100 protein-coding genes and 1 pseudogene (1 of these 101 running past the window's edge) are annotated in these 115,343 nt (G+C 36.3%); 18 read left to right on the top strand and 83 right to left on the bottom strand.

The window, feature by feature from the left end; all coding sequences use genetic code 11:
* From APF76_10750 to APF76_10760, 3 genes and pseudogenes are all read right to left on the bottom strand, one after another.
* Positions 1 to 586 (bottom strand): annotated as a pseudogene (locus tag APF76_10750).
* 208 nt (positions 587 to 794) lie between these two features.
* Positions 795 to 1,202, bottom strand: a complete 408-nt coding sequence (locus APF76_10755) for a hypothetical protein (GenBank protein ID KUO50185.1) — start codon at positions 1,200 to 1,202, stop codon at positions 795 to 797.
* 567 nt (positions 1,203 to 1,769) lie between these two features.
* A complete protein-coding gene (locus APF76_10760) occupies positions 1,770 to 3,434 on the bottom strand; it encodes a pyridine nucleotide-disulfide oxidoreductase (protein ID KUO50186.1) in 1,665 nt (554 codons plus the stop codon).
* A gap of 265 nt (positions 3,435 to 3,699) precedes the next feature.
* Here APF76_10760 and APF76_10765 point away from each other — a divergent pair, with 265 nt between their 5' ends.
* Positions 3,700 to 4,836, top strand: a complete 1,137-nt coding sequence (locus tag APF76_10765) for a hypothetical protein (GenBank protein ID KUO50187.1) — start codon at positions 3,700 to 3,702, stop codon at positions 4,834 to 4,836.
* A 358-nt stretch (positions 4,837 to 5,194) separates the two neighbouring features.
* Here the strand turns inward: APF76_10765 and APF76_10770 are convergent, their stop codons facing one another.
* From APF76_10770 to APF76_10785, 4 genes are all read right to left on the bottom strand, one after another.
* Entirely contained in the window at positions 5,195 to 7,150 is a 1,956-nt protein-coding gene (locus APF76_10770) for a ferrous iron transporter B (GenBank protein KUO50188.1), read from the bottom strand.
* A 33-nt stretch (positions 7,151 to 7,183) separates the two neighbouring features.
* Positions 7,184 to 7,402, bottom strand: a complete 219-nt coding sequence (locus APF76_10775) for an iron transporter (GenBank protein ID KUO50189.1) — start codon at positions 7,400 to 7,402, stop codon at positions 7,184 to 7,186.
* A gap of 212 nt (positions 7,403 to 7,614) precedes the next feature.
* Positions 7,615 to 8,775, bottom strand: a complete 1,161-nt coding sequence (locus APF76_10780; protein KUO50190.1) for a sodium:proton exchanger — start codon at positions 8,773 to 8,775, stop codon at positions 7,615 to 7,617.
* A 7-nt stretch (positions 8,776 to 8,782) separates the two neighbouring features.
* Positions 8,783 to 9,271 (bottom strand): potassium transporter TrkA, encoded by a 489-nt coding sequence (locus tag APF76_10785; GenBank protein ID KUO50191.1) that lies wholly within the window; start codon positions 9,269 to 9,271, stop codon positions 8,783 to 8,785.
* Between the two features lie 276 nt (positions 9,272 to 9,547).
* Between APF76_10785 and APF76_10790 the strand changes: the two genes are divergently transcribed.
* Positions 9,548 to 10,405, top strand: a complete 858-nt coding sequence (locus tag APF76_10790) for a fatty acid-binding protein DegV (protein ID KUO50192.1) — start codon at positions 9,548 to 9,550, stop codon at positions 10,403 to 10,405.
* Between the two features lie 154 nt (positions 10,406 to 10,559).
* Positions 10,560 to 11,147, top strand: a complete 588-nt coding sequence (locus APF76_10795; GenBank protein ID KUO50193.1) for a hypothetical protein — start codon at positions 10,560 to 10,562, stop codon at positions 11,145 to 11,147.
* Here APF76_10795 and APF76_10800 read toward each other — a convergent pair.
* From APF76_10800 to APF76_10820, 5 genes are all read right to left on the bottom strand, one after another.
* Positions 11,144 to 12,094: a hypothetical protein gene (locus tag APF76_10800; GenBank protein KUO50194.1), complete on the bottom strand. Its 951-nt coding sequence runs from the start codon at positions 12,092 to 12,094 to the stop codon at positions 11,144 to 11,146. The genes APF76_10795 and APF76_10800 overlap by 4 nt on opposite strands.
* 92 nt (positions 12,095 to 12,186) lie before the next feature.
* Positions 12,187 to 12,837, bottom strand: coding sequence for a hypothetical protein (locus APF76_10805; GenBank protein ID KUO50195.1), 651 nt, complete (start codon positions 12,835 to 12,837; stop codon positions 12,187 to 12,189).
* A 354-nt stretch (positions 12,838 to 13,191) separates the two neighbouring features.
* Positions 13,192 to 13,542 carry an L-aspartate 1-decarboxylase gene (locus tag APF76_10810; protein KUO50196.1) on the bottom strand — a complete coding sequence of 117 codons (351 nt, stop codon included), beginning with the start codon at positions 13,540 to 13,542 and terminating at the stop codon, positions 13,192 to 13,194.
* Positions 13,543 to 13,764: 222 nt separating this feature from the next.
* Positions 13,765 to 14,442: a hypothetical protein gene (locus APF76_10815; GenBank protein KUO50197.1), complete on the bottom strand. Its 678-nt coding sequence runs from the start codon at positions 14,440 to 14,442 to the stop codon at positions 13,765 to 13,767.
* A 21-nt stretch (positions 14,443 to 14,463) separates the two neighbouring features.
* Positions 14,464 to 14,988 carry a hypothetical protein gene (locus APF76_10820; GenBank protein KUO50198.1) on the bottom strand — a complete coding sequence of 175 codons (525 nt, stop codon included), beginning with the start codon at positions 14,986 to 14,988 and terminating at the stop codon, positions 14,464 to 14,466.
* A 208-nt stretch (positions 14,989 to 15,196) separates the two neighbouring features.
* On the opposite strand from APF76_10820, the gene APF76_10825 reads away from it, so the two are divergent.
* The 3 genes from APF76_10825 (at position 15,197) to APF76_10835 (ending at position 19,446) form a co-directional block, all read left to right on the top strand.
* Positions 15,197 to 15,385 (top strand): hypothetical protein, encoded by a 189-nt coding sequence (locus APF76_10825; protein ID KUO50199.1) that lies wholly within the window; start codon positions 15,197 to 15,199, stop codon positions 15,383 to 15,385.
* Positions 15,372 to 18,077: an ATPase gene (locus tag APF76_10830; GenBank protein ID KUO50200.1), complete on the top strand. Its 2,706-nt coding sequence runs from the start codon at positions 15,372 to 15,374 to the stop codon at positions 18,075 to 18,077. The genes APF76_10825 and APF76_10830 overlap by 14 nt, the downstream gene beginning before the upstream one ends.
* A gap of 169 nt (positions 18,078 to 18,246) precedes the next feature.
* A complete protein-coding gene (locus APF76_10835; protein KUO50201.1) occupies positions 18,247 to 19,446 on the top strand; it encodes a tryptophan synthase subunit beta in 1,200 nt (399 codons plus the stop codon).
* 60 nt (positions 19,447 to 19,506) lie between these two features.
* Here the strand turns inward: APF76_10835 and APF76_10840 are convergent, their stop codons facing one another.
* The 24 genes from APF76_10840 to APF76_10955 form a co-directional block, all read right to left on the bottom strand.
* On the bottom strand, positions 19,507 to 21,225 hold the full coding sequence (locus tag APF76_10840) for a hypothetical protein (protein ID KUO50202.1): 1,719 nt from the start codon (positions 21,223 to 21,225) through the stop codon (positions 19,507 to 19,509).
* A gap of 39 nt (positions 21,226 to 21,264) precedes the next feature.
* Positions 21,265 to 22,629: an acetylornithine aminotransferase gene (locus APF76_10845; GenBank protein KUO50203.1), complete on the bottom strand. Its 1,365-nt coding sequence runs from the start codon at positions 22,627 to 22,629 to the stop codon at positions 21,265 to 21,267.
* A gap of 111 nt (positions 22,630 to 22,740) precedes the next feature.
* On the bottom strand, positions 22,741 to 24,336 hold the full coding sequence (locus tag APF76_10850) for a choline transporter (protein KUO50204.1): 1,596 nt from the start codon (positions 24,334 to 24,336) through the stop codon (positions 22,741 to 22,743).
* 113 nt (positions 24,337 to 24,449) lie between these two features.
* A complete protein-coding gene (locus tag APF76_10855) occupies positions 24,450 to 25,883 on the bottom strand; it encodes a trimethylamine--corrinoid methyltransferase (protein ID KUO50205.1) in 1,434 nt (477 codons plus the stop codon).
* Between the two features lie 49 nt (positions 25,884 to 25,932).
* A complete protein-coding gene (locus tag APF76_10860; protein KUO50383.1) occupies positions 25,933 to 26,325 on the bottom strand; it encodes a trimethylamine methyltransferase in 393 nt (130 codons plus the stop codon).
* Between the two features lie 99 nt (positions 26,326 to 26,424).
* Positions 26,425 to 27,411, bottom strand: a complete 987-nt coding sequence (locus tag APF76_10865; protein KUO50206.1) for a trimethylamine methyltransferase — start codon at positions 27,409 to 27,411, stop codon at positions 26,425 to 26,427.
* A 53-nt stretch (positions 27,412 to 27,464) separates the two neighbouring features.
* Positions 27,465 to 28,115: a dimethylamine corrinoid protein 3 gene (locus APF76_10870; GenBank protein ID KUO50207.1), complete on the bottom strand. Its 651-nt coding sequence runs from the start codon at positions 28,113 to 28,115 to the stop codon at positions 27,465 to 27,467.
* Between the two features lie 16 nt (positions 28,116 to 28,131).
* Complete coding sequence (locus APF76_10875; GenBank protein ID KUO50208.1) at positions 28,132 to 28,449, bottom strand: dimethylamine methyltransferase; 318 nt, start codon at positions 28,447 to 28,449, stop codon at positions 28,132 to 28,134.
* Between the two features lie 24 nt (positions 28,450 to 28,473).
* Positions 28,474 to 29,523: a dimethylamine methyltransferase gene (locus tag APF76_10880; protein KUO50209.1), complete on the bottom strand. Its 1,050-nt coding sequence runs from the start codon at positions 29,521 to 29,523 to the stop codon at positions 28,474 to 28,476.
* Between the two features lie 138 nt (positions 29,524 to 29,661).
* Positions 29,662 to 29,883, bottom strand: coding sequence for a hypothetical protein (locus APF76_10885; protein KUO50210.1), 222 nt, complete (start codon positions 29,881 to 29,883; stop codon positions 29,662 to 29,664).
* Complete coding sequence (locus tag APF76_10890; protein KUO50211.1) at positions 29,850 to 30,077, bottom strand: hypothetical protein; 228 nt, start codon at positions 30,075 to 30,077, stop codon at positions 29,850 to 29,852. The genes APF76_10885 and APF76_10890 overlap by 34 nt, the downstream gene beginning before the upstream one ends.
* Before the next feature lie 248 nt (positions 30,078 to 30,325).
* Positions 30,326 to 32,068, bottom strand: a complete 1,743-nt coding sequence (locus APF76_10895) for a hypothetical protein (GenBank protein KUO50212.1) — start codon at positions 32,066 to 32,068, stop codon at positions 30,326 to 30,328.
* Between the two features lie 179 nt (positions 32,069 to 32,247).
* Entirely contained in the window at positions 32,248 to 32,814 is a 567-nt protein-coding gene (locus tag APF76_10900; GenBank protein KUO50213.1) for an FMN reductase, read from the bottom strand.
* Between the two features lie 182 nt (positions 32,815 to 32,996).
* Positions 32,997 to 33,797: a radical SAM protein gene (locus APF76_10905; protein ID KUO50214.1), complete on the bottom strand. Its 801-nt coding sequence runs from the start codon at positions 33,795 to 33,797 to the stop codon at positions 32,997 to 32,999.
* The gene (locus tag APF76_10910; GenBank protein KUO50215.1) at positions 33,794 to 34,993 is read right to left on the bottom strand and encodes a hypothetical protein; all 1,200 of its coding nucleotides are present in this window, start codon (positions 34,991 to 34,993) and stop codon (positions 33,794 to 33,796) included. Before APF76_10910 ends, APF76_10905 begins: the two co-directional genes overlap by 4 nt.
* Positions 34,994 to 35,197: 204 nt before the next feature.
* Positions 35,198 to 36,508: a hypothetical protein gene (locus APF76_10915; protein ID KUO50216.1), complete on the bottom strand. Its 1,311-nt coding sequence runs from the start codon at positions 36,506 to 36,508 to the stop codon at positions 35,198 to 35,200.
* Entirely contained in the window at positions 36,501 to 37,328 is an 828-nt protein-coding gene (locus APF76_10920) for a hypothetical protein (protein KUO50217.1), read from the bottom strand. Before APF76_10920 ends, APF76_10915 begins: the two co-directional genes overlap by 8 nt.
* Positions 37,325 to 38,152, bottom strand: a complete 828-nt coding sequence (locus APF76_10925; protein KUO50218.1) for a hypothetical protein — start codon at positions 38,150 to 38,152, stop codon at positions 37,325 to 37,327. Before APF76_10925 ends, APF76_10920 begins: the two co-directional genes overlap by 4 nt.
* A gap of 2 nt (positions 38,153 to 38,154) precedes the next feature.
* Positions 38,155 to 38,970, bottom strand: a complete 816-nt coding sequence (locus tag APF76_10930; GenBank protein ID KUO50219.1) for a hypothetical protein — start codon at positions 38,968 to 38,970, stop codon at positions 38,155 to 38,157.
* Positions 38,957 to 40,510 (bottom strand): hypothetical protein, encoded by a 1,554-nt coding sequence (locus APF76_10935; protein ID KUO50220.1) that lies wholly within the window; start codon positions 40,508 to 40,510, stop codon positions 38,957 to 38,959. Before APF76_10935 ends, APF76_10930 begins: the two co-directional genes overlap by 14 nt.
* Before the next feature lie 48 nt (positions 40,511 to 40,558).
* Positions 40,559 to 41,881, bottom strand: coding sequence for a hypothetical protein (locus APF76_10940; protein ID KUO50221.1), 1,323 nt, complete (start codon positions 41,879 to 41,881; stop codon positions 40,559 to 40,561).
* Positions 41,868 to 43,235 carry a hypothetical protein gene (locus APF76_10945; GenBank protein KUO50222.1) on the bottom strand — a complete coding sequence of 456 codons (1,368 nt, stop codon included), beginning with the start codon at positions 43,233 to 43,235 and terminating at the stop codon, positions 41,868 to 41,870. Before APF76_10945 ends, APF76_10940 begins: the two co-directional genes overlap by 14 nt.
* A 348-nt stretch (positions 43,236 to 43,583) precedes the next feature.
* The gene (locus APF76_10950) at positions 43,584 to 43,928 is read right to left on the bottom strand and encodes a hypothetical protein (GenBank protein ID KUO50223.1); all 345 of its coding nucleotides are present in this window, start codon (positions 43,926 to 43,928) and stop codon (positions 43,584 to 43,586) included.
* The gene (locus APF76_10955; protein KUO50224.1) at positions 43,888 to 44,907 is read right to left on the bottom strand and encodes a hypothetical protein; all 1,020 of its coding nucleotides are present in this window, start codon (positions 44,905 to 44,907) and stop codon (positions 43,888 to 43,890) included. Before APF76_10955 ends, APF76_10950 begins: the two co-directional genes overlap by 41 nt.
* A gap of 737 nt (positions 44,908 to 45,644) precedes the next feature.
* On the opposite strand from APF76_10955, the gene APF76_10960 reads away from it, so the two are divergent.
* Positions 45,645 to 46,925, top strand: a complete 1,281-nt coding sequence (locus APF76_10960) for a lysine 2,3-aminomutase (GenBank protein KUO50225.1) — start codon at positions 45,645 to 45,647, stop codon at positions 46,923 to 46,925.
* 271 nt (positions 46,926 to 47,196) lie between these two features.
* Here APF76_10960 and APF76_10965 read toward each other — a convergent pair whose 3' ends face one another.
* From APF76_10965 to APF76_11010, 10 genes are all read right to left on the bottom strand, one after another.
* Positions 47,197 to 47,841 carry a dimethylamine corrinoid protein 3 gene (locus tag APF76_10965; GenBank protein ID KUO50226.1) on the bottom strand — a complete coding sequence of 215 codons (645 nt, stop codon included), beginning with the start codon at positions 47,839 to 47,841 and terminating at the stop codon, positions 47,197 to 47,199.
* A gap of 28 nt (positions 47,842 to 47,869) precedes the next feature.
* On the bottom strand, positions 47,870 to 48,181 hold the full coding sequence (locus APF76_10970) for a dimethylamine methyltransferase (GenBank protein KUO50227.1): 312 nt from the start codon (positions 48,179 to 48,181) through the stop codon (positions 47,870 to 47,872).
* A 24-nt stretch (positions 48,182 to 48,205) separates the two neighbouring features.
* On the bottom strand, positions 48,206 to 49,246 hold the full coding sequence (locus APF76_10975) for a dimethylamine methyltransferase (protein ID KUO50228.1): 1,041 nt from the start codon (positions 49,244 to 49,246) through the stop codon (positions 48,206 to 48,208).
* A 306-nt stretch (positions 49,247 to 49,552) separates the two neighbouring features.
* Positions 49,553 to 50,752, bottom strand: a complete 1,200-nt coding sequence (locus APF76_10980; GenBank protein KUO50229.1) for a hypothetical protein — start codon at positions 50,750 to 50,752, stop codon at positions 49,553 to 49,555.
* 57 nt (positions 50,753 to 50,809) lie between these two features.
* Positions 50,810 to 52,189, bottom strand: coding sequence for a C4-dicarboxylate ABC transporter permease (locus APF76_10985; GenBank protein ID KUO50230.1), 1,380 nt, complete (start codon positions 52,187 to 52,189; stop codon positions 50,810 to 50,812).
* A 440-nt stretch (positions 52,190 to 52,629) separates the two neighbouring features.
* A complete protein-coding gene (locus tag APF76_10990; protein ID KUO50384.1) occupies positions 52,630 to 54,078 on the bottom strand; it encodes a hypothetical protein in 1,449 nt (482 codons plus the stop codon).
* A 25-nt stretch (positions 54,079 to 54,103) separates the two neighbouring features.
* Positions 54,104 to 54,979 (bottom strand): hypothetical protein, encoded by an 876-nt coding sequence (locus tag APF76_10995; GenBank protein ID KUO50231.1) that lies wholly within the window; start codon positions 54,977 to 54,979, stop codon positions 54,104 to 54,106.
* An 84-nt stretch (positions 54,980 to 55,063) separates the two neighbouring features.
* Positions 55,064 to 55,765 (bottom strand): hypothetical protein, encoded by a 702-nt coding sequence (locus tag APF76_11000; protein KUO50232.1) that lies wholly within the window; start codon positions 55,763 to 55,765, stop codon positions 55,064 to 55,066.
* 51 nt (positions 55,766 to 55,816) lie between these two features.
* On the bottom strand, positions 55,817 to 56,698 hold the full coding sequence (locus APF76_11005; protein ID KUO50233.1) for a hypothetical protein: 882 nt from the start codon (positions 56,696 to 56,698) through the stop codon (positions 55,817 to 55,819).
* Positions 56,695 to 61,548, bottom strand: a complete 4,854-nt coding sequence (locus tag APF76_11010; protein ID KUO50234.1) for a hypothetical protein — start codon at positions 61,546 to 61,548, stop codon at positions 56,695 to 56,697. The genes APF76_11005 and APF76_11010 overlap by 4 nt, the downstream gene beginning before the upstream one ends.
* 217 nt (positions 61,549 to 61,765) lie before the next feature.
* On the opposite strand from APF76_11010, the gene APF76_11015 reads away from it, so the two are divergent.
* Together APF76_11015 and APF76_11020 are read left to right on the top strand one after the other, a co-directional pair.
* A complete protein-coding gene (locus tag APF76_11015; GenBank protein ID KUO50235.1) occupies positions 61,766 to 61,945 on the top strand; it encodes a hypothetical protein in 180 nt (59 codons plus the stop codon).
* A gap of 56 nt (positions 61,946 to 62,001) precedes the next feature.
* The gene (locus tag APF76_11020; protein KUO50236.1) at positions 62,002 to 62,892 is read left to right on the top strand and encodes a hypothetical protein; all 891 of its coding nucleotides are present in this window, start codon (positions 62,002 to 62,004) and stop codon (positions 62,890 to 62,892) included.
* On the opposite strand, the gene APF76_11025 is transcribed toward APF76_11020, so the two are convergent.
* Positions 62,879 to 63,439, bottom strand: coding sequence for a hypothetical protein (locus APF76_11025; GenBank protein ID KUO50385.1), 561 nt, complete (start codon positions 63,437 to 63,439; stop codon positions 62,879 to 62,881). The genes APF76_11020 and APF76_11025 overlap by 14 nt on opposite strands.
* Positions 63,440 to 63,587: 148 nt before the next feature.
* On the opposite strand from APF76_11025, the gene APF76_11030 reads away from it, so the two are divergent.
* Positions 63,588 to 63,905: a hypothetical protein gene (locus APF76_11030; GenBank protein ID KUO50237.1), complete on the top strand. Its 318-nt coding sequence runs from the start codon at positions 63,588 to 63,590 to the stop codon at positions 63,903 to 63,905.
* A 176-nt stretch (positions 63,906 to 64,081) separates the two neighbouring features.
* Here APF76_11030 and APF76_11035 read toward each other — a convergent pair whose 3' ends face one another.
* Entirely contained in the window at positions 64,082 to 64,408 is a 327-nt protein-coding gene (locus APF76_11035) for a hypothetical protein (protein KUO50238.1), read from the bottom strand.
* A gap of 102 nt (positions 64,409 to 64,510) precedes the next feature.
* On the opposite strand from APF76_11035, the gene APF76_11040 reads away from it, so the two are divergent.
* Positions 64,511 to 65,002, top strand: a complete 492-nt coding sequence (locus APF76_11040; protein ID KUO50239.1) for a rubrerythrin — start codon at positions 64,511 to 64,513, stop codon at positions 65,000 to 65,002.
* Between the two features lie 57 nt (positions 65,003 to 65,059).
* Positions 65,060 to 65,488: a hypothetical protein gene (locus APF76_11045; GenBank protein KUO50240.1), complete on the top strand. Its 429-nt coding sequence runs from the start codon at positions 65,060 to 65,062 to the stop codon at positions 65,486 to 65,488.
* 197 nt (positions 65,489 to 65,685) lie between these two features.
* Here APF76_11045 and APF76_11050 read toward each other — a convergent pair whose 3' ends face one another.
* From APF76_11050 to APF76_11080, 7 genes are all read right to left on the bottom strand, one after another.
* Complete coding sequence (locus tag APF76_11050) at positions 65,686 to 66,864, bottom strand: MBL fold metallo-hydrolase (GenBank protein ID KUO50241.1); 1,179 nt, start codon at positions 66,862 to 66,864, stop codon at positions 65,686 to 65,688.
* A gap of 30 nt (positions 66,865 to 66,894) precedes the next feature.
* Positions 66,895 to 67,854, bottom strand: coding sequence for a hypothetical protein (locus APF76_11055; protein KUO50242.1), 960 nt, complete (start codon positions 67,852 to 67,854; stop codon positions 66,895 to 66,897).
* A 139-nt stretch (positions 67,855 to 67,993) separates the two neighbouring features.
* Entirely contained in the window at positions 67,994 to 70,324 is a 2,331-nt protein-coding gene (locus APF76_11060; GenBank protein ID KUO50243.1) for a hypothetical protein, read from the bottom strand.
* Between the two features lie 67 nt (positions 70,325 to 70,391).
* Positions 70,392 to 71,510 (bottom strand): radical SAM protein, encoded by a 1,119-nt coding sequence (locus APF76_11065; protein ID KUO50244.1) that lies wholly within the window; start codon positions 71,508 to 71,510, stop codon positions 70,392 to 70,394.
* A gap of 10 nt (positions 71,511 to 71,520) precedes the next feature.
* Positions 71,521 to 72,321, bottom strand: coding sequence for a hypothetical protein (locus tag APF76_11070; GenBank protein ID KUO50245.1), 801 nt, complete (start codon positions 72,319 to 72,321; stop codon positions 71,521 to 71,523).
* A 109-nt stretch (positions 72,322 to 72,430) separates the two neighbouring features.
* Complete coding sequence (locus APF76_11075; GenBank protein KUO50246.1) at positions 72,431 to 73,678, bottom strand: copper amine oxidase; 1,248 nt, start codon at positions 73,676 to 73,678, stop codon at positions 72,431 to 72,433.
* A 101-nt stretch (positions 73,679 to 73,779) separates the two neighbouring features.
* Complete coding sequence (locus APF76_11080; protein ID KUO50247.1) at positions 73,780 to 75,549, bottom strand: hypothetical protein; 1,770 nt, start codon at positions 75,547 to 75,549, stop codon at positions 73,780 to 73,782.
* Positions 75,550 to 75,749: 200 nt separating this feature from the next.
* Here APF76_11080 and APF76_11085 point away from each other — a divergent pair, with 200 nt between their 5' ends.
* Entirely contained in the window at positions 75,750 to 76,238 is a 489-nt protein-coding gene (locus APF76_11085; GenBank protein KUO50248.1) for a hypothetical protein, read from the top strand.
* Positions 76,239 to 76,328: 90 nt separating this feature from the next.
* Here the strand turns inward: APF76_11085 and APF76_11090 are convergent, their stop codons facing one another.
* The 19 genes from APF76_11090 to APF76_11180 form a co-directional block, all read right to left on the bottom strand.
* Complete coding sequence (locus APF76_11090) at positions 76,329 to 77,108, bottom strand: hypothetical protein (GenBank protein KUO50249.1); 780 nt, start codon at positions 77,106 to 77,108, stop codon at positions 76,329 to 76,331.
* The gene (locus APF76_11095) at positions 77,095 to 77,544 is read right to left on the bottom strand and encodes a hypothetical protein (protein ID KUO50250.1); all 450 of its coding nucleotides are present in this window, start codon (positions 77,542 to 77,544) and stop codon (positions 77,095 to 77,097) included. The genes APF76_11090 and APF76_11095 overlap by 14 nt, the downstream gene beginning before the upstream one ends.
* An 18-nt stretch (positions 77,545 to 77,562) precedes the next feature.
* Positions 77,563 to 79,047 carry a hypothetical protein gene (locus APF76_11100; GenBank protein KUO50251.1) on the bottom strand — a complete coding sequence of 495 codons (1,485 nt, stop codon included), beginning with the start codon at positions 79,045 to 79,047 and terminating at the stop codon, positions 77,563 to 77,565.
* 208 nt (positions 79,048 to 79,255) lie between these two features.
* Positions 79,256 to 79,753 carry a hypothetical protein gene (locus APF76_11105; protein ID KUO50252.1) on the bottom strand — a complete coding sequence of 166 codons (498 nt, stop codon included), beginning with the start codon at positions 79,751 to 79,753 and terminating at the stop codon, positions 79,256 to 79,258.
* Between the two features lie 162 nt (positions 79,754 to 79,915).
* Complete coding sequence (locus tag APF76_11110) at positions 79,916 to 81,034, bottom strand: dipeptide epimerase (GenBank protein KUO50253.1); 1,119 nt, start codon at positions 81,032 to 81,034, stop codon at positions 79,916 to 79,918.
* 35 nt (positions 81,035 to 81,069) lie between these two features.
* The gene (locus tag APF76_11115) at positions 81,070 to 82,164 is read right to left on the bottom strand and encodes a hypothetical protein (GenBank protein KUO50254.1); all 1,095 of its coding nucleotides are present in this window, start codon (positions 82,162 to 82,164) and stop codon (positions 81,070 to 81,072) included.
* A 25-nt stretch (positions 82,165 to 82,189) separates the two neighbouring features.
* Entirely contained in the window at positions 82,190 to 83,038 is an 849-nt protein-coding gene (locus tag APF76_11120; protein ID KUO50255.1) for a hypothetical protein, read from the bottom strand.
* A 523-nt stretch (positions 83,039 to 83,561) separates the two neighbouring features.
* Positions 83,562 to 84,491, bottom strand: a complete 930-nt coding sequence (locus APF76_11125) for a hypothetical protein (protein KUO50256.1) — start codon at positions 84,489 to 84,491, stop codon at positions 83,562 to 83,564.
* Between the two features lie 201 nt (positions 84,492 to 84,692).
* On the bottom strand, positions 84,693 to 85,112 hold the full coding sequence (locus APF76_11130; protein KUO50257.1) for a hypothetical protein: 420 nt from the start codon (positions 85,110 to 85,112) through the stop codon (positions 84,693 to 84,695).
* A 108-nt stretch (positions 85,113 to 85,220) separates the two neighbouring features.
* Positions 85,221 to 86,501 carry a hypothetical protein gene (locus APF76_11135; protein KUO50258.1) on the bottom strand — a complete coding sequence of 427 codons (1,281 nt, stop codon included), beginning with the start codon at positions 86,499 to 86,501 and terminating at the stop codon, positions 85,221 to 85,223.
* Positions 86,502 to 86,655: 154 nt separating this feature from the next.
* Entirely contained in the window at positions 86,656 to 87,654 is a 999-nt protein-coding gene (locus APF76_11140) for a hypothetical protein (protein KUO50259.1), read from the bottom strand.
* A gap of 277 nt (positions 87,655 to 87,931) precedes the next feature.
* A complete protein-coding gene (locus tag APF76_11145; protein ID KUO50260.1) occupies positions 87,932 to 90,505 on the bottom strand; it encodes an ATP-dependent chaperone ClpB in 2,574 nt (857 codons plus the stop codon).
* Between the two features lie 408 nt (positions 90,506 to 90,913).
* On the bottom strand, positions 90,914 to 91,882 hold the full coding sequence (locus APF76_11150; GenBank protein ID KUO50261.1) for a hypothetical protein: 969 nt from the start codon (positions 91,880 to 91,882) through the stop codon (positions 90,914 to 90,916).
* A gap of 10 nt (positions 91,883 to 91,892) precedes the next feature.
* On the bottom strand, positions 91,893 to 92,165 hold the full coding sequence (locus APF76_11155; protein ID KUO50262.1) for a hypothetical protein: 273 nt from the start codon (positions 92,163 to 92,165) through the stop codon (positions 91,893 to 91,895).
* Between the two features lie 226 nt (positions 92,166 to 92,391).
* Positions 92,392 to 92,829, bottom strand: coding sequence for a hypothetical protein (locus APF76_11160; protein ID KUO50263.1), 438 nt, complete (start codon positions 92,827 to 92,829; stop codon positions 92,392 to 92,394).
* A gap of 181 nt (positions 92,830 to 93,010) precedes the next feature.
* On the bottom strand, positions 93,011 to 93,679 hold the full coding sequence (locus APF76_11165) for a hypothetical protein (protein ID KUO50264.1): 669 nt from the start codon (positions 93,677 to 93,679) through the stop codon (positions 93,011 to 93,013).
* Positions 93,680 to 94,654, bottom strand: a complete 975-nt coding sequence (locus APF76_11170) for an oxidoreductase (protein ID KUO50265.1) — start codon at positions 94,652 to 94,654, stop codon at positions 93,680 to 93,682.
* A gap of 165 nt (positions 94,655 to 94,819) precedes the next feature.
* On the bottom strand, positions 94,820 to 96,586 hold the full coding sequence (locus APF76_11175) for a hypothetical protein (protein ID KUO50266.1): 1,767 nt from the start codon (positions 96,584 to 96,586) through the stop codon (positions 94,820 to 94,822).
* On the bottom strand, positions 96,579 to 98,342 hold the full coding sequence (locus APF76_11180; protein KUO50267.1) for a hypothetical protein: 1,764 nt from the start codon (positions 98,340 to 98,342) through the stop codon (positions 96,579 to 96,581). Before APF76_11180 ends, APF76_11175 begins: the two co-directional genes overlap by 8 nt.
* 259 nt (positions 98,343 to 98,601) lie before the next feature.
* Between APF76_11180 and APF76_11185 the strand changes: the two genes are divergently transcribed.
* Positions 98,602 to 99,081, top strand: a complete 480-nt coding sequence (locus APF76_11185; protein ID KUO50386.1) for a superoxide dismutase — start codon at positions 98,602 to 98,604, stop codon at positions 99,079 to 99,081.
* Here APF76_11185 and APF76_11190 read toward each other — a convergent pair.
* Positions 99,071 to 99,907 (bottom strand): lysophospholipase, encoded by an 837-nt coding sequence (locus tag APF76_11190; GenBank protein ID KUO50268.1) that lies wholly within the window; start codon positions 99,905 to 99,907, stop codon positions 99,071 to 99,073. The two genes, APF76_11185 and APF76_11190, sit on opposite strands and share 11 nt — an antisense overlap.
* A 228-nt stretch (positions 99,908 to 100,135) precedes the next feature.
* On the opposite strand from APF76_11190, the gene APF76_11195 reads away from it, so the two are divergent.
* Both APF76_11195 and APF76_11200 read left to right on the top strand, forming a co-directional pair.
* Positions 100,136 to 100,354: a hypothetical protein gene (locus tag APF76_11195; GenBank protein ID KUO50269.1), complete on the top strand. Its 219-nt coding sequence runs from the start codon at positions 100,136 to 100,138 to the stop codon at positions 100,352 to 100,354.
* 2 nt (positions 100,355 to 100,356) lie between these two features.
* Positions 100,357 to 100,548 carry a hypothetical protein gene (locus APF76_11200; GenBank protein KUO50270.1) on the top strand — a complete coding sequence of 64 codons (192 nt, stop codon included), beginning with the start codon at positions 100,357 to 100,359 and terminating at the stop codon, positions 100,546 to 100,548.
* A gap of 98 nt (positions 100,549 to 100,646) precedes the next feature.
* On the opposite strand, the gene APF76_11205 is transcribed toward APF76_11200, so the two are convergent.
* The 4 genes from APF76_11205 to APF76_11220 form a co-directional block, all read right to left on the bottom strand.
* A complete protein-coding gene (locus tag APF76_11205; protein KUO50271.1) occupies positions 100,647 to 101,030 on the bottom strand; it encodes a hypothetical protein in 384 nt (127 codons plus the stop codon).
* Positions 101,031 to 101,198: 168 nt separating this feature from the next.
* Positions 101,199 to 101,639, bottom strand: coding sequence for a hypothetical protein (locus APF76_11210; protein KUO50272.1), 441 nt, complete (start codon positions 101,637 to 101,639; stop codon positions 101,199 to 101,201).
* 131 nt (positions 101,640 to 101,770) lie between these two features.
* Positions 101,771 to 103,921: a D-alanine--D-alanine ligase gene (locus APF76_11215; GenBank protein ID KUO50273.1), complete on the bottom strand. Its 2,151-nt coding sequence runs from the start codon at positions 103,919 to 103,921 to the stop codon at positions 101,771 to 101,773.
* Between the two features lie 158 nt (positions 103,922 to 104,079).
* A complete protein-coding gene (locus APF76_11220; protein ID KUO50274.1) occupies positions 104,080 to 105,975 on the bottom strand; it encodes a hypothetical protein in 1,896 nt (631 codons plus the stop codon).
* A gap of 211 nt (positions 105,976 to 106,186) precedes the next feature.
* Between APF76_11220 and APF76_11225 the strand changes: the two genes are divergently transcribed.
* Together APF76_11225 and APF76_11230 are read left to right on the top strand one after the other, a co-directional pair.
* Positions 106,187 to 106,936, top strand: a complete 750-nt coding sequence (locus APF76_11225; GenBank protein ID KUO50275.1) for a hypothetical protein — start codon at positions 106,187 to 106,189, stop codon at positions 106,934 to 106,936.
* Between the two features lie 21 nt (positions 106,937 to 106,957).
* Positions 106,958 to 107,848, top strand: a complete 891-nt coding sequence (locus APF76_11230) for a 3-hydroxyisobutyrate dehydrogenase (GenBank protein ID KUO50276.1) — start codon at positions 106,958 to 106,960, stop codon at positions 107,846 to 107,848.
* Between the two features lie 86 nt (positions 107,849 to 107,934).
* Here APF76_11230 and APF76_11235 read toward each other — a convergent pair whose 3' ends face one another.
* The 4 genes from APF76_11235 to APF76_11250 form a co-directional block, all read right to left on the bottom strand.
* Positions 107,935 to 108,912: a D-glycerate dehydrogenase gene (locus tag APF76_11235; protein ID KUO50277.1), complete on the bottom strand. Its 978-nt coding sequence runs from the start codon at positions 108,910 to 108,912 to the stop codon at positions 107,935 to 107,937.
* Positions 108,913 to 108,925: 13 nt separating this feature from the next.
* On the bottom strand, positions 108,926 to 111,184 hold the full coding sequence (locus tag APF76_11240; protein ID KUO50278.1) for a hypothetical protein: 2,259 nt from the start codon (positions 111,182 to 111,184) through the stop codon (positions 108,926 to 108,928).
* A 337-nt stretch (positions 111,185 to 111,521) separates the two neighbouring features.
* Positions 111,522 to 113,255, bottom strand: a complete 1,734-nt coding sequence (locus APF76_11245; GenBank protein ID KUO50279.1) for a hypothetical protein — start codon at positions 113,253 to 113,255, stop codon at positions 111,522 to 111,524.
* A gap of 180 nt (positions 113,256 to 113,435) precedes the next feature.
* Positions 113,436 to 115,343: the 3' portion of a hypothetical protein gene (locus tag APF76_11250; GenBank protein ID KUO50280.1), read on the bottom strand. The gene runs 111 nt beyond the window's last position; only the last 1,908 of its 2,019 coding nucleotides appear in the window; its start codon lies beyond the right edge, outside the window; it ends in the stop codon at positions 113,436 to 113,438.

Raw genomic sequence — 115,343 nt, forward strand, 5'->3', positions numbered from 1 at the left:
CTGTTATGAACATTTGACTTGTTTTTTCTACCATAAATACAAAGTCCATTAGGGCTGGTGAGTATACTGCCCCTCCTGCACATGGTCCCATAATTACTGCTATTTGAGGTACTACTCCTGAGGCTTGGGTGTTTCTGTAAAATATTTGTCCGTAGCCGCTTAGTGCGTCTACTCCTTCTTGGATTCTAGCTCCTCCTGAGTCGTTGATTCCTACACAGGGTGCTCCCATTTTCATTGCCATATCCATGACTTTACATATTTTCTTGGCATGCATTTCCCCAAGTGATCCTCCAACTACTGTGAAGTCTTGGGCATAGACATAAACTAGTCTATCTCGTACTGTACCGTAGCCTGTTACTACTCCTTCTCCTGGTGCTTCTACTTTTTCCATTCCAAAGTTTGTTGCTCTATGGGTGACATACATGTCTAGCTCTGTGAATGTGCCAGGGTCTAAAAATTTCTCTATACGTTCTCTGGCTGTCAGCTTGCCCTGGGAGTGCTGTTTTTCTATCCTCTTTAAGCCGCCTCCCTGTTTTACTTTGTCTTGTCTATTTCGCAGCTCTGCTATCTTTTCTTCCATATTCATAGTATCTCTCCCTGTTTTTTGGTTTTTACCTATATTTAAGCCTTCAGCGATTTACTAATGATCAAATATCCTCGTAAAATCATACATTTTCCTACCTTATAAATACAATAATAATCTCTAATAATCCTTTTAAATATATGAAACATACTGGTATGTTTTCTTTTGAAAAAACTAAAACCCCCATCACAAGATAGGGGTTAGCAGTTTGTTAGGAGATGAGAGACGGGCCACATCCCGAAAATAGACTTATTTTATTAATAATTTTCTTGTTAGACTCTGAAAATTCAAATTTACCGGACCTCAGTTCATCCAAGGTAACCCAATTGAATTCACCATCATGTTTACTTTCTGGTTCACCAAAGTTTCGTACACATAAATATGCGAGAATAACAATCTGTTTGTTATCAACCACATGAGAAACCACTTTGAAAATATCAAGAATAGTAATGTCAATACTCAACTCTTCCTTAACGCTTCTCATTAAACCTATTTCTGGTTCCTCTCCTGAAACATGCCTTCCACCTGGAAATTCCCAAAAACCTGTGCTGTCGGGCCGACTGATCAAGAATGCGTTGCTTTCTTCTAGAATAGCAACAGTTGTTACTATAGTTTCCATATCTCCACTCCTACTATCTTAACTTAATAAAGTTCATTATACCTGTTTTGTATTAATAAATGCATTCTACACTTAATGCCATTTACCTTCTTTTACATATTATTTGTGCATTGGAAAAAACATGAGAAGTGTTTATTATAAGAGAGCAAAAAATTAATGCTGCTTATCCCCTAAGCAGCATTAATTTCGCTTAAAATCCTTCTATAACAACTTGTTTAAATGGTCCTATACCTTTAACATCTATATTGATGTTTTTTTCAGTTCCTTCATCATTTACTATATAGACTGTTATTCCATCTACTTCATAGGAATTATAATCATCTGGACTATCAGGTTTACCTGCATACACGGCAGGTCTAATAGATGTCCCCGCTCAACTACGGGTTATTTCTTTCTTTAAGACTATTTCACTAGTTTTCTTTCCTATTAACGATTTGGCATCTGGGGAAATTGTAATATTCATAATTCATGCCTCCTTTGATTAGATTCGTTTCAGTAATACTAAGTAATAAATTCTCTATTTGTAGGAATTATCCTTCATGGAATATGAATAATCTTCAAATGTTTTTACTTTGGGGTTTTACCTGCCCAGACACTATAACCTCCACTTAGATTTTTTACATTAAAGCCATGGTGCTTTAATATTTTATATGCTAGGTAAGATCTGTAACCAATTCCACAGTATAAAACGGTTGGAGCATCTTTGTCTAAATCGCCAAACCATTCACGTATCTCATCAACTGGCATTATTTCTGAATCTGGAATGCGTCCCATATCATCTATATCAGACATACTCCTACAATCTACTACTTGTAGTTTTTCTCCCTTTCCTAATGCTTCATTAAACTCGTTTATATTTATTGTTTCTATTTCACCACGCATTAAATTTGAAGCTACCATTCCAGCAATTATTACAGGGTCCTTTGCTGAGGAAAATGGAGGAGCATAAGCCAGGTCTAGGTTTTCTAAATCTTCAACAGTCAACTTAGCATAAATTGCTGTTGCTAATACATCTATTCTCTTGTCAACTCCCTTTGCACCTACAACTTGTGCCCCTAATATCCGCCCTGTTCTTTTTTCAGCCAGAAGCTTAATTATCATCCATTCTGCTCCAGGATAATACCCTGAGTGACTTTTTGTTGCAGAGTAAGAAAGAAAATATTCAATCTTTTCTTTAGCAATTTCTTTTTCAGATAATCCAGTTTTTGCAGCAACTATATCAAATATTTTTACAATGAATGTTCCTAAAGCACCTTTAAACTTTAGCTTTCCTCCAGCTACATTTGCACCAGCAACCCTTCCTTGCTTGTTCGCTGGGCCTGCCAAAGGCATTCTCATCTTTTTGCCTGTTACAAGGTGTGTTGATTCAACAATATCTCCTGCAGCGTATATGTGGGGATCATTGGTTTGCATATATTCATTTACAACCACTCCACCAGCATAGCCAATCTCTATATCAGCATCTTCTAAAATACAAAGGTTTGGTTTAACACCTATTGATACTACTACTAAATCTACCTCAATTGATGTACCTTGTTCGAGTATTATTTTTTCAACTTTTCCATTTTTTCCTTCAAATTCTGTAACTCCCTGGCCAAGTATTAAATGAACATTCTTGTTTTCAAGTTCTGTTTGTATTTTCTTTGTCATTTCATGGTCAATTGCCGGTAGAACCTGTTTATCCTTCTCAACTAATACAACTTCCAAACCTTTATTAACAAAGGCTTCGACTATTTCTAGGCCAACGAATCCTGCACCTATAACAGCTACCTTTTTAAGATTAGTATTTGCCATACCCTCTAAAATATTATCCATATCTTGAACAGTCCATAGATTATGTATATTCTCCAAATCAATTCCTGGTATTGGTGGTTTTAGGGAGCTCCCACCAGTAGCAACAATCAATTTGTCATAGCTTTCCCAAAAGGTTTCTCCATTGGTATGATTCATAACTTGAACTTTCCTGTTTGCCCTGTCTATCTTTATTACCTCATGATTTATTTTGGCATCTATGTTATACCAATTTTTAAATCGATCAGGAGATACTAAAAAGAGATTATCTCTTTCTTCAATCTGTCCTCCGATATGATATGGTAGACCACAATTGGCGAAAGATACATGTGCACCCCGCTCGAACATGATAATTTCAGCAGCTTCATCTACACGTCTAGCCTTAGTAGCAGCTCCAGCTCCTCCTGCTACCCCGCCAATTACTACGATTTTTCTTTTCAAAAAAATACCCCCTCAAATATATTATTTTTAAACTATTAATACGATATAGAACATGTTTTAACTATCTCTATTCTACTATCATAAATTATTATTTCAACTATATATAGCAAATATCCTGTTCTTAGAAGAGCAAATCTTAATTTAGTCATATGCCTAAATATTATCTGGAGGACAAAAGGTGTCTAATGACATTATTTATAAAAAGGATTCTAGGGTTTAAAATAGAAGATTATTCAGTAGCTTAAATAGATATTTCCAATGCTCTTTGGAGGTGATATTAGTGAGAAAAATAATTTCAACAGTCATATTTCTGATATTACTAGTTCTTCCTGCTGTCGCTAGTGCTAATGATTTGCTAGGTGAAGATTATTATGATGATATACCAGAACCCGTCATGGCAAGGGCAAAAATAATTGACTTACTTGATGAAGGTGAAGGTGAATATGGTTTTGTCCACCAGACATTTTCAGCAGAAATTCTTGCCGGACCCTTTAAAGGAGAAAAAGTTCTTGTAGAAAACGCATTTTCTGATAACCCTGCAATGGATATGATGATTAATCCAGGTGATAAGGTTATTTTAGCAATGGATGTAATAGATAACCAGATCACTACTGCTTATCCACAAGATTTTTACAGGGAATTTCATATTTATATGTTACTTGGCATATTTGTTTTAGTTTTGTTAGTAATTGGACAGCTAAAAGGTTTGAAGGCAATTTTAACCCTTGCTATCACAGTATTTTTGATTGCTAAGGTGATGCTCCCTGCCATGTTACAGGGTTATGATCCACTTCTGCTGGCCATAGGAATCTCCGTTATAGTTACTACTATAACTCTGGTAGTTATTAGTGGATTTACTAGCAAGACACTTGCAGCTATCTTAGGTACCACAGGTGGTGTTCTCATTGCAGCCTTTATATCACTTTGGATTGGCCATGCCGCTAAACTAACCGGTTTAAGTGGACAGGAAGCTCAAATGCTAATGTATATTGCAGATAGTGTGGGCTTTAATTTTAAAAATTTACTTTTTGCAGGTATGATAATTGGGGCTTTAGGGGCTGTTATGGATGTAAGCATGTCAATAGCATCCTCCATGGAAGAAATTAAACTTAACAATCCTTCTATTTCAAGGTCTAGGCTGATTCGATCTGGAATGAATGTAGGAAAAGATATCATGGGTACCATGAGTAATACCTTAATTCTAGCTTACACAGGAACATCAATTCCCTTGTTGTTGTTGTTCTTGGCTTATCAGCAATCCTATTTAAAGATAGCTAATATGGACTTTATCGCAACGGAATTTGTAAGAGCATTGTCAGGAAGTATAGGACTTATATTTGCAATTCCCATTACAGCTTTAGTGACTGCAGCATTAACAAAAACCTCAAAAAAAGAGAGCTGAAACTTTTATTCTCTTTTCCCCAAGATTCATCATTTCTATAAGGGTTTGGCCTAGACATGCTTATTAGCAGAAGAAAACGGCGTAGAGCAATGGCGAAAGGAAAGACTATAGAAGTATTAATAAGAAAAAGTGGCCCTAGTGGAAGACACACTTTGGGACCACTTTCCTCTTGAGGTGGCAAAATTTAATAAGACTGCTGCTGCGAGTGTTTAATCTTACATTTGCTACAATTTCCATTACAACTATGCATATTTATTGGTGTATTACAACGAGGACATTTTAAAATAATTTCACCTTTTTTAATTGGAAAACCACACATAGTACAACATAGATTCTTAGCATTACTATCCATCTCGCTCTACATCCTTTCAATAGACTTAGGAGAACTAATTTTTATCTTTGTAATAAAGGCTATTGCAAGTACAATTAAACTAAAGACTATACTTACCACAAGTGGATTTGTAGAAAATGAACTTATCTTAGCTATAATACCACCAACAGAAAAGGCAATTACCCATGTTGCTAACCAAATTATAACAGCCTCTTTTTTACCTCTTTCTTTAAATAGTACCATTACCGAAGCAATACACGGTACAAACAGCGTTATAGTTACTAGAGCTACTAGAATCTGCATCGGTTCCAAAGTCATATCATTTAACCCTGCTGCCCCAAAATCTCTTCTTACTATACCCATAATAAATGCAGTAGCACTTTCTGGAGGCAAATCCAGTAATCCTGTAGTCAAAGGTGCTAGAATTTTTTGTAACCATTTTAGGACACCTGTTAGTTGCAAGAAGCTTATCAAGAAAGCTCCAATTGCAAACAATGGGAAAGCCTCCTTTAAAAAGTTATATGATTTTATTGTTGTTTTCTTTAAAACATTCATCACTCTTGGTAATCTTAATGGTGGCAAATCAATTAACAGGTCTGATGACTTGCCTGGTAAAAACCTACTTAAAAGAGTTCCTATCAATATAAAGATTGAAATAATTATTATTGTATATGCTAGGGCATAATTAGCACCTAAAGTAGCCAACATGGCTGCAATAACTCCTAACTGAGCAGAGCAGGGAACAGTCAAAGCAAGCAGAAAAACTGTAATGCGTTTTTCTCTTTCTGTTCCAAGTATCCTTGTGACTATGGTAGCCATTGTTACACACCCAAGGCCAAGAATTAGAGGAATTATGGCCCTTCCATTTAATCCAATTGAATTTAACCCTCTATCAACTAATGCTGCAAGTCTTGGCAAGTAACCAGAATCTTCAAAAACAGATAGGAATAAGTAAAAACCTATTACTAAAGGCATTAATAACCCAATTACATAAGAAAATGTCATTGTTAGAACTCCAAACTCACCAATTAGAATATACCCTAACCAGCCATTCTCATCTAAGAATTGACCAACTAACCCTCGCATTATAGGTTCATAATATTCACCCATAATAATATCCTCTGTAATCCCAACTACCCCTTCAGCAACGAAAACACCTATTACTTGATACATTAGCCATAGTGCAAACAAGAGAATTGGTATTCCTGTAATAGGCCTAATCATGATTCTGCTTAGCCACTTGCCAAATACCCTTGTTTTACTGGTATGCTCCAAAACCCCTTCTATAATAGCGTTTACCCTTTTACGTCTAAGTAGATATATTTGTTCCATTTCAGCACCAGGTTCCAAGCCATGCCTTTGCGCTACTATATGGTCACCTTCAAGGATAAGCAATGCTTCCCCCTGATGACCCACCCTATTTCTCATGTACATCATTTTATCTTTAATTTCAGGAGTGGGATTTCCTTTGACCGCTTTTTCAATAGATTTCTTTGCCTGATCTATACCTTTTCTTTTAACTGCTACCGTGGGAATTACAGGTACACCCAATTCTTTTGTGAGTAACTCAAAATTAATTATTAAACCTTCCTTTTCAGCTTCATCTATCATATTTAAAGCTACCACTACTGGTATCCCAGTATCGATGATTTGTTGAGTTAGAAATAAATCTCTTTCCAAATGAAGGGCATTAACAACATTGAGAACTATATCTGCATTTAAAATAATATCCCTAGCTATTCTTTCTTCATCATTAAAAGATGATAGCCCATATACACCTGGTGTATCGATAATCACATCCTTACCCAGTTTTCCATGAGAAATTTCTAAAGTTGTACCGGGATAATTTGATACGTCTACATATAGATTAGTTAATGCGTTAAAAAATACGGATTTTCCTGAATTTGGGTTCCCTGCTAAGACTATTTTTCTAGCCCCTGTAGGAATTTCAATAGGTAGGTCTTTTCCATGACAATGTGCCACAATAGTTCATCTCCTAATGTAAATATTTATTTCTTATGACAAAGCAACAAAAATTTGTTTTGCTAATCCTCTACCAAGAACTATCTCTTGCAAGTTTTTTCGGATAATAATGGGACCCGCTGGTACAATCTCCTCACAGATAGCATTTTCCCCTTCCCCTAAGCCAAATCTAATTGTTTGAGCTCTAATATATGGATCAACGATGGAAATAATTTTAAACATCTGCCCTTTTTTGATTTCTTCTAAAGTCACAGCTCATCACTCCTTGATAATAATTCTCATTGAGAGGCCAAATAATAAATGGCGTTATTTTTACACCACTATAATATAATTGATAACCTTTATCACTATTTTCGCCTTTATCGTACTATTTGTCAAGTCTTTTTTGAGAAACATTTTCAATTAAAAAACCCCTTTTGACCTTTACGCCAAGTATAAGGGTTTCAATATAACTTCTGGCGAACTTATATGACTTTCTGCTTTAAGTATTTGTCATTAATTGCCTTTGACCATGCTGGGGCTTTGTTAAATAAAAACACCCCTATAAAAGCTGTAGTCAATATATAAATACCACTAAATACTCGTAGTTGCGATGGTGCCATGGCTGCTATTATCGCCGAGAATTCTCCCCTTTGCCCCAAGGACAAACCTGCTCTAATTGAAACCCTTGATGACAAACCATACATTCTACCCCCATAAAAACCAACGATTATTTTACCGATGATTGACCATAAAATAAGTACAATTAAGAATAAAATATTAGGAACAGTTTCTCCAAAAGAAATAGATGTGCCAAACCAGAAGAAAAAGAATGGAAGAGTAATATCTCTAACAGGTAGTATTAAATGCTCTAACTCCTTAGCCCTTCCAGTTTCTGAGAGCATTACTCCAGCCAAAAAAGCCCCCAGAACTTCTGACAAGCCTAATGCAATTGCTAGTCCAGCATATCCAAATGCAATTCCTACTGCAAATAGCGACATAAAATCCATTTCTAGGTATTTTTCAACAAAATTGCTTAGTTTTCGAAAACCATAATACCCAATTATTATAGCGCCACCTGTCATAATTATAATCTTAAGGAATAGAACTCCCATAAATTGACCTGTAATTTCGGCTCCTGAGTATGCACCAGCTAAAAAGGATACTAGAATAGGGGCTGCCAAATCTTCGAAAATGAGTAGAGCAAGTATAAACTCTGCTTCTGGATTAGCTAGTCTTTTTTTCTCTTCAAGCATCTTAGCTGTAATAGATGAACTACTTGCATAGGCTACTGCACCTATAAGAAAAGCTGTCAATAAATTAAACCCAAATAAGAGTGCAATTAAAAACCCTATTCCCAAGTTTAATATCAGATCAAGAACACCAGCAGGCCATACCTTTTTTGAGATACTTAGCATTCTTTGTAATGGAAACTCTAATCCCAATAAAAAAAACAAAAGAACGATACCTATTTCTGCTATTGTATGTAAAGTCTCACTTTTGCTAAAGGCACCAGCTAATAGTATACCTACTATAATAAATAGAAGTACTGAAGGAATCCGAATTCTTTGGGAGGCAAAACTAATGCTGAAAAACAGAAGTAACATAATTCCCCCGAGCAACAGCAAAGATACATTTTCCAGCATTAATTATTCACTCCTTTTTTATGCATAACGCCTCCAATGCCTTAACCTGATCTTTTTTGCCTATTACCATCAGGACATCACCATCCAAAAGAACTTCATTTACATCAGGGCTGCCTATTACTTGATCACCCCTTTGGATACCAATGATGGTAGCACCTGTTATCTTTCTAATTTGGGCATCTTTTATTGCCATATTCGTAAGCTTAGATTCTGGACATAAGTTAATCCACTCTACAAGTATATTTTTCCTCATAATTTCAAGTTTTTCATCACTAACAGGTTGATAGTCAGCACCTAAAAGAATAGAGCCAACCTTTCTAGCTTCTTCGTCATTTAGGTCCAAAGTTAAAATAGGTCCATCATCTTCATCATCATTCATAAAATAAATTTCACGTTTTCCCGTATGATGTATAATAATGACAAAAAGATATCCGTCCTTGGTTGTCACAGAATACTTTTTGCCAATCCCAGGCAAATCAGCACTTTTAATTTGCATTTATTAGTACTCCTCCATTCTTTTTTCATATTTTGCCCCTATATTAGAGCTTTTCCTACTTAATATTATATAACAAATCATCAAGGTTTGCTAAAATGACTAGCAAATTTATTGTAAAATTCAAAAGAATATATGATTAATGGATACGATAATAGTTTATTTGTAAAATATTATAATAATTAGAATAACTTCTAAAATATTCATATATATAATTTTATTTCTTTGTAATAAAGTATATAATAAATAATATGAATATTGTAAAAAGGAGGAAGATAAATGACATTAAATGAGAAAATAGCTCTTATAACGGATAGTTCTTGTGATTTACCTCAAGAAACTATTGAAAAATATGACATTCACCTGCTTCCATTAAAAGTTATCTATCCAAATAAAGAGTATGATGATAGACTAGAAATCACCCCCGAAGAGGTATATGCAAGATTTCCGGAAGAAATACCAACAACTTCACAGCCATCTCGAGCGACAGCAACTAAGCTCCTTGAAGATTTACGTACTAAAGGCTACAAAAAAGTTCTTGCTATCTTGATGTCAAGTGGTCTAAGTGCTACATATGAAATGGTTGAGACTTTAAGGAAGGAATTCTCTGATATGGATATCAGGGTTATTAATTCTAATACTCTTTCCATGGGATTGGGCTTACTCGTTAAGGAGGGGGCCAAGCTTCTAGAGGAAAAGAAAATGAACTTTGATGAAATTGTGAACAACTTGAAAACAGCTCATCAGAAAATAAATGTTTTTTATGCCATTCCCACCTTAGAGTATTTACGTAAGGGTGGAAGAATCGGACTTGTTTCAGCTACCCTTGGTTCTTTAATTGACTTAAAGCCAGTAATATCCGTAAATAAAGAAGGTAAATACTATTCTCATGCAAAGGTAAGGGGTAGGAAAAAATCTATTGCTAAAATTGTTGAACTTGTTGAAGAGCTAACTGATGGTAAAAACATAAACCTAGCCGTGGTGCATGGTGATGCTGAAGAAGAAGGCCTTAAATTAAAGAAATACTTTGAGCATAAACCAAACGTAAAAGAATTATCATTTAGTCAAATAAGCCCAGCTCTTGTTGTGCATACTGGCCCAGGGTTGGTGGGTGTATGTTATCAATTAATTGATTAATTAATCCAAACAAAAACGATAGTTGTACAAATTTTAAGCAGCTAATTTAAACCTAGCTGTTTTTTATTTTTCACAGTTTAAAGGAAATATGCCGAACAAATAGAAAGATTCAGTTGTAACAATTAAAAATTTAGAATACCAAGGGGGTTCTATCGTGAATAAGTTTCTCTGTATGCTAATGATTATGATCCTGTTATTCTCCCCAGTTATTATTGCTCAAGATGAAACCAATGACATAACGGAAGAAAATATTACACAAGAAGAAGTTATTCCAAAAGAAGAAAGTACTGAAGAAGAAAGTACTGAAGAAGAAAGCACGCCTACCCAGTCTAATGAAAATCAAATTATTAGCTGGGAAGCAATGAATGAAATGCAGACTGCATTATTTATCATTAACAAGCAAATAGATTATCTAATGGAGAGAATTGAAGATAGTGATACTAGGATTAGAAAAATCACAGACACATATGAAGAGCGTTTAGAAAAGGAAATAGCAAGGAATAAAGAACTAGCAGCTAGCTATGAAGAAAAGATAGAAAGCCTTGAACAAGAGATAGTGGTACACAGAGACAATCTCTCTCAACTTGAAAGAGATAACGCTATCTTTGCGAGCGAAAGTGGTTTATATTTAAAAATCTTAATTGGATTTCTTGTCGGATCTATCTTCGGGATAGTACTAGCAGGATTACTACAGTTATGGAAAAAAGGTAAAAATTCTAAAAACAAGTCTGCATCAGCTTAAGGTGCAGACTTGTTTTCTAGGATTCCATAAAATTCTTCTGAGAGCTCTCCTGTAGGCTCCATTGAATTCAAAAGTTGAAAGTATTTGACTGCGGAAGCCGTCATCAGGCCAAATCTCCCATCGGCTGGCCCCCAGTAAACACCTTTCTCTCTAAGCTGATACTGTACAGGAATTAAACTCTGAGAATTTATACCAGATTTCAGGTTAGGCTTTCCTAACGGGGGATAGTCACCTACTATTATTACAGGTGTCCCTACTTTTACAAAAGGAAAGAGTTCTTCAACATGCTGATTAAACATTCTTATACAACCCGCGGAGGCTCTTCTGCCTATAGACCATGGTTTATTTGTACCATGAACTCCATATGACCCCCAAGGAACATTAAGACCCATCCAGCGGGTGCCCGTTGCTCCATTATTTCTTACAGATTTATTTGCCACTTTAAATTCTCCTACCGGAGAAGGTGTTTTGTTCTTCCCTATGGCTACAGGATACTGTTTGAACACTTCACCATCATCCGTATAGACAGTAAGCTGATTCTTGTTTTTATCAATTACAATGATTATATCACCATCTACGGTTTTAAAGTCTTTATCTGGGGGTGGCGGGGTTGTCACATTCTGGGCGAGCAAATCCCAGGTTTCCAAGGTAACCATTGCGGAAGAACCCCTACCTTGATCCCTATGAAAGCGACTTACAGCTCTTTGAGTTGGATAATCATAAATGCCTGTAATCTCTCCATTATAATACCCAAGATGTTTTAACCTTTCCTGCAATTCCTCTACGTCTGGGCCCTTTTGAGCAGGTTCGGTGGCTAACAAAATCCTATCCTGATCATGGCAGCCCACAAGCATTGGCTCCTCAGTAAGAACTGAAGAAACATTGAGTGACATCAATATTAGGTTCATAAAAACGAACAAAAAGAAGGCACAGAATACTTTTTTCATCTAGTCACCACCATTTTTTCATCTGTAAATAAATATTCAATAAGCGACTCATCTATGCCAATTGTATTACTAAATAATTATTTCCATTTAATCTACTTTTGTCCATATCGAACAGCCATATCCTCTCTTTCTTTTTGTATTAACTGCTTTGATAACACTACTGGTTTTCCAATCACATTTGAATATATGTATATCTTGGCACTAGCCTCTAATAGCTCACAGATACCAAGTGCTTCATCTAGACTTTTGCCAACTCCTACTGCACCATGATTTGCTAATAAAGCAGCAGCCGTATCACCTAAAGCCTCAACAATTTGAACCGCGAGATCCTCTGTTCCCGTCCTGGCATATTCCGCAGTTTTAACGGCCCCTCCAAAAACAATAGCCATTGCATCAGTTACCGGAGGAAGGTCTTGCCTTGTAATAGCAATTGCGCTTGCATAGACTGAATGGGTATGTACAACTGCATTGATATCCTTTCTTGCCCTTAGAATACTTCTATGCATATTCACTTCAATTGATGGTTTTCTGTCACCTTCTACTATATTACCTTTCATATCCACTATAACAATATCTTCGGGAATTAACTTGTCATAAGCCATCCCACTTGGTGTAATCATCATTAATTCTTTATTTACTCGAACACTAATATTACCCCCTGTTCCAATCACCAACCCTTTTTCAATTAATAGTTGCCCGTACTTGATAATCTCTTTTTTTAATTGTTCTTTTTCTAAAGACATGCCTACACCTCCATAATCTGAATTTATCCGATGGCTAACTACCACTAGCCTTGCATGGTTTCAGCTATGTCAACAAGTTGACAAGTTTCACTCAAGACTCCCACCTCTTGCTCTGCACTGGTATTTCTACGCATTGCAAAAATCACAATGCTAGAACTACTGGCGTAGTGGGGGATAAGTGGTACTAAGCCCCTGGATAACGGTTTTCCCTAAAGGATTAGCTTAGCTACGCCAAACAAGTTGGCAAGTTTCGCTCTATAATATTCAGATGGAGTTTTAACTCCATCTGACTAAAGAATCCTGTTTATTTTCAAGAAAAGGAACCTATCGGTTCCTTTTTAAATGCTATATCTATTAATCTGTTAGTTTGTTTTTTTCATCAACAAATACTATGTTTGGCTCATAATTTTTGGTTTCTTCCTGTGTCATATAACAATAAGCTATGATTATAACCTTATCCCCTGGTTGAACTAGTCTCGCAGCAGAACCATTTAGACAAATAGTACCTGAACCAGCCTCACCCTTTATAACATAGGTTTCAAATCTTGCACCATTGTTATTATTAACAACCTGTACCTTTTCATGAGTCAGAATTCCAGCTGCCTTCATAAGGTCTTCATCAATAGTAATGCTTCCCTTATAATTCAAATTAGCGTCTGTAACCGTCGCGCCATGTATTTTCCCTTTTAGCATATTTAAAAACAAAAGATATCCCCTCCTAAGAAAAATAAAAAAGCCCATAAAAACATACCAAGGGCTTAGTTAATTCTCATTATCCAATGGTATGGTTCTAGTTAGATACCATCCTGAAGTTATTCTATCATAACTTATTAATTTATTACAAGAAAAAATGCTTATGCTTTAAATGTAGCTTTTGTACAATCATATATTTGTACTCTATGATTTTTACGTTAAATCTTGCAAATCTTAGAAAAATATCTTTTCATTCCCCTCACTATCGGAAGTTCGAAGGTTATCTTTTTCTTTAAAAAGCTCATATACTTTTATTACTCCTAAAACAACTGCAGCCCACATCAATATGGCTATTATATTCCATAACAATGGCAGCTGCATTCCTCCCCAAACAGAATAGAATAAGATAGCAGGTATTTGCCCTAAGGCTGTACCAATTACATAATATCTCGTCTTAATTAAAGTAAACCCAAATGCAAAGCTAGCTAGATCTGTGGGTATAAAAGGCATTAAACGGACTATAAAAACAGCTTTTTCCTGATAAGTTTCAAAAAAACCTATTATTTTTCTCAAAAAATCGTTTTTTATCTGCATATTAAAATTAAAATGCCTAACCAATGCGAAGCAAAGATAAGCACTTAGCAATGATCCTATCCAAGAAATGAAAAAGCCCCCAATTGCACCAAAGATTATCCCATTCGCAATATATATAAAAACTGCTGGGATAGGTGCCACAAAGGCCTGTAATAAGATTATGGACATTGATCCGAGAGGTGTAAAAATTCCCCAGTCATCTAAAAAACCCTGGATATGTTCCATATCGCCTATTATTAATGCTTGAATAATTCCTGAACTATAGAAAAAGGCCACAACAACTAGGAGTATCAGTAGTCCGCCAACCCTTTTATACATCTCAACCTCCTCTGTTTGCAATCAAATATATTCATTCTGTCCGCTTTTCTTTATCTTATGCCTACGAATTAATATAACCCAAAACACTAGATAGATAAAAGTTGCTCCTATAAGGGCATTCACTATTGCTCCTATTAAAAAATCAGCAGTAAAGTCTTGCATTCTATCTAAAGACAAGTAGCTGGTAGGTTGTTCAACAATTCCCTCTATCTTTGTCATTGACTCTTGTAAGGAGCCTTGCAGTCTCTCTTCGATTTCGACACTCTGTACCTGATCACCCTTTAGAAATCGACCTGTAATCATATTCATACTATAAAAAACGGGAATAAAGAATCCCGTAGCTAAATTTGCAGTAAGTGCAGCCACAGCACTACCACGAAGCATTTTTGCCAGACCCATTGAAAGAAATGGACCAACTCCAACCGATGGAATGAAATTCCAAAACACCCCTACCGATGCTCCTAGTGCAATTGAGTGGGGTGATCCTGCTATTTTTAAGATCTGTCTAAATTTGATACGTATTTTTTCCAAGAGTTTTTGTGTCAATTATATCACCACTTCTATGACTTTAATTAGCACTACCTTAAATTATAACGTGTTTTATATTGTATGTATACAGCACAAACACCATCCATTCTCTGAAATTCGACACATTTTTTGGAATAAGAGAAACCCTAAACCAAAGTTAGGACGATAGTCCTACTAATTCAGGACCTGGGGGCAATGGTAATAATCGACAAATAGTCTAAAATTATTGTATAAGTTGACTATATTTTTGCCTCCTCATTCTCCAGTGGGCTCTACCTCACCACACAAGCCCATTGGGGGATTTTTGTATTTAAACATCACCCGGCCCTCCATAGTTGCTTTTTCCACTGGAATAACCAATACTGATTTAGATATAATAATAAAAAAAGCTGCTGTTGAATATGGGAGGGGTTAATTTGGATCTAACAAATTGGTATTCAAAAGAAGTCGAAGAAATAGTTCAGGAATTGCAAACCAATTTAGACCAAGGGCTAAGTACTGATGAAGCCAATAAACGTATTCAAGAATATGGTTCTAATTCATTACAAGAACCCCCACCAAGAAGGCTTATTTCCATGTTTATTGCCCAGCTTAAAGAAATTTTAGTTCTAATTCTAATTATTGCAGCTATTACTTCTGCTGCTCTGGGCGAATGGGTAGATACCACTATTATTTTAATCATTGTAGTTTTAAATGCTACTCTAGGTGTATTTCAAGAAAACAAGGCAGAACAGGCTTTAAAAGCTTTAAAAGAAATGACTAAAACTCTGGTTAAAGTATTAAGGGCTGGTAAAGTAAGCCAAATTAATGTAGATAATCTAGTACCTGGAGATGTAATACTTTTAGAAGCAGGAGATTCCATTCCTGCTGATGCACGCTTAATTGCTGCTGCATCATTAAATGTGAATGAAGCAGCTTTAACTGGAGAGTCAGTACCTGTAGAAAAAATACTTTCTGTAATTAAGGCTAATGATGTTTCCATCGGTGATCGTAAAAATATGGTCTTTAGAGGAACTTCTGTAACAGGAGGGCGCGCTAGGGCTATCATTACCAATACAGGCATGAATACCGAGTTAGGTAAAATAGCACGAATGATCCAAGAAACACCACCGGATTCCACACCTCTACAGCTTCAATTAGCTAAACTGGGTAGGGTTTTAGGGCTTGCTGCAGGAGTTATTGTCGCCGTAATCTTTGCAACTGGGTTACTACGCGGACAAGAGCTCCTAGATATTTTTTTAACATCCATTGCTTTAGCAGTAGCAGCAATCCCGGAAGGATTACCTTCTGTAGTTACAATTGTTTTAGCATTAGGTGTAACCAGGATGAGCCGTCGCAATGCTATTATCCGCAGGTTGCCTGCAGTAGAGACCCTTGGTGTTGCAACATATATTTGTTCCGATAAAACTGGAACCTTGACTAAAAATGAAATGACTGTTACACAGCTTTATGTGAATAGCAATTTGTTACAAGTAACAGGAATAGGTTATCAGCCAGTTGGGGATTTTTTGAATCATAACGGAACAAAAATTGCTCCGTTAGATGACAAAAACAGAGAATTAATACTTTTAGGCGGCCTCTTAAATAGCGATGCCCGTCTAGAGACTACTGATAAAGGTTATGGAATAATAGGCGACCCTACAGAGGGTGCCCTAGTAGTAGCTGCATCAAAGGCTGGACTTGTTAAAGAGACTGTGGAAAAAAATTATCCGCGTCTAGCAGAAATTCCTTTTGATTCTGCACGAAAAATGATGACTACCTTCCATTCAATGGGTGAGGAAACTTACTCTTTTACAAAAGGAGCTCCAGATGTACTTTTAGCACGTTGTACGGAAATACTTACAGGAGAAGGCTTAAAAACACTAAATCAAGACATTCGTAACGAAGTTCTAGGCGTAAATTCTAGTATAGCCTCTCAAGGACAAAGGGTTTTGGCACTAGCTTTTCGTAAGTGGAATAGACTTCCCCAAAAGCTAACTACTGAAACTGTTGAAGTAGAACTTACCTTTATTGGATTTTTTGCCATGCAGGACCCAGCCCGTGAAGAAGTTAAAGATGCTGTGGCTATTAGCCGTAGCGCAGGAATAAAAACAGTAATGATTACAGGTGATTACCAAGAAACTGCCCTGGCCATAGCTAAGGAACTAGATATTTGGCGTGCCAAGGATGGTGTACTTACCGGGCAGCAATTAGAAAAAATGGATGAAGAAGAACTTAAGCAGCACGTTCTTACAACAACAGTATATGCCAGAGTTTCCCCCGAGCATAAGCTTCGTATAGTAGGTGCTCTAAAAGCTCATGGTCATGTGGTTGCTATGACGGGTGACGGCGTCAATGACGCTCCAGCTTTAAAACGAGCTGATATCGGTGCATCAATGGGAATTACTGGTACTGCAGTTGCTAAAGAAGCTTCCGATATGGTACTTTTAGATGATAACTTCGCAACCATTGTTAGTGCAGTAAAAGAAGGCAGAGCTATTTACAACAATATCCGCAAGTCAATTCAATACTTATTATCCTGTAATACAGGGGAAATTATAGCTATATTCACATCAATTCTCCTCGGTTTTGGTAGTCCATTAACTCCCGTCCAAATTTTATGGTTAAACCTAGTAACTGATGGTCCCCCAGCCTTGACCTTAGGTTTGGAACCTCCTGAAAAGGGTATCATGAATCAGCCACCCCGCAATTCCAAAGCAAGTGTTTTTTCCCAGGGTACAGGCGGAGCAATTCTTTATCAGGGTCTTATAATTGGTATGGTGTCCTTTGGTGCTTATTGGATAGCTCTCAACTGGGGAAGAACTCTAGAAGAAGCACGTACCATGGCGTTTTTAACTATGGCTTTTTCTCAATTGATCCATGCTTTTAACGTAAGGAGTTTTAAACAATCCCTGTTTACCATAGGAATTGGTACTAACAGACCCCTAGTATATGCTTTTTTAGTTTCTGCAGGTTTACAGTTAGCAGTTGTTAATGTTCCATTTCTAAGAGAAATTTTCAAGACTGCATTGTTAAGAGGAACTGACCTCCTGGTTGTTCTATTATTATGCTTAACTCCTTTAGCAATAGAAGAGATTGTCAAGTTTTTCAGACGAAGAAGCAACTAGATCAATTCTTTTTTACAAGTTAATAGTGAAGTGAGTAATTCAAAAAGTAATTTGGAAGTAATTTAAAAGTAATTGGGGAACTTTTTGTTAGTGACAAATATAATTAAATTTGTTAAACTATAGCCTAAGTATAGTTTAGTTTAGCTAATAGCTGAGAGGAGACGAGTTTATGAAGAGTTTAGTTAATGAAAAAGGTTATTTTGGTGATTTTGGGGGTAGTTTTGTACCACCTCAACTGCAGAAAGTATTGGATACCTTGGAAAAGCAGTTTTATGAGTGTATCCAAGAACCCGAGTTTATGAAGGAGCTGGATTATCAGTATCAGCAGTATATTGGAAGGCCGAACCCATTATTTTATGCTAAGAAATTGTCCGAAAAGCTTGGTGGTGGCAAAATCTTTTTAAAAAGAGAGGATTTAAACCACACGGGCTCCCACAAAATCAATAATACAATTGGACAAGTACTTCTTGCTAAGCAGATGGGCTTAAAGAGGGTTATTGCAGAAACTGGTGCCGGTCAGCATGGTGTAGCAACTGCGACTGCGGCAGCATTGTTCGACATGGAATGTATCATCTATATGGGTGAAGAAGATACCAAAAGACAGGCACTTAATGTATACAGAATGCAGCTTTTGGGGGCAAAGGTTAATGCCGTAAAATCAGGCACAAGAACTTTAAAGGATGCTGTGGATGAAGCACTAAACGACCTTATAGAAAACTATGATCATACGTATTACATGCTGGGATCTGTTGTGGGACCACACCCATATCCTATGATTGTAAGATATTTTCAATCTATTATTGGACGAGAGGCTAGGGAACAAGTTATTCAGCAAGCAGGTCGTCTACCTGACTATGTTATGGCATGTGTTGGTGGCGGTAGTAATGCTATAGGATTATTTTCCGGTTTTATCGCTGATGAAAATGTAAAAATAATTGGTGTTGAACCTGGTGGTCATGGTATTTCCACAGGTAGGCATGCCGCACCATTATCCGTAGGAAAACCAGGAATGATTCACGGCTTTAAATGCCACGTGCTTTGTGATGAAGAAGGAAAACCTCTTCCAACCCACTCAGTAGCTGCTGGTCTTGACTACCCTGGAGTAGGACCAGAACACAGTCACTTGAAGGAATCCGGCAGAGCTAATTATGTTTCTGTTACTGATGACGAAGCATTAAATGCTTTTCAGGAACTGTCCAAGGTTGAAGGAATTATTCCTGCCTTAGAAAGTGCTCATGCAATAGCATATGCAATTAAGCTTGCACCAACCCTTGATAGCGATCAGATTATTATCATTAACCTATCAGGTAGAGGTGATAAAGACGTAGCTCAAGTATATGATATTTTGCAGTCAAAAGAAAATAATTAGTATAGTTACAGCCGCAGAGTTATAAAAATCTGCGGCTTTTGTATTTCTTTTGCTTGCATTTTATTCCATCCCGTTGGCGCTAAATATACTTTTTATTTCATTCTCACTAACATCAAAAACACTATTATGTGGGTCCAACGGTTCATAATAAACAAATTCAGGCAGTTTATCATGAACATTGGTTATCCCAGCATTTAGATTAAATTGCTTTTCAAGGTGTAATATTTTTCTTCCCATAGTTGCCACAAAGTTGTTGTCAAGCTCCCATCCATAAAAAGCATTTAGCAAGCCTATCAAAATAGCAAATTTTCCTCCAAGGGCAGGTCCTACCATCATGCACTGTCCTAAATTATCAACACCTGCCATGTTTATTTGATTACTTTCGGCTATCCTAACTTGCCCCTCAGGATCTAAATGATTAACTGGAGCTCTTAATGTATGTCCTGCAGTATGATCTGCACCCATTGGGGAGGTTGCAAAAGTTACTCCCGTTCCTTTAATAGCTCTTGGGTCATATGCAGGCATCGCCTGCCCCTTTACTACTGGTATCCTTGATAGCCCCATAACACGCCCCACCAACAATGCACCACTTCCCACTAGCCTGCCTAAGATTGTTTCATTTTCTACTTCACTTAGAAGTTTCATAACTCCCTTTGAATCTCCAAAGGGAATTACACCTGCCTCCATAAGAAGTCCAAAGGCTGCCCCAGTTTCTATAGTGTCTAACCCAAGCTCATTTAACTTAGCATTAATTACTGCAATTTCGTCCAAGCTTCCAATGCAGAGATTTGAGCCAACTAAACCTAATGTTTCGAACTCTAATGGAGCAACAACCTCTTTACCACTTTCATCAGCAAAGATATTCGAACACTTTATGGTGCAACCAGGCATACAAGCATGAGATATATTGCCTGAGCCTCCCCGTTTAATTATTATGTCATGAAGTGCATCACCATTTATTCTATCGGCAAGATCAAATTGACCTAGCCTAAAGTTTTTGGTTGGCAAGGCCCCTAAAGCATTTATCACCGATAATGCAGCTGCAGTACTATACTCGGTGTAAATTTTTGAGGTTTGAGGGTTTTCCCTTAGCATGTTCACAAAGCTTTTGTTTTGCTCATTAAATCTATGTGAGTATACTGGTTTTTTCACAGAAGAATCGGTATTATCTATTACAATAGCTTTCAACCCCTTAGAACCCATTACTGCTCCCAAACCACCCCTACCCGCAAAGCGAGACGGCCGTCCTTCCATATCTGTCACGGCAATTCCAGCTGCTAAAAGGCACATTTCTCCACTAGGGCCTATTACAGCTAATGATAGATTTTTACCAAAACGTTCATACAGTTTTACAGTAGCTTTACTTGTTGTCAATTTTTTCAGTTCTGGAGCTTTCAATAATTGAGCATTATTTTTACTTATGCGTAAAACATATACGTCCTCATCCATAATTCTGTTTTCTAGTATAATGGCCTTTATGCCAAGCTTCCCAAGACTATGACCCATGGTTCCACCAGCATTTGCTTCCTTTATACCCCCTGTTAGAGGGCTTTTGCCACCAATGGATAGCCTGCCAGAACAAGGAACAGATGAGCCTGCTAACGGTCCTCTAGCAAAGATTAGTTTATTATTTGGCCCCAATGGTTCACACGTAGGATTGACCTCATTGTTAACTACAGCTGCTATATACCCTCGTCCCCAATAGTACTCAAACTCATTAGATTCTTCTTGCCATTTAACTTCTTGATTTTTTAGGTCAACCCTAAGTACTTTCTCCAATTGTAATCACTTCCCTCATAAGGTTTTATGGTTAGTCTATCAGCTTCTTTCTCTGTAAGCCTTGGCTATAGCATCACCTAATATTTCAACTATTTTATCAACCTCAGCCTCACTGATAACTAATGCTGGAGATAACTGAAGTATGTCTCCATTAAGTGGTCTACTAATTAAGCCATTTTCATATGCTATTTCAACTACCCTAACAGCCAATGGATTTTGGAACTTTTCTTTGGTTGAACGATCACTAACAAGTTCTATACCCACCATTAGTCCCTTTCCTCTCACCTCTCCTATAGCATCTAAGTTTAGTGCACTTAAACCAGCCATTAATCTTTGGCCCATAATTTTGCTATTGTCTTTTAAATTTTCTCTTAGGATTATTTCTATATTTTTGAGCCCTACTTGACAGGCTAATGCATGGCCACTGTAAGTAAAACCATGAAACAATTTTTCTTTCCTTCTAATAGCTTGGAATATTTCGTCAGAGATTACTGCAGCTCCTAGGGGAACATACCCACTTGTTATTCCTTTGGCAATGGTCATAATATCAGGTGTTACATCCTGCCAATGTTCTATCCCAAACAAACTGCCCCCTGTTCTACCAAAAGCAGTAATGACCTCATCAGCTATAAACAATACATTATGTTCATTACATATTTCTCTAATTATTTGATAGTATCCTGGTGGAGGTACAATAACTCCACCTGTCCCCATGACAGGTTCTGCAATAAACGCCCCTACATTATCTGATCCAAGTTCTAAAATCTTTTCTTCTAATGCATGAGCACATTCTAATTTACAGCCTGGGTACTTCTTTTTCCAAGGACATAGATAGCAGTATGGTGCGTCAATCATATCAAATGCTGGTAACAAAGGATCAAAACCTTCATGAAATTTAGGAAGATGTGTGGCTTGAACAGCACCGCATGTAACTCCATGATAAGCTAAATTTCTTGAAATAATATAGTCCTTACTATCTATTCCCTTAGAATACCAATAAAATCTTACTATTTTAAATATTGAATCGTTGCTTTCAGATCCGCTTGAAGTAAAAAACACCTTGGGATTGCTAATTGGTACAAGCTCTGCCACCTTTGCAGCCAATGTAATAGCAGGTATGTTTGAGAACTCATTAAATCCATGATAAGCTTCTAGAGTTTCTATTTGTTCTTTAGCTACCTCTGCAATTTCTGACCTTCCATGACCAATAGAATTAAACCATAGAGCAGAGGTGCCATCGATATATTCTTTACCTTCTATATCATACACTTTGCAACCCTTTCCTCTTGTTATTACTTTTGGTCCTCTTTTTTCAAGAATAGATATACTGGATGTAGGATGAAGATAATATTGCAGATCTGCTTGTTTAATAGCACTTATTTCTAAAGAAGTATAGGTTTTCACCTGGCTTCCTCCCTGTTTTTGAATAATTTACTTTTTTGCAAAAATTATGCCTGATGAGTTTACCCTTTAGGTCCACATTATTATTGCTCTGTTGGTATGCTATTTTAAAGGTTACACATTAATTTGATTATTTTTTGAATCAACCTCATTTATTACTTCCTTTGGCTTATAATCTATGGCATGAATCTCTGGCTTAAGTATTTCGCCGTAATCCTCTTTCAACCATTTTAATAGTGAAACTATCATAATAATCAATACAGGCACCAAAGGAAGAGCAACAACTACAGTTGATGTTTGTACTGCATTTAGCCCGCCGACAGCTAATAGTCCTGTACCAACAACAGCTAAAACCAACGCCCAGACAACTCTATTCCAACGGGCTGGTTCTTCATCACCGCCAAGTTTTTTAGAACATGCCGAAGCTAAAACATAGGCTGAAGAATCTAAAGTAGTAGCAAGGAAAATGAAACATAAAACAGTATACACCAGAACAACCAGCTTACTCAGGGGCAATGAATTTAAGGTTGCAATAATGGCAGCTGCCTGACCACCTTCACCAAGTATCTGAGAAACAGGAACGATTCCATTAATATCTATGAACAAAGCGTAGCCTCCAAATATGGCAAATGGTATCCAACATCCAATGGTTCCCCATAGGCATTCAGCTATTACCAATTGTTTAATTGTACGACCTTTGGAAATTCTAGCAACAAACAGGCCCATCATAGGAGCATAAGCTATCCACCAGGCCCAATAGAAAACTGTCCAGCCTTCCGGAAAACCGCCCTTTAATACTGGATCTAACCAAAAACTCATCCGGAAAAAGTTATCTAACATTATTCCAAAGCTATTGGTCCACATAGATAGTATAAACACAGTTGGTCCAACAAAAAGTATAAATCCCGCAAATGCTAAAGCAAGAATTAGATTAAAATTACTTAATACTTTTATACCCTTACTTAGACCCCTATACACACTTCCACCAAATATCAAGGTCCAAATGGCTAAGATTGCAATTTTCAATAGGAAACTATCAGGTATTCCAAATAACTCCCCAAATAGTGAAGCTACCAAGGGGACAGCTAAACCTAAAGAGGTTCCTACCCCACCAACAATGCCAAACATCATTAATACATCAATTAGAGTACCAAAGGGCCCATCGGCATGTTTTCCTATCAATCCTTTGCTAGCATCACTCATTCTTAAATGAGGTGCCTTACGTACATATATAGCATATGCTATTGGTACTGAAGCAATTGCATATATGGCCCATGCACTAAAACCCCAGTGAAACTGACCATACATGTGGGCCCATTCCGCAGCCATAGCTGAATGGGGTTCAATTCCTAGTGGTGGTCCACCAAGGTAGTAAATTGGTTCAACAAAGGACCAAAGCATGATTCCAATACCGATTCCTGCACAAAACAACATGGCAATCCAACTTATGGTAGAAAATTCCGGTTCATCTTTAGGTCCACCTAACTTGACATTGCCATACTTTCCAAAGGCCAACCACATTAAGATACCAAAACATCCCATGCAGAATAATAGAAAGAGCCATCCAAATTTAGCAGTAATAAATCCTAGAGCAATGTTGACAGCCCTTGATCCTGCCTCTGGAAAAACAGCTAATGGAATACTCAACCCTAAAACAACTATTATTGCTGGCCAAAATATTTTGGGGTCAATTTGTTTCTCACTCTTCATATCAATTCCTCCATTCATCTTTATTTGTAATACCTACTTACCTTAATGTTTCCAGAAACAAACTAAGTATTTGCTTTTTTCTGAAAAAATGCCGACGTTGAATATTTTTGAACTTATTTATTGATAAATTTCATGTAATTTAACAGTTCCTTTTCCAAAGCTATGTCAATTAATGATTCAGGAGAAGCCTCCAGTACCTGCTTATACTTTCTATTCGCTCTTGCAACCACGTCTTCTGAACCTTTCTCTAGCCACTTCTCGTAAGTATCCCAATAGGAAACTGTTGGCTGCCATCTATCCCTAAAATGTGCAAAAGTTGTTGGATGGGTTAAATAGCCACCAGAATGACCAACATCTTGAATTACATCAACAAAAGTCTCTTTATCAAAGGAATCTATGCCCCTTGTCACTCTAAGAACTCTACTTATCATCTCCTCATCTATAATAAATTTTTCATAGGATGTAGTCATAATTGCGTCTAGACATCCCAAGCTGCAATTAATAAAGTGCGCCCCTGCTAGCAAACACATAAATAGATTCTGCATGGTTTCATATCCTGCTTGACAATCTGGAACTTTTGCATCTGTTGTTCCAGCCATGGCTCTACTTGGAATTGCATATAGATCCATCGCCATTTGGAGTCCTGCAATTACAATTAAGTATCCCTCAGGAGACCCAGTTACAAAGTTGGCAGTTTTCATGTCTGCTACTGTAGAACCACTTACATATACAAATGGATTTCCTGGATTAATTAATTGAATTAAAGTCAGTCCTGCAAGAATCTCTGCATTCATTAACGTAGTAGTTCCAAGCAAACTAATAGGTGCAGTAGCCCCAGCCAAGGAACAGGAATTGATATAGATGGGCTGGCCATGCCTTGCATATGTGATTATTGTTTCACATGGTTCACTATCATATCTAAGGGGACTTGTAGGATCAACTGCTACTGCAATCATGGGATGATCAATCAAATAATCCCTTTTACCCATTGCAATTTCAACCATATCAAACATTTCTCTTATTTCTTTACTAGATCCATTTACTCCAAGCAGCGGCTTATCTGTATGCTTTAGTAAGGTATAAATTAACTTTAAATGCCTTTCTTCAGGTTTCACATCACTAGGTTCAGCCGGAATACCACCAACTACTTTTACAATATTACTTGCCTGGCAAAGTCTTGTGATTTTTTCATATTCTTTCAGGGTTCCTCTCCGGCGCCCTTGATCCAAATCCTGAACATATACCGAACCATTTTGTGTAGAAGCAACCAATTGTTTTTGCATTGTGCCAATAGCCATTGAATTTGCAGAATTTCTACCATGTTGAGTAAACGATTTAGGGCAAGCAGCAATTGATTTTTCAACAAGCTCCTGAGGAATATGAACTACTTTTCCTGAGACCTTGGCTCCATGCTTTTGAAACAATTCTCTTGCTTTTTCAGACTCAAAGACTACACCCGTTTCCTCTAAGACTTTTATAGAAGCATCATGTATTCGATATAAATCTCCTTTTGAAACAACTCTCAGTTTTGACACAGTAAAGGACATTTTAATTCTCCTTTCCGTTTATCCCATTAAGTATATGAGTACAGTCATATTATTTAACTACTCCATACTCGATTTCTGTCTCTGCAATTATTTCTCTAATTCTTAATGCCGCCGCTTCTGGTAATTTTTCAGGTTTATAATTATTGAGAATATATTGTGCGTCCTCGTAAGCTCTGTCAGTCATGTTTTTTCCCCCGTCTAATAACCATGCATCCCTTCCTCTTCTATCTATAAGCTTTGTATTTGATTGCTCAGATTTAAAGTTTTTATAAGTATGCTCATGACTAATGAATTCTCCACCAGGACCAACCTGCTTGATCACATCAATTGCCAACAGTTCATCGGTTACTGGAATTCCTTTTATAACCCTCTTGACCATTTTAAATATTTCGTTGTCCATAACTAGTTGAGCAAAATCAAAAGTAACTCCAAGTTCAATCATGCCAGCACCATAAATTAGATTAGCTCCACCCTGGGCAGCTAACAACGCAGTTATGGTTTTCTCATGAGCAGATTGGGCATCAGGAACCTTACTGTCAGCCTATCCACCTGCAACAAAACTGGGGAGAAGGTAGTATTGAGCTAGTCTTGCAACTCCAGCACTAATTAGTCCTAATTCCGGAGCCCCTACTGGTGAAGTAGTATATTTAAGATCCATCATTGTGGTGGAGCTTCCATATAATACAGGTGCTCCCTTACAGGCTAATTGGCTCAGGACTATAGCACTTAATACCTCAGCATTATGAGTTACTAATGTACCTGCTAGTGTTACTGGGGATGTTGCACCAGCTAAAGCCATGGATATAATGTTAATAGGGATACCTGCCCTGGCACCTTCAATAATGACGTTACTGCAATCAGGTATGAGCTGAAGAGGACTTGTAGGACAAACATTAAAGCTAATAATTGGTCTTTCTTTTAACTGTTTCTTGCCCCCCGCTACTGCTGATGCCATTTCTATTAGTTTATGGCAGTTTTCCACACTATCAGCACCTATGAAAAAATGTTTTGATGTATTTAAAAATAAGGCTTCCGCATTATGAAGTGATTGCACCTTTGGAGAAACATCCTGCGCCGCTACAGCTCGATAATTGATATCTAGCTCCTCCAAATAGTCACTTAACAATGCTGCGTTTGCAACATCTTGCTTGGTGCTTCTTCGATACTCTTTGGTAAAAGGATCTATTACATTTACACCTTCACCAAAGTTCACAAAACCAACTCGATCTCCTTCAATAATGAAGTCTTTATTAGAATTCCTGCCAGCCAGGAGAACAGTACTGGGTGTAGAACGAATACAATCCTCTACAAGATATGAAGGAAGCTTAACTATTTTGGTGTCACGATCTACACTTGCACCCCCGCCTTCAAAAAGGTCTTGGGCTTCTTTGCTCCCAACTTTAATTCCAGTATGATATAACACATCCAATGTAGCACAATGAATTGCGAATAAGTCATCCTCAGATAGAATGCTTAGCCCAAGTCCATTTAAGCTATTAGTTCCAGCTCTTAGATTCCTTCTTGCCATAATTAACACCTCCATAGACGGCCCATAGGTATAATAATCTAGCCGTAAAAAGATTATTTCCCATTAATTAAATCCATTACCTTAGTAACTGCTTCAGGAGCATCTTCAGCATAAGCATCAGCTCCAATTTTATCCGCAAAACGTTGGGTTACAGGTGCTCCACCCACAATTGTCTTAAATCGTTCTCTAACACCTCTCTTTCGTAATTGATCCTCTAAAGTCTTTTGATTCATTAATGTAGTACTAAGTAATGCACTAGTCCCAATAATATGAACATCATAATCTAAAGCAGCCTCTATTATCCTAGCATTTGGAACATCACGCCCCAAATCAATAAGTTCTATTCCCTGGGTTTTTAAAAGCGATATAACTATACTTTTCCCAATATCATGAACATCGCCCTCAACTGTTGCAATGAGCATTTTAGCGACCTTTCTGCTTGGGTCATTATCTTGGACAGCAAAATTTAATATTTTGGTAGTTTTCTGCATAATACTTGCGGATTGAATTAGTTGAGGAAGAAATTTCTCACCTCTCTCAAAAAAATCTCCTACCGTTCTAATACCTACACTAAACCCTTCATTAAGAATAAGGATAGGATCTATACCAGAACTAATAACAAACTCAGCCAATTGTATTGCTTTTTTTTCATCACACTCTACTATAGAGCTAATTGCTTCTTTTATAAGATCTTCTTGATTCATGAAACACCTCCAAGAATTAATTTACTTTTATTTTCTTCTTAAATCTAGATACCGAGTTAATATGAATGTCCAGTATCTTTTCTATGCGAATCTTAGCTTCCATACCTATAGCAGCTCCAGGCCTTGCCAATACATGACCAATATTTAAATCTTCTCTAACTTCTCTCATTATTTGAGAATCTGCAAGGTCCATTAGAGAAACCTTAAGTTTGTCTGCTACGTATTTTTTAGCTTCTCCAATCCTCATGGCCTTAGATGACATAACTCGTGCTACCAGATCTCCGGCAGTACGAACTCCACCCATTCCTGTGGCCAACTCATGAAGAAAAGCCATTCCAAAAGTATCTCCATGACCTATCTACAATCCATCTGCTTTACCTATTTCTACCAGTGAAACAGATGCTCTAGAAATGGCATCTACTGGGGCTGTGCTTGTCATGGGAACACCACCCACCCCCATGCCAGCATTAGGATGAATTGGTATATTTGATGTTTCTGAACACGCTTTAACAAATGTACAAGCTCTAGCTATATTCCATGGTACTGTTTTATTGCTGTTAGTATTTATAACTGGACCAAACACGTTTGCTCCAGCTTTTTCTGCCAGCTTAACTTGATTATGTGGATATAATCCAGCTAGACGTACATCATCATAAAACAGATCTCCATGCATCCCCATTACAAACTCTCCTGCCATTCCAATTTCAATATCCATGTCCGGATGTTCTTTCTTTAGTTTCTCTATGGCCTTAAGAGCTGCTAGAAAATCCCCGTCTCCTGAGGCTCCTACAGTATCGAAGTTTATACCATCTGACCCTGCCTCATGCATAAGACTAGACACATAAAATATGTCTTTAACGGCATGCTCAACTGCTTCCTCTTGAGCTACTTGTGCTTCTTTTATTTTCATCATAGGTAAAAGTTCGCTCCAATTATCCACAGGACCATCTGGTTTGGTATATAGTCCTAGGTTAGGCATGGCTCCGTAGAAAACTGGAATAGTTGAGTTTAATTGAATTTGCTCCATCACCTGTCGTTCTTCATGAACTATTGGTTTTACTGATTTAAAGCTATAATCAATATGGCCTACTTCAATGGTATCAGAGCAGATTGCTCTCTCGTGTGTTAGCACAGTACCCAATCTATCCACCGGCACCCCTCCCCTTAAAGGAAACTTTAAGGTGCCAGCATCAAAGCTATGAACCACTTCATTGCCATGTTCAACGCTTATAACTTTTTGAGGGAAAGCACAAATCTCATACAGTCTTTTTAGCTCATCCTCTGTAAGGAGAGGAATCTTGCCACGTTCTGCTGCATCCTTTGTCCCCTCTTCTAAATCACTCCAGAGTTCCTTCTCACTTAAAAAGCAGATACTACCATCGCCCATTCTCGAAAGAATTTTCCCCATTTCTTCTTGCCTCCTTTTAATGTGAGGCGACATACCTCAATTTGGAGCTACATACTTTGGCTGAGGAATGTCCCCAACTTATTAAATTGTTTATTGCAGGGAAATACATATCTTAGATACTTATTACTGGCCCAGTTCTCAAAACATATTCAGGACTTCAGTTAATGGAGTATATTGAATTTCTAAAGCTTCAGCTACTGCCTTATATGTTACTTTGCCATTAGCCACATTTACTCCCTTTGCCAGGGTATGGTCCTGCTTTACTGCATCTATCCATCCTTTAGTAGCTATATCTAATGCATATGGAAGGGTTACATTTGTTAAGGCTATTGTCGATGTTCTTGCAACAGCGCCAGGCATATTGCAGCACTTATATCCATAGCTGTAACCCTTGCACCCATTCCCACTGCGACTTTAGCAGCATTTTTACCAGTTCCAGCATTAGTTTCAACGTAGATCGTATACATATTTCGCGTAAGAGTCTCTACTCCAGCAGGAGTAATAGCTACCCTGTTTTCATTATTTTTAATCTCTTTTGGCACACCAATTTTCATAATATTGACCTCCTACATAGACAGTATAAATACGTTAAATACCTATTAAGCAATTATTATGCCAAATATTCAAAATATTAAAACTATGGGAGGCCTATCCTAGGAGTAATTACTAAAGAGGCTATAATGAAAAAATTAATCACTAATCTAAACTTCTCTCATTAATGTAGGAACGTATAAGAAAAACCAATGATTATAGTCATTGTTCATAATGAAAATAATCATTGGTTTTAACGGAAAGTTTTTTACTATTTATGCTTTTGCAATATTTTCACTACTGTTGATTGATCAATTTCCAGAGCCTTAGCAGCTTTGTAAGTGGATTTGTACATTTCATATGCTTTAATAACCAGTTGTTTCTCTAATTCTCGCTTGGCCAATTTATAAGGAATTATATCCGTACAAATTACTTTTCCAGACATGGGTGCATTTATATTAATAATATCTTCAAAATGCTTTGGGCAGACATTATCGGAATCACTCATGATAACCATTCTTTCAAGTAGATGCTCTAACTCTCTTACATTTCCAGGCCAATCGTATTTAATAAATTCATTTAGTACCAAAGGATTAAGCTTTTTGTTCATATGATATCTTGTATTAATCTTCTTGAGAAAATACTCAACCAGCAATGGTAAATCCTCTAATCTCTCTCTCAGAGGCGGAACATTGATGGGTATTATATTCAGCCTATAGTATAAATCTTTACGGAACGTCCCTTCCTTCACCATTTGTTGTAAGTCTCGATTCGTTGCAGCTATAATTCTTGCATCAACTTTAATTCTTTCAATACCGCCTACTCTAACAATATGATTATCCTGCAATACATCCAACAACTTAATCTGTAGATCATATGGCATCTCACCAATTTCATCCAAAAATAATGTTCCATTATGCGCAATTTCAATTTTACCAATTTTTCCACCCTTATTTGCACCGGTAAAAGCACCACTTTCATAACCAAACAACTCTGAATCTAATAAATTGCGTGGTATCAAACCACAATTTATTTTTACAAAATTTGAATTCTTTCTATCACTTAGATAATGGATTGTCTTTGCAACAACCTCTTTACCGACACCTGTTTCCCCAAGAATAAGAACCGTTAAATCCATATTTACAACTTTTCTTATAGTCTGTTTAATATAATCCATTTCCTTACTTTTTGAAATAAAATTAATTTGGGCAAAGACTTCTTCTTGTAATAAATCAAGCTTTTTATTAATCTGTTCAAGTGTAATCTCATTTGCTTCAACATTCTTTCTTAACTCTACAAGCTCTGTTACATCCTTAGAGGTACATAGAACATAGTGTATTTTATTATCCTCTCCATAAATTGGTACACCTGTGCTAAGTCTGATACTTCCATCTCTTACTGTCTGTAGCATGTTGACTTTTTTCTTCTGCTTTAACACCTCTACTGTTGTACTTGATGAAAGGATTTTATTATTTACCAGTTCACTAACATGTTTTCCAACAACATCACTTGCTCTAATTCCCATAACTCTCTCAGCTTCTGGATTAATTTTGACTATATTGCCATTGTCATCGCTTAAGAATATTTCTTCTTCAAAGCATTCATGTATTTTATCATAAATATACAATTTATGACAAATATCTTTAATATACGTACTAGATACTGCCTGAAATCTTTTGATGGTTTTTAAGTTATTTATAATTCCTACCGGTTGTTTATTATCTTCTATTACAACTACTAGGTTAGCATCAAGATTTAGTATATCTAATGCAAATTTTCCTGAGTTTATACATACAAATGCTTCTCCTGATATCTCTGAAAGTGATATGTTTTCATGTCCCAATAGCAATTCTCTTAAAATAGTATTAATAGATAACACCTTTTTAATCTCTACTTCATCTATTATAAGGATAAAATCTTTTCCCTCTAATTGATTACATCCTAGCAATTCAGAAAGTTGTGTTTTACCAGAATGTATTAAAAAATTCTTTGATGCTATCTCTGATGCTTTCACTACTTATCCTCCAGAAAATATATTTTCAGTTTATTAATATTGGTTTCAACAAGAGTTAAATTTTTCCTTTAAAATCATTGTAAGTATTTTAATGCAAATACTATTATACTGAGCATTGCTTAAAGTGAAATAGTAAAACCCTGCCTGTTTTCTTAATGGGCAGGGTTACTATAATCCTTTTAGGATAATTTTTTGATAAGCTTTGCCACATTGCCAGCAAATCTTCTTGTTGTCTCTATTCCTTCGGTATCTTCCATTGCCTCTCCAGGTGCTTTGCCGAAAACTATATTCCAATAGGTAGAACCTGGCACTATCATCTCATTTATAAAATAGAACATTAGCATCTCCTGATATGTAGCCGACAGACCACCACGTCTTGCTATTGCAATGGGACCACCAACTTTCCATGATAAAAACCTATCAGTACCATAGGAGACCATGCCAATTCTTTGAATGGTATTCATAAGGTCACCCCTTGCAGTTCCAAAATATACAGGAGCACCTATAATAAAACCTTCTGCCTCTCTAACTTTTTCTAAAATATCATTTAATCCATCATTTAGAGCACACTTTTTGATATCCTTGCATTTGCCACATGCTATACAGGCCTCAATTTTTTTGCCTGCTAAAGATATAATCTCTGTTTCCAACCCTTGATCCTTAATTTCTTTTTCGCATTCCGCCATTATCTGCATTGTATTACCATTCTTTTTTGGGCTACCTGACAGCAAAACTACTTTTGCCATTTTCAACCTCCTAACATTTTTTAAATACTTAGATTAATAAATTTCAATATATTATGTCCACATTTTAGCATAACAGAGTTAAATATCAAGTAATTGAACTACTAAGCCTTTTACCTATCTTAATATTTTTATGCCGTCAAATAAAAAAACAGACCAATCCATGTCGTCTTACTTGGAGAAAACTATATTGCAGCTGTATTTCTACTTTCTTTCTCTGACATCGTACCGTTTTTAATATGATATTCTATATTCCTAAACTGACAAAAGTCTACTACTTGTTGGCTTAATAAATTGTAGAAAGCCCTATAGTCCTTATACTCTCTAACCTTAGGATTATAATTTAATCTCCCGAAAATTATTTTGTCAACAAAGGTAACCGATTTTAATACTTCGGAAAAATTTTGATCTACTATATTGGGTGTAGGGTATGGCTCAATACTTACCCAGGTTTTATACCCTTTCTCATGCAGGTAATATAGCCTTTCAATTCGCTGTCGGTAGGTAGCTGAATTCGGCTCATATTCTTTCCTGTAATCTTCATTTAACGAAATAAGAGTAATGCCATACTCGTTTCTTCTGCTTAATTCTGTAAGTTCTTTTGGAAGTAAACCTTTTGTTAGTGCAGTACATTTGATTCCTGCACTATTAAGCATTTTTATTATATCCATGCTTAACATGCTGATTTCAGGATAGTCAAACATAAATGGGTCGGTTGTAAAACAAAGATGTACTGATATAATTTTTGATTTTAATTTGGGTATTTCCTCTTCCAACAAAGATAGTGTATTGTGTACCACTTGGGGTTCAATCCATTCCTCATATGTGCGTGCTTTACCAAACCGTTTTGCCATTAAAAATGCATAGCATGGGTATTTACATCCATGGGAACACCCCTGCACATGATTTATGGTATAATCACCATACTCTACACCAGTTTTATATAGTAGCGTTTTTCTTGATATGTATTTTGTAACTTTTTTCATTGGATTCGTCTCACCTCAATTTTATATTTTGTGTAGTCAAACCCAGTAGCAACTCTTCCTGTTCTTGTTTTTGAAGGATTTCGGATTATTACAATGGTTCTTTCATCTTCCATACCTTTCAAAGAAGCTCTACAATCTGGTAAAGAGTATGCAATACCAAATTTTTCTATGACTTTGCAATACAAATCAATTAGATTTAAAGAATATCCTCTCTCTTCTAATGTGGAAACTATTCCTTTTTTTAAGTCAAAATCTCCAAAAATACTTCTATCGGGATAGTCATACTCGAATAAAACCATTTGCCCATTGCGTTGATCGTTTAATATTTGTTTCCACTGTTTGTTCATATTATTACACATAAGAAATAGCCCTTCATGGTGATTAGTACCAAAAATCAACCTATATTTAGGAATATTCTTGGTTTTCAGCTTTATAGGTATATTTACGGTATATTTAAATATTTTTTTACCTTTCAATCTTTTTATATATTCATTCACAAAAATTTCTTCAGCCTTGAACATATCGTATTGTTTTAAATGATACTTGGTAAGAATTTCCCGCCAATATTCTCCATCAGCAATACTATTTAGTAACTTTATACCATCCGAAGTATCCAATTTTTCCGCTTCATAAAGTCCTTCATCATCATCATTAAAACCAATACATTCAACATTATATTTATATTTCATAAGGCGGCAACCTTCCCGTAAGAAACCAAAGGAGTTAAAGTTCATCAACATTTCATAGGAATAGAATCCGCTATCCTTTAGTTTGGCAAAACGCTTGAAATCAAGGCTTTTGATTCCATACGGATCTATATACAAAAATATATTTCTGTTAGGTTTCAATATGTTTTCAAAATTTTCCTCAAACGTTCCTTCAATTACCTCACAATTCGCATAAACCTTAAGATTTCCCATTAAATCTTCTGCATATTTCTTCTCGATAAAAACTCCTTGAATATCGGTATAAGCATCTTCATCAAGTACTGATTGAATCTTTTTCGCTATAATCAAAGGCGAACCATCACACCCATCTTCAAACTTACCCATACCAGCAAAACAATCCACTAAAACAACAGGTTTATGCGTGGATAGAATTTTTGCAATATATGGAGTAAGATACCACTCAAGTATGCTATCTTTAATAACAGACCATTTTCTTTTTTTCTTAAAGAACTTATCTGTACCCCCCATATAAATATCCCCCTCGCATAAAACTCTGGTACCATGTTTTGACTATGCACTTGGCTCATATCCAGAACATATGTTCTGGATATATTATACAACTGTTTACCCAATTTGTAAAGGTATTAACAGCCCATAGTGTATTAACAGCCTATTCATAATCTTATTCCAATTATGAAGTTATTCCATACACCTGAAACAGCAAAGGCTATTTTATGTCTCAAGCAGCTTATAAGGCATACCATATTTTCGAAGCTTCATAATGAAATTTGGAGCCTTTCGCCTGTTAAACATCTTATTAAATTTATCTATTTTTCCTTTTAAATAAGCTAATGGAAAATTATTAAGACCGTTTTCCTTGCATGCAAAAATATGCCTTTTGTCTTCCTTATATTCTTTGTCCAGGCTTTCATACAATTTTGATCCTGCCATATAATCAAGAATCTTGACATTTACTTGATCAAAAGGAATATTCAAGGCATACTCAAAAGTATTATTTATGCTCTCCTCCGTTTCCATTGGGGCACCAATAATAAAGTTGCCTACTGTATATATACCAATACTGTCAGCATATCTGATTAACATCTCAACATGCCTTAAATCAAGATCTTTTTGATAAAAGTCAAGAATATGGTTGTTAGCTGACTCTATTCCAAAGCTGATTAATGAAACTCCTGCCTTTTTGGCTAAATCCAAAAATTCTACGTCAATTTTAGTCCAACTGCTTAATGCTAGTTTCATGTCTTTGGTTAAATCTTCATGGACAAACCCTTCAAGGATATCTTTTGCACGAGGCAAATTAAAAGAAAAATTATCGTCCGACACCCATATATTAATATAATTATTATCTCTAATCTCTCTAAACTCACTGAGTACATTTTCCATAGATCTAAACCTATACTGGGTATTCCATCCCTGTCTCTGACAGAATATACAACTATTCAAACACCCCCGGCTTGTTTGTACTAAAGTGGATTTTGCTAGAAAAGGCTTTCTATTAACTGTACCTCCATGCTCAGCAAATCCCGATAATAAAGACCTATCAGGGAAAGGTAATGTGTCAAGCTTCAAAACCACTTTATCCTTTAGCACTATCTCATCCATATTCAAAGTACTATTTACAAGCATATCGACTACGTTACAAATTGACGGTTCTGGTTCACAATCAAAGGTGAAGTCTACATATTCCATCTTTCTAGGAAACAATATGCAATCTTTACCAAATGCCACAATCTTAATAGAAAGTTTTAATTCACCTATAAGCTGTACCATTTGACGGGCTTTGGAAACATTTGTACTGCGTTTCAAAGGAAAGCTGTCAAGTTCAACTACTACCACGTCAGCCTTTTCAAGCTGTTCTATTAAACCCTGTGCACAGAAATTTTCAACGGCATAGTCCTTGTATTCTATCTTGTGTCCAGCTTTTTTTAATATGGATGAAAGGTACAAAAGATCCAATGAAAAACCAAACCTTGCACTTTTTACCTCATCCGGTTCAGGATAAATAAGTAAAATATTAGCCATTTGAAACTCTCCATTTAATAGTTTTAAAATAGTCAATCAAGTGTACCATTGCATACAATCCCCAGGACGTACCATCCTCTATCTCATGATATTTCCATATCCCGTTCTTCAACTGATTTCTGTGCAACCACTCATAACTTCTTTTAAAAACCTTCGTATCTACTCTTTCCCGATATTGTAAAAGACCAATGGTTGCAATTGCTGTGCAAAAAACATCTGAGTCTACTGGGTGGGCCTTCCATGGAGAAAAACCTCCATCTGCCTCTTGGTTTTCGACAAGCCATTTCACCGTATCATCAATCAATTGGGGATTAACAGGCATATAATCCTTTTTTTTAAATGCCATCAATGTATAAGCAGCTTTATAGGTAATGCCTCCGAACTCCTCATACCAGAGTTCTTCCAGCAGTCTTAACTCTGTACTTTCTGCCGCTTCCGGCAATAAATAAAAATACAGACCGCTGACTGGAATCCTGCTAATATCTCTGTTTGATCTTCCCCAAAGACCTTCCTTGTTTCTATGATTGCCCATGAAATTCAACGCACGTTTTATATTGTCCTTGAAATTACTGTAGCCAAGCTGCTTTAAGAAAAACGCATTCCATATAGTATCCCCTATTCCTGCCCAACCACCATCCTCATGTTGTTCATCCAGACATCGCTTGACAATATGCTCAGGTATTGAGTTGGCCGAAAGCCCACTCATCAATAAGATTGAAGATGTCTTTGTAATTCTCTTCAACTCAATATTTTTCCTATTCATCTCTGCAATCATATTTCTAAGAGATATTACTGTTCTCAAAATGTTACCTTCAATCACTTCTTTACCCCCGTTACAATAAAATCAAAAATGATTGCCACATTTCCTTCTGTATTTAAAAAATTCTCCAACTGATCAATATCTGCATGGGCATCTTGTTCTGATATATAACCTACTGAAGTTAATTCAGGAACGAGATTTCTATAAACCTCAAGCATAATTTCTCTATATACTTTATTGTCATCTTCCACAATATTTTTGCCTATAATATTGGTATGTATATTAGTCATACTCAGGCTTTTAAGTATAAATGGAAGTTTTCTCCCTATAAAAGAATCCCCACCCCTGTGCGTGTGTTGATTATATTTGTTGAGTGCATCCATGTAGGATGATTTATATAATGGAAATTTAGGAAACCATATGTTGGAAGACACATCCTTGTCTATCAGTATCATTACCCCTTTTTTCTTCAATAGATCAGCCATGTTTTTTACCGCTCCTATAGGGTCAAACATGTGCTTTAGGGCAAATCTACAGAATACAAGGTCATATTTCCCCTTGATATCAACAGGATTTAGTATGTCATCCTTGGTAAAGTTCACCTGCAGTCCATGGCTTTGTATCAGTTTTCTTGAATAGTCAAATAGATTTTCTGACATATCACAATATGTTACTTCTGCATCTGGAAAAAGTTGTTTAAGCAACACAGTTGTATGCCCTGTCCCAGCCCCTACATCTATAATCCGCTTAAAATCATTATCCCTATACCCCTCAAATAACTGCAACATCTGCTCATGGTAGGCATAACTAAGCTTGATAAGTCTATCCAATTCCATTTTCTTCAAAGGCCGTTCGTCAAATATAAACCTTCCTCTTTTCTGCATATTCATATACATCCCATATTCTGATTAAGTAGTTTTTCAATATTCTTATACAGAACAAGTTCCCTGTCTTCTTGTGTTAAACAATCTAGTGAATTAAACCTTTTTAGAGTTGTAATTGGCTTTTCATAAGGAAAATCCGAGCCAAAAAGCAGCTTTTTGGCTCCCACAATTTCAAGTGCTCTTTTTAGTATCTCTTCATCCGTGATTGTAGAAATATCGTAATATACATTAGGGTATTTGTTTAATGCTTCCAAAGTACTGCTGATTTGATTAATCTCAGGCAGGTATTTATTTTGAACCAGATAGTCTGCCCCAAGGTGTGCCAAAATAATTGTTAACTTCGGAGTATCTTTAAGCATGTCATCGGTGAGCCTTTCAATCTTGTTCTCTCCCCCATGTAGCAATAGTGGAAGTCCGTGCTTTTCCATAAATCTATAAGTTTTCTTAAATCGCTGTGAAAATATATTCCTCCCAGCATAATCCTTCTGAATTCGCTGTCCAAAGGTATGTTCCTTAAAACCTTTAACACCCTGCTCAACCCAATACTGCGGTTTATCATCTACTACAGTAAATGGAATAAATCGACCAGTATGTTTTCGAGCTGCCTCAACAGCATATCTATTTCCCGCTTCAATATCAATCTCAACACTTGGCAGAGGAAATATTATAGTACTCGCAATACTCCCTTCCTCCATATTGGCTAATATAACCTCTTCATCAGCTTCATAATTAAAATTGCGTATAATAAAGTCATTGCTTTTTTTTACTTTTACCCAACCCTGTCGATGAATATGGCAGTGTACATCAATTACCCTCATTATATTCCTCCAAATATGTGGTTAACTTTTCCAGCTCTTCAGTCCTTGTTTTATAACCTTCCAACCATCCATTGTACATAGGTGCTGATAATTCAATTTGCTTATCAAGGGCTTTTTGCATACTATAGACAGCTTGACCATCCACTTTAAAAAAGCCCTCTGCCTCAATCCTATTTTTATTTGTTACTGTTTTTTCAAAGAAGCCTCCTCTTAACTTCTTCAGAACCTTCATCGAAGGGATATTTGCTTTGTGGGAAGTCCAGCCAATTTTTTTTAATTCAGGATGAAGTAAAAAGAGTTTTCTTAATACTATAAAAGAATAGTATCCTCCCCTTAGCTGAGGAATTAAAGAGATTTCAATAAAGTTTGCATTTGTCTTTGTGTTTTTTATTGCAATAATCCCTATAGGATGCTTATACTTGTGTTTTGAAAATATCGTATAAGCTGTGGGTACCTTTTTAAATGAATTGCCTAAAAATGGTCTATAAAGGTCTATTAAAAGGTCAAAGAACTCGTTATTTATACCTTCTTTAAATACTACTTCGTCATCAAGGATAAGGCTGTCATCAGAGAACATTTCTCCCCGAGAAGCATGGCACCCTCCCAAACAGTTCTCCCAGTAGCTGCAATTCTTGCAGTATTCACTTCTCCACCTACCTTCTGTAAATTCTTCGATACATTTATTCTTATCCAATACTTCTGCTGTATCGAGAATAGAAGCTCCCACTCGCTTTTCAGCGCATGGACAAAGCTTTATATTTCCATTACTATCCAAAGCTAATGCTTTTCTTCCTATAATACATGATCTGTTTACTTTCTCTATGATTTCCTCATTTTCTATTACATTATTTAGGAAACATAGCGGGTAGGCTTCGCCATAAGCATTAATTCCCAATTCATTATTTATCTGTACAAGCTGCTGTATTAATAGGGCATGTTCAAAATATCCAAGGGGTTTTTTTAGAAACCCCTCCGCTTTTCCTACTGGAAGAATTCTATTAAGATTCACATCGGTTATTTGTATGCCTTTGTCCTTCAATATTTTAATCGTTTGAAAAAAGGACATATAATTTTCCCATAATGGAGAAAAGAAAATTCCCAAGTCCATACAGCTTTCCCCTATCAGCTTTAGGTTCTTCAATACTTTATTAAAGAGCCCGCTATCCGTGATGCCCATAATTTTATTATACTGCTTTTTGTCCGCACTATGAAAAGACACACTAATTCGCTTTAAATGCCTCTCAAGAAATTCTATATCCTTCTCTTCGATTAATGAAGCATTAGTAATTACCTGATTAGACAGACCCTTTTCAGAAGCATACATTAATATATCCTTCCAGAAGGGAATAAGAAAAAATTCTCCCCCTGTATAACTAATGGTTTTAAAGCCACGCTCAACTATCTTGTCTATGATTTTCTTTATGTCTTTTAGTTCTGAATGCTTTATATTACTTTCAGTACTCCAATCGTTTCTGCAATAGTTGCACCTATAATTGCAAGGATTGGATACATCATAAACAGCCAGCATGTAATTTTCCATGATATCATCAACCTTTATTCATATTTAATTCTTTCGTATTTGGTGTTTTTATTTACTCCAAAGTCTTTCTTTTATACCTATTATCATCTTATTTTCTCCTGGATAATAAAAATCAGCTAACCCATCAATAAAGACCTTTTTCTTTTGCTCAGTTATCTTAATGCTGTTTATTCTTTCAACAGCTTTTATTAAATTTTCCTCTGTTCTTCTTGTATTTCCGTTATCCAAGTAATAATAAACCCTAGCAAGGTCCCAGTAGTGATTATATGTTTTATTATTAATCGATTTTAGGTTATTCTCTGCTACTTTCAGTAATTGTTCTTTTTCCTTATCACCTTTCTCTAGTGCCAACTTAATTTGTACAATAGCTAAATTTCCAAGTGTTTCATCGGCAACTATTTCAGTTGAGGAAGATTTTTTTATTTGTAATGATCGTTCATAATAAAAAATAGCCTTTTTTAGTGTTTCTATTTCATCAAAACCATTATGATCACACTGAGACATCCAGCTGGCGGTGCAATCTATAGGGTGATTCATGCAGATATACTCATTACGATCAGGACATTCACGGTTTAACTCTTCATCTGTCTTAAAATTGTAATATTGCCATAAAAGCTGTCCAAGCAAGTGATAGAGAAGACTTTTAAATCCTTTGTCTTTATCAATAAAATCTCTTTTCAAAATATACTCATAAATTTGATAGGCTTTTCTATATCTATGGAAATCTGCCTCATTGCTCAAAGTGTTCTTAGCATATATTACCTCCAACCAACCATTTCTGCAATAATCCTCGGATACGAGTGCTAAAATCCTAGATTTTTCTTTTATTTCTTCTTGAGTTTGAAACATTTCTTCTATAGACATACTGCTGTCTGGTGAATAGAATTTTTCCTGCACCTTTTTTGCCAAGTCACTTTTCTCTTTTAATGTATTAACATCCTCTTGCACATCATTTAGTTGTTTAATCTTATTATCAAAATCTCTATATTTTTTCCATCCTACAAGCCCTGCTAATGCAATAAGCACTGAAATTAAAGTAAAAATAATCGCATAAGAACTATTTAATGTATCCACACTTAGATAGTTATTACCTATTTTAGCACTCTCTTTTTCTATACCTTCTAATATTCTAGTCAGTTCTTTATACTGTTCACCACTAATAGGTTGGTTTGTTGTATCTATCCTGTCGTCAACCTTTATGGTGAAGGTCACTTGGGTATTTTCCACCATAGGTGTTGTCCTAATGAAATTATTATATCCATGCATGATAGCCAGCATAAACCCAGCCACAATAATAAGAAACCCTACCAAATAAACTAGGTCATACAGTATATCTTTATTTCGTTGTTTGATACTCTTAGTTTCTTGCATATATCTCCACACCCCCATCTCCATCCGCTTTATAAATAAAGCCCTTCTCTACCATTACACCTCGGGTAAATGCAGAGGTGGGAATTTGACTTATCTGCTTCTTTAACGCTTTATCCCAAAGGTTGTATACTAAAACCCCATTTCGTCCATCTGCAATGAAAAGTTGTCCATCATCAATCATCAGATCTCTTGCCTGAACAGTTTCTATAGTTCCAACAAGCTTTATTTCGTGTAAATCCTCAGCATCAAATATTATAACACCATCAGCTCCACAGGCTGCATACAGCATGTTATCATGCTCAAGCACAGTCCAGCATCTGTCTATTATATCTTCATAGGAGTACAAAAGTTTCAAATCATGATCAAAAACCTTAAATCCCTCGTAGGAACATGCAGCAAAAACAGCCCTGTCCCGCGCACACACACCTATAACCTCTTTGCAGTTCTTGTATTGTGTTTGACACTTCATGCTTTTTATATTCTTTTTGTTTACTTTTATCAATCCTTGGGTATACGCCGCCAGGTATACATAATCTCCATAAACACAGCTGTCCCATACTCCGCTTGAAAGTACTATCCCACTCACAAGTTTGGGGTTTTCAGGATTTGTAATATCTATAACTTTAAGCCCTACAGCTTCACATGAGGCATATGCAAAACTACCTTCTACAATGACCTTTGCTATTCTGTTCCTATTGCTTTCAAATCTACCTATCAATTTGAAATCCTGGCTTTTATCATATATTTTTAAACCCAGCACATCTGCTACATAAACAAATTCATCCTGTACAGCTATGTCCTTTGGCCATCCTTTGCATACTAATGTATCATTAAGAATTGGTTTATCAAGGTTTGAGATATCTAATATCCTTAAACCAAATACGTCTGCAATATAAAGCTTAGAACCTGCCAGACATATATCATCTATAAAGGAGTACCCTGGGAAATCAAAATGCACAACCTTCTCACCTTTATGAGTATAAAACTCTATTCCCTGCTGCTTGTATGCAACTGCTATAACATGATTATCCCAATCCAATGCTCTGGGATCTTCAACAAGGTTAGGTAACTTTTCTAATATTTTATCTTTGTTCTTGTCCACTTTAGTCACATTAATCTGTTCTATTAATCCTAGCCTATTATCCTCTTCTACAAATTTGAAACACCTGCCTTGTCTATCCAACGTATAGAGTTCTTCATCCACAACTTCCAAGCTTGCAAACCCCACAAATGGAATATATTCGGATTCTTTTAATGTGTTTTGGTCAACAAAGATAAAACCCCCAGCTACATACCCTACTACATATTTTTTCCACACAACAACCCTATGCCAATTGCCCCCAATTTTTTTCACAGGTGTACAGCTCCTTTTAAAAACATAAAAGACAGTAATCACTTTACACTTGCATATTTCTCTGCTAATTGAATACATCTTGATTATATCTTTACTATCAATAATTTATTGACAATAATAAATGGAAAGCAAAGAGAAGTTGCTTATCTCTGCTTTCCATTTATTTAATCTAATTACAATTACAGTTTGTGCAACCAAAACACCAGTTTCCACCATTAAACTCTTCCCATATTTCCTCCGAAAAGTTCATACCATCTTCCTTTTCAAAAAGTGGAGTTTGATAAGTTTTTTTATCAACAGCAACCTTGTCAATCTTGATATTTTCCATACTCTTTATCCTCCTTAAATTCACTTTTCTATTAATATGTTATTGCTAACCCAATTTTGTACCATAAAATTCAAATCTTCCTTAAGCTTTAATGTTTCCACTTCATACACCGCCATCAAGATATCATATATATCTGAAAGTTTTTTTTCACCGTCAAAAAGTTCAAGCATATCATATGCAACTTCATTCAACCTATATATCGAACCATCAGAAATATCAAATAAAAAGAACTTCTTGCTGTTAAAATCTCCCTGATATAAGCTGAACTTATCAGCTAAGAAATACACTTTATCTTCCACCTTTTTCTCCCACTCCTTATTAATACTATTTCCAGCATTGTGGGTCATCTGCCATATAGTTTCCATTGACCGTATATGCTATCGCCCTGCAACCTCCACAATTAGCAAGAATACTACAGTTTTTACATTTTCCCCCCAGCAGTTTCTTATTTCGTAGCTTCCATAGCACTTCAGAGGTATACCATATTTTGAATAATCCATCTGTCAAAATATTTCCTACTGGTATTTCTAAACGTCTACAGGGTAAAACAGTACCATCATTTAAAATACACAGACTTGTCAAACCCACAGGACAAAATCCCCCAAGCTGATTATCTATCAATCCCCAAAGAGGCCGTGACACTCTAACTCTCAAGTCAGAAGCCTGCTCAACTTTCTTTTTCTTTTCATATATTTGTTTATATATTTTATATAATTCATCTGATGGTATATAAAAGTTATTTATATCCTCATCATTCATTGGCGTAATTCTTTCTATAGTAAGAGCATCAATCTCCAATTCCTTTGCGAGATCCATAACTGCAACAGCATCTCTTACATTTAGTCTATGTAGTGTGAACATTATAGAGACAAAAAATTTGTTTCTTTTAATGATTTCAATAGCCTTTACTGCTTTGTCAAAGCTTCCAATTCCCCTGATTTTGTCATGGGTATCTGCATTATATCCATCAATTGATATCTGAATCTCTTTAAGTTTATTATACCTTTTAAGCTGTGCTGCTAATTCATCATCAATCAAAGTTCCATTACTTAATATGCCTACCCAATAAAAATTATTGGATTTTTCAAAATAAGAAAGCAGGTCAAGAAGTATATCTTGCTTCAGAAAGGGTTCTCCCCCAGTAATAGACACTCTTCCTTTCTTATTCCACTTTTCTAGCGTATTATCCATGGTTTTAGCTATTTTCAATAATTTATCTTTATCCAGTGCTTTGACCTTGTAGCCTTCTTGATAGCAGTGAACACACCTCAAATTACATTCCTCAGTAATATGCCACTGAAAATAAAAATGGTCTTTCTGATCCTTTCTTTCATTAACAACCATTATAAATTCCTCTCAAGTACATTGATTGTTACAACATTTAGTAAGTACTGATTTTATCTTAGCATATGTATTAGAAAAATGGAATGTATGTTTTATGTTTTTTTGGTCTAAGATACACTCACCTCTGGATTTATCTTCAATTGAACCAATACTCTCTCTAATAGTAATTGACTTACAAAATCCTAACTTTCAATGCTTTATTTTCTCTTGGATCATTTTATTAAAAGGCATATCGCTTGTATCATAAACTAGGAAGATCTTCTTTAGCTGGAACATGGCGTAAAAATCCGGCTTAGTCCGGTATCAAATCCGCCTACAAAAAAAATCGAATACTCTTGCAGGATTTTTTTCATCTATATATTCAAGCTTTCTGAAAGAGAACTGTCTGCCCTCCATCAGTACTACAAATATATGCTAAGAAATCCACCATCAACTTTTTTTTTGCTACTTCTACTGTGCCACGATAACATTGATACGTATAGATTTTCAGCAGATTTAAATATTCTATAGCATTGAACTCTTCAGAATATCTTTTTATTTAGTTATTATTCTTCTATTTTTTGACAGCCTGTAAAGTAATGGATTTTTGAGTAGTGGTAACATTTTTATGCCTTTTATTAATAAAGTAGAGCATTTTATGTTACTTCTTGTATGGAGTAAATTATCAATTGGAGGAAATACTAAAAAATACATTATGTCTCATTATTACAAAATCCTCAGTAACATGGGAGGTTAAGATGATAAGACTTTCTTCTAACATTAGAGATTACAAAACTATAAAAAAGTGGAAAGACGTGCCACTTGATAAATGGAACAGTTGGCAATGGCAACTTAAAAACCGAATTACATCTACCGATGAGTTAAAAGATGTTATAAAACTCACAGGGGAAGAAGTAACTAGTATAAACAAAGCCTTAGAAAATCTAAGAATGGCTATTACACCCTATTATGCTTCTCTTATGGACCCCATTGATCTTAATTGCCCTATTAGGATGCAGGCAGTTCCCGTATCAATGGAGTTAGAGGATGGGCAGTATGATCTGGAAGATCCACTTCATGAAGATGTGGATTCTCCTGTTCCTGGCCTCACCCATAGATATCCAGACAGAGCCCTATTTCTTGTAACTGATCAGTGCTCAATGTATTGTAGACATTGTACACGTCGAAGGATGGCAGGTACTCATGATAAATCCATGCCCTCCAATCAAATAGAAAATGCACTTGAATATATTCGTAATACTCCTGCAATACGAGATGTTATCTTGTCAGGCGGCGATAGTTTATGTATATCTGAAAAGAAACTTGATTTCCTTTTAAATAAATTAAGAGAAATTCCACATGTAGAAATAATCAGAATTGGCACAAGGACACCTGTTGTAATGCCTCAACGTATAACTCCTGAGCTTTGCAATGTCATAAAAAAATATCATCCAATTTTTTTAAATACACATTTTAATCATCCTAAAGAAATAACTAATGAGTCAATCAAAGCATGCGCCATGCTTGCTGATGCTGGTATACCACTTGGAAACCAATCGGTACTTTTAAAAGGTGTAAACGATTGTCCCTATATTTTTAAGGAATTGAACCACAAATTACTTCAACTGAGAATTAGACCTTACTACATTTACCAGTGTGACTTATCTTCCGGTTTAGAGCATTTTAGAACCTCCGTTGCCAAAGGAATTGAGATTATAGAATTGTTAAGAGGCCATACTTCTGGATTGGCAGTACCAACATACGTAATTGATGCCCCAGGAGGTGGAGGTAAAATACCAGTGATGCCACAATACTTAATTAGTCAGTCAGAAGGTAAAGTAATTTTAAGGAATTATGAGGGTGTAATTACTGCCTATACAGAACCAAGAAATAATAATAGTAGTTGTGAAGATCGCAATGAATGTCCACATCTACCTAAAGGAGAAATGGTAGGTATAGAAAAATTAATTAATAGCCGCAAGTTAAGCCTTGTACCTAAAGGAAACTTAAGAGAAAAACGGAAGGAAGAATTTCACTAATGAGATATAGAAGACTTTGTTCTTGATAAAGAAACTAGAACAAAGTTTTACGGAAAGCTGGAGTTCTTTTTGAGAAAAAAATAAATTCGGTTACAAATATAATGGTAGGTTCATAAATAATTGCCATATTTGGGATAGCTATTAAAACATGAACCTATGGGTTAAGAAATTACACGCCAGACATTGATCTTCTATACAAAAAATTAGGGTAACCTACTCAAAGGCTACCCTTCTCCAAATCATGTTGACACTTCAGTATTTCAGATGCCGTTTAACTTGTTTTGGCCTTAACAAGCTTTAATGCCTTGTTAACTCCATCTATTGCATTTTCTGCATAAGCGTCTGCCCCTATTCTTCTAGCCCATCTTTCTGTCAATGGCGCACCACCTACAATGGTAATAAACCTTTCTCTTAACCCCTCTTTGCGCAGAGTATCTTCTAAATCTTTTTGTCCCTGCATGGTTGTAGTTAACAATGCACTAGTACCAATTATATCGGCATTAACCTCAAGAGCTTTTTCTATGAAGTCAATTGTCGGAACATCCCGCCCGATATCATGTACTTCAAATCCATTAGCATTAAATAAAGCAACTACTATAGATTTCCCAATATCATGCACATCACCTTTTACTGTACCAATTACTGCCGTTCCTACTTTATTGCTACCCACTTCAGATAATTGCTCATTAAGCAGGGTAGATACTTTTTCCATTACCTGAGAACTATGAACCAATTCTGGCAGGAATATTTTTCCTCTTTCAAAAAGATCACCAACTTTAACTATGCCTGGAATAAATCCTTTTGTCATTAATTCTAAAGGATCAATATTTTCTTGTAGCCCATTTTTTACAATCTCTTCAGCTTTATCCATATTAGAATCTATAATGGACCTAATAGCTAATTCATACAATTCCATTGCTAATACCCCCTTATTGTAAATTACTTTATCTTATTTTTTCATAAAAACGTTTTACAGAATTGATATCTATCCCCAATAATTTACCAATATTACTCTGTGCCTGAATACCCCTGGCCTTCCTAGGAGGAGCAGTGACACTACCAATATCCATATCTTCTCTAACTTCGTTCATTATTACTTCATCGCTCAATTCTGCTACACTAACGTGTAGTTTATCAGCAACATGCTTTTTTGCTTCACCAATCCGCATACCAAGGGTCATTTGCATACGTGCAACCAGATCTCCGGAAGTACGTAACCCGCCCATACCCGAGGCTAATGAATGGCTAGCAATCATACCTAATGGATCGCCGGAGCCTATCTACAATCCATCAATTTTTCCAACCTCTGCTAGAGCAACCGATACCCTACTAACCACGTCTACTGGAACAACCTCTACCGTAGTTACCGCACCTACCCCTAATCCTGCATTTGCATGCACAGGAATACTTGAAGCTTCAGCACATGTTTTACAGAAAGTAACGGTACGTGCCAAATTAAAGGCAAAGGATTTATTGGTGACATTGTTAACTACTGGTCCGAAAATACTTACTCCAGCCTTTTCCGCTAATTTGACTTGTTCATGAGGGTATAATCCGGCTAACTTCACGCCATCATAAGAGATGCTACCATGCATTCCTAAAACAAACTCGCCAGCCATACCCATTTCAATACAAATATCAGGATACTTTTTCTTTAATATTTCAGTTGCTTTCAAAGATGCATAAAAGTCGGCATCACCTGCTGCACCGGTTGTATCAAAGTCTATCCCCTGAGCACCACCTTCATACAATTCACTTGCAACATACACTAGATCCTTTATACAATATTCAGCTGCTTCTTCTTGAGCAGCTTGTGCTTCAGATATTTTACCTTGTGGAAGCAATTCTGCCCAATTAGCAACCGGACCATCTGGCCTACTATATGAACCCAAGTTAGGCATAGCCCCATACATTAAGGGAATAGTTAAGATTTGTGAAGCTTGTTCCATAATGGCTCTTTCCTCAGAAGCTAATGCCTTTACTGTCTTATAACTATAATCAATAAACCCTAGTTCTGCTGTGTCCATACCACAAATTCTTTCATAGGTCTGTAGTAATTGAATTCTACTGACAGAAAATCCTCTAGGAACAGCCGCCATGGAGGGCGAATCACCTGTCATAATTACTTCATTCCCTGGTTCAACCCCAACAAATTTACCTCTTCTACAACAAATTTCTAAAAGTTGTAATATTTCATCTTCTGAAAGAGGTGAAATTTCTCCTCTTTCAGCAGCGTCTTGAGTACCTGCCTCCAAATCTGCTCTTATCTCATCTACAGAAGCATTGATTATGGAGCCATCACCGAGTCTTGTAAATACCATTTAGAATCCTCCTTCATTATTGTAATTACCAATTCACAAGTTTTATCGTACCTTAGTAAAGATATTGCAATATTTATGCCATTTTTAAAATGCTTGCCTAAGTCACTCTGTTCTTAGAGCCCATGGAGAAAATTTCTATAACGGCTGACAAAAAGTTGTCTAAAATGCTTAAAAATTAGCACTTGGAAACTCATACTAATACACTCTTTTTTGATTCTAATTAATAAAACCACCCAAATGACTGGGCAGCTTTATTAGTGCAAACTAGAAACCTCCCAACTCCTGAACAATTTTTTAATCTAATAGTTATCTACATATTGCTAAAATCGTATAGATGTATACTTTGCAGGCATTAATAATATCTTCAATTGGGCAAAATTCTTCTTCAGAGTGTGCAGATGAAAGGTCGCCGGGTCCATACACTATGGTATCAATACCACCTATGTGACTAAGGATACCCCCATCCGTCCAAGCAGGAAACGTAGATACCTCAAAGGTTTTCCTGATTTGTAGATTTGCATTTTTAGCAACCTGAAATATTGGTGAGGCTTCATCACATACTAAAGGTGGAAAACCGATTTGATTACTTTTATCTCTCATAAAGGAGGCCTTCGCCTTTAAGTCAGAATCAGTTTCACTAAGTTTTTTTATAACCTTATTAAGTTCATCAATAATCATTTCTGGGCTTTCACTTGGCAACCACCTTCTGTCGATTTGTAATATGCAATCTCCCGCTACCGTACTTGGTTGAGTACCACCTCGAATTAATCCAAGATTTAGAGAGGCCGATCCCAAAACGGGGTGACTTCTCTTTCTTATTTCTGGAAGAAGATTATTTAGAATATCTGTTATTATTTTATTCATCTTATCAATTGCATTTATTCCATTATCAGGCTTACCACCATGGGCATATTTGCCTTCAACAGATATCTGAACCCATTCTAAACCTCTGTGACCATTATGTATTTCAAGGTTAGTCGGCTCCCCTACTATCGCGTATTTAGCCTTTGGACCATTTTTTACAATGAACTTCGTACCTTCATTCCAAAATTCTTCATCTATAACACCAGTAAAAAATACTTCCCCATCAAGCTCAATTTTTGCACGCTTGATTACTAAAATAGCCATAATCATAGCTGAAATTGCGCCCTTCATATCTACAACACCACGACCATACATTTTTCCATCTTTTATAAAACCTTTAAAAGGATCAATAACCATGTTCTTTATATCAACAGTATCCAAATGACCATTTAGCACCAATGACTTCTCTTGGTTATTTCCATCCCCATAAGAGCCTATAACGTTTGGTCTCCCATCAATTACATCTATACACTTAGAGTCAATATTATTTTTTCTTAAAAAACTATTTATATATTCAGCTATTTTCTTTTCAGGTTGAGGTAGACCATGATAACTTGGAATAGATACTAGTTTTTGAGTTAAATTAATTAGTTCCTCTTCATCTAGCAGTAATGAAGCTCTATTATAGTCCTGATTATTCACTATTATCCCTTCCCTCAATAATACTATTTGACATATTAATACGTACACTAAATAAATTTAAAATGGTCCATACCCTATACTTACCGCTATCATCATGAAAATTACATTTACTATGTAGAATAAACCCATCAAAGGTAATATCCATTTGGCCCATTTATCCCATGGTATTCCAGCAACACCTAATGCCCCTATGAAGTAACCGGATGTAGGCCAAAATATATTAGAAAAACCATCTCCGATTTGATAAGCTAATACCGCAGTTTGTCTTGTTATCCCAACCAAGTCACTTAATGGTGCTAGAATAGGCATTGTTACTGCAGCCTGGCCACTACCTGATGGAATAAATAAATTTACGAAAGTTTGAATGAACATCATACCTACAGCTGTAAGATGTGAAGGCATACTTTGTAAAGGAACAGATAATCCCATAATAATTGTATCTAAAATAGCACCATCTCTTAAAATAACTAATATACCTCTTGCAAAAGCAACAATAACAGCAGCATATGTCATTTGTTTAGCCCCTTCAACAAAGTTTTCAAAAACTTCATTTAAAGAGAGTCCACCAAGCAATCCACCAATTATTGCCATTCCTAGGAATAAGCCTACTAATTCATTTATCCACCAACCTAATTTCGCCATACCAATTGGGAGAAGTATGAATGTAATAATCAAAGTTGCTAAGGCTAATTTATGACGAGTAGTAAATTCTTCATTCATATTTAGATTCAATTTTCTTTTTTGATCAATTTCATACATGGGGCTAGCTTTTGGATTTTTCTTTACTTTATTTGCATACTTCACAACAAATACGATTGCTATGACTACCTGCACAATAAAGAAAAAGAACCTTAAAAGTGCACCAGAAAATAAAGGTATACCAGCGATTCCTTGTGCTACGCCTACAGTAAAAGGGTTAAATAGAGCGGTTGCAAAACCAACACCCATTCCTACTAACCCTAACGCTGCACCGGTTATGGAATCATACCCCAACGATAACGCCAATGGAACAAATATCAGCATCAGGGCAATGTTTTCTTCTGCAGCTCCATAAGTTGCACCTCCAAGGGCACATATTAACATGGCAACAATAATTACTATATATTCCCTACCTTTTAGCTTCTTAACCAATCTTTTCATTCCAGCATCGATAGCACCAGTAGATTGGATAACATAAATTGAAGCTCCAATAAATATAATAAAAATAATTATCCAAGCTATTTCATCTGCACCCTGAGGTATAGACTTCAAAATATCTGTTGGCCCCTGTGGATTACTTTCTACATAGCTAAAACCTCCAGGATCAACAACCATTCTTCCATCCACTTCCACCGTTTCATACTGCCCTGCTGGTACAATCCATGTCAAAAATGCGGCAATAATAATCAAACAAAATAGAATTGAATAGGTATGCGGTATTTTCCTAAAAAGTTTCATTTTATCCTCCTTCTAATATTTTTTGTATTAAACTATATCTCTTCCCTAGATAAATCAATTCATTTGCATTTCCTCCTTCACTTTGGCGTTTGTTTATTAAATAAGCAAGTATTGTGCCATTTATCTGAATATTTTAAAATATGCGTTAAATTCTCTTATACTCCAATACAATAAGGTATATATAGCTTCTTCTTTCTGTTTCTAATATAGCCAAAAAATCGTCATATACATGACGATTTTTTGGACAAGTGACAATTATTTAGCATAAAAAATGAAATGCTATGATGCCTAGTGTAAAAGTCTTGAAGTGAAACTTACTGACTTGCACTATCATTAAGCATAATTTTCATAGGTAGATAGTATTAACACAACTACAGCTTCCGCCTTGAACAATAGATTTGGCTGAACGAGTTCACTAGCATAGCTGAACCCATGCAAGGCTAGCGGTGATAGTCATCGGATAAACAGTTAGGGTCAAAATTACCTAATACCTTTAATCTATAATGCAATGTTTGACGTGGCATTTCGAGTATTTTAGCTGCTTTACTTATATTGCCATTGCATTCTTTTAAGATTTCGCAAATTATTTTCTTTTCAACTTCATTAAGGGTGTTTTTTAATGATTTGTTCTTAGAGAAATTTATAATGCCATCTTTATACTGTAAATTAGGATTAATTGAAGCATTTTTTAGAATATTCAAAGGCAAGTCTTCAATTCTAATCCATTTTCCTAATCCTACATTCATAGCATGTTCTATACAATGTTGAAGCTCTCTGACGTTACCTGGCCACGTATATTTATTAAATATAGATATAACATTGGAATTAACACCCGTCACATCTATTCCTAATTTTTTATTGTAGTGGGAAATAAAATAATCTATTAGCATCGGGATATCAGACATTCTCTCCCTTAGAGGAGGTATCTGTAGATAAATAACATTGAGCCTATAGTATAGATCATTCCGGAGTTGTTTCAATTTTACAGCTTCTAGGGGTTCTATGTTAGAACATGCTATGATTCTCACATTTACCTTTTGTAGCTTAATATCACCTACTCGCCTAAAAGTTCCCTCCTGTAAAAACCTAAGGATCTTACTTTGAAGTTCTAGAGGCATGGAGTTTACTTCATCAAGAAATAGGGTTCCTTCATCTGCTAATTCCAATAATCCCATTCTATCTTCAGCTCCAGTAAAGCTACCCTTAATTGTTCCAAATAGTATACTCTCCAACAAAGAAGCGGGAAGAGCGGCACAATTTTGTGCTATAAAGGGACCTAGCCTATTTCCATGGTTATGGATAGCTTGCGCAAAAAGTTCTTTTCCTGTGCCTGTTTCTCCATATATGAGAATTGGAGAGACACTTTTTGCTACTCTGTTTGCTATATCTTTTAACATCATAAAGTTTTCGTTATTGGTAATTATGTCATTAAAGGTATATTTTGCTCCAGTATTTTTAACCTTTCGTTTTGTTCTAACCCTTTTAAGCAATTCCTCTTTTAATGCAATATTCTGATCAGATAATTGCTTAACATTGGTAATATCTCTGGCTAAATCGCAGGAACCAATGGTCTTTCCTTTGAATGTTAGTGGAAAGGTTGAACATAATATATTTACTACCTTACCTTGTCTTGTTTCATATGTTTGAACTCTCTCAATAATCGGTTTCCCGGTTTTTTGTACCTCAAATAAAGTGCTATTATTATAAAGGTTAGGATAAACTTCGGTTATATGTTTACCAATTACATCTTCTGCTTTTAAACCATCAAGATCCTCTGCAACAGGGTTATAATAGATAAATACTCCATTTGCATCTATTGCTGTAATACCTACATCTACATGAATGAAAATTTGCTGAAGAACATGATTTTCCTTTATAAGAGCTTCAATATCCAAATCTTTCACCCCCGTATACTTAGACCTGCCACAACATCATCCCAATTCTACTCTGTGTTTTCTTAATAATTTTTCCATCATTAGCCTTATCCAAAAGAAATTGCTTCACCCTGTTTTCTGTTTTTGTATCTATTTCTGTATACATTCCAATATGGCTTATGATTTCAACAAAAATATCCCCTAAATCAACCTCTCTTTGACTATTACTCTCCTCAAAGGAAATATTTGGCAAATATCCCATTGCATATAATAAGTTAAATGGATATATGATATTAGGTGAATAAGTTTTGTAATTTTCTCCTAAAATCTCTTTTGCAATTTTTTCCTGGAGTGGGTATTCTCTAGCACCTGCAAAACTGCTTAGATAACAATAACCTTTTGAAGCTTCAATCATTTTTTGGATTGTCTCCCGGTTATTAATTCCGGGCGACATAGAAGCAAAAACAAAGTCAAAGTACTTTTTCCATCCCATTGCTTGCAGATTAATATCTTCCCATTTTTCTGTTAGTGTTTGAATATTAGTAATCTTATCTTTAGTCATCTCTTTTTCTAAAATATCTATCATCTTCTCTGCAGGATCTAAAGCCCATACATTAGCTCCCATTTCGGCAAAGGGAATAGCAAAGTTTCCTGGACCAGCTCCAATATCTAATATTTTCATGCCTCTTATATCCTCTAAGTCAATGCCAGATTTTTCTAGAAAATTTCTTACAGAAATCCATCTTCTATTCATTGTTTTGCCCTGTGTTTGTTTTGCATAACTAGTAGCTCTTTTATTCCATTTCTTAACAGGGTATTCTTGATACCCAGAAACCCCACCCTTAGAATTAGAGTTTCTCCTAGCCTTTTCCCAAAGATCTTCCCATAAGTCCACTTTGCTAATATCAATTTCCATTATTGTCCTCCTAACTGGAAGCGTATGGACGGTTCTGCTGCTTCCTTGAAAAACCTCCAAATAATTTTAATGGACACACCCAACTCATATTATCTTAAGGGTTGATAATATATACAATATTGCTAGCATAATAGGCTGGTGCAGCAAATATACTATCAATGTTTTTTTACCAATGAATGAAATAGGATTGTTATCTAGATTTACTTTAAAAAGAGTCTGTTTTGTAGGATATAAAATTCGTGCAAAAAATATCCCATATAAAAAGATACCTGAATAGGGAAGTAACGGATAATAATCTAGCGCATAGTATGTTGGACTTGTTAAACCTAAGAAAATCAAGTAATCATGAGACATGGGTATGGTCAGAATAGCTTGTCCTACAAGAATCATCATTGTACCTGTCAACAGCAACAATGATTTATTTAGTTTATTATAGATAGGATAAAGCAGTACACTAACACCCAAAAAATGTAGAATTCCAAAGGCTATAAATGCCCTAGGGTCATAAAGATAAGTTGCAATTGTAATTACCAAGGCTACAGCAATAAGTTTTAATCCACGCCTCATATTGCCTCTGCTAAAGGTACAGCTAATGCCTGTAATTATAATGAATAAATAGGCAGAAAACTTTCCTAATGCATAGACAATGCCACTACTATACTCAATTGGATAATTATAAAACTCATTTAAATCCCATATTAGATGGAATACTATCATTGAAATAAGTGCAATTCCTCTAAAAAAGTCTATCTCCCATACCCTACCCCTGTAGATAATTTGGGACACTAATCTTCACCACCTAGTTAATATCAAGAAATTTAATTTAAGTAAGTGTTACTATTCTAGATTGGTTTTACTAAATATCAAAGTAACATAACTTGTAGTCTCTATTATATCATTATTTAACAATATCCCTGAATTTGTATTGTCAAGCATTTTAAATTCGTTAACCTCTAAATTCTCCATTGCTGAAAACAATACACCTATAGATGCTGGTGAGTCTAAATATTCATTACCCATCGAGAAAATCCTTCCCAAATTTTTTGAGTATAAGGCATGGATGGTTTCCCTATCTCGTTTTTGCGCTTCATCCCTAGTAAGGTAGTGGGAAAAATCCACAGAAGCTATTATAATACATTTGTCATCTTTCAAAAATTCTGCTATAGATATTCCGAGATTCATGGCTTCTTGTCGTGATACATCATGATGTAAAATTATTGGAACCACTTTAGTGTCTGGTAAATAATACTTTATAAAGGGCATCAGGCTTCCCATGGAATGCTCTGAATCAAAAACTTTCTCAGTAACCTTTACTAAGCCCAAGGCAGTTAGTTCCTCAATAATCTCCCGGTTGCTTTTTACAATCCCAAATGGTGTTTGCCAGCCAAGGGTTGTGGTAAGTATCTTCTCACCCTTATTAAAGTGATTAGGGCCTACGAGAATTATAGTAGAAGGCTGCTGAGAATACAATTCATGAAAAACCCCTTCAATCAACTCATGGGCAAGCAGATGATGGGGCACAACTGCCCCATCAATATGAACGCCATTATTATTAATTTCACTAAAATCTACATTATAACTAAAAGACTTAGGCTCAAAAAATACATTTGGATAAACGGAAGTTTGAGTTGTAAATTCATTAATAAATTCATTGGTGTTAAAAGCCATCATCCACAAACCTAAACCAAGTATTAGAATTAAAAGAAATCCTCTTTTCATTGAATTGTCACCGTATCCCTAGGAGTGTTATGATATATTTTCCCGCTTCTTACATGTTGAATATGGGCAGGTTCTGCTGAGAATTCACCACCACTAATTACCCTGGTATAGTATGTTAAGGAATATGTTGATTTGCCATATACAGCAAATACAACCTTCTGTCCATTAACTTCAACAGGATATCCATTCTTAATATCGTTGATTCCCCAGATATATGGTCTTTGAATTATCTTTAGTCCTGCTGGCAAATAGTCTGTTATCAGATATGTGCCATCTAATGCCTTATCACCAAATTCATAGCTTATATTTACCTTTACAAGATTATTTACTTTAAACTGACCTGTATTATCTGGTGTACTGTATGACCGCGTTATTTTAACGCCGTCAATTTCTGAAACTGATATATCCGCCGTTTCAGTTAAATAAACTGAAGTAGCGCCAATTTTTCCTTGGATATCATAAAATTTAAGTGTGCTTAAATCCTCTGGAGTCAGCATTAGTGTTAATGTTTCATCTAGCTGCAGGGTAGCCTTTTCCTCTTTCCCCTCAATTGAATAAGTAAAGCTAATTACTTTTTTGTCCATATCAGGTAATGTTGCCTTTAGATATAGCAATTGCTCTATATGTGTTAATATATCCGTTGTGAAGTTTTCCATTATATACTGCTGCAACCTATTCTTTTCATCAAAATTTAGACGGGCTGCCGCAATTGCAGCAAGAGAAGTTACTTCAAGAATATCATCCTGGTCTTTGCCAGTATTAATTCTAAGCAATGGGCCAAACTCCTGGGAACTATTTGCTATTAACTCTTGCAGCATTTCTTTTGATAGCTGCCAATCACCTAATTCAATTAAGGCTAGTATCAGATAGGATTTTTCCTTATGTGTTAAATCAGTCTGCTCTAATACAATATTTATTTCCTGCAATACAGGCTCTCCAATGGATGCCAGTCCATATAGGGCAACAATGCCTCTTTCCCGAGTTTCTTTAGGATCATTTGCTATTCTTTGGAAATATTCACCAAGCAAAATGCTGTCATAGCCTTCTTCATATAATCCTGCTAACCCTGCAATTTTTGCACTCAATTCAAGCTCGGCATCTGAGTATGGTAATAAAGCTAAACCGCCTTCTGGTGTTTGATAGTTAAAAAAGTCCTCACGTTCTTGTGCTATCATAACTTCTATTTCTGGAAAATACTCCTGCAACAATTCATTGGCAACAACTGCTGCCAGCTTCTGATCTATCCTATTTCCCATTTGGCCAGTTAAGCCCAATAATATATTAAGATATTGACTTTTCTCATATTCAGCAATTGTGACTGTGGTCAGATGATTTTCAGCTCCGCTTATCTTAGTATTATCATCAAGCAAATAAAAATCAGTATGCTGCTGTTCTCTGAAAGTATCCTTTACTGTGAAAGCTAATGTTAATGTATCAGATAATTCTCCTTTAGTTGAACCCGTTACAGTAAGAGAATAATTCCCCTTTGCTAAAGCAGGTAGTGGAAAATTAACTGTTTTAAATGCCTCGGCTGATTCATTCTTATTAAAGACCGTGGTGCTATCTTTTTGGAGCTTCAATGATAAATCTACGGTATCTCCATTAAATAGCTTATCTCCAAAAGATCTTACTGTAATAATTGGTTTATCCCCTGTAAGATATAAATCGTTTGCAACCATATCTACAAAGAATGGAAGTTTAACCTTGATGTTTTTAGAAGCACTTCCTGCCCGTAGGTCTTTTGTTACTGCCTGATAAGTCAAACGCCATGAAGTCAGATTGTCTGGTAATGTAAACGATACTTCAGCTTTACCATCTTTACTAGTGGTTATTGTATCAAAGAAAACAGCATCTCTAAGATCCTTCCTATCTGATCCGCCTTCACCACCATGCTCTGCACCAAAACCGCCCTTAGGGATTTCATGAGTAAGTACAGTCTTTCTTATTCCGGAAGAAATGAAATCTCCATATAAAGATGATAGAATGTTTACACTCTGGTCGCGCAAGGCATAGAGTGCTTCATCAACAATATTTAGATTTACTGTGGCAGCAACAGGTTTTCCGCCTTTATCCGTTACCTCCACCTGCAATTCTACCTTTTCACCTGGTCTATATTCCTCTTTATCCGCAGTTACTTGAACATCAATGGATTTTTCCTTTTCATCATAGGCAACTAATAATTCAGGAGATTCATGATAGTACCTACCATCAAAGAAAACTCCCTTGACATAATAATTTGGTATTAGCTCATCCTTAAAAGTATTTTGATAAAGAGGTTTATCCTGAATTTTATGATTAAGTAGACCTTCTCTAGCATCGATGAATAAAAAGCTGTTCATTCTATCGTTTAATGGAACCTCATTGTTCATAAATGTAAGTAGAACCTCTTCTTCAGACTTAAATCTATTATTTTCCTTATCCGATTTTAAGTGATACCACTGATAATCATACTCTCTGAAAAAGTGGGGTCCTCTCACATATACTTCACTAAAAGCCGGGTTACCTCTAAAATCTACAGCCCTTAATTCTACCTTGTATGATTGATCTCTTTGCGCAGTAAATTCAAATGTACCCTTCCCACTTCCATCAGTAAGAAACTCACCCTCTGTAATAAGCTCTTTCCTGTAGGTATAACTGTATTTCTTCTCGACCTTCTTATTTATAAAATCATAATATTCCCCTGCCTCCTGTTTTTCCCATACATCTCTATACACTTTAGCATTTATTATGTGGTTAGCAACTATGGCTCCTTTAAAAGCATCTTTCTCCCACAATTCCACTTCTCCCCTGTTATACTTTTCAGGAGTAAGCCTGTTTACAATAACATCTATTCTACCAGCCGTGTCGTTTATAATTTGACCCTTTCCCTCAATGATTAAGTCATTATTAAGAACCACTAATGATTCTTCAGTATAAATCTCACCACTTTCCGGAGAATCAGTACGTACATAGATACTCTGATGCTGGATTGGTGAATAAACGTTCTCCTCATATCTTGGGTTGTAAACAACTGATGCCTTTCCTTCATTGTCTGTAGTAATTCGGCTACTGTTACCAGCCATATGATAATTTAATGCCAGATTTGCAGCTCCAGTACCTTCAAAAAAGGCAGCAGAGATATTGAATTCCATCTTTTCTCCAACAAAAAGGGCCTTCTTAGATGGAGTTACATCAATTTGATATGCTGGTTTTGTGTAAGTTTGCACCTCAAATCCATCCTGAACAATAGTGTTATCTCCATCCTTTACTGATATAGAGTAATAACCAGGAGCAAGGTTTGGTAGCTCTAGACTCCCTTTAAAAATATCATCTTTTATCACAAGATTCATAGATGTAATACTAATGGACTGCTCCCACATTCCCCATTTTGTTAATTCTACTGTTATTTCGTCAGGTGCTTTTACACCTGATTTACGAGGCTTAATAAGTCCCCAAAATTGGACAATATCATCGGGTTTATACAGTCCCCTATCCAAATAAATATACTTCCAATACTGCTGCCTTGCTTTTTGATCACTTTCCAACTGGCTGTATGTGTAATATTCGGAATAAGCTGCTGCAACACTTTCCTGATTACCCAGCGAAATAGACAAGTAAGTATCTTCAGTATTTTCAAGGGGGGATGCCAGTAGTGCTATACCATTTTTATCGGTAATGCCCGTTTCTTGATTGTCATGGGAACGAACTGTTGCACCCTTGACAGGAATACCTTTTGCCAGGTCGTTTACCCAAACAAGGGTTTTATCCTGGGTTTCCGCCGAGTATATACCAAGATCTGTTACCTGAAACCATACCTGGCTTTTGGCATCACCAAATGATAATTCTGCTAAGTAAAACCCTTGATTAAGCTTATCTGGAAATAGTAAATAGCTTTCGAAATCCCCCGTTATAGGAGTGCTAAAATTAGTAACTTGGGTTAGTTTTGTGGTATCTTCTCTATAATGCCTGCGACTGCTGTAAGCCCAATAGGGTATCTTAGCTTTTTCCTTAAGGGCATTTATATATTGCTCTGAGTCCTTATATTTAAAGATATCTACATCTATATCAGGGCTTTTAACATTATCCCTGCTGTAATAGCTCATACCTATTACTGGAATATCCGCAGTTGTATACTCATATGTATTTTTATACAAGTATAAATCATTGTTTTTTGCTGTGTTGTTACCTTCCTCCTGGGTCTCAAACTGGAATGTATAGTCCTCAGTCAATTCTGTATCACTATTAGAAATATTTAATCCACTTTTAATTTTTACTGTATATAATGTTGAAGGTTCTAATTTCTTTGGAACAAATACTAATGTTTTTTTATGAACTTCGAAGTTTCCTTCTACCTTGGGATGGATTTCAAAGTAATCATCTATCTTGTCAAAATCTAAATGGCTAAAAGCTACCTCAATCCCTGTATCCACCGGAACGCCACTTGATTTGTCCCTTGGCAACGTGGAAACCACCCTAAAATCACCCTTTGTTTGAAATGCCCATCTGAAAGTCTCTCCATGATTTACATCAAGAGAAAACCTGTAAATCTGATTGGGCTCGAGGGGTTCTTTGGGAACAATTTGAACTTCTCCACTACCCTGCTCCCCTTGCTTTAGAGTAAAACTTGTCGAAGGCTCAACAGATAAATTATTTTCTACAGATTTAAGGCTAATATCATCTATAGATTTTAGGATAAAGCTCGTTCCTAAATCCACCCCTGCATTATCGTAGGTAACTGCTTCTAAAGTAACATCAGCTGCAAAGACACTTACTGTATCTATAGAACCGCTGTCTCTATTAATAAAGAACAAAATGCCTACAACCAACACAAGGGCAATCATAATAATTATAGGCTTGGAATACCTTTCCATAATCATCTCTCCCAATAATTGAATTCAAATCAATAGACGAAAAATCAATGAGATAAGTTCCAGTCTTTGCCTTAACTTAGAAAGATCAGAAAAGCTCTAGTTTTGTAAGAAAATTTTCAAAAACATTATCTTGCGGTATAATACTATTATACTTGAAATATCCATTTAACTATTACACTAAGATTATCACGATTTCTTAGAGAGGAGATTAATTTGCATGAGAAAGGGTAAATATAAACAGCTCTTCATGATATTTGTTTTAGGAAACGTCATCCCCTTAGCCTTTTCACTTTTTCAACCAAACTACGATCCAAAACTTTTCTTAGCAATATTTAATATTATAATGATGTTTGTTATCTTCTACTATATAATAAGAGACATTACTGGAAGGTTATAGTCCAAAAAGACTAATATCATAATCTTAACTACTTAAAACATTTGGAGGGTTATCTAATGGACAAAGAAAAATTATGGGGTGGGTTAAATCAGCCAAATCTAAAACCCCAGGAGGCAGATTTTACTATTGTAGGCTTACCATTTGATGAAGCTAGCAGTTATAGAAAAGGTTCTGCCCTCGGTCCCCAAAAGTTAAGAGATATATCATATCATATCCCACCAAGTACTGAAGAAGGACAGCCCATATCTGGTATTTCTTTAGTTGATCTGGGAGATTGGTTGCCTAAAGGATTGTCCCAGGAAAATTACTTTGAGCAGGTTGAAGAGAAAGCCGCAATGCTATTTGGCAAAACCTTTCCCATCTTCATCGGTGGTGACCATTCAGTCACTATCCCTGTCTTGAGAGCCATGAACCGAGCGTTCACAGAACCAGTTGGCATTGTACATTTAGATGCCCATCTGGATTTATGTAACATATTGGACGGTAATAGCCTATCTCATGGTTGTACCCATAGAAGAGGCCTAGAACTTGATTCCTTTTCCCTCGAAAATACATATTTTGTGGGTATTAGGTCCTGTGAAACCCAAGAATTAGAATTCATTAAAGATAAGGATGCTAATATCTACACTTCTAGAACGCTCTTTGAAACTGGTGCAAAAGTCATTGCTGAGGAAATTGTTCGAAAGCTTTCGGGACTGAACAAAATCTATCTGACACTTGATATTGATATACTTGACCCTGCTTTTGCTCCAGGTACGGGCACACCCAAGTCAGGTGGTATCAGTTCAAGAGAACTACTTGAACTTCTTAGAGTCTTTTCCAAGCTACCTCTTGTTGGAATGGACCTTGTGGAAATGTCACCACCCTTGGACTGCTCAGATATTACAGCCTTTGCAGCTCAAAGGGCTATCACAGAAATGCTTGGACATCTCTCTAAAAAGTTTTAAGCATGTCTTTGAATTTTGTTAATTTATCAGGTTTTGAAAGTATTTCTCCAGGAGGATCTACCTGATTTACAAAGAACTCAAGTTTGTATTTTACATCTAACATTTTATAAAAGTATTTGATGGTCTTTTTAGAGCAATCGTGTACGCCTTGGAGATTCATACCAGCAGTTGAAATAAACATTCCAGGCTTGGGTGGTTTTTCATTAACCTTCAACACATATTTTCGAGCCCAATACATCTGTGCTCGATCAATCATTCCTTTAGCCAATGCATTTATATTCATTGAAAATACTGGAGCAGCTATGATAAGCTTGTCTGTATCTTCTATCTTTTGGAACAGGTCAACTAGGTCATCTTTAAATATACAGATGCCTGTTTTAGAGCATGATTCGCAACCTATACAAGGTTTAAATTTTAGCTCCCTTAAACGTACTATATTTGTTTTATTTCCTTGGCTTCCTAGGTAATCAATTGCTGTTTCTAAGAGGATTGTACTGTTACCCCTAGGTCTTGGGCTACAAGCTATACCCAATATATTCATTGCCATCAACCTTTCAATGATTTTTTTACTAAAATGCAAAAGTGCCGTTTTCTTCTGAACTCTGTCTTCTGTCTTCTGAGCTAGATGGATAATCAGTAAGCTTCATACAAAAAACATGTACTGAAGGGAGGAAGGTGCAAATGCACCAGATAACATGAAAGTATTCTATTTTATAGCAATTGTATTCTTTGTAATTGGTTATCTCATACGTTATCAAAAGATGTATAACCTAATGGCCGGTTATAGGATCAGCTCTAAAAAAGGTAACATTACCAACGCAGAGGGACTCGCAAAGGAAATGTTTTGGCTGTGTATGGTTCTTGGTGTACTTTTTCTTATGGTACCCTTTGTAGTCCATATTCCATATGCCCCACCCATAATTTTTGGGATAGCTATATTTTATAGTGTCATTGCAGTATTTAGGGCCAATATGAAATATGATGTTCGTTTTCAAAAACCTCCACGTAAGTAAACTATCTAAAGATCCAAGGAATTTATCCAAAACTCTAAATAGGTTAAGGCCCCCACTTCGATATAAGGAAAGGGGACACACCTGTGAGTAGAACCAGGAATTTCCCCAATTTGGCTAAATCAGGTGGAGTAGAGTCTCCATCTAATTCCCCTATGTTCAGCTTTGGGTGAACGAGTTCACTTCTTTTTATAATAATACGGAGTTCTAAAGTATATACGTATTGCTGCCACTAAGATAATAAAGGTATACAGCCACCAGACATAGTAGTCAATCACCCTTATGCCTAAAGGAATAAGCATTGTAGTAATTCCAATGGTGAAGAGCCATTTACCCATGAATTGGCTTAAGCCCTTTTTATCTTTGATATATTTCTCTTTGTATCCAGCAATTAAAGCGATCTTTTGCTTAAACCAAATTAAATACCCTAACATACAAACTAGCAAACCAATAAATATCAGAATGAGCTCATCACTAACTAATAAAATCTGTCTTTCTATCTCCATAAATACACCTTCCTACTCAAAGGTAGATTTGACTTTTGTTGGATAAAATTGTATAACTATTATACTACTATAATATAATCTTAGTATACTGGAGGAATAATAATGAGTACAGAAAAAAATTTAAAAGATGCCTTTGCTGGGGAATCCCAGGCTAATCGAAAATATTTAGCTTTTGCAAAAAAAGCTGATGAAGATGGCTATCCTATAATAGCTAAATTATTTAGAGCAACTGCTGAAGCTGAGACACTTCATGCTCATGCACACCTTAGAACATTAGGAGCAATTAAATCAACTAAGGAAAACCTTGAAGCTGCAGTTGAAGGGGAAACATATGAATTTACGAAAATGTATCCCGAATTCATAGAGGAAGCAAAACAAGAAGGAAACAAGAGAGCACAAAGGTCCTTTGAACTTGCCAATGAAGCTGAAAAGGTTCACGGTGGCCTGTTTAAGAAAACATTAGAAAAAATGGATAAAGTAGAAGACGTTGATTTCTATCTTTGTGAAGTGTGCGGAAACATTGTAGAAAATAGTGCTCCTGAAAAATGTTCTATCTGTGGTGCACCTGCTAGTAAATTTAAAAAAATAGACTAGATAAACTTGTAACCCACACTATTTGTGGGTTGTTCTATCAAAGGAGGTTAAATAAGTATGAAAAAAATTCTAGTTGCCGTTGATGGTTCAGATGCAGCTCAAAAGGCAGCTGAAAGAGCCCTTGAGCTTGCAAAAGCCCTTTCTGCAAAAATAACAGTTATTTCTGTAGCAGTACCTGCTCCAGCTCCAATTCACTGGAGTGGAACACATTTTTACTATGATGAATTATTGGAAAGACAAAAGAAGCAAGCAAAAGATCTATTGGAAAGCTATAAGAGTTTCTATGAAAAGGAAAACATCCAAATTGAAATGATTGCCAAGGAAGGTGATCCAGCAGAAGAGATTTGCCAGGCAGCCAACTCTGGTGACTACTACATGGTCATCATGGGCAGCAAAGGTTTAACTGGTATTAAAAGGGCTCTCATTGGTAGTGTTGCAAACTATGTAGTTCAAAGCTGTAAGTCCCCAGTACTTGTGGTTAAGTAGAAATCGATATAAAGAAAACTTCTAATAGTATACGAAAAACAGGGGGCCTTTATTGTTAGTAGTCTAAATATAGGATAAGCAAAGCCTACCTTTACTTTAAGTAAAGGTAGGCTTTTTTGACCTGAAATATAAACATTATTTGCTAAAGTAGTGAGTATTCTTATTGGTTGTGAAAAATATTATCTCAAGAATCGCCCTTATAGAAAGCTTTTACCAAATTCCTCACATTTAGAAATCATTTCGTTATCTGGATTCCATAAGACTTTCAGACCTTGATTTGCTATTTCAAAACCAGCTTCTTCTAATCTCTTAGTCACTACCTCTACAGATTCACCACTCCAACCATAAGAACCAAAGGCTGCAGCCTTTTTACCTTTAAAGCCGAGGCCCTTAATTTCCTCAAGCAATCCTGCAATATGGGATAAAATGCCCCTGTTGATAGTAGAAGAACCAAACAATACAGCTTTTGATTTAAAGATTTCTGTGATAACATCATTTCTATCAGATTTAGCTATATTGTACAATTTCACTTTCATTGTTTCATCAGTTTTTTTAAGTCCATTAGCTATAGCCTCTGCCATTCTCTTAGTTGAATTCCACATGGTATCATAAATAATAGTAACTTGATTTTCCTGATAATCATCTGCCCACTTGGCATAAAGCTCAACAATCTGCATTGGGTTATCGCGCCAGATGACACCATGACTTGGACATATGATATCTAGGGGTACATTGAAATCAACAATTTCGTTAATTTTTTTGGGAACAAACTTACTAAATGGAGTTAATATGTTTGCATAATACTTGATTGCTTCAGCTATTAGCTCATCTTTATCTACTAAATCATTAAAAAGAACTTCTGTTGCATAATGTTGACCGAATGCATCATTACTAAAGAGAATATTATCTCCTGTGAGATAACAAAACATGCTGTCTGGCCAATGAAGCATTGGAGCTTCTATAAACATTAGCTGTTTATCACCTAAATCTAGCTTGTCTCCTGTTTTTACTATTTGGAAATTCCAATCCTGATGCATCTGTGCTTTTATCATCTTAGCACCATTTTTGGAACAATAGATAGGAACATCTGGTATCCTCTTAATTAATTCAGAAAGCGCTCCACTATGGTCAACTTCTGAGTGGTTAGCCACAATAAAATCAATATCTTTTAGATCTATTGCTTTTTCTAAGTTGTCCACATACTCATGGGCAAAAGGCGTCCACGCGGTATCAATCAAAACATTTTTCTGATCTTTGACCAAATATGAATTGTAACTAGATCCTCTGTGTGTACTTAATTCTTGTCCATGAAAATGTGTAAGCTCCCAATCAACTTTTCCTACCCAAGTAACACTATCAGTAATTTTCATATTCATATAAAAACCTCCATAAACAATTATTTTTTGTTATTGATAAACAATATTATTCATTTCTCCACCAGATATATACTTTTTACATTGTTCAATAAAATAATCTACTGCATTGTCCATAAAGTAATTGGTAAAGGTTGCAGAATGGGGTGTTACCACCACTCTTGAATGGTTTTTAAGTGGATGTTCTACTGGAGCAGGTTCCTGAGATAGTACATCCAACCCACACCAAGAAATAATTCCTTCATCTAATGCCCAAAGAAGAGCATCCTCATCTACGGTACTTCCTCTACCAAGATTAATAAAAACTGTACCTTTATTCATATTCTGAAACATTTCCTTATTGAAAAACATAAAGGTTGTTTCTAATTTTGGCAAAAGGTTTACAACTATTTTGCAATCTTGTAAAATATGAGGAATCTTGTCCATATTTGCCCAAATTATATCGTCTTGAGTCTTATTATTTGGTACAATACGTCTTATACCATAGGCTTTCATTCCGAAACCTTTAGCCATTTTTCCCAGTTCCGTCCCTATTGAACCGCATCCAATTATAGCCATACTAGTACCTTTGATATCAAAGAATTCATCTGCCACATCAGATCTATAGTTCTGTTTAACAGTCTGCGCCCTAGATGAGTATATTATTCCCCTAGAAAATCCTAATATGAATCCCATTGCATGCTGTGCCATGGGATAACCATGATACCCGGAAGAGGTCGTAAAAAGAATACCCGATTCTTTAATTTCAGGGGATTCTATGTAATCTGCTCCAGCAGAAGGAGTAGTAATCCATTTGAGATTTTTTGACACATCCAGCCATTTAACTTGAAATGACCACCCAAAATATATGTGTGCATCGGAAATCATCTGGGAGATATCATCCATTTTATTATGGTAAACAGCTACATCAATATCAGGTAAAGATTCTTTAATTCTTTGAATCTGATGCTCCTTTATTTTCCAAAAATCATATTTGTGATTTAAATTTATCAAGAGCTTAATCTGCTATCACTCCCACAATTTAGGCAATTTTATGTTTATACTCCTATTCTATTTTTTTCTAATCTTTTCCTTCTCTATACATAAATCTCCATATTTATTTCATAATATTATTTACCATAATATAACTACTTCATTTTGCAAATTTCTCTAGACTGCCCATTTGGGAAAGCACAATTTCCATCCCATCATCACTAACCTGAAGAAACTCTTTTTGATCATAATTTAACTCATTATCACTAAGTTTTGCCACTTTGCCGCTTCCAACTTCCATATCATAAACAACTACATGCTGCCTGTTTACATTATTTTCCTCTTTATAGCCCTTAATCACCAGCTTCGTTGAGTCATTGCTCCAGATCATTTTTGTATTAAAAAAGTCCAACTCAAAATCTACACAGTTTAAGCTTGTAATAAGATCACCATTAGCATCTATGATCCTAATATTTTTTGAAGAATATCTACTACTTCCATTCAGTTCTACGACTGCTATCTTGCTATTATCTGGTGCAACAGTAGGAGCATGAACATTTTGCTTCAGCCTGGTGGTTTTACCTGTTTTTATATCAATCTTTACAAGGTCACATATGCCTTCCCATTGTTCCCGCCAGTTTTCTAACAGCAAAGTGCCATTATCCAGCCATGTAAAATTAACAGGCAGGAGACCTTGAATGTTGTTGTTAAAATATGGTAATATGTCTGTTTCATACTTGGTAAGAATCCTTTTTCCCTTACTGTCCATAATATATAAGTTGAGGGGTAGTCCCATAACATCATATGTGTTTTCCCCATGATAATAAGAAAATACTGCAATTTTTGTATCATCAGGGGCAGGTTTGGCACCCAAAATCCACTCGTTTTGTGCCACCTTAATCTCTGTCATTTCCCATGAATTTATATCTAATAGGTTTTGCTGGTTAGTGATAACCTTGGGGGAGTGATTAAACCATGAGGTTTTCAGCCAACCACCTACTGCTTGAAATACCATATCCAGTTCCCTTATTTCTCCTGTTTCAACATTATAGACAGCTGGCATCCCAGGAAAAGCATCACCAGCACTAGGAAGGTGCTTAATAAAAGAAATCCACTTCCTATCTGTGGAATAGTTAAAATTGTCATACTTTTGCCCAGCAAATGTCTCCAGAACCTCCCTATTTCCTGTATCAAGATTCCAGGAGATTATATTGCGGGCATAGATATATTTCCCATTTTCCATAGCTTCACCAGTAGCATTGGATCTCCTAGAGTACTCTACACCGTCTTGATCCCAGTCCTCAGCTGTATAATAAAAATCCTCTGTTCCTTTAAGAATACAAGTTGAATAGCCTACTAATTCCAGATCATAAATATTTAGATCGCTTGTGAAATAAAGTCCTTCAGCATTTGCATTTGGGATATCATCTCCACGCCTGGTATAGGTAAAATAATTGCCATTTGGTGACCAAAGTGGCCCTGATAAGTAATCAACTGACCCTACTCCCTTACCATTAATAATATCAAAAACATAGCCAGTAGAAATTTTTGAAGGCCCAGTCCCTAATATCAGATATTTTTCCTGTGGAGACCAGCTTAGGTCTGGAAGACTACCTGCATAGGAATATTTTTTGACTAGTGCAAAATATTTTCCATTCTGACAATAAGCATTATAGCCTCCTCCGTTTTTGACCAGGATAAGTTCATTTTTGCCTGAAGGTGATGTATATTTTTGCAAAATCTTATTTTTGAATGCAACTTCTAGAGTTCCATCCTCCGGTGGATACCACTGTCGATGGGAATTTCCATCCATCTGGTTATAAGCATACTCTAATACTCCATCCTCATGCCAGTGCAGCGGCCTAAAATGCTCCTTCTGATTTGCCTTTTTTATAATCTTAGTTTCTTTACTATTAATATTATACATGACTAGATCTACAGTTCCGTCTAACTCCCATTCAATAGGGGGGTTAAGATAACGCACCTGCCCGAGAGCCAGCCAATTCCCATCAGGTGACCAAACTGGTTTTCCTACATAATTGATACTGTTCACCTTGGTATATGTTTGAGCATCTAAAATCTCACCCAGGCGTAAAGAGGACATCCCTATATCTGCAATAGCGTAGTTACTATTCGGAGACCAATAGAACCCATCAATCTTACCCTCTATTTCTGAGACAGCATTAGGCTCCTTTTCTCCAACCTGCCAAATAAAAATTCCACCCGTTTCTTTAAGCTGGTCAGCAACAATATAAGCAACCTTCTGTTGGTCAGGAGACCACGTTTCTAAGGATATATCTTTCAATTCTGCTAAATGTGCCTTTATAAACCGTTGTGAATAGTGCGATATATCAGGCAGCTGGGATTTATCTCCACTATGTTCCGCTTGGGATGGAATATTGTTTTGTTCAGGAAGTTCCTCCCGTTGGTTCATCGTACAGCTAATTGTTAATAGACTTATCATCAGCAAGATAAAGAGTACCCTTTTCATACTGTCTCCTTTCCCTGATATCCTACATTTTTCGTGTATCAAAAATTCTGTTACTATGTAATTGGCATTAACTACTTTTCCGATCCTCTATCAATGAAAGTAGGGGATACATGTCATTATAATGCTTTTGAATAAACATGGGATTTCGTTTTTTATAAAGCTTTTTTGCCAGTTTATCGGCAATTGGCAGGAGGATTCTCTCATGGGCACATAATACTGGTGAAACCTTTTCTATACTGCCTGTTGCCTGCTTATTCAAGCATCCGCAATGATGATTGCAGCGGTTTCTGATTGCACACTCACCACACTCTTTCTTTTCAACTTCATTTAGTGTGTAGAGAGCCTCCCTTCTTTTCTCGATTATACCAGCATCCACATTACCAATGGTGCTGTCCTTTTCACCGACAAATTGAACACATGGATATAATGTACCATCAGGACCAACCGATATTTGTTTTTTTCCTAGCTCACAGCGTTCTTTTCCATATGTTTGACCGTTAATATGAGAACTTATTTTAACCTCAAAGGGACTAAGATAAAATTTATTTTCTGCTAGTGTCATTTCCAGATAAAAAGCTGCCAGCTCCTTGTACTGTTTCTCTAATTTCTTCATATCCCTATCCGTCCATACTGCAGCATAATTTAATGAACATATTAAATACCTAAAGCCTCTCTGATACAGATATTGAACTGATTCAGCATACAAATCCACCGTATCTGGATTGACCACCATAAGTACAGGTGCATAGGGACGTTGTGAAAGCAGCAGCTCCATTTTGCTGCTAAGCTTCTTAAATGTTCCACGACCATCATTATCCACGCGGTGCTTGTCATGGGCTTCTTGTACACCGTCATGGCTTAGGGCAATAAAAAGATTATGCTTTAAGGAGAACTCCATAAATGCTTCATCCAGTAAAAGCCCATTAGTGGTAACCTTATAGTGAAATCTACAATCATTGTTTTTTTCCATCCACCTGCAGTATTCTACAGTTTCATAAATTATATCTTTGCATAAAAGGGGTTCTCCTCCAAAAAATATGATGCCCACAGAATTTTTTTCATTTGCCGCCATATTCACCGTTTTTACAACCGTCTCTTTATTCATTTTAAGGATATGACCCTTGTCCACATAACAGTATTTGCAAGCCATGTTGCAGTTATTTGATAAATGTAATGTATAATGCATCATCCATCACCTATATGATTTCCTGAGCTTTAAGCCACTCAAGAAAACCCTTTACTTGCTCTCTCAGCTCGGCTGATGCCAATTCCTTGGTTTTTAGCTCCATTTCTGCATAGTCATATTGTTCAATACCTAGCTCCCTCAATTCCTCATAGGGTGTCATGGGATTATAGAATATTCCCAGGTTAAAATCACCATTTTTCCCATTTGTTCCCTGCTGCAGCAGCTTTGCAGTAGATAAAAAGTCAAAATCATCTACCGATGACCTTATGTCCTGCTTTTTCTGCCATTGTTCATAATCTTCTCTTGATACAAATTCAAAGCCTATTTTTTTTGAAGCATCGTATCCGTCTAATGTAAGATCTCCCCTTCTTGTAGCATCTATTGCTTTCCCATCTCCTAAATAGAATTTGGTTTCAGGGATTTCCACTCCCTTTAAATCAAGAGCTTTTCTTTCAAACACAATATTATATTTTCCTGCCTCTGCCTGTATCACATCAAAGGCTTCTTCCTCTGATAAAAATGACGGGGGTGCCACAGATACACAACCAAAGCTTCCCCTTCCATTGCCATTTTCAAAAATGGGAGCTACTGCTACTTTGTTGAGCTGACTTTTTGAAATTGATCCACCCTCGTCAGTCGATGTGCTGCAGCCAACCAATGAAAAAGCCAAAATCGAAGTTAGTGCAGCACCAATATAGATATTACCCTTCCATCTTATTGGGACTGTCTTTAACAGATCGGGATTCTCTAACAATACAGATTTTTCCGGATATGTGGGAGCCTTGTATTTTTTGACAGGTCTTAGATTCATATTATTTCATCCTTTCTAGTTATCGCCTATACTTGTTTGACGGCTATACTCCCTCATTTGTTCACTACTCTCCAACACGTCCCGGATCTACTGCCTTATTATAAAATAATTAGCGTGTTGCTATTTTCAAGACATCCCACATATCAGTAGATATTAAGCCTAATCTCCATAAAGCTATTCCTTGCAAATTGTATCTTTTCGCAATGCCTATTTTAGATAGAATGCTGTCTGGTGTTTCGTATGGAGCAGATATACCTAGTACTAATTTTTCAGCTGGAACATAAGCAATAGCCATTTCAACAGCTTGTAACACTCGATTTATAGGTTCTGGTTTGGGTCCATAGTCATAAGCCATAATAATAATAGTGTCTGCTACTTCTCCCAACGCCTTGTAATCATATCCATTATATGCACTATTGGGGGGATGAATTGTCAGCGTAAGGGTTTTATTATTGGCGTGTAATTCTTCAGATAAAAGCCTAACAAACCTTGTAAACCTTTTTTGTTCATCTAACAAGGCTTCTCCTTTTTCAGAAAGCCCTAGACTCTCGAAATTAAGATTAACCCCTCCATACATTACTACTTCTGCTAAAATGCTATTAATAGAATTTTTCATTGCTTCCTCATTTGCTATTATAGAGGAAATGGTACCATCACCATTGGTAATGTGTATTAACATTTCCGTAGCCAAATTAAAGTCGTAGGCAGTTGTTAGAACAGCCTCCCACCCAGCTGGCCTTTGCCAACCAGTTTTACTGTTAAGAAGCAGATTGCCTTCTCTATCCATGCTGTACCAACCAAAAGCTAATTCATCTACCACATCAGTATTTCCTTTAGCAGCTTCTGGATATGGCGCTCCAAAAAGATTAGTCCAACTGCTTGTCCTAGTATCACCAAGGGCGTAAAAACCTATGACTTTCATCTCAGCAGGTGCAGATATAATTTTCACTTCATTTCTAGAGCCAATCCATTCTACATTACAATTAAAAGCTTCGCTAAAAAAGCGAAGTGGAATCAGAGTCCTTCCATTAATAATTTGTGGAGAAACGTCTAGTGTTACAGCCATTTCATTTATGTATGCTGTGCTGCTGCCAATTTGTAGCTGAATGCTTGTCCCTTTATCTGTAGCATTTATTGTTTGACTGCCACCGTCCCATTCAACTTTTACATTTAAGTCCTCTGCAATAGCACGAAATGGAACCAAGGTGCGTCCGTTTTCAATTATCGGTTCTACATCAAAGTTTGTTGGTAAACCATCCACAAGAACAGAAATTCTTTCCTCTTGAGCAAAAGTAATTGGTGACAAGCTAAATATTATACAGATACTCAAGAAAAGCACACCAATTAAACGTTTCATTTTATCTCCCCCATTATGATATTAATACTTAAGTCACTTCTCCTATTATTATTGGATTATTGATAAGCCTGATAGCTGATAGTCTTAAGTATATTACTGCATCATTTAGTAACGCATATACCGCTTTCACTAGGGTTGAGGCTGTACCAGAACACGATGCGACCATCTTCCAATACGCCTAGTATATGTGTTTGAGCAGCCTTGACTGAGGCAATATTTTGCTCAACTTTGAAGGTTTTCAAGTTAAGGCGATTGATATAACTCATATTATTTGCATTATCACTATTGTCCCAGACCGTTGTTATAAAAGAGGCATACTCCTGCCCTACATAACAATATTCAGGGAAACGAATGTAGCCTGTGTCACCAGGGTTATCCAACTCAATTTCTGTTACGACACCAGACATAAAATCCAAATATAAGCTTTTAGGAGTAGATGTTTGATTCTTAGAATCATAAATATGTGTATTTACTTCAAGTGAACCTGTATCATAATGAATATTTCCTGTGGAAGAGCATTCCGCAGTTATATCAAAGGTCTTTACTGTATCCTTTTCTAGGTCGCACAGGGTATAACCCATAGTGTTTTCATAGCCGCTCATAATAGTTATAACCTTTTTATCTTCTGCAACAAACCTAGGAAGAAAGTGATAGGAATTATCAATTAAACTACTTTCTTCAATTGGTACTGTTTTTGAAAGAAGCTGCTCACTATTATCACTAGTATTAAAAAGCTTAACGCCTATATTATCAGTAAAAACATATTTTGTAAGATCCCTTGATACATCATAACCACCAAAGAAAACATCAGGGTTTCCCTTTTCGTCGGTAGTTGACATTGGGTCAACTTTTTCCGCTATTACTATTGGTATTGGGGTCTCTTCTAGATTCTCAAGGTTTTTATCAACGGTTATTATTTTATTAGGGAGACGTACTACAACTTTTTCACCTGCTACCTTAACGTCAGAGTATGCAAAGTTATTGCCAAGATCAAGCGCCTTTTCTATCTCCATTGTAAGGGGATTCATCAGCATTAATGAACCATTCTTTCCTTTTGCATAAGGTGTGTAAGCAAGAATCACCCTGTCCTCAGTTTCCCCAACCATTGAAAGCTCTTGCATTTGCCCATCAAAACCTACAATTTTGTCAAAATGTTCATAATCCCCCGTTAAGACGACCAGGTTGTTATTTATCCATTCTCGTTTGCCCTTATCAAAATATAGGCTGCCGTCATCATGCTGCCTTAGCGTATAGGTCATTGTACTATCTACTTTTCGGGTGCGGTATGTATCATATGACACTAAAACTGCTTTAATTGAACCGTCGCTATTTCTAGTAACCTTATCAAGATGCATGCCCCAAGAGTTGTTCTCAGTATTAGCCGGACGGCTCGTTCTTCCGCCAAGAGCAAAAATAAAAGCACTTTTCTGGGAGTCATAGTAATAATCTTCAACTTCCGACAAATCTAGGCTGTTCAAATTAAAGTAACGCTGTGCATATTCAAGAACAGTATCGAGGGGGAACAGCCGCAGATAGCCACCCTCGTCAGCTATGGCTAAACCATCCTCACCATGCTCCAATGTATACTTTTCCCATGCGTATTTGGCTATGTTAACCGGGTCTATTTCACTTGGAGCATTGAACTCAGGAGTGTTACCTATAGTAGTTATTGTATCATATAAATACTCCTGCCATAGCCTTTCCATCTCTAATGGATCAGTTATGTCCCCGATTTGCTGATCTAATTCCTGTTTTTGTTCAGGTACAGAGGAATTATTTGACAGCTGGCCAGAATTATTTTTGCATCCAGAAACACTTAACAAAAGGACCACCATGACCATGACGAGGATTATAGTTTTATTATTCTTCACTAGGAATAACACCCCCTGTTATTACTTTTTTAGACAACTTTTTAAATTCACCTACTATAACCAATCATTTCAATGCCCATTGCAATAAAATCTACTACTTTAATGTCCGCTCTGATATTTATTATTTTTTGGTTATATCTACTGTCTTTTATGAGATACTAAATTAAGAAACAAATTTTCTTTAATAGGTGTTGGGTTATATGTCAAAACTAACAAAATTAGCGGCATCAGTCATTGGAGTTGTTATAATTATTTTGCTCATTACTTATGGCTCTTTCATGGGTGTATATTACTATACTTCTACTCCAGAATTCTGTAGTGGTTGCCACTATATTAAACCCTATGTTACTTCATGGAATAATTCACCCCATCAGGATGTTAATTGCCTGCAGTGTCATGAACCTACAGGCTCTTTAGGCAAACTACACTCAAAGTCTAGAGGATTAAATTATTATGTTTCTGATATTACTGAGAATTACGTAATGCCTATTATTAGTGCTTCATATATTAATAATAAAGGCTGTTTTGGATGTCATACCGGACAATACCCAAATTTCCCCAACGCAGTTACGATTAAGAACAATCAAGATCATTTAGAATATCTTAAGGAAGATAGGACTTGTTCATCATGCCATAATGATACAGGTCATGAAACAAATATAGGTATAGATGAAATATTTATAGACTAAAACCTGACAGACGAAACGTCCCCTTGTCACCTCCTTATGAAATAAATCGGATCCACCGTTTGCGATAACAATTCCTCACCTCTTTGAAAATCAAGCTAACCATTCCTCTTCTTCTCTGATCTCCAAGTAGAAAGACATCATGGCAAAAATAACAGCCGTTCCTAAATATCCATAGATGAGAATGGCTATAAAGGCAAGTATTGGGGAAGCTGCAACCATGTAATTGGCTATAATGCTAAAAATGGAAGCAAAGAGGGCTATCAAAAAAACAAAGGAAAATACTTTTCCTAGATTAGCTTTAATTAGATTCCAAGACCTTTTAGCACCATCTATAACGTCAGTATTTTCTACAACTATTGCGTAGTCCCAGAAGATAAGTAGAAAAGCAACGATAAAAACTCCTATCAACAGAATCAAGGCTACTGGACCCAAAATAAGTGCAATTGGAATAAACGCAAGGACAACAAGAAAAATAACTACAAGCTGAAGTAAGAAACGTCCAAAGAACTTTTTGCCATAAGTGATAAAAGTATCCACACTAAAGCTCTCCCCCCGCAGTCCTGAAAGAACACTTCCTAGAAAAGCACCCGTGAGAAAGGCGGAAGCAATTAAGAAAAAAGCAAATAACAAGACAGCAACAACCCCACCCAAATAAGCAAAAGGTAGATTAACTATAAATCCACCGCCTGCCTGTTGAGGTTCAGCCAGCACCTGAGTAAGACTTGGAATAGCTGAAGGAATACTAAATTTAATATTAAAATCCTGTGAGCGTTGCAAGATATCTCCTAACTGTATTAAATCAAGTACGACTGCTAAAAAAACCAATGGTAGAAATTTTGGTGTTAAAGAAAAACCTTTATTTAGATGCAATTTTTTCAAACCTTTCTGTCATTTTTTTATCATTAACTAATCTACAGACCTCACAACGTCCCGTTGCAAGTAGCTGTTGTATTATTTCTATTTTTATATTCATAAAGCCTGCAACTTGGGAAGAAGAAAAGCCACAGATGTCACGTAACACCACAGTAAATCTTTCACTAGCTGGCAAAGTGTTGAGAATTGCCTGCAGCTGACATGATGTGTCCTGCTCTTCAGAATAACCCGGTATATGATAAGGATACTGATTTACTGTTAGATCAACTATCTCTTTCACAGCATATTGAAACAGTTCCTCATTATCTACAGATATCCCCTGATTTGCTACATTTTCAACAGCATTTAAAGCTATTCTTTCAGCTAGTTGGGTATTTCCTGTTAGCCTATATGCGAGGTTATATAGTTTTGTAGGAAGACTTATATGTTTCATTCCAACACCTCATAAATATTAATAACCTGCAGGAACCTGAAGTTCATATTCTTTGTCGCCCTGAAGCATTTCTCCGAGACTCTTCAATTCTAATGTAAAGGAACCTTCGTCGGTAAGGTGGACCTCTACTATACCCCTATTACCGTCTGTAGAAGTTATTCTTCCTTGTCTTTCAAACCCTTCAGGGTTGCTTAAAACTATTTCTGGAAGGTACTCTGGGTAAATAGCATCTTCCCCTTTGAGCATTGTATAGTATATTCTTAAGAGAGAATCTTGCTTGATCAACTTATCAATAACAACCTTATGTGACTCACTGCCTATATTCTCATTTATTTCCCTTTCTTCACCATCTTCCAAAGAAAGTTCTAGGCTATTTCCTGCAACTATTTCATATAAGTATAGATTAGGCAAGGTAAAGTCCATATATGATGTAGGTTCCAAAAAAGGGTCAAATTCAAAGGTCACATTTACACCACCAGATGTGGAATCTGTCTGGTAACCTATTGTGTTTAATCCTATCTGCCTCCTATTTGTCGTATCCAAAAGGGAAGCATAGTCATTGGAAATTGGTATCCCCTCAGGCACTCTGAAAGATCCTCCACTAGCACTTAAAACCTCTCCATTTTCTCCTATTATAGGGCCCTGGGGTGGCATTTTCCCAAAGCCCATTCCTCGTATTTGCTGATCTAGTGGCCATAGAGCTCTGATGTTTATCTGACTCTTTGTAAGACCAAGCACCACAGAATCTAAATCAATTCTAACAGGACCAAACTCTCTGGTTATACTAGGCCACCACTTGCTAGTACTTGCCAAAACAGGGGTTGGATCTACTGGAACGTTAAAAGTCTCTACTGCTGGTGTCCCCTCAAGCTCAAATTCTACTGCTAACTGCTGAGCCTGGGAATCTAAAGGTTGTAAATTCATTGTATGCTCTATTCCACCATAGCTAAATCCGGATAAGGTTTCATAAACCCTACCATCTGAATCCTTAATGGTAACGTGTACTCTATCCTCTTCACTAATAGCTGGATTAGTATTATAGAATAATACTGTCTGTGCATTATCAAGAAGTGCTCTTGATAGTGTTATTTCATATGGACCTAATTTTTTTGTCTTGTGTACTTCTACAAATAGGTCCTCTTTAATAGCTCTACTGTACACAGGATCCTGCAATGCTATGCTTTTTCCGAAGTTGTAAGCAGCAATTGCTAAACTTCCTGTTCCAACTACAATTAGCAAAAGGCACAACCATGCAACTTTTTTAAATCTGGGCCAAAGAAAAAAAGCAAAGGGTTTTACTTTAACATCTGTATCTATATCTTCCTGTAGCTGGGTATCTGTAAAGAGGGGTTTTTTGTAAGCCTCTATTTCCAACTGGCACTGGCTACATTCCATTAAATGCTGCCTAACCATTTCACTACTTGCTTGACTTAGCTCTCCGTCTGCATAAACAGGTATAAGATCTTGAATTATTGCACATTGAATGTCCTTATTACTTTTCACCTTTAAGTACACCTCACATTTGCTTGTTCTGTATAGTTAGTACCATAAGTCTCTAATTTGTTACAGTTAAAATAAAAATAATTAATAAAAAATCTCCTTTTTTTGTTTCTAAAATGAAAAGGAGATTTTTAGAACTATTATGGGGATTTTTACCAACCTGTTTTAAAATACTAGCAACAATTGCGGAACGAACTCCACTAGCACATTCTCACCCTATCTTTGCGTTAAATAATTCCCTGAAACGTTTTTTAGCTCGATGTAGTATAACTCTTATAGAAGACGGAGATTTTCCTAAGACTGCCGCAATTTCTTCAAAGCTTCTTTCCTCTATTTCACGTAAAATAATTACTGAGCGATAAATTTCGGGCAGTAATTGTAGAGTATCTAATATTTCTTTTCTAAACTCTTTATTATCTAAGATTACCTCTGGCAGACCATCAATAGCTGCACAAACCTCATCCAACCCATTCTCTAGAGTTAATTGCTTTTTATCCTGCCTTAAATATTTCAAGTAGACTCGACGAGCAATCGCTATTATCCAAGTAGAAATAGAACTACCACCTTTAAATTCTCCATAAGAAACATACACCTGGTAAAATGTCTCTTGGGTTAATTCTTCTGCTAGGTAATCACTAGTAGTTAAATATAGAAAATAACGATATATCATTAATTTGTATCTTTTATAGATTTCAGTAAAATTCTCCATATTTGTACCTCAAATATTTCGCAAATCCATACAATATTACTTATACACATCTTGGTGTATTTCCTGTAATTCTATTGTAAAAATATATTTAATGGAAGTTCTTTACGTTAACATAAAAAGCCCAACCCTTAGGTTAAGCTTTCTTTATAACTTTGATACGATTTAGTTGCTGTGACTGGCTATTTGTATTTTGCGGATAGCTAGTTCCTCTAAAACATCTTCCTCCACATCTATGCCAAGGCCTGGCTTATCTGATAGTGTAAGCTCATCCTGATGAATACTAATCTTTGCTACATCCCTTGACAGCATTAATGGCCCAACCATTTCATTCGATTTAATAACTTGTCGAGCACAAGATAAGTGTGCTCCAGCTGCGGTGCCAATGGCTGTTTCTACCATGGAACCTACTTGGCAGGTAAGTCCAGCTGCCTCAGCCATGGAAGCTATTGCAAGTGATGGATAAATTCCCCCTGCCTTCATAAGCTTAATATTTACCACATCTGCTGCTCTCATCTGAATGACCTTTAATAAATCTTTAACATTGTGTACGCCTTCATCAACCATAATTCTAACTGTTGTTGCCTTTTTTACTTCAGCTAGTGCCTCTAAATCCCCATCCTTAACCGGCTGCTCCACCCAGTCAACATTATATACCTTTATCCTTTCAATAACCTGTAAAGCTGTGGCCCGATCCATCCAGCCCTGATTAGCATCCACCCTTAATGTTGCATCAGCTATCACCTGCCGAACCTGCCTGACCCTTTCTACGTCCTTGTAAGGATCTGTTCCTACTTTCATCTTAATTATCCTAAACCCTTCATTAACAAACCTTTGCGCATCCTTTGCCATATCTTCAGGTTCTTTAATACTTATTACCTGGGGTACAATTAACTTTTCATGGACTTTACCGCCAAGTAGATTATATACAGGTTGATTAGCAACCTTCCCCATTAGGTCATACATGGCTAAATCTAATGCCGCCCTTGCAGCAGGGGAACCATGAATTCGCCTACTAAACCTCTGATGTGCTTCTTCTATTTGAAATGGAGAAAGACCAATGACTTCAGCAATAAGCTCATTTTGTAAAACAGTAATCGTACTTTCAAAGGTTTCTCCTGTTACACATTGGTCAGGTACTGCTTCTCCGAACCCAATATATCCGTCATCCGTTTCCATTTTCACAATAATTGTTGGCATGTCAGGATACGTGCCATACGCAACTATAAAAGGCTCAAGATATGGAATACGAACTCCATATATCGTAACGAATTTAATATACATACATGAACCCCCATCTCTATATTAGACAATACGTTCTACAGTTCTTCTTTCAGGGTTTCTATAAATCTTTTATTCTCTTTCATAGTGCCAACAGTAACCCTTATAAAGGAATCAAGCCCCCAGCCTGCAGCTGGCCTTACGATGACTCCTTTGACCAGAAGTCTTTTAAAAAGTAATTCGCAATCTTGTTTCACGTCAAATAGGATAAAATTTGCTTGACTAGGCACTACATCACAACCAAGTGCTCTCAGCTCTTGTGATAGATAATCCCTGCCTACTCTATTTTCAGTCACACATTTGCTTAGCCATTCCTGATCTGCTAAACTAGCAGGTCCTGCGACAATTGATAATCTATTTAAATTAAAAGGTTCCTTTATTCTATCAAGCATCTGGCAAACTCTAGCATGGGCAATTCCATAACCTAAACGTAAACCAGCAAGTCCATGTGCTTTAGAAAATGTTCTTAACACTATAACATTTTCTAGACCCTCTTTTACAAAATCCAGCCCATTAGCATATTGCGGATCATCAACATATTCAAAATAAGCCTGGTCAAATACTACAGCGATTTCTTTTGGAATGCTTTTCAAGAAGACCTCCACTTCAGATCTTTTTACTATAGTTCCTGTGGGATTATTAGGGTTACATATCCAGATTAACTTTGTTTTACAATTAACAATGTCAGTAATTCCACTAAGATCATATCGGTAATCCATTAGAGGAACATGCCTCACAATTCCATTCATCAGTTTGCAAGCCTCTTCATACCTTCCGTATGTTTTATCCCCCACTATAACCTCTTCCCCAGGATTAACATATAATTGGGGAATAAGTTGTATTATAGTTTCTGAACCATGACCTACCACGATATTTTTTGGATCAACACCATTTATATCTGCTAGAACTTTTTTAAGATCCAAAAAGCTTTTTTCAGGATACATGTAAATATTCGTTAATTCATTTGTAATGGCCTTTAGTGCCCTTGGAGAGGGGCCATTGGGATTTTCATTCGAAGCTAACTTAACTATATCATCTAACCCAAGTTCTCTCTTAACTTCCTCAATTGTCTTTCCAGCAATATAGTCATAAAGACTAAAAACCGCAGGTCTAAAAAAACTCTCATGCTGCATCCTAAATCCCCCTTTTGTTTAAAGATTAAACACTTGCGTTAATTCTACAATTGGGTTGATCCAGTACTGTTATATTCACGACACTATTTGGTGCCTTTCCTTTTAGTGCCCTCATAACTTCTTCAACACACTTTCTCCTAACCTCACACAGAGCAACTGTAGATAAAAAGGCTGCATGTGGGGTAAATATTGCATTATCTAGTTTAAATATCTCATGGTCCGTAGGTAATGGTTCTGGTAATACCACATCAAGAGCTGCTCCTGCAATTTTACTTTCTTTAAGGGTTTGGGTTAAAACTACACCCACAAGAAGAAGTATAAACTGAACCCAGTCTGTGTATGTTACAGCTAAAAATCCTCCTGTTGCTGTATATACAATAACTACAAAGGCAGCAACAAAAAATGCTATCTGTAAATCCCAGCCTAACAAAGCATGAAGAATACTGCCCGCTGCGGCTAGCTGACCTGCTGTATAAGCAATGTAAGCTAAAATAGTAGTAACTGTGACAATAATACGGCAGCGACTATCATATCTTTCTTCAATTAAATCCGGATAAGTAATATGCTTTGATTTGTCACCAATCTTTTTAATAAGATGTGAAAAAAGTAAGGCGAATAAAATACAACCAAATGCTACAGTTCCAACATACCAGATAGCAGTAATACCCATCTCATAAGCAGTATTTGCACTACCTACTACAGATGCTCCTCCTACCCAAGAAGCCAGCCATAAACACATTATTGAAAAAGCCCCTAATCTTCTACCTGCAACATAATAGTCGTCCATATTTTTCTGCTTCCTGTTAGCATATAAACCCAAGGCAAGCATGCCAAGCATATAACCAATAATTATACCAATATCAATACCACTCATTTTATTTCCTCCTTTTTTTATGATTACTTTAGAAAACATTTATTACATTCATGGACTTCCCCCCTTGTGTATTTAATTTTGTTGGTTTATAAACATTACCACTTCATGTATTATGCAAATTTTCTGCCATAATTAACAATTCAGTATTTTCAGTAATTAAGAGCTTCATCTTTAAAACTTAAGTGATAACCTTAATTTTCCAATTATTGATAGACCCTTATAAACATACGTTAATTCTATTGTGCAAATTATTGAAAGATTTATCAAAAAATAGCCGTAGCATTTGCTAAAGAGGTCATATATCTTTATAATAGTAACGTTATAACGTAATTTTTCAGTTTTCTATGAAAAGCAATCAAGGGTTCCGCTCAAACTTCAATTAAAAAGGAGAATAATGATTTATCCTAAAGAGACAAACGGTATTATTAGGGTAGATATAAGTGAGGATGAAACATAAGGCAGTATTGGTTAAGGCCATGGTCAACCTTAAAGAAGTAGGCTAAAGTCAAAACTTGGAGATACTTTACAAGCCTTGTCTCTTGCTTGTAGTGGATGAAAAAGCACCCACTAATTTATTGAGTCCCAGCTTCATTTCTGCAATTATAATTGCTAATAATATTAGTCCACACCCAACCAACATTGGTTTGGTTAATAATTCATTTAAGAACAGATAGGCAAAGAGTGCTCCGAAAACACCTTCTAGGCATAGTATCAAAGCAGCGTGGGATGAAGGAGTATATTTTTGGGCAACATTTTGGATTACAAAACACAAAACTGTACTTAACGTAACAAGATAAGCAATTGCACCCCACCCTTCTACGGAAATGCTGGTGGGGATTGGTTCAAAGACTAATCCAGTAATGATAAATAAAACTGCACAAAAGGATACCTGAACAACAGAAAGCGCTAGTGCATCGCCCTTAGGTGCTAGTATACCAATGGTTACCACCTGAAAAGCGTAGCATAAAGCACATATTAGGGTTAACCAGTCCCCTATGTTTATAGATGCTAATGTACTGTCTTCAATGGTAAGAAAAGCCAAACCGACAACAGCTAGGAAAGCAGACATAATAGCAGGCCACCCAGGAAACTTTTTTGTTATGGCCATCACCAAAAAAGGCACCATAACCACGTTAGTTCCAGTAATAAAAGCATTTTTTGCAGCAGTTGTATAAACAAGTCCTATTGTCTGGGTTGTAAAGCCTAAGTATAGAAAGAGTCCGATGAGACATCCTCCCCATAAATCCCTTTTACTAATTGTTTGTAAGCGATTTCTGAAAACTAGACATAATATTACAGCGGCAAATCCAAACCTAATAGCCATCATTATAAGGGGAGTAATATGATCAAGAGCATTTTTTGTAACAACAAAGCCCCCTCCCCAAAAAACCGCAACAGATAATAGGGCTACGTCAGCTGTTATAGATCTATGCCTTTCTAAAAAACCCACCATTTTAACCCCCCCTAAGCAACCACATCCAATACTACCATTTTATTTCATTTTCAGTCAACCCTTCCAATTTAATTAATCTATCAGCTTAGACGCGGGAAATCCCAAACTTATACTATAATATAAAAGACAAGGCAACATAGTGAAATGTCCCCTTGCCTTACTTGTTTAGTTTTCTTATTTGTTATACTTGTTTCTTTACATTTATCCTACCCTTTTTTGCCTACTAATTTGTCCACGAATTTCCCCAGCGGGATGCTGCCTAGTATGAACATTTACATAAGTATTACCCGCCTCCATTTGCCTTACCAATTCTGAAAATGGTTCACCTTCTAAAGGTCCTACGAGATCACTTTGACTCAGAGTGCCTTGAACTGTTCCTTGGGTTACGGTTATACCAGGGTCCACAGGTCCAAATAAAAAGGCTACTATCGGTCCGTTTTCCCCTCGTCTACCAAGATGAATGTGAGCTTCAGTAAAATTCGCAAGCTTGTTAACAGTTAAACGGTATTGTAACATCTCCTGATCATCACTAAGTCTAAGATTTGAACTGCCGAAGGCATCAGTTTCAACTGGTGGTACTTCTTCTGATCCTTCAAGAATAGCAAAAAATTGTTTTGCCATTTGCAAAACTCCTTTACGATTGCGTTTCTTACATATTATGCATTTTATGTAAAAATGGTTAAAAAAATACCCTGTTATTTAACTAACAGGGTTATATTTAGATAATTTTTACTTTTCATTGGTTCGCATTAGACAAGGCACTTGGGGAAACATAGAAAAATATTTCTGTTGTGCATCTGTCAATTCATCCTTTATAATACCTGACTTTTTAAGATAAATTGAAGAGACATACTCATCTAGCTCCCTTGGAAGCTTAATTATTCCTTTTTCATTCCCAGCATTTTCAATCAAGTGTTTAACAGCCATTACATGAATTGCAAAGCTTATATCCATCACCTCTGCTGGTTGCCCATCTCCAGCTGCAGAATTTACAATGCGTCCATCGCCTAGTAAGAATACATTTCTCCCATCCTCGAAGGAATATTGTAATATATTTTTTGCTATCTCATAGCTATCAACACTATATTCCTCTAGGTCGCACTTGTTTATCTCTACATTTGAATGTCCAGCATTTGCAAGAATGACTCTATTTTTAATTACCTTTAAATGATTTTTTGTAATTATATCCTTGTTACCTGTAGCGGTAATAATAAAGTCAGCCTCTGCCACAGCTTCTATAAGGGGTTTTACGTAGAAGCCGTCCATAACAGCTTCACTAAGCTTTAAGGGGTCCGTTTCGCAAATGATAACCCTTGCACCAAAAGCTCTTGCTTTTCTCGCAATACCCTTGCCACACCAACCATAACCAACTACCACCACCATTTTCCCAGCAACAACAACATTAGTAGTATTCATAATAGAAGCCCAAACAGATTGTCCTGTTCCATGAAGATTTTCAAACAAGTATTTACTCAAAGAACTATTAACTGCTACTACGGGGTATTTAAGTACTCCACTATTGCGCATGTTTTTTAACCTTTTAACTCCAGTTGTACTTTCTTCACTTGTTCCAATAAAATTCTCTACAAGATGACTACATTCATCATGAAGAAGGTTTGTTAGAATTCCCCCAGAATCTATTACTATGTGGGGCTTACATTCTAATGCTTCCCTTTGAAATTTTTGATGGTCATTAAAAGCAGCTCCGTAATAACCCATTACATCTACACATTCTTCACACATGGCAGCAGCAACATCATCCTGTGTAGAAAGAGGGTCTGCCTCTACAAGAGTAACATTGGCCCCTGCGTCCCTTAGCAGTATTGCAAGATAAGCAGTTGTAGCTTCTATATGTAAACGCATTACTATGTTTTTATCTTGAAAGGGTCTTGTTTTGGTATATTCATCCATGAGATAGTTTAAAACGGGCATATGCTGTTTAGTCCAGTCTATCTTTTGACTTCCCTTGGGTGCCAATTCTATTAATTGTATCATAGAGTTACTAGGCATCTTTTATCTCACTCCTTAAAATTTATCCATAATATTCTATCTGGCTTAAGACTCCCGCTTCTATAATTGGGCTTTAAACTAGGTGGAGTATAGTCCCCATCTGATTTCCCAATGTTCAGCTTTGGCTGAACGAGTTCACTTAGTGCAATTTATATTATTGATTTATAGCCTGCACAGAAGTAATGGCAACTACATTTACTATATCATCAACACTACATCCTCTAGAAAGATCATTTACAGGCTTGGCCATCCCCTGGAGAATGGGTCCAATTGCCGTTGCCCCTCCCCATCTTTCCATGATTTTTACGCCAATATTTCCCGATTGAAGGTCTGGAAATATAAATGTGTTTGCATGACCTGCAACTGCACTACCAGGAGCTTTTCTTTCTCCAATTTTCGGAACAACAGCTGCATCAAACTGGAGTTCACCGTCTATTTTAAGGTCTGGATTTTTTTCCTTGCACAGGTATGTTGCCGCTATGACCTTGTCAACCATAATGTGACGAGCACTCCCTTTTGTTGAAAACGAAAGCATTGCAACCTTTGGATCCATACCTAATAATTGTTGTCCTGTCTCTGCAGAACACAAGGCGATCTCTGCTAGCTGATTTGCAGTTGGATTGGGATTTACGCCACAATCCGCTACAATTATAATGCCGTTATCACCATATTCTTTCATCGGCAGTATCATAATCATTGCACCGGAGACAACGGAAATACCCTCTTGGTTTTTGATAATTTGTAGAGCAGGTCTTAAAACGTCGCCTGTAGTATTTTCTGCACCAGCAACATAACCATCAGCATCACCCTCCTTGACCATCATGGCCGCAACAAAAAGAGGGTTCTCCATTTGTGCTTGTGCCCTATCTATTGTCATCCCTTTGGTTCTTCGTATCTCAAGAAAATCTTTCGCGTAGACATCTTTTTTGGAGTGATTTGTAGGATCCCAAATCTCCGCGTCCGATACATTGTAGCCTTCCCTTTTAGCAATAGAATAGATTTTTTCCCTATCACCAAGGAGCACTATCCTTGCTAATTTTTCCTTAAGAATAATTGAAGTAGCTTTTAGTGTTCTTCTTTCATAGGATTCCGGTAAGACAATTGTTTTTTGTGCTTTTTTTGATTGTTCCTTAATCTTATCTAATAATTCCATTATAGACCTTACACCTCCTTAAATTAGTTTACTTAAAGTAATGCCACATATTTCGCATTTTAAGAGAGCTACGATATATAGGTATCCATAACTGCATCTGGGATTTTTTGAATATATCTATTTTTTTAGTTTTCCTTTTACTGAAATATGTAACCTTATATACTTATTATATATTACCACACCGCAAGTGAATTTTTCAGGTATCACCAACAAGTTTTGTAATATTAGTTAAAATTTAAAAATGGCACCTCTAAAAGAGAATGCCATTTCTTAGTTTTCAGACAAGAACTATCTGTTTATTTTCCCCTATATTAACATTAATTGTGTCTCCAGCATTGTATTTTCCTTCAAGAACTGCTATTGATAGTGGATTTTCTACAAGACGTTGTATTAATCGCTTTAAAGGCCTTGCTCCATATACTGTATCATAACCCTTTTCTGCAAGAAATGTCTTCGTATCATCAGATACTTTAAGTTCATATCCTAAGCTTTTAATTCTTTCGGCTAAAAGTTGTATTTGAATATCAACTATGTCTATTATGTGCTCCTTCGATAGTTGATGGAATAGAACAATTTCATCAATTCTGTTAAGAAATTCAGGTCTAAAATGGCCTTTTAATGTATCCATTATTCTTTCATGTAAAGCTGCTGGATCTTCGACCTGGGTGAAATATTGGCTTCCTAGATTTGAAGTCATAATAATAACCGTATTTCTAAAGTTTACTGTCTGCCCTTGGCCATCTGTTAATCGCCCGTCATCTAGCAATTGAAGCAAAACATTAAAAACATCAGTATGAGCTTTTTCAATCTCATCAAAAAGAATTACAGAATACGGCCTACGACGAACTGCTTCAGTAAGCTGTCCGCCTTGATCATAACCAACATATCCCGGGGGAGCACCAACAAGTCTTGATACTGAGTGTTTTTCCATATATTCACTCATGTCAAACCTAAGCATTGCTCTCTCATCATTAAAGAGAAAGTGGGCTAAACCCTTTGCCAGCTCTGTTTTCCCTACACCTGTTGGGCCAAGGAATATGAAGGAACCAAGGGGCTTGTTAGGATCAGAAACACCCGCCCTAGATCGTCTAATAGAGTTAGCAATAACCTCAATAGCTTCATCCTGTCCAACTACCCTTCGTTGTAACAACTCTTCCATTTTAAGTAGCTTTTGTATTTCTCCCTGAAGCATTCTGCTAACGGGAACTCCAGTCCATTTAGAAACTATTTCTGCTATATCCTCTTCATCTACTTCCTCTTTTAACATTTTTGAAGTTTTCTGAATTTCGGCCAGTTGTCCATTGGCTTTTTCCAAATCCTTTTCAAGTTGGGGAAGAACTCCATAGCGAATTTTAGCAAGCTCATTCAATTCCAAATCTCTTTCCGCTTTCACTTCTTTTATTCGCGCCTTATCAATTTCCCCTTTAATACTACGTATTTTTTGAATTATTTCTTTTTCATTTGCCCAATGAGCCTTTTTCCCAGAAAGGTCTTCATTATAGTTAGCAATTTGAGATTGAATTAAATTTAATTGTTCTCTACTACCTTGATCATTTTCTTTTTTCAATGCTTCCACCTGAACCTCGAGCTGTCTCACTTTCCTTTCAATCGAGTCAATCTCACCTGGCATACTATCAATCTCAATCCTCAGTTTAGAGGCGGCTTCATCAATAAGGTCAATAGCTTTATCTGGTAAGAACCTTTCAGTTAAATAGCGGTGAGAAAGGGTTGCCGCTGCAATTAAAGCGCTATCTTTTAAGCGCACCCCATGATGGACCTCATATTTTTCTTTAAGTCCTCTTAAAATACCTATAGTATCCTCAACACTAGGCTCTCCCACATAAACCTGTTGGAATCGTCTTTCTAAAGCTGTATCCTTTTCAATATGTTTTCTGTATTCATTTAATGTTGTTGCTCCAATACATCTGAGCTCTCCTCTAGCTAGAGCTGGCTTAAGCATATTAGCGGCATCTACTGCCCCTTCAGCAGCACCAGCACCCACAAGAGTATGGATTTCATCAATAAACATAACTATATCGCCTTCAGCATCTTTTACTTCTTTTAGTACTGCTTTTAATCTGTCTTCAAACTCTCCCCTGTACTTTGCTCCTGCAACCATTGCTCCAATATCTAAAACAATAAGTTTTTTATCCTTTAGAGTTTCGGGAACTGTACCTTCTACCATCCTCTGTGCCAAGCCTTCAACAATCGCTGTTTTCCCTACCCCTGGCTCACCAATTAAGACTGGATTGTTTTTTGTCCTTCTTGATAAGACTTGGATAACTCTAGTAATTTCATCGTCTCTACCTATCACAGGGTCAAGCTTGCCTATTTGTGCTTGTTCGGTAAGATCATGACCAAACCTTAATAATGCTTCATATTTATTTTCTGGGTTAGGATCTGTGACTCTCTGGCTACCCCTAATATTTTGCAGCACATGAAGTATCTTATCTCTATTTATCCCTTTTTGCTTTATTAAACGACCTGCTTCACCTGGAGCCTTTTTTATTACTGCTAAAAGAAGATGCTCTGTGCTTAAATACTCATCCTTCATGCTGACAGCTTCTTTCCATGCTTCGTCGAAGATCTGACGCAGGGATTGGCTTGGATAAACCTCCATACCGCCTTGAACCTTAGGTTCTTTCCCTAAACTAACATTTAACTCCTGGACAAACTGTGCTGGGTTTACTTCTAATCCTGAAAATATCTTGGAAACTACTCCTTCTTTTTGCTCAGTAAGAGCTACTAATAAGTGATCTGGCGTTACCTGCTGATGCTGCATCTCCTCAGCTAAACTGTAAGCGTTCTGTAACGCCTCTGCAGCTTTCGTTGTAAATTTATCCATTCTCATAATCTCACCCCTTTTCAGATTCTTATTTTATCCGATGGCTAACTACCACTAAGACTCCCCACCTCTTGCTTTGCACTGGTATTTCTACGAATTGTAAAGAACACAATGCTAGAACTACTGGCGGCTCTGTACTGGTATTTCTACGCATTTGTAAAAAACAACTACTGGCGTAGTGGGAGATAAGTGGTACTAAGCCCCTGGATAACGGTTTTCCCTAAAGGATTAGCTCAGCTACGCCAAACAAGTTGGCAAGTTTCGTTCTATAATATTCAGATGGAGTCATTCAGTGAAACTTAGTTCAGGTGACTTTCCCTGAACTCTAGTTGAACTAATCCTGGGAAACTCCACCTGAATAAAGAATCCTGTTTATATTGTGGTTTTCTGTTTTTTTAATTCTGTCTTCTGAAATTAAAGTAGCTTTTCCCGCGGGTTAAACTTATTAATCTCTTGTAACTGTTTGTATAACTCCTTTTCCTTACTCGTTAAATCTGGAGAAATAACCACATCTAGGGTCACCAACAGATTACCTTTATTCTTTTCATTACCTAATCCCATTCCTTTTAACCTTAAGACTTTGCCCGAACTAGTTGCAGGAGGAACTGTTAGACTGATCTTGCCTTTTGGAGTAGGCACTTGTATTTTTGCTCCTAGGGCCGCCTCACTTGGGGAAATTGGGACATTTACGTTTATGTCTGTACCATCTAGTTTATATAATTTATGTTCATTAATTCGTACCACCAAGTATAAGTCTCCACTTTTGGCACCTCTTTCGCCAGCTTCACCCTTACCTGCTACTCTTATTTTTTGTCCTTCTTTTACGCCAGGAGGTACTTTGATTTTCAACATACTGCCCTGCACATTTGCCTGAGCAGTAATTCCGTTGTATGCTTCTTCAACTGAAAGCCTTATCTCAGATTCAAGATCCCTTCCTGCAAAGGATCTATTCCTTCTTGTAGAACCTCCAAAACCACTTCCATTCATGTCATCGTAGCCTCCAAAAAATGCGTTAAAAAATTCACTAAAGTCAGTATCGTTGCCACCCATATTTGAATAAAACTGACGACTTCCATTTCTTGCACCACCTGAGTAGCCATAAAAGTTGGTGTTAGCCTTTTGGTAATTACTGCCTGGGCTAAATCTATCCCAGTTAGCTCCCAATTCATCATATTTCTGTCGTTTTTCTGAATCACTTAATACCTCGTAGGCTTCTGCTATTTCTTTAAACTTATCTTCTGCTTGTTTATTGCCCTTGGTTTTATCAGGGTGATATTGCTTAACAAGCTTCCTGTAGGCTGTTTTAATTTCTTTTTCATTAGCTTTTTTATCTACACCAATAATTTTATAATAGTCTTTATAATCCAATTTAATCACCCCCATAATATGAAAATTACTTTTCCCATTCGCCCAATCTTTCCATCAATTCGAAAATCATCTTTACACCTGCAAGGTTTACACCCTTATCCTGGGTCAAAAACCTAATATACTTTACCTTCTTCACATCTTTGTCGCAATAAAGTCGAGTATTACCAGCCGTTCTTTTTGGACTGATCAGACCTTCATCTTCATAGATTCGCAATGTTCGTGGATGAACCTCCGCTAATCTTGCAGCTATACTTATAAAATAAATTCCTTCTTTCCCGTTAGACCTCACATTAATCACCCTTAATAAAATACTGAATTTACATTCCTATAGTATATTATTTTCACTATTAATAACTTTTACTACTAAAAATAGTATAATATCTTACAATAATGTTGTCAAGTTTTTATCCTGATTTATGGTATATTTATTAAATGCCATATTTATATATAATATTAGTGTTGCAATTTCAAATATAAAAGCCAACCAATTGGGTTGACTTTTACATCCTTGATTATTTGTTAAACTATTCTTCTATTAATAGTTTAATTGGTGAAGAATGTTCAACATTATCAGAAATAGGACAACGAGCATCAATTTCTTTAAGAAAAGCTTCTTTTTCTTCTTTAGTCATAGGGGCATCAATCTTTGTATAAATACGAATGTCTTGAAAACCCGCTCTTTGCAACTGATCTTTACCCAGTAAGACGTCCAGGTCTAAATCTCCTTCTACTCTAACCTCAATACCCTTTAAGTCAATTCTCTTTTGATTCGCCATAATTCTACCAACAGTACATATGCAACCTCCAAGAGAAAAGAAGAAATACTCAAGCGGCGTAGGCCCCTCATTGTTTCCCCCCATAGCTACTGGCTGATCAATTTTCATTTTAAAATTCCTTGCTTCCAAGTCAATTACAAACTTCTCCTTTAAAGCAGCATTAATTTGAACTGTTTTTTTGGCCATCATATCTCCCCCTATTTAAATTTAAAAACAAGTGTAATCACTTATGGATTATTTCTATAAACATTCTACTAATCCTTCTTCTAAGTTTAGTAATAATATCATTTATAGGCTTGGAGATTTCTAGGATCTCTGAAATTTCGAGAATTTAAAAACATGACAAACGAAACGTCCCCCTGTCACCCTATTTATTTAGTTTCTGGTACCATATACCATGGCGGTGTTTCACATAATTTAAATCTACCTTGCTAGTAAACATTCCCCGTAAAAGAGGACGATTTTCTTTAAAAATGAAAGCTGCTAAATGACCCATTATGCCAAATAGTAAAAGGAATGTTGCAAGATTGTGAAGTGCAGTAACCCAAGTCATAAAATCATAGTTAACTCCAACGTTATAGTTTTTATATATTTTAATCACACCTGTGATAATTAAAGTTAGAAGATTTACTCCGATGAAAAAATAGGCTAATCTCTGTTCAGCTAGGTATTTATCTGAAGGAGGCTCTTTACCAAATCCAAGCATAGCCTTTACTATCAGATAGGATTCCTTCAAATCTCCCCTTCTAGGAAAGATATCAAATTGTTTCAAGCTCATGTGATAGACAATATGGTACACAACCGCAAGTATTAATAATATTGCTGCTGCATAATGGATTTGACTGTTTATAACAAAATTATCAGCCCAGGAAAAGCCAGGTACATTAACAAGACCGTAACGTCTATACATGGGCATTTGGCCAATTCCTGAAAAGAAAAGCAAAAAGGTAGATATTGCAACAGACCAATGAACAATAATCACAGAAAGTGAATGTCTTTTAACTTTATTCTGTTTAGTTAATATCTTTTCACCCATTTACCTCTCTCCTTTCATAGTTTTATAGGATGCAATGCCTGCTGCAAACACACCTGCTACAGGAGCAAGTAGCATTGCCTTACCCATCCCATTTAATGAATCAAGGGGGTTCTCAGGGTTATGCATTCTAGGAATAGCCTCCTGTTTCTTCAGTTCATCATCAATTGACTCAAATGATACTGGAGAAACATAAATAGTGGAGGTCCCTCCATTTTCCGTATCACCATAAGTATAACCACCTATTCTTCCTGCCAAGTCATTGGCGTAGCTTATCATTTCATCTTTTAACCCAAAGGCCATAGCATCTCTGGGGCAGCTATTGACGCAAGCAGGTTTTTCTCCTTTTACAATAAGGTCTTGACACAGGTCACACTTAAACATAACCCCTCCTCCAGCAAGTTTTGGTGCAACTTTTAAATAAATACCTACCCCTGCCTGCCTCTGAGGTATACCCCAGGGACATACATCTCTACATTTAGCACCACCTAGACAGAAGTTATGATCAATGGAAACTGCTCCCTCCTTAGTTTTTTCTATTACTCCAAATGGACACATCTTTGCACATGGAGGATTATCACAATGCATGCATCTTCTGGGTATTGATAATTCATGAGTTTTTCCATCCTTTTTCACTTGAACATTCTGAACAAAAATCCAATTATATGGTGTTAAACGATTAGTTAAGTCTCTCTTTTTACTCCAGTCTTCGTGTTTTTTCTGAGGCCAATATTCTGGAATATTCTCAATTGGCTCAGGATATCTATGCTGGTTTTTTGTCCGACACGAAGTAACACATTGCGGTACATCTAAACCCTTACACCCATCACATTTAGTCATATCTACTACTGAAGCATATTGACCTTTTGGGCCGTTTGCTAATGCAGATTTTTTGCCAACACCTGTAAGTGCAGCAGTTGTTATAGCAGTAGCTGCTGCTGTTCTTTTCATGAAATCTCTCCGGGTAATAGCACCCATATATATCCCCTCCGAAACAGAATCTTATTATTAAGATTATACTATATTGCATTTTCGCTGTAAATATAATATTTGCGAAGTTTTTATCAAGAAATTAGCCCGGCATTGGGCCAGGCTTGGGCAAAAAAAGGTGACAAGCGAAACATCCCCTTGTTACTGCCCTTGTTACTGCAGTTGGTATAATTTGTAATACATTCCTCGATTTCTTAAAAGTTCTTGATGGTTTCCCATTTCCACAAGCCGTCCCTTGTGAAATACTAATATTTTATCTGCATTTTGGATAGTGGATAATCTATGGGCTACAACGATGGTAGTCCTGTCTTTTGAGAGTTTTTCCATTGCCTCTTGAATGAGACCCTCTGACTGGGAATCAATATTGGCGGTAGCTTCATCAAGTATCAGGATTTTCGGATCAAATGCAAGGGCACGTGCAAAGGCAATCAGCTGTCTTTGTCCAGTAGATAGCGTAACTCCCCTTTCCTTAACCTGATGATAATATCCTTCAGGAAGCTTCCTTATAAACTCATCTGCGCCTACGTGAACGGCAGCCTTTTTTGCTTCTTCTTCCGTAATCTTATTAGAATCAAGATGGATATTAGAAATTATATTCTCAGAAAAAAGGAAAACATCTTGCATCACAGTAGCAGTATTACTCCTTAATTCTCCTTGTTTCAAATCTTTGACGGGTAAACCATCTACTAAGATTTCCCCTTTTTGAATATCGTAAAGCCTATTTAACAGGTTAATAACTGTTGTTTTTCCAGAGCCCGTTGGACCAACTAGCGCTATTGTTTCTCCAGCTTTTACCTCAAAGTTTACATCCTTTAAAACCCAATCTTCATTTTTATAGGCAAACCAAACATTCTTAAACTCTATCCTTCCATGCAAATCTTGTATATGTGCAGGAGCAGTTGGATCTGAGACGTCTTCCTTTTCATCTAGGAGCATAAAGATCCTTTCAGAAGAAACAACCGCACTTTGTAGCTGAGTGTACTTTTGGGTCATATCATTGATTGGTTCAAACAATCTTTCAGTATAATTAATAAATGCATATAAAACTCCCAACTGAATAGTTTCCTGGATTACCCCAGCACCTCCATACCTGATTAGAAGCACAACGATAAAAAAGTAAATTATATCCATTGCAGGTCTAAAAAACGCATGGGCTTTAATTGCTTTTAATTCAGCGTTGTAATGCTCTTTGTTTATACTTTTATATTCCTTAAATCTGCTTTCTTGTTGGTTAAATATCTGAACAATTTTCATGCCTATTACATTCTCTTGAATGGATGAATTAAGGGCAGCTAATTTCACCCTAGCTTCTTGAAAAGCCTTTTGAGCAACTCTCTTATAAATATTAGTTGCCAGTAAAATTAATGGTAGTGATATAAGACTAATTAATGCTAATCTTACATCTAGCTGCAACATAACAATTACTATCCCAATTACAATCATAAAGTCTTTAATTAATCCTATTAAAACCTCTGTGAACATTTCATTTAGATTTGCTGTATCATTAGCAACCCTGGTCACAAGTCTACCAACTGGGTTTCTGTCAAAGAATGAAAGGGATAAGCTCTGTAGATGGCTAAAAACTTCTTCTCTTATGTCGTACATAATTCTTTGACTTGTTAGGTTTAGAAGATAATTCTGGATAAAATTAGCAGCAAAACTAATGGTGATCAAAGTAAAATATAGGATAACTAGCTGTATAATACTATTGAAATTCCCATCACCAAGAAGATGATCATCTATGGCAATTTTTACAATATAAGGCCTTGCCAAGACAACACCTGAAACAATCATTAAGAGCATTAAGGAAAATGTAATATATGCCCAATAAGGTTTTACATATTTTAAAAGCCTCTTAATTAACTCCCAGTCATAAATCTTTCCCGAAATAGTCTCCTCAGATAAGCTATTTTTACGCATCAATACCACCCTCAGACCTTTCTTCCTCTAAAAGCTGCATCTGGTACATCCGATTATAGAGGCCCCTGCTATCCTTTAAGAGCGCATCATGTTTTCCTTGCTGTGCTATCTCGCCATCATCTAAAACAATAATTTTATCTGCATTTTTCACAGCGGAAATTCTATGGGATATAATAATCGTACTTCTATTCTTTCTATAATCTTCTAAGAACTGTAGAATGTTCTCTTCTGTTGCCGTATCTACTGCTGATAGACTATCATCTAAAATTAAGATTGATGGATTAACCAAAAGTGCTCTAGCTATAGCAATTCTCTGTTTCTGTCCCCCCGAAAGAGTAATACCCCGTTCTCCCACGAGTGTTTCAAATTGCTCAGGAAATGCCATGATGTCATCATAAATTACAGCAGCTTTTGCAACCTGGGCAATCTGTTCCATGGATGCTTCTGGATTTCCAAAAGCAATATTTTCTTTTATTGTTGCGGAAAACAAGAAACTGTCCTGAGGAACGTAGCCAATATACCGTCTTAATATCTGGATGGGAACTTTATGTATTTCTTTTTCATCTATGAAAAGAGTATTTTTATCTGTTTCATACATACGCAGTAATAAGTCAGTAATAGTGGATTTCCCGCTACCGGTTCTACCAAATACAGCTACAGTCTCACCCTTTTCAACAGATAGAGAAAAATCCTTTAATACCTTTTCCGAAGAACCAGGATAAGTGAAATTTAGGTTTTTGAACTGAATTGTACCTTGAATATTCTTAATAGACATATCAACGTTTTTATGGTCACTAATCTCAGGTTCCTCATCTAAAAGCTCATTTATCCTTGCCATAGAGGCAGTTCCCCGTTGAAGAATATTGATAACATACCCTATAGCCATCATTGGCCAGGTAAGAATCATTAGATATCCATTGAATGCAACAAAATCACCAATGGTTATCCTCCCGTTTAAGACAAGAAATCCTCCATAACCAAGAACTATCAGGAAACTTATGCTTGCCAGATATTGAATAAAAGGATATAAAAAACCTGAAACTTTAACTAATCTCATGTTTGTATCAATAATATTCTTGCTTGTTTTATTAAACTTTTTAATCTGACTCTTCTCTAGCACAAAGGTTTTTACCACTCTAATGGCAGATATGTTTTCCTGCACCCTGTCCGTTAAAGACGCAAAGGCAGCTTGAACAACCTTAAATCTTTCATGGATAAGCTTATTAAATCTTGTTACTACCAAGGCTATAATAGGTAAAGGAGCAAGGGCAAGTAAAGTTAAAAGAGGGTCGATAGTAATAATCATAACAGCAACTGCAAAACCGGTAATTATTACAGCATCTGCTACCATGACAACGCCACCAGCAAATGTCATCCTTACAGCAACCACATCATTTGAAGCTAAAGCCATTAAATCTCCTGTTTTCTGATTATCATAAAACTTAGGATCTAAAGTCTGCAAATGTGCAAAAATCCTATTCCTCAAGTAATATTCTAGCTTGCGAGCTATTCCCACCACATATATTCTCCACAAATACCGAGAAATAGCCAGTCCAATAGCAATAAATATAATTAGTAAAATATATGTAAATAGTAAATTTACCGAATTCACTTCGGCAATTACATCAACAGTAAGCCCTAAAACCCTTGGGATGGAAACCTGTAGTATATTAGTAATAATTAACCACCAGACACCAATCAAATATCCTTTTTTATTCTCCAAAAAAAAGTTCTTTAAAGTAATAAAATTTCTCATATATGTCTTCCCCTTAATAAAACTTAGCATTGACAATTGTACCGTTACCAAGTACTTTACCACTTATTGTACCACATTGTACCACAGGTATGGTGCAAAGGGAAAAATGGAAATTTGTACAGGATAACAAGTATTCTTTATTAAAAACTGGCACTTTCTCCTATTATTGCATATTATGTATGAAATAATAATATATTTTGCCTTATTTAGAGGTTTAGGAGGTATAAAAGTGTCGAGTAAAAATGAAAAACCTGGGCAAATACCACATTTTTCACGTGGGCGCACGGAAAGAACTGCAGTTGCAAGAATGAGGGGAGGCCCTTTGGCCCCCGCCATAAGGGGAACTGTAACCTTTAGAGATGTTCCAGCTGGAACAGAAGTTTCAGTAGAAGTAATAGGTCTTCCACCTTTTAGTCGAGTTCCTGGGCAACCACCAATAGGACCCCACGGTTTCCATATTCATGAATTTGGGAACTGTAGAGTAGGAAATCCAGAAGATCCATTTCTGGCAGCAGGTGAGCACTGGAATCCTGATAATCAACCCCATGGGAATCATGCAGGAGATTTTCCTGTTTTATTTTCAAATAGGGGTTTGGCAAGAATGACATTTTTCACTAGTAGGTTTAAGGTTGCTGATATTATTGAGAGGTCAGTTATCATTCATGAAAGTCCAGATGATTACAGAACCCAACCTGCAGGTGCCTCTGGAAGAAGACTAGCATGTGGAGTCATAATCTAGTTTTCAACCAATCTCCCATAAATTTTAGAATTTTATCTTTAATCAATTCATTATGAAGTTCATGATAGAGACCTTCCCAGATTTTAAATGTACAATAATCTCCTGCTTTCTCAGCAAATTCTTTGCTAGCATCTGGAGAAGTAATCTGATCATCTTCGCCATGCATTAACAGCATTGGAGTGGTAAGCTCATTAGCATTTTCCAAAGCCCAGTTCCCAGCTTCATGGGCAGTTATAAAAAGACGCATTGAAATTCTGTTGTGCACCAATGGGTCATTTATATAATCATCTACTACATTTTGATCATGGGATAGTAATTGTGCTTTAAGGCCATTTGCTTGGGTTAAAGGACAGCATACCTTATTTAACAGTCTAACAAAGTATAGTAGATTTGAGGAGGGTTCTGAGATAATCTTTAGCCAGGGACTTGTAACGATTACACCATGGATATTTGGTTTTAAGCGCAATGCATAATTTATGACTATATTTCCCCCTAAACTGTGACCATAAAGAAAGTATAGTATCCCAGGAAATTTTTTTAGAGCTATTTGTAATACATCTTCAACGTCTTTAATCAAGGCTTCATAAGATGGTGTATGACCCCTTTTTCCTTGGGATTTCCCATGACCTCGCTGGTCAAAAGCAACTACTGCAAAACCCCTTCCTACCAGGGAAGCTGCCACATTTGCATATCTTCCGCTATGTTCACCTAAGCCATGTACCAAAGTAACTACCCCAGTAACCTTTTTGTTTTCTACAGGCTCCCAAACTTGAGCAAACATTCTAAGATTATCAAAGCTGTCCCAGTAGAACTCATAATGGTTCATAAAATCAACTCCCTATTTCTTAGATACTACCACTTGCTGCTAATTATGAAAGTATTTATTTAATATTTAACATCTTGATAATACAACTTATTATATAAAATGTGTAGTGATTGTTAAATAAGTAATATAGAGATTTAATCTTATCATTTACTAAATATATAATTGAATATGGGTAAATAATAACTAACAAATAAGATCATCAAACTTTGAAAAGGTAGGTGTTCATTAGTGCCTTTGTCTGATATTCATTCACTATACAAAGCAAATGATGAAATAACTCTTATAAGTACTATTTCTCAAAATGAGGTAATTAGTAAAAAACTAGATCTATACGCGGGTTTAGCTAAGGAAAAGGATATTCGAGAGTTTTTTCAGGAAAAAGCAATTCGACTGAAAAAGAAAACTGATGATATGCGGAAACATTTGGATAGGTTAGGAGGAGCTTGATAATGAACGATATAGATATGCTTTACGACTATTACAAGGATGTTAATTTGGCTGCAGGAGCATATGCTACAATGGCATGTCGTATTAAAGACGATAAGTTAGAGAAATTTTACCGTGATACAGTTCATGAAGTTTTAATGGAAGCCAGGTCTTCTGCCAAAATGATTATAAAGTATGGGGGAAATGTTTTTTAGCTAATACTGAAAATACCTTTGTATAAGTAATCACAATAACCATGGCAACTAATTAGTGGCCATGGTTATTGTGTATTAACAAAAAAATGCAACTCCATTTACCAACCTGGGTTATCAATAACCTCAAGTTCATGGATGAATATAAGGGTTCCTAGGACATCATGGTCAGTCATCTTGCCATAGATTTTCACCGTTAGTCCACTTTCCTCAGCTTGTATTCTTTCTAATCCACTCTGAACTACAGCGTTTGCAGCTATTGCAGTAACATAATCCCCTGTACCATCTGTTCCTAGATAAAAGCCTGTCTGCTGCATAATAGGGCTATAGTTAATATCTATGACTCTAGCTGAGTAAAATCTTACCCAATCACCGGACTGACCTTTTGCCATTATATCAGCTACAGTAGTATGTGTTGGGGGTCCACAGCCGCTTGTAACTAATAACACTACGATTATCATAACCACTACAAATAACCTTTTCATACATCCATTCCTTTCTCAACATCTTTAACTTTAATTCTTATTTAATATTTCCTCATCTGGTAAAATAATACATTAAACATTAACCTCAAATAAAAAATACCCCGTTTATCCCAGGGTATTTACTCTATAATTTACTTGCCTTATGGATTTGTGAAGCTTAAGGGTATACTATTGAACTTCAATGACAAAAGCATAACTAGAACTCCCTTTTTCCCATCCTGCGAAAATATCGTATACATATACACCTTTCTCTTTTGGTACGATCAAAACGTTACCATTTAATGGGACAACCTCTGTTTCTTGATCACTAACCCATATATTTACTCCCAATGAATTTTCTTTAGGCTTGTTTCTAAATTCGATTTTCAATTGAGCTTCAGGTGATACAATAATAGGTTTAAGACCAGACTCTCTAATAATCTCTGGGGGAGAAACCATATCAACACACTTACCGTTTAAAAGTCCCCGCCAACAATAAGAACCTTGTGCTGATGCTATATTTTTGCCGCCTACGGTAATAGTCGGTGATGGAGGTTCAGAAGTGTAAATAAAATAAACTCCGATAATTAGAACCACTAACACTGACAAAATACTTAAAAATTTCTTCATAAACTTCCCCTTCTTAAGATTCAAATTCTTATTTCTATTAGACGTATCTTAGTTCATTAAGGTTTCCTAGTGTGTTACTAAGCTACCCTGCTTATTAGTTTAAACAGAAAGCAGAAATTTGTATCACACAATTAATCTCGTAGTAAAAATAGTGTGAGCAATAATAGCCTTTGTAAAAGTTCACCTCTGTGAACTGCTTCATTGGGTGTATAAAGGTCTTTGCAAGCAGGCCCAACACCGCAAACAACAGGCACTTTAGAAGGTCCTTCACCCCCAGCTGAAGGGAGCAAGCTTGATTCTACTCCAAAAGGTAGCTTCCACTCTTCACAAAGACTTTTAAGACTTATGATAACTGGGTTCTTGGTTCTGCTTCTTATCAGAGGAGCTCTATCTTCTAGTTTTTCAATATAAACATTTATACCTTTTGTATCTCCAGTAAAGATTTTTTCAATTTGTTTTTCAGTATTATCTGCTAATGTATTATTTAAATAAGTCACATATAATGTTAAGCGAACCCTATGTGGCAAGAGCATACTGTGCCTTTCAGAGTTTATTTCTTGAACAGCAACAGAGAGCTTTTTTTCTGGTTGATTAAGGGCCATGATCCTGTCTATTCTATGCAAAAACCAGCTTAAAACATCTAGTTGAGTATTCTTTGAGCCAATTCTCAAGGAACCTCCTTCAACGAGAATACTAAACTTGCGAGATCCGCGACGTTGATCTACAACCTTACCTCCTTTAAAGCCAGGCTGCAAAACCAAAACTTGGCGTGCATTACTAACAGCATTTCGCAAGAATGAACTGCTGTAACGCATTCCCCTTCCTTCATCAGAATAAATAAACACACCAATCTTTGATGTATGTAGTTTTTTAATAAAACGTAAAGCTTCTAGTGTTTGTAATATACATACTATGCCAGCTCTACTAGAGCCTATACCCTCCCCATAAAGCCATTCTGGATCTTTGCGAAATGGAACCGGATATCCTCCCCTATCTCTTGGGACATCCACAGGAACAACTAGCAATGTTCCCTGATTCAAACCAGCTTTGGTTTGCCAGGTCCAGGCAGAACGTCCATTGGTAAACTCATCTACTGGCTTTAGTCCTAGTTTTGTAATCCTTTCCTCAAACCGCCTTACTACCGTACTTAAACCTACAACATCATCAGTCCAGCTAGGAAGATTTGTCCATGCCTTTAAACATTCTTCCATCTTGTCCCTGTTTTTTGTATGAAAGCGAAATACATCAGTTTCCTTTTTGTTTTGACGTTCATGAATAAAGGGAGTCAACAGAGAAGTTCCAAAATACCTTTTAGCTGCAGTTTCAATAAAACGATTTACTAGATCTCCATAATTTAAGCCCATCTTGCCAGCTGCATAAACATAAGAGCCACCAGCACCAAGGCTTGGCATGGAGTTTATTTCTAAAATATAAGGATTGCCTTGTTTGTCAATTCTAAAATCTACCCTTGCACAATCAAAGCAGCCTATTGCCTTAAAGGCAGCTACTGCTAGCTCCTGTACCTTTTTAGTTTCATCTTCAGAAAGTGGTGCAGGACATATTTTTTCGATTGTCCTACCACTTTTACTTATTTTATCTTCATAGGTATATATCTGCTCCCCCTCACCGAAAACTAATTCTACTAGAGGAAGTGCTTCTACTGGATCATTTCCAAGAAGACCAACATTGACCTCCCTGCCCTCAATATATTCCTCCACCAAGGTTGCTCCTTGAAACATATCCCAAATTACCTTTGCACCTTCTCTTAATTCCTCTTCATTGTTAACTATCCTTAAACCAAATGATACTGCTTCGTCCTTTGGTTTAACGATAAGGGGATAAGCTAAATCGTCTGTTAGAGCTTGTCTAGGATTTTCTAATACTGCAAATTTAGGCGTAGGCATCCCTTTTTCTTTTAAAATTATTTTAGTGACTACCTTATCCAAAGCTATGGCATGAGTCTGGGGATCAGAACCGACGTAAGGAACCCCCAGCATTTCTAAAATACTGGGAATATGAGTATAACGTGCTCTTCCCTGAATCCCATAGCTTAAATTAAAAACAAGTCCTGGTCTTTCACCAGATATTACAGATGGCATAAATTCTTCAAGCTTACTTATAATGTTCTTGTCACCTTCAAAGGTCTTGACCTGTTTTCCACCAGCTTTAATTGCGTCCCTAATCATATTGATTGTTTGCAGACCATACTTCTCCCTATTAGGAACACCAAAAAGGTTAATTACTGCTTGGCTATCTCTGTTGTACACTATTGCAACTTTCAAAATATAACCACCCTAGACATGTGCTCTTCTCCCCTGGATTAATCCAGGGGAGAAGAGCGACACGCTCCTTTCTATGATATTTTTAAAGTACTTATGGTTTTTGAATTTTAGTTTTTATAAGTTAATTATAGTAGAAATTGGATTTTTTTAATATAAACTCATGAGCTGAAATTTGATTTTATGTAGCTTTGAAGCTGACTAACTGCAATTAAAGCCTCCTTTAATGCTAAATATTGCATTCGACTAAGATTACGCGTATTTATTAAATTATCAGGTTCCTTTCCAACTTTTAGCTGATCTAGGTTGCTCTTTAATCGAAAGACTATTAGAGACTGATAAGCAGCTTCTATATATTCCGCATCCTCTTTCGGCACTACTCCTTTTTTCATTAACTGCTGAAGCCTTTTCAAGGTTGATGTTTCTAGGATGCCTTCTTTTAACGATAGTATTCTAATACAATTGACTACATGAACACATGCTTGGGTTTTTAAATTAATTTCTAACTCTAGAGCCTTCTTGGTGTCAGTTATTAATCTTTTAAAGAGCTTAGTAGGTATCTCGCCTTTCAGCTCTTCTCCTACCATTAAATTAAGCAGTTGTGGCTTTGACAGAACATCCATGGAAATTTTTTTTAGGTTATCTGCTAATATTTTTCTGCCATACACAGGTCTAAAATCAAGAAAGGTTGTGATATAAACTACATCTTGGGGGTCTAACCCTTCAGACCACTTTTTAACTCTTAATTCCCACCTACTTGATGACAAGCACCATCTTGGATCATTGGCAACTATCTTACCCCTGAATTTTGCATACTCAATATCTTCTAGTCCCTTTACTATTTTACCAGCCAGCCTCAAAAAATAATCATTAACGTACCCTTGTTTCTCAGAATACACATTATCAAATATTATTCCATTATTCTGGTCCATGGTTAGCAGCTGCTCTTTTCTACCTCCGCTACCCATTGTGACCCAGCAATAATCTACTGGGGGAAATCCAAGACCTTCTCTTACCATTTCTTGTTCACATAACTCTATGACTTTCCTTGTAATTCTGTCTTTATATTCTGTTATCAGTTCACAGATTTCAACTGGCGGTGCCTTTTCTGAAACCAGTGCCTTTAAAACGTTATCCACTTGGGGACCCAAACCCTTTAACCCCATAAGGCTATCTTGATTTTCAATTTCATCTATCACACTAAAGGCTCCCATGCTTCTAAACTTAACTAAATCTCCCATTGAAACTATTCCCCTTAATTCATTTTCCTCAGTTATAAGAATATGCTTACATTTATTCTTAATCATTGCTAAAAGACCCTGATGAAACGAATCATCTGGTGAGAGTTCAATGGGATGGGAATTCATTACCTCTTTTGCACTAGGCCAATTGTTAGGTGGAGTACATGATACAAGGCATTTAGCTACCATATCCCTTTCAGCTATAATACCAATGTGTCTATCATCTTCATTTAGTACAACTACAGAGCTTATATTTCTACTTTTCATAATATCTGCTACTCTCTGTACTTTTTCATTTTCATAACAAATAGCAACAGGGCTAACCATCATGTCTTTTAGTGGATTTCTAAAAAGGTTTAACTCTAAACCTGGCAATTCATAAGACTGAGACATCACAAGCTCCTGGTAAACCGAACGCATTCTTTCAGAAAGAATGTGGTTAAAGTGCTTTGCAAAGCATGGATGTTTCATGCATAAGTCTTCAAATGTATCCTTATCAAGGATAAAGCAAAATAAATCCTCAACAGCCTTTACTGATGCCGGATAAGTACTTCTGCTTAAGAAGACAGTTTCACCAAAAAGATCCCCAGGTTTCCTATATGATACACCGATATCCTGATTTTCTGTAGAAACTACAACTTCAGCAAGTCCTTTATAGACTAAATATAATCTATTATGTGATGTCTCCCCTTTCTTAAAAACATAACTATGTTGAGAGTATTTTTTTAAATTCATTTTTGAACATACTTGAATGAGGGTGACTTTTGGTAAGGAACTAAAGGGCATTACGTTATGCAAGAATGATATACACTCCATAGCACGGCCTCCTTTGTTTAAATTTTCTGATAATTATATATAGTATTCTATTCTATACAGTAGTGAATATTTCCTTCATATTTAACCCATTTAGTGGAAATTATTTATGGTGAAAGTAGGCTAACAGGATTAGCAGGAAATATGACTAGAATGAAGAAACAATATAAAAAACAACTTTTTTGTAGTATTAGATAAATAAGGGGGTTTTGATTTGAGATTGCAGAATAAAGTAGCTATCATAACTGGTGGTAGCGGAGGTATTGGATTGGCTACCGGCTTATTATTCCAGAAAGAAGGTGCAAAGGTAGTACTTGGAGATATTAATGAGTTAGATGAAACTAATTTTAACTATATTCAGGATAATGATGATATGCTTTTCGTTATATCAGATGTATCCACAGAGACTGGGGCAAAAGAATTAGTACAAAGAGCCATTGATACTTACGGAAAAGTAGATATACTCATTAATAACGCTGGAATAAATCCATCAGGTACTGTTGTGGATACGCCCCTTAAACTATATCAGAAAATTATAGATGTTAATTTAACAAGTGCTTTTCTTTGCAGCAAATATTCAGTCCCTCATATGCTTGCACAAAGAAAAGGTTCAATAGTTAATATCTCCTCATTAAATGGCATTAGAGGCAACGTTAATTTAGCAGCATACTGTGCAAGCAAAGGCGGCATGGTGTCTCTAAGCCAAGCAATGGCCATGGATTATGCAAATAAGGGTATAAGAGTAAACTGTATATGCCCTGGCAGTATAAAAACAAAAATGCTCGAAGATTTATTTAAGACAGCAGGAAATGATATGATAGATGCTTTACTAGCTAAGAGTCCTATGGGACGTTTTGGAGAAGCTACTGAAGTGGCCTATGCAGCCTTATTTTTAGCTAGTGACGAAGCTTCATTTATTACTGGTGTTGCAATGCCTATTGATGGTGGCAGAAGTATTAGATAGTTCAGTTTAGGGGGAAATTTGATGACACAATTAGGTTTTATAGGATTGGGAACTATGGGAAGTGAAATGGCAAGGCGATTATTAGACGCTAGTTATGACCTTGCAGTATTTAATAGAACTCAGGAAAAGATGCAACCATTTATTGAACAGGGAGCCAAAGCGGCACTAAATATAGCCTCTTTAGCAAAAGATTCCGAAATAATATTGACTTGCCTTTCCATGCCAGCTGATGTAATTGAAGTATATACAAAGGAAGATGGTATTCTAAATAACTTACAGCCGGGCAGTATATGTCTTGACTTCACAACAGTAGGAATGGATACAAGTATCAAACTAGCTAAGCTAGCAATGGAAAATGGAATTATTTATTTAGACTCACCCATCAGTGGAGGGCCCGAAGGAGCAGTAAGCGGTTCCCTTTCAATTATGGTTGGCGGTGATAAAGAAGCCTTTGAAACAATTCTTCCTATCCTTAATGTGCTGGGAAAAAACATCCAATATTTTGGTAACTCTGGACTTGGTAGTGCTGCCAAATTAATCAATCAATACCTTGTAGCAATCAATTCTTTAGCAGTTTCTGAAGCAATGGTAACAGGTGTTGCTTTAGGATTAAACTCTACGCAATTATATGATCTATTGAAAACTAGTTACGGCGACAGTAAAATATTACGTAGACATATGGAAGAGTATGTTCTGGATAGAAACTTTCAGCCAGGTGGCCAAATAAAATATATTCTGAAGGATGTAAAATTAGCAAACGAACTAGTTAAGCAAGCAGGAATAGAACCTACCGCTGGGCAAACTGCAGAAAATCTTTTCGTAACAGCTATAGATGAGGGTTTAGCAGAACTAGATATGTCAGCTCTTATCCAGGTTCTAGAAAAAAAGGCTGGAGTAATAGTTAAAAAATAAGAAGCTTGTATTCTATTGGGATGAAAAGTGAGAGCCTTCTATTTAGAAGGCCCTTTGAACTGACTAACTTGCCCTGAATTAAGAACTTACTTCAATTCCTTAACAAGATTTGGGGGTTGTCCTCCAGTACATGCTATTACTAAATTCTTTGCAGCAAGGGCAGCCATAGCATGGTGTGTTTTAGCGGTTGCGGAACCTATATGCGGAATAGTAACTACATTTTTCATTTTTAAAAGTGGATTATTGGGATCTACAGGCTCTTCTTCAAATACGTCCAAGCCAGCAGCATAAATCCTTCTTTCCTTTAAGGCCTTTATAAGTGCTTTTTCATTTACAGTTTTACCTCTAGAAATATTGATAAATACTGCTGTATTTTTCATTAAGGAGAATTCCTTTTGATCCATTAAATATTTTGTTTCTGGGGTTAGTGGAGTAAGGACCACAACAAAATCAGAGTCCTTCAGGAGCTGATCCAAGGGCTTATATTCTACCCCTAATGCTTCCTCTACATGTGGCTTTCGACTGCGGTTGTGATAGATGACATTCATGTTAAAACCAAGCTTACCTCTTCTTGCTACCGCTTCTCCAATTCTCCCCATACCTATAATACCTAAAGTAGAGCCATGTACATCATACCCATAAAAACGATCCTCAGGTCCATCCACCCAGAGACCATCTTTGACATATTTATCCAGCTCTGTCACTCTCCTAGAAGCAGCAAGCATTAATGCAAAAGCTGTGTCGGCTACAGTTTCATCCAGTACAGATGGCGTATTTGTGCCAATTATTCCCCTTTCTTTCATTAAGGCTATATCAAAATTATCATATCCAACTGCATCATTACTAATCACCTTTAAATTAGGTACAAGATCCAGCAGCTCTTTATCTGTTTTATGATATTTAAGTAATAAACCTTCAATATCGCTATTCTCTGCAAGTATTCTTAACAAATCTTCTCTTGAAATAGGATTCTGTCCTTCCCATTTATAATAACTACAATGTTCTCCTATGTACTTTTCTACTTCTGGTGGAATCTTAGTTGCTATTAGTACTTTAGGTGTCATCAATTTGCCTCCCTTAGACTGCAGTAGTTTTTTTCTCCTTCTTAGAATATATGAGCATTCTTTCGCTGCCATCATTAATTACTTTGTGTAATACTCTTGAAAAATCTTCAATTTTATAAGGCTTGGGAATTATCCCTCTAAAACCGTAATCCCTATAATTGGCCATAACTGGGTCATGTGAGTATCCACTAGATACAATAACTTTAACATTTTCATCTAAATCAATCAACTCTTTAACAGCAGTCTTTCCTCCCATACCAACAGGAATAGTTAAATCCATTATAACAGCGTCAAATCCGTTACCAGACTTTCTTGCCATTAAATACTTTTCAATTGCTTCTTCTCCATCTGAAGCAAAGTCTGCTTCATATCCAAGGGTAGAGAGCATTTCACCTGCAAGAGTTCTTATTCCTTCCTCATCATCCATAATTAAAACTCTTCCAGTACCTTTGACAATTGTATCTTCATTAGTTTTATATAAGGTATCCGATGACATAGGCAGATAAATGTAAAGGCTAGTTCCTACACCTTCCTCCGTTTCTGCATTAATAAAACCATCATGATTTTTTATTATAGAATAAGTAGTTGCTAGTCCTAGCCCAGATCCGTTGTCTTTCGTAGTAAAGAATGGATCAAAAATTTTCTGCAAATTTTCCTGCGGTATCCCAATGCCCTCATCTATAATAATAATTTTTACGTATTCTCCATCATTTAATGGAATATTGTTGAATTTCCGCTCAGTTTTCATATTAATGTTTTCCGCTAATACCCAAAGGTTGCCACCATCAGGCATTGATTGAACTGCATTAATGACAATATTATTGATGACTTGGCTAATCTGCCCCTCATCAACTTTTACAGGATACAATTCTTTCATAAAGTTGAAGTTACAGGACACATTAGTACCACTTAAAGCTATATTTATACTATCTCTTAATAAACGTTCAAGGAAAATAGTTTTTTTGACTGGTGCTCCTCCCTTTGCAAAAACTGATAATTGCTTAGTTAAATCCCTGGCCTGTAGCGTTATCTGCTCTAGGTTTTCCAGCTTTTCCTTTATTTTATCCACTTCTTCATATCTCTTAGCTAAAGCTATATTACCTAACATAATTGTTAAGATATTATTGTAATCATGGGCAATTCCACCTGCTAAAAGGCCTACTGCCTCCAACTTATCCGCCTTGATTAATTCCTCTTCTATCCTTTTCCGTTGTGATATATTTTGCACAACACACATGATTGTAGTAATTTCTCCATTTTCACGATGAAAAGGTATGACTGTTTCTAAGTAGGTATTATTATGCCAAGTTGCCTCAAAGTTAGATTCTTCACCGTTAAAGGCAGCTTCTAGGAAGGGTTCCATATATTTGCATGACTTAGATGGCAAAACTTCCCACATTGATTTACCTAAAAAGGATTCTTGCGTATAACCCATCTCCTCTAACCCTTTTCCTTCTACCATAAGATAATTATAGTTTCTATCATGAAGGATAATAAAGCCATTTGGATAATTTTTTGCAATAAGGCTAAATCTTTTTTCACTATCTTTTAAATCTCTAATAGCTTTTGCACTCTCGGTAATATTACGTACCACAGACATCAATTGACCATTTAATAGCCTTATTGCAGATATTTCTACGGACACAAATGTGCCATCCTTTTTCTTCAGATGCAATTCACCCATATGATTTTGTTCATTTAACATATCTTTAAATGCATTATTAAGCCTATCAATTTGGTTTTCTGGTACTATATTAACCATATTCATTTGTAGTAGCTCTTCTTTTATATATCCTAGCAAATTACATCCACTTTGATTAACATCCACATAATTTCCATCTAGATCTACAATAAATATTCCATCTGTGGCTTGTTCAATCAAGCAGCGATATTTTTCCTCGCTATCTCTTATCACAATTTGGGAATCTTGTATATTATCAAGCATATTATTTATTTCTTTTGCTAATATACCGAATTCATTTTCTTTATAATCTAGTCTTAGTCTTTTAGCTAGGCTGTAATTTTGGCCTATAGCTTTTATGTCTCTACTTAATTCTATTAACCGTGATAAAATACTCTTGTCCAAAAATAACAGGAATAAAAAAACCGCAACCATTCCCAAAAATACTGGAAAAAAAATAAGATTTTCTACTATATTTCTATTCATTTCATATAAATTTCTTGCATAATGATTTATAGTTGCAACAGCAATAAAGGCCCAACAAACAAAAATAACTCCAAGGGTTAAATAAACCCTTTTCCTGATTATCACTTCTAAACCCCCATTTTGACCCATAATTTGATATTTTTTTCTTTATTTTCTATTTTATTGCTTTTCTTTGATTATATAACAAACATAGTGTCGAATTATGCTTAAAAGAGTCACCTAAAAATAGAAAGCTCCTGGAAAAGTAAGGTATGTACCCATCTCCAGGAGCTTTTTATCTAATTTATCCATAATATTTTATCTGGGTTAAGGCGCCCACTTCTCTTAAGGAAAGGGGACACACCTGTGAGTAGAACCAGGAATGTCCCCCATATGACTAAATCAGGTGGAGCAGAGTCTCCATCTGATTCCCCGATGTTCAGCTTTGGCTGAACGAGTTCACTTATTGGTCTTCAAACTCTAATTCTTGTTCTAGTTCAACTTCGGGTTCTGGTTTATAGGTTAAAAGAGCAAGAAATTCCTTAGAAGGCTTTACCTTCCAGATGTTGTTTTCCTTATATACCTGGAACATTTGACCTTCTATTTTATACTCTGTTTTATCTATTGTTACTACAATATCAATTTCAAAAACAGCTTTCTTACCTTCCTCTGAGACTGGTTTAATATCATAAGAAACTAACTTGCCTGTCCAACTGTCCATCCAAGGTTTATATTCATTATAACTAATTGTAAAGTCAGTTCCATGTAAGACTAATGCTTCTCTCCATTTCTTTTTAGAAACAGCCTCCATATAATCGTCAAGTGCTGTCCTAATAGTTCTTCCTAATACATCATGTCCTTTTTCTTCTAAGGAATCCTTAAACTCTTTCTTTCTTTGCTGAAATTCTTCTTCAGTTAAGAAGGCTTCAGAAATATAACTATTCCCCGCATTCCATATTAGGTATTCATCTATTCCTAATGCCAAAGCAGCATCAATTTGTGCTCTAACTTCCTTTGCACCATAACGAATGTTTCCCTGAATCCATGATGCAGTAAAGCTCTGCAACCAGGGTCTGATTATGGCTGGATTTTCTAATGATGCATTTCGCTTAATAGCATCTGTTAAAGCCCTTGTTACTGTTCCAGCTGGGTGGGCGTCAGGAACTGGATACCCAAAGTAACCAGGCCCATAATGACTTGGATAAATCATGGGACAATTATATTCCACATTTGCTGCAACCTTTTCCCAAGTTTGCCCTATTCTATCAGAATCTCCCCACGAAGTAGCAATTACACCAAAAGTATCCGCCGCTATATGTACATTGTACTCTTCTAGCTGTTCTCTGGCATATTCTAAAAATTCTTTGATCGCATCGTCCTTTGCCAACCCATCTTCTCCTGGATAATATGCTTCTTTGTCTACCCTTTTGGCATTTTCTGGGAAACGCACATAGTCAAACTGTATCTCCCTAAATCCCATTAAAGCAGCTTCCTTAGCGATAGCAATGTTATAATCCCAAACCTTTTTTTCATAAGGGTTAATCCATGCTACCCCTTTGTTATCACGCCAAGTTCCACCGCCATTTCTTTGAATTGCCCATTCAGCCCTTTGCTCTGCCAGGTGTGGATCTTTAAAAACTACAATCCGCGCGATTGGGTATATATCTCTTTCCTTTATTTTTTCCATTGCAACTTTTATATCCTTGATAGGTACAGATCGATTAGCACCTACTTCTTGTACTATTTCAATTTCACTTTTGTAACTCATTACTCCATGGTCATTTTTTACATCAATTACCAGCGAATTTAACTCTGTGGTTGTGACTAGATCCATCAACTTATTAAACCTGTCAGTTTGTCCCACACTATTACCTGTTAGATAGAGTCCTCTTGCTTTTACAGGTGGATTCTCTTCTAGTTCTAGTGGTGGTAGGGGGACAAAAAAAGCACCAAGCTCTTCTTTTAAGACTAATTCCCGTTGAGTTCTTTCTTCTTTTAATCGCTCTTCTTCAAGTCTTTTCTGTTCTTCCAGGTCAATTTCATTCTCTTCCTCTACCTCTTCTTTTTGATTTTGATCGCCTTGACCTTGATCAACTACCATAAAAATGTTTTGAGAACATCCGACAAAGGTAAGGGCCAGTAATAATGAAAGAATAACAGCAAAAGGTAAAGCATACTTTCTAGTCAACAAATTCACAAAAGATCCCCCTTAAAACGACAATTTCTCCTATGTATAATGTATGTGAGCTTGGCATAGAAGTCTAATCGGATTATAAGGGGATATTCATCCCTATTTTAGCCTAAGCATGAATTATGTTACATTTAATCACCCATTCTTATAATTTCAACTATCTGGAATTAAAAGTAAATACTTACATCATTTAAGTTGCGAAGGCAGAAAGTACAATCCATTTATTTTTGGAAATCTTTTTTCTAAGCCCTTATAAAAATCTATTGCCCCTAGGGGGATGGTGAAACCATTTTCTAAATGATAGGCTACCATTCGATCAAAAATCATAAAATTCTGCCTTTCTGACGATGGAAGATTTTCCAAATGTTTAGTTACAAAATCCCATACCCCCTCTTCCGTTCCATCCATTACTTTGGCTTCTACGGTAGTGGGTATTTTTGGTTTGTAAGCTGATACTACCAAATCCTCTTTCATCGCTGAATTGGTTGTTAACTGTTTAAAACTTCCCTGCTTTTTATTTAATACACTTACGTCTGCAATTTTAAAGCCGGTTTTTAGAAGAGCTTCCTGAATTGCATTCCAAACCTGGTTTTTGGAATTACTAAAAACTAGTGTAAGCCACCGCTCCGGCTTAAGAACACGATACATTTCCCTAAAACAATTTTCCATGAGCTGGTGATAGTCATTTAATCCTTTACCTTGTACTTTATTCATAATTGCCTCAGGGTGGTTGTCAGTAAATACACCCAACCAGGCTTCCCAGAGGAAATTGAGTTCCGAGTACATTATATTTGCTCCAAATGGAGGATCTGTAAATATATAATCACAGCTATTAACTGGAATGGTGTTAAGATTAGTAGTTGAAGTACATTGAAGCATAACTTGACCTTGATTACCAGCAGTTTTATATTTTTTTATTTTTCTTTTTAAGAAATCCAGAACATTAATCTCTCTAATCATGGAACTAATGTATAAAGTTCCATTTAGTTTGCTGGGAAGCCCAGCAGGTCTTTCACGATTTAATTTAGATGAACCTTCGGTTACAGCTGTAACAAACCATAATAGCCGGTTGGATTTTTGTCTAGCCTTATCCGCAAAGGCTGCTAGGATATATAACGAGCGTTTTGTATAAAAATGATGGGCATGGGTTATTCCATGGGAATTTCTCGGTTGAACTGTATTGTGTCCTTCTGGAATTTCTTTGGTGGAGTAACTGTAAGGAATCTTGAATTCCTCTATTTTATTAATAGTTTCTAAATCATAGTCATCTATTTCCTTTTCAAATCTCTTCCCATTAACTGAATAGTTTATTCTTACTGGAATTTGCTTGGCAATGGTAATTGTCTTTTGTAAATCGTTATCAAATGTATCTACATAGACCCTTTGCATTTTAGACTTAGAAATAGTCTGCTCACAAAATGGGCAAGGAAACTCCGCTAAAACTTTTCCAGATGCCTTGTCCACCGCTTCTTTCCAGAATATTATTTCCTCCCCACAGTAGCGACAGAAAAATATATCAGACCAAATAGTATAATTGATCCATCCCATAACCGGTTGTCCCAAAATATCCATTTGTAAGTAGCCATTTATAATATGTCTGGTCTCATACATCCACTGGCATTCTTTTTTAACTGCTTCTAAAACTTCTTGGGCTTCTCCTTGAAAAGCTTTTAAATCTACTGGTATGTTGTAATTATATGCAATAAATGTGGCTGCTGGAGACAAATCATTTAATAGAGCCTTTCGATTTCCCCAACTGACATCTCCCATTTCTTGTTCTATTTGCAATTTAAAATCTTCCTCAGGTTTTTCACACATTTGGGCTGCAACCCCTGTCATACCAGTTCCGCAGAAGCAGTCTAAGACAGTATCTCCAGGCCCCGTATAATGAAGAATATATCTCATTATTGCCTTATACGGTACTTTAGTATGATAAGAATGGGCTTTATAGATTGGCTCATTTTTTCCTTCTTCTACATCGGCAGTAAATGGATAGCGTTGATAATTGTCACTTTCTTCATCGTAGACCTTGCCATGTTGCTTTATAAAATCAAATATGAATGGACTAGGACAAGCTGTATATTGTGGAAATTC

The sequence above is a fragment of the Desulfitibacter sp. BRH_c19 genome (assembly GCA_001515945.1).
Classification (GTDB): Bacteria; Bacillota; DSM-16504; order Desulfitibacterales; family Desulfitibacteraceae; genus Desulfitibacter.

Excerpts from the sequence above, each read along its gene's own strand:
- APF76_10755 (KUO50185.1), bottom strand. The coding sequence starts at position 1,202 with ATGGAAACTATAGTAACAACTGTTGCTATTCTAGAAGAAAGCAACGCA.
- APF76_10780 (KUO50190.1), bottom strand. The coding sequence starts at position 8,775 with ATGCTGGAAAATGTATCTTTGCTGTTGCTCGGGGGAATTATGTTACTT.
- APF76_10785 (KUO50191.1), bottom strand. The coding sequence starts at position 9,271 with ATGCAAATTAAAAGTGCTGATTTGCCTGGGATTGGCAAAAAGTATTCT.
- APF76_10790 (KUO50192.1), top strand. The coding sequence starts at position 9,548 with ATGACATTAAATGAGAAAATAGCTCTTATAACGGATAGTTCTTGTGAT.
- APF76_10800 (KUO50194.1), bottom strand. The coding sequence starts at position 12,094 with ATGAAAAAAGTATTCTGTGCCTTCTTTTTGTTCGTTTTTATGAACCTA.
- APF76_10805 (KUO50195.1), bottom strand. The coding sequence starts at position 12,837 with ATGTCTTTAGAAAAAGAACAATTAAAAAAAGAGATTATCAAGTACGGG.
- APF76_10815 (KUO50197.1), bottom strand. The coding sequence starts at position 14,442 with ATGTATAAAAGGGTTGGCGGACTACTGATACTCCTAGTTGTTGTGGCC.
- APF76_10830 (KUO50200.1), top strand. The coding sequence starts at position 15,372 with ATGGGAGGGGTTAATTTGGATCTAACAAATTGGTATTCAAAAGAAGTC.
- APF76_10835 (KUO50201.1), top strand. The coding sequence starts at position 18,247 with ATGAAGAGTTTAGTTAATGAAAAAGGTTATTTTGGTGATTTTGGGGGT.
- APF76_10850 (KUO50204.1), bottom strand. The coding sequence starts at position 24,336 with ATGAAGAGTGAGAAACAAATTGACCCCAAAATATTTTGGCCAGCAATA.
- APF76_10855 (KUO50205.1), bottom strand. The coding sequence starts at position 25,883 with ATGTCCTTTACTGTGTCAAAACTGAGAGTTGTTTCAAAAGGAGATTTA.
- APF76_10860 (KUO50383.1), bottom strand. The coding sequence starts at position 26,325 with ATGATTGAACTTGGAGTTACTTTTGATTTTGCTCAACTAGTTATGGAC.
- APF76_10865 (KUO50206.1), bottom strand. The coding sequence starts at position 27,411 with ATGGCAAGAAGGAATCTAAGAGCTGGAACTAATAGCTTAAATGGACTT.
- APF76_10870 (KUO50207.1), bottom strand. The coding sequence starts at position 28,115 with ATGAATCAAGAAGATCTTATAAAAGAAGCAATTAGCTCTATAGTAGAG.
- APF76_10875 (KUO50208.1), bottom strand. The coding sequence starts at position 28,449 with ATGGCTTTTCTTCATGAGTTGGCCACAGGAATGGGTGGAGTTCGTACT.
- APF76_10880 (KUO50209.1), bottom strand. The coding sequence starts at position 29,523 with ATGGGGAAAATTCTTTCGAGAATGGGCGATGGTAGTATCTGCTTTTTA.
- APF76_10885 (KUO50210.1), bottom strand. The coding sequence starts at position 29,883 with ATGCCTGGCGCTGTTGCAAGAACATCGACAATAGCCTTAACAAATGTA.
- APF76_10890 (KUO50211.1), bottom strand. The coding sequence starts at position 30,077 with ATGAAAATTGGTGTGCCAAAAGAGATTAAAAATAATGAAAACAGGGTA.
- APF76_10900 (KUO50213.1), bottom strand. The coding sequence starts at position 32,814 with ATGGCAAAAGTAGTTTTGCTGTCAGGTAGCCCAAAAAAGAATGGTAAT.
- APF76_10905 (KUO50214.1), bottom strand. The coding sequence starts at position 33,797 with ATGAAAAAAGTTACAAAATACATATCAAGAAAAACGCTACTATATAAA.
- APF76_10910 (KUO50215.1), bottom strand. The coding sequence starts at position 34,993 with ATGGGGGGTACAGATAAGTTCTTTAAGAAAAAAAGAAAATGGTCTGTT.
- APF76_10915 (KUO50216.1), bottom strand. The coding sequence starts at position 36,508 with ATGGCTAATATTTTACTTATTTATCCTGAACCGGATGAGGTAAAAAGT.
- APF76_10925 (KUO50218.1), bottom strand. The coding sequence starts at position 38,152 with ATGCAGAAAAGAGGAAGGTTTATATTTGACGAACGGCCTTTGAAGAAA.
- APF76_10930 (KUO50219.1), bottom strand. The coding sequence starts at position 38,970 with ATGAGGGTAATTGATGTACACTGCCATATTCATCGACAGGGTTGGGTA.
- APF76_10935 (KUO50220.1), bottom strand. The coding sequence starts at position 40,510 with ATGGAAAATTACATGCTGGCTGTTTATGATGTATCCAATCCTTGCAAT.
- APF76_10940 (KUO50221.1), bottom strand. The coding sequence starts at position 41,881 with ATGCAAGAAACTAAGAGTATCAAACAACGAAATAAAGATATACTGTAT.
- APF76_10950 (KUO50223.1), bottom strand. The coding sequence starts at position 43,928 with ATGGAAACTATATGGCAGATGACCCACAATGCTGGAAATAGTATTAAT.
- APF76_10955 (KUO50224.1), bottom strand. The coding sequence starts at position 44,907 with ATGGTTGTTAATGAAAGAAAGGATCAGAAAGACCATTTTTATTTTCAG.
- APF76_10960 (KUO50225.1), top strand. The coding sequence starts at position 45,645 with ATGATAAGACTTTCTTCTAACATTAGAGATTACAAAACTATAAAAAAG.
- APF76_10965 (KUO50226.1), bottom strand. The coding sequence starts at position 47,841 with ATGGAATTGTATGAATTAGCTATTAGGTCCATTATAGATTCTAATATG.
- APF76_10970 (KUO50227.1), bottom strand. The coding sequence starts at position 48,181 with ATGATTGCTAGCCATTCATTAGCCTCGGGTATGGGCGGGTTACGTACT.
- APF76_10975 (KUO50228.1), bottom strand. The coding sequence starts at position 49,246 with ATGGTATTTACAAGACTCGGTGATGGCTCCATAATCAATGCTTCTGTA.
- APF76_10985 (KUO50230.1), bottom strand. The coding sequence starts at position 52,189 with ATGAAACTTTTTAGGAAAATACCGCATACCTATTCAATTCTATTTTGT.
- APF76_10995 (KUO50231.1), bottom strand. The coding sequence starts at position 54,979 with ATGGAAATTGATATTAGCAAAGTGGACTTATGGGAAGATCTTTGGGAA.
- APF76_11005 (KUO50233.1), bottom strand. The coding sequence starts at position 56,698 with ATGAAAAGAGGATTTCTTTTAATTCTAATACTTGGTTTAGGTTTGTGG.
- APF76_11010 (KUO50234.1), bottom strand. The coding sequence starts at position 61,548 with ATGGAAAGGTATTCCAAGCCTATAATTATTATGATTGCCCTTGTGTTG.
- APF76_11015 (KUO50235.1), top strand. The coding sequence starts at position 61,766 with ATGAGAAAGGGTAAATATAAACAGCTCTTCATGATATTTGTTTTAGGA.
- APF76_11020 (KUO50236.1), top strand. The coding sequence starts at position 62,002 with ATGGACAAAGAAAAATTATGGGGTGGGTTAAATCAGCCAAATCTAAAA.
- APF76_11025 (KUO50385.1), bottom strand. The coding sequence starts at position 63,439 with ATGGCAATGAATATATTGGGTATAGCTTGTAGCCCAAGACCTAGGGGT.
- APF76_11030 (KUO50237.1), top strand. The coding sequence starts at position 63,588 with ATGAAAGTATTCTATTTTATAGCAATTGTATTCTTTGTAATTGGTTAT.
- APF76_11035 (KUO50238.1), bottom strand. The coding sequence starts at position 64,408 with ATGGAGATAGAAAGACAGATTTTATTAGTTAGTGATGAGCTCATTCTG.
- APF76_11040 (KUO50239.1), top strand. The coding sequence starts at position 64,511 with ATGAGTACAGAAAAAAATTTAAAAGATGCCTTTGCTGGGGAATCCCAG.
- APF76_11045 (KUO50240.1), top strand. The coding sequence starts at position 65,060 with ATGAAAAAAATTCTAGTTGCCGTTGATGGTTCAGATGCAGCTCAAAAG.
- APF76_11050 (KUO50241.1), bottom strand. The coding sequence starts at position 66,864 with ATGAATATGAAAATTACTGATAGTGTTACTTGGGTAGGAAAAGTTGAT.
- APF76_11060 (KUO50243.1), bottom strand. The coding sequence starts at position 70,324 with ATGAAAAGGGTACTCTTTATCTTGCTGATGATAAGTCTATTAACAATT.
- APF76_11065 (KUO50244.1), bottom strand. The coding sequence starts at position 71,510 with ATGCATTATACATTACATTTATCAAATAACTGCAACATGGCTTGCAAA.
- APF76_11070 (KUO50245.1), bottom strand. The coding sequence starts at position 72,321 with ATGAATCTAAGACCTGTCAAAAAATACAAGGCTCCCACATATCCGGAA.
- APF76_11075 (KUO50246.1), bottom strand. The coding sequence starts at position 73,678 with ATGAAACGTTTAATTGGTGTGCTTTTCTTGAGTATCTGTATAATATTT.
- APF76_11085 (KUO50248.1), top strand. The coding sequence starts at position 75,750 with ATGTCAAAACTAACAAAATTAGCGGCATCAGTCATTGGAGTTGTTATA.
- APF76_11095 (KUO50250.1), bottom strand. The coding sequence starts at position 77,544 with ATGAAACATATAAGTCTTCCTACAAAACTATATAACCTCGCATATAGG.
- APF76_11105 (KUO50252.1), bottom strand. The coding sequence starts at position 79,753 with ATGGAGAATTTTACTGAAATCTATAAAAGATACAAATTAATGATATAT.
- APF76_11110 (KUO50253.1), bottom strand. The coding sequence starts at position 81,034 with ATGTATATTAAATTCGTTACGATATATGGAGTTCGTATTCCATATCTT.
- APF76_11115 (KUO50254.1), bottom strand. The coding sequence starts at position 82,164 with ATGCAGCATGAGAGTTTTTTTAGACCTGCGGTTTTTAGTCTTTATGAC.
- APF76_11120 (KUO50255.1), bottom strand. The coding sequence starts at position 83,038 with ATGAGTGGTATTGATATTGGTATAATTATTGGTTATATGCTTGGCATG.
- APF76_11125 (KUO50256.1), bottom strand. The coding sequence starts at position 84,491 with ATGGTGGGTTTTTTAGAAAGGCATAGATCTATAACAGCTGACGTAGCC.
- APF76_11130 (KUO50257.1), bottom strand. The coding sequence starts at position 85,112 with ATGGCAAAACAATTTTTTGCTATTCTTGAAGGATCAGAAGAAGTACCA.
- APF76_11135 (KUO50258.1), bottom strand. The coding sequence starts at position 86,501 with ATGCCTAGTAACTCTATGATACAATTAATAGAATTGGCACCCAAGGGA.
- APF76_11140 (KUO50259.1), bottom strand. The coding sequence starts at position 87,654 with ATGGAATTATTAGATAAGATTAAGGAACAATCAAAAAAAGCACAAAAA.
- APF76_11145 (KUO50260.1), bottom strand. The coding sequence starts at position 90,505 with ATGAGAATGGATAAATTTACAACGAAAGCTGCAGAGGCGTTACAGAAC.
- APF76_11150 (KUO50261.1), bottom strand. The coding sequence starts at position 91,882 with ATGGGGGTGATTAAATTGGATTATAAAGACTATTATAAAATTATTGGT.
- APF76_11160 (KUO50263.1), bottom strand. The coding sequence starts at position 92,829 with ATGGCCAAAAAAACAGTTCAAATTAATGCTGCTTTAAAGGAGAAGTTT.
- APF76_11165 (KUO50264.1), bottom strand. The coding sequence starts at position 93,679 with ATGGGTGAAAAGATATTAACTAAACAGAATAAAGTTAAAAGACATTCA.
- APF76_11170 (KUO50265.1), bottom strand. The coding sequence starts at position 94,654 with ATGGGTGCTATTACCCGGAGAGATTTCATGAAAAGAACAGCAGCAGCT.
- APF76_11175 (KUO50266.1), bottom strand. The coding sequence starts at position 96,586 with ATGCGTAAAAATAGCTTATCTGAGGAGACTATTTCGGGAAAGATTTAT.
- APF76_11180 (KUO50267.1), bottom strand. The coding sequence starts at position 98,342 with ATGAGAAATTTTATTACTTTAAAGAACTTTTTTTTGGAGAATAAAAAA.
- APF76_11190 (KUO50268.1), bottom strand. The coding sequence starts at position 99,907 with ATGAACCATTATGAGTTCTACTGGGACAGCTTTGATAATCTTAGAATG.
- APF76_11200 (KUO50270.1), top strand. The coding sequence starts at position 100,357 with ATGAACGATATAGATATGCTTTACGACTATTACAAGGATGTTAATTTG.
- APF76_11205 (KUO50271.1), bottom strand. The coding sequence starts at position 101,030 with ATGAAAAGGTTATTTGTAGTGGTTATGATAATCGTAGTGTTATTAGTT.
- APF76_11210 (KUO50272.1), bottom strand. The coding sequence starts at position 101,639 with ATGAAGAAATTTTTAAGTATTTTGTCAGTGTTAGTGGTTCTAATTATC.
- APF76_11220 (KUO50274.1), bottom strand. The coding sequence starts at position 105,975 with ATGGAGTGTATATCATTCTTGCATAACGTAATGCCCTTTAGTTCCTTA.
- APF76_11230 (KUO50276.1), top strand. The coding sequence starts at position 106,958 with ATGACACAATTAGGTTTTATAGGATTGGGAACTATGGGAAGTGAAATG.
- APF76_11235 (KUO50277.1), bottom strand. The coding sequence starts at position 108,912 with ATGACACCTAAAGTACTAATAGCAACTAAGATTCCACCAGAAGTAGAA.